We start from the raw sequence: 98120 nt of genomic DNA, 5'->3' as shown, positions 1-98120 counted from the left end.
TAGGAAGGCGATACGATACCTTTATGATTGGATTTAGTTATGATTTTTACGGTAGATAAATTTGTTGCTGCAAAAACAGACTGATTTATAAGTATCGTATCATATCCAGTTAAGCTAATTTAAAATGTAGAATCAAACCCCAGACTATTTTTTAAATTCTCATGTAATAACCAATGTTGCAGATTGATTACTGGTAGTGTCAATTATTCTAATATAGAGATCTTTACTTATACGAACAGAGTCACTAATAATATCCACTATAAATCGTTTACCGCTATATTCAATTATTTTCCTCCAGGTTTTTCCATAATCAACAGAAAGCATAATCAAACTTTTTACCCTATCGCTACTCTTAAACCTAATATTTGCCCATATTTCAGGATTTGAATGTATATGTTTTCTAACAACGATACGTTGAAATGTTGCCCTTCTGTAGGGGTTTGGTATTACTTTAGCGCTAAACTTTTTCATATCTTCTGTACTTATAAAATAATTCGTGCCACCGTTATAATCTGTTCCAAATAAGATATAATTTCCTATCTCTGCAACTCCTGTATACCCACCTTTTTGAATATGAAATTTATGTACTTTTTTCCAACCAGAATTAGATAATTTAGAAATATGGTTAAATGCACTCTGGGAATTATTTACCCAAACGCCCTTCTTATTATCTCCTTCAGTTAATACCAAACCTTTATATAAATTTAGCCATTTTAATATATGCACGTGTTTATTTATACCGGCTTTCTTTAAAAAATCCATTTTATGCCAACTATCGCCATGATCGGAAGAGTGATAAATATAACCGACAAACTTCCATTTGTTTTTAAGCATGATATTTGCGTATTCTCCTATGAATAATTCACCATTTGGCTTTTCAGTAATAGCATCTTGGCGAAAGTAACTTTTGGGTGTAGATAACTCAAGAACTCTGGTAAAAGTAATTCCTTTATTTACAGATTTGTATATTACTCCTTGTACGCAAGCAAAAATATTATCAGATCTATCAATAAACAAACCTTCAAGGTTATTACTAAAAGTAAAGCATTTTATGGCTTCATTTTTTGATGAAAGCCTATATAAAGTGGATTTGTCCTCATATAAACATCCCCAAATAATATTTGATCTGCATTTAAAAACAATATGCCAATTATGTGTAGAGGGATATAACTTTGTATACAATAAATTTATATAAATATTATTAATATCGTTAAGATAAAGTAAAGGCTTTTTTTCTAGGAACTGTATGATTTCACTTTTACCATATAAGGATAAACAATATTTAAGTTCCCAAATTATAAATGAAATAAGCTCAACTAATTTATTTGATAGATAAATATCTACTAAAAAATGAAAAACGTATGTTATCTTATTTTTCTTTGTCCAATATTTATTTGCTATCATCACTAGTTTTTTTTTGTCCAATAAAAAGGCTTAGCCAAGCAAAATTTCTTAAATACTTAACTTTTAATAAATAATCATCGATTTTAGAAAAAAAAGAGAACTTTTTTTTGAATAGTTTGATATACGCTAATGGCGATAATAAATGAAATACATTAAAGCTTGAATTGTGAAATTGCTCTTTAATATTTGTAAATTCTTTTATGGTAAAATGATTCCAGGGATAAGATTGAAATTTGAAATTTGTGGATTTTAAAAATATCCTGCCCAACCTTGTTATTGGATTATTTTTTAAGTTTTCAATCAGTATAATGCTACCATCTTTTTTTAAAACCCTATTACATTCTTTAAGAAACGATGGATGATCAACGTATTGAAGAACACTATGAGAATATATAACATCAAAGGAATTATCTTCAAAAGGAAGTTTGTTTTCGAATTCATAACAAACAAAATCGATATAAGGAAAGTCTAGTTTAGCTTTTGTAATTCGTTCTAAACTACTATCCAACCCCGTTACTTTGTATCCATATTTGTTAAATATAAAAGATTGCCTGCCATAACCACATCCAAAATCTAATAGAGAGTTATAATTTTTTTTAGCGAGTAGATAATCAGAAATTATCGGAACTATTGATTGCATATAAGTTTTACCATGCCAGGATTCTATATGACTATTCCAAATAGTATTTAAATTATTTTCTTTCATTCAGCTTACACTTAAATAAATATTCTTTAATTAATAACTTTAAGGAAAATAATATTACAATAAATGAACAATTCAAAAGCAGGAGATATTTCTGTAAATGAATAAGCTCTATTATAATCAAGATTACATCTCGAAGATGTTTTTAAATTTACAAATTATTATAAAATTTAGTCGCCCGTGTATTTTAAAAAAAGAACAAATTTTGATGAAATAATATAGAATCAATATTGAAAATATTTGGTAAACTGTTGAATTTTATTAATTCTCTATGGGTAGAGTAAATGGATGTAGGATAGAACTAAACTATTTTTTTATCAACAGAAAACTTTAGTATCTTTCGAAGAATAACATAAAACGTTGTATGAAGAAGATAACCCACGAAGATTTTAAAGTAGTTGCCCCAATAGAGCTATCCAAAATCCCTACCACCTTTGACCTGAAGGAAAGTGAAAACAAAATAGAAAAAGAACTAGAAGAAGTACGCGAAAAATTAGGAAAACTACAGGATACCATGTATGCACATGACAAATATGCAGTTTTAATATGCCTTCAGGGGATGGATACTTCTGGTAAAGATAGTTTGATAAGAGAGGTTTTTAAAGATTTTAACACGCGGGGGATCATTGTACATAGTTTTAAAGTGCCAACCGAACTGGAAAATAGCCATGATTATCTGTGGCGTCATTATATTGCTTTGCCACAGAAAGGTAAATTTGGAGTTTTTAACAGAACACATTATGAAAATGTTTTAGTAACCAGAGTGCATCCGGAATATATAATGGGAGAAAATATCCCTCATATTAATTCGGTAGAGGATATTGATGATGCATTTTGGGATACACGTTTTGAACAAATCAGAAATTTTGAAAAACATATTGCTCAAAATGGTACTTTGATTTATAAATTCTATTTGCACTTATCTAAAAAAGAACAAAAAAACAGACTACTGCGCAGACTTGAAAAAAAAGAGAAAAACTGGAAATTCTCGGCAGGGGATTTAAAAGAAAGAAAACTTTGGGACCGGTATCAGGAATGTTATCAGGATGCTATAAACAGAACATCTGTGCCACATGCACCATGGTATGTTATTCCGGCAGATGACAAGCCGGTAGCCAGATATATTGTAGCAAAAACAATATACGATAGCTTAAAAGAATATAAAGATATACAAGAACCAGAATTAGATGAGGAAACAAAAGCCAATCTGGAGCTATATAAACAACAATTAGAAAAAGAATAAAAGCAAATAACAACAAAATATGTTCAGAAAAATAATAATACTCATTTTTGCAATTTTATCGGTTAATTGCTTTGCTCAAAATAGTAATAAAGAAGATTCGGTTACCATAAAAAAACTCTATAATACTTCTTTGTTAAACGGAAAAAGTTATGCATGGCTGGACTATTTATCTAACCAAATAGGAGGAAGATTATCAGGATCTTTAAATGCGCAAAAAGCTGTAGAGTGGGGAGAAAAAGAATTAAAAGAATTAGGTATCGATAAAGTATGGTTACAACCGGTTATGGTACCTAAATGGACCAGAGGAGTTACAGAGTACGCATATATAGAAACAGAACCAGGGGTAACTACCAATGTATCTGTCTGTGCTTTAGGAGGATCTGTTCCTACTGCTATAGGAGGAATAAAAGCAGAGGTTATAGAGGTAAAAGGATTAGAAGAACTTAAAAAAATAGGAGCAGATCAGATTAAAGGAAAAATAGTATTTTATAATCGTCCTATGCAAGCAGATCTTATACAAACATTTATGGCTTACGGAGGATGTGTGGATCAGCGATATTCTGGTGCAGCCGAAGCTGCTAAGTATGGAGCCATAGGGGTTATAGTAAGATCTATGAACCTTAGATTAGACGATTATCCACATACAGGAGCAATGAGTTATGGAGAACTTAAAGATGCCGAAAAAATTCCCGCAGCAGCAATAAGTACCAAAGGGGCAGATTTATTAAGCTCTATGCTAAAACTAGACTCTAATGTTAAGTTTCATATTAATATGAACTGTCGTACATGGAAAGATGTACAATCTTATAATGTAATTGGAGAGATTACTGGTAGCGAATTTCCCAAAGAATATATGGTAGTAGGAGGACATTTAGACTCCTGGGACCTGGGAGATGGCTCTCACGATGATGGAGCAGGAATAGTACAATCGATGGAGGTATTACGATTATTTAAAGAAATAGGATATAAACCAAAAAGATCTGTTAGAGTAGTATTATTTATGAATGAAGAAAATGGATTAAGAGGAGGGAAAAAATATGCAGAAGTAGCAAAAGAAAAAGGGGAAAACCATGTTTTTGCTTTGGAAAGTGATGCAGGAGGTTTTACCCCAAGAGGTTTTTCTTTAGATTGTAACATAGATAATTTTAAACAAGTACAAAGTTGGAAACCTCTTTTTGAACCCTATTTAATACACTCTTTTACCAAAGGAGGGAGTGGAGCAGACATTGGACCTCTCAAAAAAGAAGGGATGGTTTTAGCAGGGCTTCGACCAGATTCACAACGTTATTTTGATTATCATCACGCAAAAAATGATACTTTTGATGCAGTAAACAAACGCGAACTAGAACTAGGAGCAGCAACCATGGCTAGTTTTATGTATCTTTTTGATAAATACGGTGTGAAATAAATATAATACCTGCTATCAAAGCTTTTTCACAAAAAAATATTAAACATCATAATAGATAAAGAATAATAATAATTAATACTCTGGTTACCTTAAAATTATACAATCATGACATTTAAAAAATCAATATATAGTATCGCAGTTCTGGCGATAGTAGCTTTAGGATCTTGTACAGATAAAAAGAAAGAAGATCAAAATACAGTTAAAAACGAAACAGAGCAAAAAGTAAGCTCTGATGTGGATACACAAACTACAGAAATTACCGAAGCAGAAAAAAGAAGACTAGATAGCATACGGCAAGTAAAGGAACATGGACATGCACATTAATTAAAATTATTTCATGTTCAAAAAAACAGCAACGCTCCCTGTGTTTATTATATTATGTTTTGTCTCTACACTTCTATATGCACATGGTGTAGACGATGAAACACAATCTTTCTTACTAGGAAACAAAGGTATTGCTTTTGGTCCATTTCTTTATATTGGAGCAAAACACATGATTACAGGATACGATCATTTACTTTTTTTAGTAGGCGTTATTTTCTTTTTATATAAGCCAAAAGAAGTGTTGTTGTATGTAAGCTTTTTTACAATTGGGCATAGTGCAACATTACTATTAGGAGTAATGGCAGATATTAATATAAATGCATATCTGATAGATGCTATAATTGCGTTGTCAATTGTATATAAAGGATTTGATAATCTGGGAGGGTTTAAACAGTTTTTTGGCAAACAACCAGACACAAAATTAGCGGTATTAATTTTTGGACTGTTTCATGGTTTTGGATTAGCAACCAAATTACAAGAGTTTAAATTTGATAAAGAAGGGCTTTTTGTAAATCTTTTAGGGTTTAATTTAGGAATAGAAATAGGACAATTTTTAGCCTTGGGCTTAGTCCTGTTAATTATAAATGTTTGGAGGAGATACGATAGTTATGTTAAGTTTTCTAATCTAACAAATATGCTGCTTATGGCAGCAGGTTTTCTTTTGCTGGGTTTTCAATTAACAGGTTACTTTATTGCTTAATATAAAATTAGTATGACAACACAGGATAAGCCAGTGATGAGTAAAAAACAATTAATAAAATCGGTATGTGTAGCATTAGTTATTGGTGCCGTTGTATTAATAACGGCTGTTTTGCCTGCCGAGTATAATATAGATCCATTAGGAACAGGAAAACTGTTTGGGTTTAGTAAACTATATGTAGAAGACGGAGGTTCAAAAATTAAAGAAGATGATCTGGGAGAAGTTCAATTAAATTTTAAAAAATTAAAACTAGAAAAACTAGGATCGCCAATAAATGTTCCCAAACCTACAGAAGCAGATAACGCGCCACCATTAGAACAATATACAGAACAAAAAGATACCGTTTTTGTAGAAATTCCCGCAGGAAAAGGAATAGAATATAAATTTAAAGCATTAAAATATGGTAGCGTAAAATATGAATGGGCTACCGCAAATAATACGGTTGTTTATATTGATTTTCATGGAGAAGTTAAACAAGATAACCCTCCTGAAAATGTGTTTTATGAAAGTTATACACTAGCCTATTCTAACAATATGGCAGGAACATTAACAGTTCCTTTTGAAGGGAAGCATGGTTGGTATTTTAGAAACGATACCAAAAAAGATGTTATGGTTACCTTGGTACTTAAAGGGCAATATAAATTGTTTGATAAGTAATAGCATCGTATTAGTGATTAAAATTACCATCACAAAATTTCTAAAATATTTCTCGTTCAGCAAAAAAATAAATATAAAGTTAAATATACAATAAGAACCATTTAGTTTATTATGGTTCTAATACCTTTGCGACTTTAAAATTGTAAAATGGTACAAAACTACACTAAAGAGTTTCGATATAATCTAAAACTAGCTGCACCAGTAATATTAGGTATGCTTGGTCATACATTTGTTGGGCTGGTAGATAATGTTATGGTAGGGCAACTGGGTACTGCAGAATTGGCAGCAGTGTCTTTAGGAAACAGCTTTATGTTTATAGCAATGTCTTTGGGGATAGGTTTTTCTACAGCAATAACCCCATTAGTAGCAGAAGCAGATGGAGAAAATAATTTTAAAAGCGGTAAATCAGTATATAAACACGGTTTGTTTTTGTGCACTACCATAGGAATAGTGTTATTTTTAGCTATTCTGGCAGCAAAACCATTAATGTATTTAATGAAACAACCTCCAGAAGTTGTAGAGTTGGCAATACCATATCTGGACTTAGTAGCCTTTTCTTTGATTCCATTGGTAAGTTTTCAAGCTCTAAAACAATTTTCTGAAGGCTTATCGATGACTAAATACCCTATGTACGCTACTCTGGTAGCAAATGTGGTCAATATAGTTTTGAATTACTTGTTGATTTTTGGAAAATTTGGCTTCCCGCAAATGGGGATAGTTGGTGCAGCTATAGGGACATTAGCTTCAAGATTTGCAATGGTTGCACTTATGTGGGCTTTTCTTAGGTACAAAGAAAAATCAAAACAATATGTAACCAATATCAAATTTTTTGTTTTAGAAAATAAGAGGATACATAAAATAGTATCACTTGGGTTTCCATCAGCACTACAAATGTTTTTTGAAGTAGCAATTTTTACAGCAGCTATATGGTTGTCAGGAATTTTAGGTAAAAACCCGCAAGCAGCAAATCAAATAGCATTAAACCTTGCCTCGATGACTTTTATGGTCGCAATGGGATTAAGTGTTGCAGCTATGGTTAGAGTAGGTAATCAAAAAGGACTCCAACACTTTAAAGATTTACGAAGAATTGCAATTTCTATATTTTTACTTACTTTTTTATTAGAAGTCATTTTTGCTGTATTTTTCATTTTGTTTAATGAAATGTTGCCTAAAATATATTTAGATGTAAAGGATGTAGAAAATCTGGTTGACAATACAGAAGTGATTACTATTGCAGCAGAATTATTAATTATTGCAGCATTATTTCAAATTTCAGACGGGATACAAGTTACAGTACTAGGGGCTTTAAGAGGATTGCAAGATGTTAAAATACCAACATTTATTACATTTATAGCATATTGGGTAGTAGGTTTTCCTATTAGTTATTATTTAGGATTGTATACCGAATACAAAAACTCTGGAATTTGGATTGGTTTATTAGCAGGTTTAACGGTTTCTGCAGTATTACTCTATATTAGATTTGATTATTTGACCAAGAAACTGATTAAAAAAAATAGAAATGAAAACTCGTATAGATAGTAGTGTTATCAAGTGGTTTGTTATAATTTGTTAAATAAAAACAGATACCGGATACCATTTTTGCAGTTATTGCGTTTATTTGGTATTAACTAATAATTAACTATCTTTCCAAAAAAACAGAATACAAAAATGAAAGTCCCAAACTCTAAATTTTGTCTACTGCTTGTTGCATTTTTCTTACTGGTAACACAAAGTAGTATAAGTCAAAACTTTGTGCATAGTATAAATGAAAACCTTGTTCCTAATCCAAGTTTTGAAGCCACTAATGTAGCTATAGCCAGATTGGATATGGAGATGCAAAATTTCGGAATCATAAAAGATTGGAAATCAGCCATTAACTCTCCTGATGCATACCATCCAAGATTAAAAGATATTAGGTTTATACATAAAGCACCTAATTTTTTAAAACAGTTTGGAGAACAGGAGCCAAGAACAGGAGAAGGTAAAGTAGGAATGTATATTGCAGGAGGCGCTTATAAAGAAGGGGTTACTGCTAAATTAAAGAAACCACTAATTAAAGGGAGATATTATTATTACCACATGTATGTTTCTTTGGCCGAAGGGATTTCTAATTCCTGTACTTCATCTATAGGATCCTATTTTACTGCCAGAGCTCCCAAAATAACAAGTACCTCAAAATTTCCTTTAAATATCGAATCTTCAAAAATAATATGTGATACCAAAAACTGGACAAAAGTTTGTGGAGTATACAGAGCAAAAGGAACAGAAAAATATATATCCCTGGGATACTTTTCAGACAGCCCAAAAGGAAAATCGATAAAAGGAGAGGAGTTTGATGCCGCTTATTATTTTGTTGATGATGTATTACTAATGGAGATGAGAGACCCTAAAAATTTGGTATCTAGCCAGATTTGTGATATGGCTCTTGATTTTCTTCCTATAGAGTTTTTGGTAGGAGAAAGCGAAGCCTATAAAGAAATCCAAAAAGCATTAGATTCTTATATCCAATATGTAACTATATTTAAAGTAAATAAAGTTAAAATTGTAGGTCATGCAGACGATGCAGGTTCAGATTTTGAAAATGAGATTATGTCTGCTATGAGAGCAAGCAATGTAAAAAAATATTTTATAGAAAAAGGTATAGACGAATCTTTAATCGAAGTAATAGGTTTAGGTAATACAGAGCCTATAGTTACTAAAAACTCTAATCTGGATCCGGAATCTAATAATAGAGTAGAAATTAAGATAGAATAATTACAAGGCAATAATTTTGCTGATTTTACCTAAAAAAGATAGTATCTTTGGGGCTTTATAATTTTAAGCACCTATTATGAGCTTTCCAAAATTTTTATTGGGAGATAACACAGATTTTCCAGATGCCATTTTTGTAATTCATACAGAATTTCCTAGATTTATCATCAATCTGGAGAATGATGAAGTAGAATGGTTAGAAGAGTTTGATAAAAGTGAAGAAAAAGAACTTTTAGAAGAAGCAGAAAATCTTTTTCAGGCTGCCAATGATTTTTATGATCGGGAGATAGAGCGTTACGAAGATTAAAATATATAACAATAATGGACGAACTTGTACAACTAGATAAAGATCTTTTTTTATTCCTTAATAATCTGGGAGTTCCTGCATGGGATGGATTTTGGTTGTTTATGACAGAAAAATTGTATCAAATCCCATTGTATGCGGTGTTGTTATTGTTTTTTTATAAATATTTTGGAATAAGAGGAACCATTATTACATTGATTGTTGTGGCGTTATTGATTACTGCTACAGATCAGCTATCTAACTTGTTTAAGAATGTATTATTTATGAGACCAAGACCTTGTCGGGCCGATGGGGTTTCTGAATTTACACGTTTTATCGCAGAGCGATGCGGGCGATATGGGTATTTTTCTGGTCATGCAGCAAGTTCTATGGCGTTAGCCTTTTTTACAGGTCTAACTTTAAGAAAACATCTAAAATATATTTTTCCGTTTATGGTAATCTGGTCTATTATTGTAAGCTATAGCAGGATATATATAGGAGTGCATTATCCGGGAGATATTATTACTGGTATGGTAATAGGAATTTTATTAGGATTTGGAGCATTTAAACTGCATACATTTTTGATAAACAAATATGGAAAAACCAACCTTTAATAAACTCTTTTAAAGGAGTATCTCTATCTTGTAGTTTTACCAAATTTTTTGTTTTTCTTCTTTTTCCCGAAGATACGTTTCAAAAAATTATCTCTTTTTTCAGGTTTACAATTCAAGTCTTTCAGGACGTTTTCAGGAGTTTCTTCAAATTTACTTTTGGTAATAGGATCAAAAGTGCTATCCAGATTCATTTTTTGATATAATTTCGCGAATATGGGTAAAGCTGTATTAGCTCCTTGTCCTAAAGCAGTAGTTTTAAAACCAATATTGTAATTATCATTACCTACCCAGGTAACAGTAACCAAATTAGGTGTAATACCAACAAACCACCCATCTTTATTATCTTGTGTAGTTCCTGTTTTTCCTGCAATTTCATTTTGCAGTTTATAAGATGTTTTAAGTCTGGATGCAGTACCATTTTTTACAGTGGATTTCATCATTTCTAAAAGCACTTGCCTTGTATATTCGCTATAAGCAGGCTTTTCTGTAATTTCAGGTTGAAAAGAAGCGATAAGATTACCGTTTTTATCTTCTATTTTAGAAATATAAAAAGGTTTTACTGCTTTACCATTATTTACATAACTGGCATAAGCTCCAGCTAATTCATTTAATTTAATGCCATCTGTACCCAATGCCATAGCAGGTTTTTCAGATAATTCAGTTTCGATTCCTAATTTTCTTACTTGTTCTACAACTTTAGGTATTCCTACTTCGTTTAATACTTTTACGGCTATAGTATTTACAGAGGTACTTAGAGCTTTTTCTAAAGTAAAATTAAGATAAGGATCTTCTTCTTTTGAAGAATTTTTTGGAGTCCAGTTATCCAGATCCGTATAAGTGATCTCTTTAGTAGAAAAATAAGTACAAGGTTTCATGCCGTTTTCTATAGCAGCAGTATATACAAATGGTTTAAAAGTAGATCCTACTTGTCGTTCACTTTGCGAAACATGATCATATTTAAAATACCGGTAATCAATTCCTCCCAGATAAGCTTGTACAGCCCCAGTCGTTGGCTCTATAGCAATCATTCCTGCGTTTAGAAACTTTAAATAATGTCGTATGCTATCTAAGGAAGATGTGTTTTTAGTAACATTACCATCCCATTCAAACAACTCCATATCTTTTTTAGAAGAAAGAGAATCTTCTATTTGGGATTCGCTTAATCCTTGTTGTTTATAGAAATCATAAATAGTAAGGTTTTTTGTAGCACTTTTAACCAAGTCCGGATTATTTTTCCATGGAGCATTTTTACCAAAGGATTTTTCATATTCTTTTTGTAGAACCGGCATGTGTTCTTTTAGAGCTTCCTCTGCCAAGGATTGTATTTTATAATCAAGGGTAGTATAAACAATCAAACCATCTTTATAAATATCATAAGCTGTACTGTCTTCTTTTTTATATTTTGTTAAGACTTTTATAAGCTCTTTTTTTACTTCTTCTCTAAAATAAGGAGCTAATCCAAGATCATGATTAAAGTGTTGGTAATTAAGGTAAATAGGTTGATTCATGGTTTGGTTAGAGCGATTTGCACTAATGTAACCGTATTTTACCATTTGCTGTAAAACGACATCTCTTCTTAGTTGGCTTCTTTCGGGAAAAAGTCTTGGATTGAAGCTGTGGTTGGCTTTTAATGTCCCAATAAGGGTAGCGGCCTCAGATAAGGTTAATTGTTGTGTGGTTTTATTAAAGAACTTTTGTGCCGCGCTCTCAATACCATACGTATTGTCAGAAAACGGAACTGTATTAAAATACAAAGTAAGAATCTCTTTTTTAGAATAGATTTCTTCTATCCTTTTTGCAATAAAAGATTCTTTTAGTTTATTGATTACAGTACTGAAAACCAGATACTTTTTTCTTCCGAAAAGATTTTTTGCCAATTGTAAAGAAATTGTGCTACCTCCTCCGGAAGACTTGTCACGAAGTAGGATAGTTTTAAAAAAAACTCGTAAAAGACTAGTGTTGTCTATACCATTATGGCTATAAAAACGAACGTCTTCTGTGGCAATAAGTGCATCGATTAAATGTTTGGGTAAATCTTCATAGGGTATGGGTTGCCTGTCGTAAATATAATATTTACCAATCATACGACCATTTTTGTCTAATACCTGTGTAGCTTCATATTGTTTTAAAGCACTTAATTCTTCTTTGTTAGGTAGTTTCCCCCAAAAACCAAAATAGATACTGGCATAAAAACAGGTGCCTAAGAAAATGAGTCCGCCTAGTAAAAATAAAGGCCATTTAACCCATTTTTTTTGTAATATTTTCTTAATCATAATTATAATACCGAAATAGATAACGTCTAAAATCAAATAATATTTGTGTGAGTTGGCATTCAGACATTTTTAATAATCTCAAAAAACAATACAACCACAAATATAGAAATAGAAAAAAATGTAAAATATACACAGTTATTGTTTTTTGAATTATTGTTTTAGTGCGTTGATATCTTGCTTGGCATTTTTTGAGAAGATACCCCCATGTAAAATATGTTTTGTAAAATCCAATATTTTTTGATAGTTCTTGTTCTTTATAAAGGTAAACATACTTGATATTGTTAGGGCTCAAGAAAAGAAGAAGTATAAGGGAAGGAATAGAACAATAATTCCTGTAGTACAATTTAACTTTAAAATGGCACTAATAAACTACTTCTTTTCTCATCTGTTCTTTATTAAAAAAAGAACTATAGATTATACTCGGGTTTAGCTCAGTACAAATGCTGTGCTTGATGATATATCAAGTCTGAGGTAAGTGTTTTGTGTTGAATACTAGCTATGTATGATAAAAATTGTGTTGTATAAGATTATAATACTTTGAACGGTTTGGGAAGAAGGTTTTTTATAATTTAGAAAATAAAAAAATAGTGCACTTTTTTTTGTCAATATCTCAAAGTCTCATTTTTTTTGTTTAGAATTGCAATAGTATATAGCTGGACATTATGACAAGTGTTTTTAGATTCGGAGTCTTGAGTGGTAGGAAGTTACATTCAGGTATGGCTTATTGGATAAACCCCCGAAATTTAGATTTTACTTCTGTTTTTACTATTGTATCGAGTCAACATGACTATTTTTTCTTGCCAACCACTTGTAAGTTGATAAGGATTTGATATTTATTATTATTTAGTTTGGATATCTGATATCTTTTTTCTAACACTTTTAAGTATATATAATAATAATGAATATAAAATACATAGATCTAATCGATCAAACATACTATTTCCCACAAGAAGAATTTGACTTACATAACAATAAACTATCCTTTCATGGCATAGATTTAATGGGGCTTGTAGAAAAATATGGAGCTCCTTTAAAATTTACATACTTACCCCGAATCACAGAGAATATCAATAGGGCAAAAAAATGGTTTAATGCATCTATTGATAAAAATAATTACCAAGGCTCATACCATTACTGCTATTGTACCAAGAGCTCACATTTTGAACATGTGCTGAACGAGGTTCTTAATAATGATGTTCATATTGAAACATCCTCTGCTTTTGATGTGGATATTGTAGAAAGACTAAAGAAAAAAGGAAAAATATCCAACGATACCTTTATACTTTGTAATGGTTTTAAAAGAGATCAGTATATAACCAACATAGCAAGGTTGATCAATAACGGACACCGTAATTGTATTCCTATAATTGATAATTATGAGGAAATTAACCTGCTTACAGAAGAAATAAAAGGTAAGTTTAAAATTGGGATAAGAATAGCTTCAGAAGAAGAACCTAAATTCGAATTTTATACTTCTCGCTTAGGGATAGGATATAAAAATATCGTCCCATTTTTTAATAAACAGATAAAAGATAATAAAAAAGTAGAGCTAAAAATGCTTCACTTTTTTATTAACACAGGGATTCGCGATACAGCATATTATTGGAACGAATTGTTAAAGTGTTTAAAAGTATATGTGCAACTTAAAAAAGTATGCCCGACTCTAGACAGTTTAAATATAGGAGGAGGTTTTCCAATCAAAAATTCCCTTGCATTTAACTATGATTATCAATATATGATTGATGAAATCATAAATCAGATTAATCTTGCATGCCAGGAAGCAAATGTCCCAGTGCCCGATATATTTACAGAATTTGGAAGCTTTACTGTGGGCGAAAGCGGAGGGGCTATTTACGAAATTTTGTATCAGAAACAGCAAAATGATAGAGAAAAATGGAACATGATCGATTCTTCTTTTATTACAACTTTGCCCGATACATGGGCAATAAACAGACGTTTTGTTATGCTGGCAATAAACAGATGGAATGATGAGTATGAGAGGGTGTTATTAGGAGGTTTGACTTGTGATAGTGATGATTATTACAATAGCGAACAAAACATGAATGCTATATATTTGCCTAAATACAGAAAGGATAAACCTTTGTATATTGGCTTTTTTAATACAGGAGCATACCAGGAAACAATAGGCGGGTTTGGAGGATTACAACATTGTTTGATCCCTCAGCCAAAACATATTTTGATAGATAGAGATAAAAGTGGTAATTTAACAACACATTTGTTCAGTGAACAACAAAAAAGCGAAGATTTATTACAAATATTAGGTTATAATGGAAACTAATAATTATGCGGGTATTCCCGACAAACATGCTAAATTAGATAATGCCAAAGTGGTTTTAATCCCTGTTCCTTATGATGGAACAAGTACTTGGCAAAAAGGAGCCGACAAAGGCCCTGAAGCGTTTTTGGAAGCTTCAAAAAACATGGAATTGTATGATATAGAAACAGATACCGAAGTGTATAAGCAAGGGGTGTTTCTTACAGATCCAATTACAGAAAACAGATCCCCGGAGGCTATGGTGGATGCTGTTCATGAAATAACCAAAAAATACATCAAAAGAAACAAGTTTGTAACTGTTTTTGGAGGAGAGCATTCAATTTCGATAGGAACTATTCGCGCATTTGATGAATGTTTTGATAACCTTACTGTGTTACATATCGATGCTCATGCCGATTTAAGATCCGAATACGAAGGAACAAAATGTAATCACGCATGCGCAGTATATGAAGCAAGTCAAAAAACAAATTTGATTCAAGTTGGAATCCGCAGTATGGATGTGCTGGAAAGAAGTGTAATGAATGAGGATAAAACCTACTTTGCACATGATATGGTAACAGATGAATATTGGATGGATAATGCTATCGATCAGATGACAGATAATGTTTTTATAACATTTGATTTAGATGCATTTGATCCTTCTATATTACCTTCAACAGGAACTCCGGAGCCAGGAGGTTTATTTTGGTATGAAACATTAGAGTTTTTGAAAGAAGTTTTTAAAGAAAAAAATGTAGTAGGTTTTGATATAGTAGAACTTTGCCCTAATAAAATAGATAAATCTTCTGATTTTTTGGCAGCAAAACTATATTATAAAATGCTGAGCTATAAGTTTATGGGGCAAAAAGTAGATCAGGAATATGAAGGTGCTCAAACAGAAAAAGACTCTTCAAAAACTAAGAAATTAAATTTATACGATGACGAAAACTAAAGGACCTATATCAGATTTTATCCAAAAATACTACTTGCATTTTAATGCAGCAGCATTAGTAGATGCAGCAAAAGGGTATGAGGATCAACTTGATAATGGTGCTAAAATGCTGGTGTCTCTTGCAGGAGCAATGAGTACAGCCGAGTTAGGAAAAATATTTGCAGAAGTTATCCGGCAGGATAAAGTAGATATTATATCTTGTACCGGGGCTAATCTTGAAGAAGATATAATGAATCTTGTTGCCCATTCACATTATAAACGTGTACCTAATTATAGGGACCTTACTCCAAAACAAGAATGGGAGCTGCTGGAACAAGGATTAAACCGAGTAACAGATACTTGTATCCCCGAAGAAGAAGCTTTTAGAAGGTTACAAAAACATATCTTTAAAATCTGGAAAGATGCCGAAGAAAAAGGAGAACGGTATTTTCCTCACGAATTTATGTATAAGCTTTTACTTTCAGGAGTTTTGGAAGAATATTATGAAATAGACATTAAAGATTCCTGGATGTATGCTGCGGCAGTAAAAAATTTGCCAATAGTAGTACCTGGTTGGGAGGATAGTACTATGGGAAATATATTCGCTTCTTATGTTTTAAAAGGAGAATTACAAGCCAGTACGATGAAATCAGGAATAGAATATATGACTTTTCTTGCCGATTGGTATACCGATAATTCAGAAAATGGGATAGGGTTTTTTCAAATAGGAGGAGGGATAGCAGGAGATTTTCCTATATGTGTGGTGCCTATGTTGTATCAGGATATGGAAAGAACAGATACTCCGTTTTGGAGTTATTTTTGTCAGATATCAGACTCTACAACAAGTTATGGATCTTATTCTGGAGCTGTGCCTAATGAGAAAATTACTTGGGGCAAGTTAGATATAGATACTCCCAAGTTTATAATAGAAAGTGATGCAACTATAGTTGCACCTCTATTATTTGCCTATTTGTTAGATATGTAAAAAATAAACTTATAAAACCTACTAACCCATGAGAAGAGTTATAGTTGACTACAAAAAGTTAAACAAAGACATTTTAAATCTTCTGGTAGAGAAATTCCCAGATGGATATGAAGACCGCGATATTATAGCATTCAAAAATCAGCACAACGAAACTATTGAAGCTGTTGAAGTAAGGACAGAAGATACTATTTATCTTGTAAAGATTAGTAAACGCCTTGCAGATACTATGCAAAGTTTTGATGACGATGACGATGATGATACAACACCAGATGCAGATATTCCTGAAGGAGTAGAAGGAGATGGTGATGAAGATGATATGGATTAAGATAAAAAGAAACATTATTATCCAATAACCTATTCAGTATCAAAACGGATAAAGTTTAAAAATAAAAAAGGGTGTTTGACTTTTCAGAGACCCTTTTTTTATTTTTAAACCTTTCTATAAAATCCTTATAGTAATAGTTGATTTTTAATAAATTATATAAAACAGTTTTGATTCCTTATTAAGGAGGGGATTATTTCAGGACTTGTCTCGAATACAAAACATATTTTTTTGAAGCATATCTTGTGAACTTGCCATGGGCTTGTTGGTTTCAGGGATAATATTTAGGAAGAAGAGCTTAATTTTAATAAATATCTGGCGGCAGCAAAAGGGGTTATTTTGTGCTGTTGTACCGCCTTGATTTGTTCCTCTAATTCAGCTTTAACTTTTGAGTGGTTATAAAAAGAACTTTTTAATTGTTCTTCTATTGTTTGCAGTAACCAAAATTTATTTTGTTTGATTCTGTTTTCTTCAAAAAAGCCATTTTCAAAAGTGGTGCTAAGGTATCTAAGTATTAGTTCCCATATTTCTTCTATCCCTGTACCTTCTATAGCGCTGCATGTTAATACTTCTGGAATCCAGCTATTTTGTGCAAGTGGATATAAATGTAATGCTTTCTTAAATTGATTTTTGGCTTTTTGAGCATGTAAAACATTGTCCCCGTCTGCTTTATTGATAACCAAAGCATCAGCCATCTCTATAATACCTCGTTTTATTCCTTGTAGTTCATCGCCAGCACCAGCAAGTTGTAGTAACAAAAAAAAGTCAACCATGCTATGTACAGCCGTTTCACTTTGTCCTACACCCACCGTTTCTATTATTATAACATCATACCCGGCTGCTTCACAAAGGATAATAGATTCCCGTGTTTTTTGAGCTACTCCTCCCAAAGATTTTCCCGAAGGAGAAGGCCGTATAAAAGCATGAGTAGATTTAACCAGAGATTCCATTCTTGTTTTATCTCCAAGAATACTGCCATGAGATATCGTACTGCTTGGATCTACAGCCAAAACCGCCACTTTTTTTCCTTTTTGAATTAGCAGATTCCCCAATGCTTCGATAAATGTACTTTTTCCTGCACCAGGAACTCCTGTTATTCCTATTCTAATAGAATTATTAGCGTATGGAAGGCATTTTTCGACAAGTTGTTGCGCTTTTTCTATATGGTTTTCCTGAGTGCTCTCAATTAACGTAATGCCTCTGCTTAATGCAGCAGTATTTTTAGCAATTATCGAATTAAAAACAGGAGTAATAGAAATTTCCTTTTTCTGTAATTTTTTAAAACGATTAATAGATGAAAAACTCGTGTTTAAAGGAGCTTTAGAAGAGGGGTTGTTATATGAAGAAGAATCTTTTGACACAGAATAGCTTTATAGCAAAGTTATAAATTCCTTTTTATAAACACACAAATAATATATATTCCTATATTTTGATTGGTACAGCAATAGCTGTTCTGTCCCATGCCATATATAGCAAGGTAAAATTATTTGCATCTTCAAAGTATATAGAAAATTGTTCTACTATATTTACAAGAGGCAGAACAGGAACTTCTATAACGAGATTGTCAAACAAAGGATCTCGTTTTGCAGTGCCATCCATGTATACACCCCAATCATATTTTTTACTATTAAAAATTACTTTCCATGATTTTGTATTTGGTATAGTCCATAAGGTGTATGTCCCGGCTTTAAGAATAGTGCCGTCCACCATAATATTTTTTGTTGTAGAAAAGGTAGTAGCCTCATTAGCCCCTGTTCTCCAAACCTCGTTATAGGGAACCAAAGAGCCAAATATGTCTCTGTCTTTTTTATATGGCCTGTTGTAGAATATCGTAAAAGTAGCATCTTTAACAGTATGAGTTATTGTTTCTTCCGGACTATGCTTTTTGGTCCCCTGTTTCATGAAGAACATTCCAATCCCGCCAATTGTTATTAGACCTAATAAAATGAATGTTATTTGTTTTAAAAGCTTAGGCATAATAATTTTTTTAGTTTATTAATATAATTCTTTTTAGAAGTTAAATCTATACTTTGACTATTGTAAAAATAAAGGAAAACAAAAAGAATTATAAATAAAAAAAAGGATAAAAGCTTTAAATTTATCAATCCTTTATTGAAGGTTTTATTTCCCCGTGATCTTGCTTTTGAATAGTTGATTTATTTGATATGCAGATGTTTATTATTTAATTTTATTTTTTTTGTATATGATTTTGCAACAAGTAATATATATATACGTCTATATATATGTACACGATTTTGAAAGTTTTTTAAAAAATATCACTAACCAAAAGTTAAGAAAGTTTGTTACAAAGCGAGCTAATAGAGCAATGTAGGGTTAACGATCGTAGAGCGCAGATGAAACTCTATAATAAATACTGTGATGGTATGTATTATGTAGCGTTGCGTTTTCTTAAAGATCCGTTTGAGGCAGAGGAGGCTATGCAGGAATCCTTTATCAAGGCTTTTGCAAAACTTCACCAATTTACAGGAGATGTAACTTTTGGAGCATGGCTTAAGCGAATAGTAATTAATAAAAGTATTGATATGCTTAAGGCAAAAAAAATGAATATGATTGCCATTAATGAGCAAGTTATGGCAACTGTGGATGAGCAGGAAGATTGGTCAGTTTCAGACTCTGTTACTGTAGACGAGGTGAAAAAAGAAATAGAAAAATTACCAGAGAAATATAAATATGCAGTTATGTTATTTTTAATAGAAGGGTATGATCATAATGAGATTAGTGAAATATTGGATATTACTCCGGTTTCATCAAGAACATTAGTACACAGAGGAAAAAAACAGCTACAGGAACAATTAAAATATTTGAATGATGGCACAGGATATTAGAGAGTTATTAAAACAGGATAAGCAGATTCCTTCGGGTCAAATACAAGAAGGTCATCAGCAGCGGTTCATGTCTCGATTAGAAAAAGAACTACCACAAAAAACACAAAGTTTTAAATACCATTGGCTTAATATTGCCGCAAGTATTGTCGTTATGATTTCTGTTTCTTTATTTACATACAATCAATTTAATGCCAATACCTCTAAGGATGCTCAAATTGTAGACGTAGATAATGCAACAGTAAAAAACTCGTCAGTTATTTTATCAAAACAATCCTCTCCTTTGGCAGAAATATCTCCAGAATATCAAGAGGTAGAGAATAATATACTTACAAGTATAAAATTTCAATTATCAAAAATCACAATCGATGATAATAATAGAGAGTTGGTAGATAGCTTTAAAACCCGATTGGATAATTTGGATAAAGAATATCAACGACTCAATAAAGAATTAATAGAAGTAGGGCCAAATGTACAAAGTGTAGAGGCTATGATGGAAAATCTAACAATTAGACTATCCCTCTTAAACAGATTAAAAGATAAATTAAAAGAATTAGAGCAAATAGAAAACGAAAATTATAATGAAGTACAAGCTTAATATTTTTACGCTTAGTGTACTGTGCTATACAGGAATGTTTGCACAGGAAAAACAAAATAAGTTAAGCGAAAAACTTGCTGTGGATAATGACGTTACCGTAAACCTTAATACAAGTCATACTAATATTGTTTTTGAAACCTGGAACAAAAATACAGTATCCGTAGAAGCTTATTTGGAAGGAGATCCCTTAGATGAAAACAATAAGCGTGTATTAGATAGTTGGCAAGTAAATGTAAATGGGGATAACAGAGAGGTAACTATCAATTCTACTGCGGGTAATTTATGGAGTAGAGATATTACTGCATCCACTATTGATAAAAACAGAAATCTGCAAGAGTTAAAAGCGTTAGGCCCTGCCATTACAAATATGCTAGGTCCTCTAATGGAGAATATTGCTAAAAACCCTATGCCTAATGCCCTCTCTGAAAATAATACTAGTGTTAATTATGGTAACTCTTCATTTAAAGAAAAAGATGAAAAATATATTCAACAATGGGAAAGTCAGATACGCGAAAAATTTAAAGAAGATATAGGTATAGGTGAGAAAAACCAGAAATGGGTAAAAACACCAGAAAAAAAGATGGAAATTCGTCTGGAAACATGGGGCGAACAATATGGAAAACAAATGGATGCCTGGGCATCACAATTGATAAAAGATATACAAAGCCAACAAAGTGGTTTAACAAATGTTACAGTATATCACTATAGTTCTAATAAGATAAATAGTAATTCTACCAGTGTAAAAACCATTAAAATACAAATACCATCAAAAGCTAAATTAAGACTTAATATCAGACATGGAGATGTGCAGTTAGCCGATAAATCCAACAACGTAAAAGCATCATTGTCTCATACCAAACTATCTGCTAATATTATAGATGGCGATCAGACCTATATTAAAGCATCTTATTCCCCAGTATTTGTTCGCCAATGGAATAACGGAAGATTGGTTATAAATTATGTGAAAAACTGTAGAATACAAAAGGCAAAAAATCTAATTGTAAATGCAGATTCCAGCAATGTCTTTATTCAACAACTTGATGAAAATGGAGCCATTTCTGCAAGTTTTGGAGTAATTACCGTTGCTAACTTAGGAGAGTCTTTTTCTACATTGGATTTGGTGGTGCAGAATAGCGATTTTAAACTTAATCTGCCAAAGACGGCCTTTAATTTATCTTATAATGGAGCACAGAGTATAATCTCTTTGCCTAAAACAATGGAAGTAAGTACAAGGAAAAATTTTGGGAATGTTCTTGTTAATGGATTTCAAAATACCCGAAGTACAGATAAAATGATTACCATTAATGCTAAATATAGCGAGGTAGTGTTAAATAATAAATAATTTTTTTCGTAGTAATGTAGTGTTAATTATAGGAAGAGGGTGTCTGAAAAGTCAAACACCCTCTTTTTTTGTTATGAATTTTTTAAAAAACCAGCTCTAAAAAAAGGTTTAATAGAAAGAAACACAGCGTTTTTTAGAAATTAGGATTAATATTTCAACTAAATTTTGTCAAAAATTACTTTTTAGCCCCCCCCCTCTTTTTTAATAACATATTTTTTTTATTTTCTTAACATTATAAAAAGGTAAAAACGTAAGAATAGTACAGGTAAGTTCTATTGGTCAGGTGAAAAATGTATTTTATCTGCTTTTTTTGCTTAATTAAAATAGTAAATTATTGTTTATGAGGCGCTTAACGTTTTTTAAAATGCAATTTGTTAATTTTTGTGCTATTTGTCGGAAATCATAATCACTTAATCTAAAAGTCTGGTTTTTAGTTTGTATAACTATAATTAAGTAATATTATTGTATGGGAAAACCGTAGAAAGTAACAAAGCTTTTATTGTAAAGTATACAAAAATGAAATCGATAGCATATTTTTTTAGTCTATTTTTATTCTTAAATAGTTATGCAAATGACTTAAGCCAACCCTTGCAAGTAGAAAAGGAAGGGCTGGTAATAACAGTAGTAGATTTTAAAGAAGGAGATAAGTTAAAATTGTTTGAAGTAGAAAGTGGAGACCATATCTTATCTAAAACTCGCGGACAAATAGATTTAAGCCAATTGCCTATGGGATCGTACTTACTTGAAAATAGTATTGGGGAATCTATAGTTATACAAAGATTAGAAGAAGAGATTACAATAGGAGGAGAAATAACAGATGATGTAGATCAAGATTTTGTAGTAGAACAAGATAGTAAAAGAGTATACATGTCTTCAGAAATTACTGTAGAACAAGAGTATATCCAGTATTATGAAAACGCAGAAACCAATCTTTTGGAAATTATAAGAGAAGGAAATATTGTTACTGTAGTTGATTTTCAGGATGGAGATACAATAAAATTATTTGAAGTAAAAAACACCGTACATGTTTTGTCAAAAACTACAAACCATGTAGATCTTAGCCAATTGCCAACAGGTGTTTATGTTTTGGAAAATAATAAAGGAGAATCTGTTGTAGTAGAGAAGCTTTCAAATAACAATGAACTTGTAGCAGATATGTAGTAAAACTTTACTTTTAGTTATATATAACAAAAAGCCTTTCTTTTATTCGAAAGGCTTTTTGTTTTTGTTCAAATAAGAAAAAGAATCTTTTTAAAAATATTCATTATATAGTTTAAATTGTAAATTAAAATAGCCTTAATATATAATAGGTTATGGTTTTTGCATACCTTTTTAAGAGCACTTATACACTGATAAAAATCATATTTATTAAGCGTGCTCTGAAATACTTTTGCTCTCTGATTAATAGAGGATACTCTATATTCTACAGCTATAGGTAAAAACAATAGCTGATAGTGTTTTTATAATCTCAAATCTATAGAAAAACCAGTGTAACTTTAATAAAACCTATATAAATGAAAAATAAAATGCATAAGAGTAAAATATTGTTAGTGATTTTTACGATTGGATTAGCGTGTTCTGTATCTAATAATATTTATGCCCAGCAAAGCGAAAAATATGGATCGTTGTCGTTTAAAAATGCAATAAATGTTTCTGGTAAACAACGTATGTTTACCCAAAAGATATCTAAAGCATATTTATATTTATTAAATAATGCCAACGATGCACAGGCTAAAAAGGATTTAGCGTCCAGTCAAATAATTTTTGAAGAGCAAAATAGAATCCTTATTCAGAACAGCAAATTTGTAGAAACAAATAATAACCTAAAAATAGTTAATGAGCTATGGAAAAATTTCAAAGACATAGTCGAAACTCAACCAAATTATGATAATGCAAAAAAACTTATAGATACAAACACAGATCTTCTTAAAGCTACCAACGCGGTAGTAGAATCTATTATTTCTGAGTCAAAAAAATCTATTCAGGATATTCAAAGCACTTTGGGTGAATCAAGTATTAATGTAGAGGATCAGTTAGAATTAGAAAGTATAATCAATATATCAGGAAGACAGCGAATGTTGTCACAAAGATTGGCTTTTTACTATTTTGCAAATAGAGTTGAGCTTAAAAATAAAAATTCTGCTCAAATGCTTAACAATGTTTTTCATGAACTGGATGGGGCGCTTAATAAACTATTGGTGTTTAAATTTAATACCCCACAAATTGACGAAAAAATCGGGCTTGCATTTTCTATATGGAATAAAATTAAAAAGGATACATCTAAATTAATGGAACAGAAATTTGAAGAGAAGGAGATGTATGAAATAAGCAATGAGTTGACCAAGGTATTCAATGAAATAACATTATTGTATGAAAAAGTTAATGTCTGAGAACAAGTAATGTTTTACAGTTTTGATCCCCCATCAAAAGTTTAATTTCTCAGGCTTGCCTCAAAAACAAAATATATTTTCATAAACATATTTTTTGACCCTGCTTTGAGGTTTTTGTTTAAAACATAGTGTAATGATATAAAAATCCCCTGATTATTGCAATCAGGGGATTTTGTTGTTTTTAAAATATATTATTTATTATCCAGGTTTTTAGTCATATTAAAACCTGTAAATAACCCAATCCCAGCCATTAAGAAAATAGTACCCGGGTATGCAATATCTTCTTCAACCCCAAGAGTATAGTGAAGAATCCCTGCTATAAAAATCCCTGTCCCTATCCCCATTAACAACAAGGAAATATTTAATATAAAAACCTTCCATATTGGAGTTATTTTTCGGTTTTTATTGCTGTAAAATATAGAAGCATCTGCTCCTTTTTCTATTAATGCCATACGTTCTTTATTTCTGGAAGAAATAAATAAATAATAAATTCCAAAAAATACTCCAAAAATTGCTGGTATTATAATTACTTCTGATCCCATTTTTTTTAGTTTAAAAGGTTATTACTGTTCGTTTTTTAATTAAGACGGCTATGTTTTTTGATTGGTTACAAAAAGTGTAAAAAATAACTTTTAAATTTTGAGCATAACTTTTGTAACCAAAACCTCTGTTATATCGTCCAATATAATAATGAACCATCCATCAGATCAATATTGCATAAATCAAGTTCTTGAAGGGCATGTAAATGCTTTTTCAACCTTGGTAGAGCGCTATCAGGGAGTAGTGTATACAGTAGTGTATCGTATGGTTAAAAATAAAGAACAAGCCGAAGAAATTGCTCAGGACAGTTTTGTTAAGGCGTTTGAATCTTTGAGGTCATATAGGGGGGATGCTAAATTTTCTACCTGGTTATATACAATCGCATACCGTAAAAGTTTGGATGCAATTAAAGCAAACAGAAGAATAAAAACATCAGAGTTTATAGAAGAAATAAAAGAAACAGAAATTGGTAGGGTAGAGGATGCTTTAAGTTATTTGCAAGCCAGGGAAAGGAAAGAAATTATATCCAATAGTATTGTTAAATTACCTGAAGATGAGGCAGCTATTGTGACATTGTATTATTTTGAAGAAAAAAGCATAAAAGAAATTGCAGAAATTGCAGGAATGTCTGCAGATAATGTAAAAATTAAATTATATCGAAGCAGAAAAAAACTATATTCGATACTTAAACATCATGTTTCTACAGAAATAGGTAACAATAATGGAAGAGAAATTTAAAAATATAAAGTATTTGGTGAAAGAGGCAGGTATAGACACTCCTTCTGCAAACTTTTTGGATAAGGTGATGCACGGTGTTGAAAATACCAGAAGTTACAAACAAAAAGCGTATGAACCATTAATATCGGGTAATTTGTGGGTTGTGATTATGTCACTATTGATTTGTTTGGTGTGTTTAGCTTTGTTTTTACCAGATACAGAAAAATCTGTTTTTTCAAAAATTAACTTTTCGATATTAAACAATATAAAAATAGACAATCCTTTTGTGAATTTTAAATTTTACAAAGCGACTTTGTATGGTGTTATATTTCTTGCAATTTTATTTTTGATCCAACTACCTTTTTTAAAAAGAAGAATAGATGAAAATTTTTCCTAATACGATTAAAGATTTATACCAATTTGATTTTTTAATTAACCATAGTCTTTCGATAAACTCAGGGTAAGCTGTTGTATATCAATCTATTTATGGTGTTTTAAGTCTCATCACGAAGCTCTATAGCATAATCCGGATTTAATCATAAAATGCCACATCCAAACTTATTTATTTTTCATCTGTTCTTCAGTAAAAAAAAACATAACCGCTCGGCTCCTTCTTTTTTATTTATAAATCTTTTATGCCATTTCATATTAATTTAGCTATACTTGACCTGGAAGCTAAACAGGTATTGTTAATTTTGCCAGAAAACAAAAAAAAACCTGAGAACTATAAGTTCTCAGGTTTTTTGTAAAAAAAGTATTTTCTATTCGTTCACAATCACCCATTCTCCTTTTTCAATAAAAGGTATGGCTTGTTTGTATTTTACTGTTTTATTTTCACCGCTCATTATATGCTTGATGGTTACTTTATCATTGCGCCCAATTTTTGGTTGTTCACGTACAATTGTTTCGGTGATTTGAGGTTGCCCTTGTGTTTGACCAGCAGCTCTGTTTTGTGCCGCACGCTCATCCATATTAGGTATTTCTTCTTTAGAAGTTTCTAACCTCTCTTTTCTTTGTACTTGTCTAGCTTCAGATATATCTTGAGTATTACCAGTTGGTAGTTCTCCTTTAAATAAAAAGGATATAACATCTTTGTTTACTTCTTCGATCATTGCTTTAAAAAGCTCAAAAGCCTCAAACTTGTAGATCAACAATGGATCTTTTTGTTCATGTACAGCTAGCTGTACACTTTGCTTTAGTTCGTCCATTTTACGAAGATGCGTTTTCCATGCATCATCAATAATGGCCAGAGTAATATTTTTTTCAAAATCAGTAATTAATTGCTTTCCTTCAGATTCATAAGCTTTTTGTAAATCGGTAGCGACATTTATGCTTTTCACACCATCTGTAAATGGTACTAAAATCCTTTCGTATTTACTAGCAGGATCTTCGAATACTTGCTTGATTACAGGATAGGCAGCCTCTGCATTGCGTTTCATTTTGTTCTGATAGTGCTCGTAAGCAACCTTGTATACTTGTCTTGCAATTTTTTGAGAATCCATTTTTTCAAATTCTGTTTCAGAAACAGGACTACTCATAGAAAAGTATCTAATCAGTTCAAACTCAAAGTTTTTGTAATCTTGGGTAGCTTTATTGCCTTCGGTAACTACCTCGATAGTATCATAGATCATATTGGCAATATCTACCCGAAGACGTTCTCCAAACAATGCATGATAACGACGTTTGTACACTACCTCTCTTTGCGCATTCATAACATCGTCATACTCCAGCAATCGTTTACGAACCCCAAAGTTATTTTCCTCTACTTTTTTCTGGGCTCTTTCAATAGATTTAGAGATCATAGAATGTTGAATTACTTCTCCTTCTTTTAATCCCATTCTATCCATCATTTTTGCAATACGTTCAGAACCAAATAAGCGCATCAAATTGTCTTCTAAAGAGACATAAAACTGAGAACTTCCCGGATCTCCTTGACGACCGGCACGACCACGTAATTGTCTGTCAACACGACGAGAATCGTGACGTTCTGTACCTACAATAGCAAGACCACCTGCAGCTTTTACTTCTTCTGTTAGTTTAATATCTGTACCACGTCCTGCCATATTGGTAGCAATGGTAACTACTCCTGGTTTACCAGCTTCAGCCACAATATCGGCTTCTTTTTTATGTAGCTTGGCATTTAAGACGTTGTGAGGTACTTTTCGGATCGTTAACATTCTGCCTAGTAGTTCAGAGATTTCTACAGAGGTAGTACCAATAAGTACAGGTCTTCCTGCACGGGATAACTCTGTTACTTCTTCGATAACAGCATTATATTTTTCACGTTTGGTTTTATATACCAAATCTTCTTTGTCATGTCTGGAAATAGGTCTGTTGGTTGGTATTTCTACTACATCTAGTTTGTATATTTCCCAAAGCTCACCAGCTTCTGTTACGGCAGTACCTGTCATTCCGGATAATTTGCCGTACATACGAAAATAATTTTGAAGCGTTATTGTAGCAAAAGTCTGTGTAGCATCTTCAATCTTTACATTTTCTTTTGCTTCAATAGCTTGGTGCAATCCATCACTATATCGACGACCATCCATAATACGACCTGTCTGTTCGTCAACAATTTTTACCTTATTGTCCATTACCACATATTCCACATCCTTTTCAAATAAAGAGTATGCTTTAAGTAATTGCCTTAGGGTGTGGATACGTTCACTTTTTACACTATAGTCTCTAAACAGGTCTTCTTTTTGCTCTGCTTCTTCTTCTTTGGATAATCCTTGGTTTTCTATTTTGGCAATTTCCATTCCGATTTGTGGTAACACAAAAAAATCAGGATCATCTTTGCCAGAAATATATTCCACACCTTTATCAGTAAGGTCTATTTGATTATTTTTTTCTTCAATAACATAATACAAATCGGCATCTACCTTGTGCATTTCGCGGTTATTGTCCTGCATATAAAAGTTTTCTGTTTTTTGAAGCAAGAGCTTAACCCCTTCTTCACTTAAAAACTTTATTAATGCTTTGTTTTTAGGAATCCCCCGATATACTTGTAATAGTTTAAAACCACCTTCTTTGGTATCCCCTTCTTTGATTAATTTTTTAGCTTCGGCTAAAACAGTAGTAAGGTATTTTTGTTGTACAGATACTATATCTGCAATTTTTGGTTTTAACTCATCAAACTCATGGATATCTCCTTTTGGAATAGGGCCAGAAATAATCAATGGTGTACGGGCATCATCGATTAATACAGAGTCGACCTCATCTATAATAGCATAGTTGTGTGGTCGTTGTACCAAATCTTCAGGAGCATGAGACATATTGTCCCTTAAGTAATCAAAGCCAAACTCATTGTTAGTACCATAAGTAATATCTGCATTGTATGCAGCTCTTCTTTCTATAGAGTTAGGCCTGTGATTATCGATACAATCCACAGTAAGACCATGAAATTGAAAAATAGGAGCCATCCACTCGCTATCACGACGAGCAAGATAATCGTTTACAGTTACTAAGTGAACACCATTACCAGATAAAGCATTAAGATATACAGGAAGTGTTGCAACCAGGGTTTTACCCTCACCCGTTTGCATTTCTGCTACTTTTCCTTCATGTAATGTAATACCACCAACTAATTGCACATCATAATGAACCATGTCCCATTTAACTTCTTTACCAGCAGCATCCCAACTTGTGGACCAAATGGCTTTCTCTCCATTAAGAGTGATATGTTCTCTGGTGCCAGAAAGTTCACGATCATAAGCAGAAGCAGTAACCTCTATAGTATCATTATTTGCAAAACGTTTTGCAGTTTCTTTTACTACAGCAAAAGCCTCTGGAAGTATATCGTTTAAAGCTTTTTCTGTTGCTTCGTAGGCTTCTTCTTTCAACGCATCTATTTGTGAATAGATATCTTCTTTTTTATCAATATCTTCTTCGTTGTTAGCCTCTTGCTTAAGTGTTTCGATTTTGGTATTTATCTCTGCACGTGCTTCGTTTATCCTGTTTTTGAACTCGGTAGTTTTGGCTCTAAGTTCATCATGAGAAATACCTTCAAGTGTTTTCTCCGCTTTTTTGATCAATTCAATCTTTGGTTGAACTTCTTTTATGTCTTTTTTGGATTTATCTCCAACAAATACTTTTAATACAGAATCTAAAATTCCCATAATTTATGGTTGTGTGTTTAGTTAGGTTTAATTTCAAAAACAAAATTAACCGGTCTTTTGCCTGCACAAGATAACCATCAAATCAGGTTCTTGGTTTATACGAGAACCTGATTCGTTATCACAGCCTAACATGATCGTTATACAATGTTTTATGTGCTATTTACGGCACATAAAATTGGCGTAATTTACGCAAAAAAAAAGCCTCTTTCGAGACTTTTAATACTATTTGGTTTTTTAATATTCATCCTCATTCCAAAGATAATCTTCATCTGTAGGATAATCCGGCCATATTTCCTCAATAGAGTCATATGAATCTCCTTCATCTTCAATAGATTGTAGGTTTTCTACAACCTCTAAAGGTGCTCCAGTACGAATTGCATAATCAATTAATTCGTCTTTTGTAGCTGGCCAAGGCGCATCGCTTAAGTAAGATGCTAATTCTAAAGTCCAATACATATATTTACTGGTTTTGTTTTTTGCAAAAATAATTTTTTAGTTTAAAAAGTCAAGTAAAAAATTAATTATTTAAACAATAATTATAAGAACGTGAATTTTTAAGGTTTTTTATACCGATTTTTAAGCAGTTAAACCTTAAGTGTTTTTTTTAGGAATCCACTCAATTTCTTCTGCCTTTAAATCGTGAGACAACTTTCGTGCCAGTACAAAAAGATAGTCAGATAGTCTGTTTAAGTACTGTAATGTTTTTTCTTCAAAAGGAGCTATTTCATACAAAGCAGTAGATAAACGTTCAGCTCTTCGGCATACACAGCGGGCAATATGACAAAATGACACGGCTTGATGTCCTCCTGGCAATACAAAATGTGTCATTGGTGGCAAAGATTCATTCATTCTATCTATTTCTTTTTCTAATAACTCAATATCTTCTATAGAAATTGTAGGGATATTTAATCTTTTTTGCCCATTCTTTAAAATAGCCTTTTCAGGATCTGTAGCCAAAACAGCCCCAACTGTAAAAAGCCCGTTTTGTATATTAATTAAAACCGCTTTGCTAAGGTTATCAATTTTTTGATCTCTAATAAGCCCTATGTGCGAATTTAGCTCATCAACAGTACCATAACTATCTATTCTGATATGATGTTTAGGTACTCTAGTGCCACCAAATAGTGCAGTAGTTCCTTTGTCTCCAGTTTTTGTATATATCTTCATTATTGCTATTTTTTTTTCTTTAAATAGTTTTTCCTGAAATTTCGGGTATCCCGATTATACAACTTATTTTTATTTCGTTTAGTATTCCAGGATACCGTAGCAAAAAGGATTGCAATGGCAATTACCATAAAAATAAGTTGAGTTTCTTCTGAAAGGCTATCAAACATTACTTTGCTTTTGAAGTAAAAGTAATAAAATAGTAGAGAGTTTTGAAAGGAATACTGTTTAAGAGGATATAAATAGGGGAGACTTATTCAGGTTGTCGTATTGTTTTTAAGAAAACACAAGGTGTTTAAACAATCAAAAATATAGTACATTTGTTGCGTTATGGAATTTTCTTCAAAATTATTAGAAAATGCTGTTTATGAAATGTCTCAGTTACCGGGGATAGGAAAACGAACAGCACTGCGATTAGTATTACATTTACTAAGACAACCAGAAGCTCAAACGCAACATTTGGTCAATGCGTTAGGAACATTGCGTAAAGAAATCAAGTTTTGTAAAGTTTGCCATAATATTAGTGATATGGATACTTGTGAGATTTGTAGTAATCCAATTCGAAACCGTAAAATTATTTGTGTTGTAGAAGATATTAGGGATGTAATGGCAATAGAAAGCACCGGGCAATACAGGGGATTATATCATGTGTTAGGAGGGAAAATAAGCCCATTGGATGGTGTTGGGCCACAAGAGTTATATATTAATTCTTTGATTGAAAAGGCTAAATCTGGTACTGTCGAAGAGTTAATATTTGCACTAAGTGCAACTATGGAAGGAGACACCACTAATTTTTATATATACAAACAATTAGAAGGGGTGGATATAAAAACTTCTACTATTGCAAGAGGTATTGGTGTTAATGATGAACTTGAATATGCAGATGAGGTTACTTTGGGTAGAAGCATACTTAATAGGATTCCTTTTGTAAATGCGTTGAGAAATTCATGAAACCTGATAGGTTGTGTTTAAAAAATATGGAATTTCCAAATCTATAGTTTACTTTTTTATGAAGGAAAAGGTATTTTTGTAGAGAAGATACTGCCTTTAAAAAAGGAAGGACTAGGAGAATAAAAAAAAGATTTAATATTGAAAATCATTTTTTGAACAAAAATAATAGGAAAAAAATAATGGTTGAGTTGAATTTTGATTAAATTCGCAAAAACTATAACTAATAAACACTTTTAATTACGGATATGGCAAAATTTGAGCTTAAACTTCCAAAAATGGGTGAGAGTGTTGCAGAAGCAACAATAACAACTTGGTTAAAAGAAGTTGGAGATACTATTGAATTAGATGATGCAGTCGTTGAAATTGCAACAGATAAGGTAGATAGTGAAGTACCCAGTGAGGTAGAAGGTGTACTTATAGAAAAACTTTTTGAAGTAGATGATGTAGTGCAGGTAGGTCAGGTTATTGCTATAATAGAAACCGAAGGTGAGGGTGGAGCAGAGGTAACTGCTCAAGAAACTATTACAAAAGTAGAAGATACTCCAAAAGAAGCAGTTGCAATAGAAACTGCAATCGTTAAAACAACAGAAGAAGTTACAGGAGGTAAAGTTGATTTTTCTGAAAGTAACAAATTCTACTCTCCGTTAGTAAAAAATATCGCAGCTACAGAAGGTGTTTCTTTACCAGAACTAGAAGCTATTTCCGGAACTGGTAAAGATGGACGGGTTACTAAAAATGATATTTTACAGTTTGTAGAGGAGCGTAAAAATGGTAAAGTAGGATCTCAATCAACAGTGCAAATAGCTAAAACAGAACAACAACCAGTATCTGTTGTTAAAAAACCAGAAGCTACTAAAGCTACACCAATAGCAGCATCGGGAGAAGATGAAATTATAGAAATGACCAGAATGGGTAAGCTTATTGCGCATCACATGGTAGAATCTGTACAAACTTCGGCTCATGTACAATCTTTTATTGAAGCAGATGTAACCAATATCTGGAACTGGAGAAAAAAAGTAAAAGATGGGTTTATGAAGAGAGAGGGCGAAAACCTTACGTTTACTCCGATATTTATGGAGGCAGTTGCAAAAGCTCTTAAAGATTTTCCAATGATGAATATCTCTGTTTCTGGAGACACTATAATTAAAAAGAAAAACATAAATCTTGGTATGGCAGCAGCCTTGCCAGATGGTAATTTAATCGTTCCTGTAATTAAAAACGCAGATCAATTAAACCTGGTTGGGATGACCAAAGCAGTAAATGATCTTGCTAACAGAGCACGTACCAAAGCTTTAAAACCAGATGATACCCAAGGAGGAACCTATACGGTAACCAATGTAGGTACGTTTGGTAGTATAATGGGAACACCAATTATTAATCAACCACAAGTAGGTATTTTGGCTTTGGGAGCAATTAGAAAAGTGCCCGCAGTTATAGAAACTCCCGAAGGAGATTTTATAGGGATTCGATATAAAATGTTCTTATCGCACTCGTATGACCATAGAGTAGTAAACGGAGCTTTAGGAGGACAGTTTGTACAACGTGTAAAAGATTATTTAGAGGCTTGGGATGCGAATAGAGAATTCTAGTTTTATACTACAAGCATGCATAGCTAGACAATGAGTCTTGTAAAGAGATTTTTGAAAAATGCATTAAAAAACCATGATATTAATATCATGGTTTTTTAATACAATACAACGATCGATTCCCTATTTTTGGACTTTAGAAAAATAAAAACTTTGTAAATAGGGGTAACATTATCATTTGTCAAGACATATATAGAAGTGATTTAAACTTTTTTGGTTCTAGCGAAAAATAGATATTTTTTGATCAATTAACGCGTTTTTTGCACTTCATAGCAGTGCTACGAAGTAAGAAAAAGGCAAAAATTGAGTGAAAAAGAGCATTTTTATAGCGAATTGAAAAAAGTTTAAATCACTTCATAATTAAATAACAAAAAAAATGAAAAAATTGGGAAAACGAAATTTATTACTCGGATTGATATTTACAGTATTGATAGGTTCTGTTAATGCACAAGAAACTAGTTACGAATTAGGATTGAAAGGAGGAGCAAATTATGCTAAATATACTCCAGATATAAGTGTTGCAGGAATTAATATTGCTGAATTTAGAAGGAAACTTGGTTTTTATTTTGGTGGATTTGTAAACATTACGCTTAATGAAAAGGTGAAAGTTCAACCTGAAATACTTTTCGGATTACAGGGAGGTAAAATTTTAATGGAAGGTTTTGAATTAAGAAACGGTCCAAATGAACCAACAGTTACAGGGGGTGTTAGGGCTAACGTAAGTGAATATACAATCGTAGTTCCCATCACATTACAATATTTCTTTACAGACGATTTTTATATAGAGGGAGGGCCACAATTTGGATATATAATCAATCGTAAACAAAAAATTAAAGAAAACATCTTTGAGCAGTTGGAGGGGTTTAATAATATTTCTCTTTTGCCTTCTAAATACGATAAATTTGATTTAGGATTAACATTAGGTTTGGGCTATAAATTATCCGACAATTTTGGAATTAATGGTAGGTATTTCTTTGGTTTAATTGAAAGAGATGATTTAATAAAAACATCGGTTTATAATCTTGGAATTGAGTATATATTGTAATGTCAAGACATATTAACTAAATAAAAAACAAAAAATGAAAAAAACAACAACACTTATAGTCTTGTTAGGAATTACTTTTTTTATACAAGCACAACAAAAAGTTAAGCTAGAGGATAATAGTAATGCTAATGATTTTTACTATAATAATGGTAATGTTGGAATAGGAACAGTTGACCCACAGGCTAAATTACAAGTTCTAAATGGAAATATACTTGTTGGAAAATCAGATCATGGAGGAGGGGAAATCAATTTTGGAAATCCAAATCATGGAATCAAAAGAGAAGGTAATGAGGTAAGTTTATTTACAGCTGGAGGTAGTGAAAGTGGGATTTCTTTTGCTCAAAAAACATGGACGGGAGATTCTTATAATGGTTGGAAAGTAAATATGAAAATAACAGATGTTGGTAATGTTGGAATAGGAACAGTTGACCCACAGGCTAAATTACAAGTTCTAAATGGAAATATACTTGTTGGAAAATCAGATCATGGAGGAGGGGAAATCAATTTTGGAAATCCAAATCATGGAATCAAAAGAGAAGGTAATGAGGTAAGTTTATTTACAGCTGGAGGTAGTGAAAGTGGGATTTCTTTTGTTCAAAAAACATGGACAGGAGACTCTTATAATGGTTGGAAAGTAAATATGAAAATAACAGATAATGGCAACGTAGGAATAGGAACTACAACTCCGGATATGAAACTTACGGTAAAAGGGAGTATTCATGCCGAAGAAGTAAAAATAGATCTTAGTGTACCTGCTCCGGATTATGTTTTTGCAAAAGATTATAATCTTAAAAGTATAGCCGAGGTAGAAAAATATATTTTAAAAAACAGCCACCTTCCTGAAATTCCATCTGCAAAAGAATTTGCAGAAAACGGGGTACTACTTGCAGAAATGAATATGAGCCTTCTTAAAAAGATCGAAGAATTAACATTGTATACCATTCAACAGCAAAAAGAAATTGAAGAGTTAAAATCTATGATGGCAAAATTGCTTACATCTAAAAAGTAAAAAAAGAGCACTTGTGTCAGAACCATAAAACCACAATACCAAAACAGTATTGTGGTTTTATGGTTTCAGATTTATGTTTATTTAAAAAAAAAAAAACAATACTACACAAGATCAGAATGGAGATTGATAAAGAAAAATATATAGATAAACTAAAATCAAAATTGGATAGTTATTCCCCAATAACCAACGATTCTTGGCAGCAGATACAATCTGTTATCACATTTAAGATTTTAAATAAAGAAGAGGTTCTGTTAAGAAATGGAGAAATAGCAAAAAATGTATATTTTGTTTGTAAAGGAGCATTAAGGGCTTATTTTACCAATGATGGTGGTGATGTGTACACTAAAAATATTTTCTTCGAAAATGATTTGGCAGGATCTACCGTTTCAAGCCTTTTACATACGCCTTCTACATTTACTTTGGAAGCACTAGAAAAATCGTTGTTAATAAGTATCAATTACAAAAAATATAGAGAACTTATTTTTAAACATGAAGATTTAAAAAATTTCTATGTAGCATATTTAGAGAAAAATTGGGTGATAGAAAAGGAGCAAATAGAGGTTTCTATAATAATGGAAAACGCAACCAAAAGGTATGTGAAATTACTAAATCAACACCCAGATATAGATCAAAGAATACCACAAATGTATATTGCCTCTCATCTGGGTATTACACCCACCCAACTAAGTAGAATAAGAAAAGAATTAAAAAAATAGTGTAGAATCAACATATGTAAATGTGCACCCTATTTCTTGGATTTATTTTAGCAATAAATCTTAAAAGAAAATTATGAGTGTATTAGAAAATCTAAAATGGCGTTACGCTACAAAAATTTTTGACCCTTCAAGAAAAATTACAGATCACAGTTTAGATATTTTAAAAGAAAGTATACAATTATCTGTTTCTTCATTTGGGCTTCAGTTATATAAAGTATTATTTATTAAAAACAAAGAGTTAAGAGAAGAGTTAAAAAAATTCTCATGGCAGCAAAATCAAATAACAGATGCTTCTTATATTGTTGTTTTTTGTAATTATATTGAAAAAAATGAAGAATATATTGATGAATATACAGCTTTAAGATCATACACAGAGCAGAGTAGTACAGAAGATTTAAAAGGGTATGGTGATTTTATAAAGACTAAAATAAGAGAAAAGTCTATAAAAGAATACCAACATTGGACAGCCTTACAAACATACATAGCTCTTGGTAACTTGTTATATAGTTGTGCAGAACTAAAAATTGATGCTTGCCCAATGGAAGGTTTTATTTCAGAAAAATATAATGATATCTTGAAGCTTTCTCAACAAGGTCTTAATGCATCTGTGATTGCTGCCATTGGGTATCGTTCTGATAAAGATAAAACCCAATATCTTCCAAAAACCAGAAAGCCAATCCATAAATTATTCGAAGAAATATGAACGCATACATGTTATCTATAATCGCATTTTTTGGAGGAGTATTTCTGGCTGCCCAAGGTGGTTTGAATGCTTATTTGGGAGTATTGTTAAAAAGCCCATTATTAGCATCTATAGTAGCTTTTGTGAGTAGTCTGGTTTTTGCATTTATATTTATTGCTTTTACAACCAAAAGTGTTCCAAGTTTAGTGGAGATAAAGGAAATCCCGATATATCTATGGTTTACTGGCGGACTTTGCAGTGTAATAGGAGTTAGCTTATACTATTATACGATTCCAAAATTAGGAATAGCAACAATGATTTCGCTGGGCTTATCCGGGCAACTGATTTTTTCGATTATAGCGGGGCAGTTTGGATGGTTAAATTTACCAACCGAACCGATAACAATAAAAAAAATAGCAGGTGTTATTACAATGCTTATAGGAATATTATTAATTAATTTAAAATGAAAGAAATACCTAGTGTTATAAATGACAATATCAAAAATCTAACCTCTTTATGGAAAACAGTAGGTATTCCTTTGGATTCTTATATTAAAACTCCAGAATTTGAATATTGTAAAATAAAAGATAGTGATTGGCCTAATAGATTATGGTTTACTAAGGATGTGAAGCAAAAAGATATAGATCTGGTTAAAGAAATAGTAAAATCTGGTAACCTAACTATTCCATATTGGAATACTAAAAGTAAAAATGAAGATGCTCTTTTTTTGAAAAATGATTTTGAGTTGAAGTTTAAGCAAGTAGCTATGTATCTTAAACCAAAAGTATGTTTTGAAATAGAAAATGAGATAGAAATAAAAAGGATTTATAAAAAGTCCGAAATGAAGCTATGGGTAGATTTGTATCCGAAGTCTTTTAGTTATAAAATATCAGAAAGTATATTAGTAAATACAAATAAAGATATTCATTATTATTTAGTATATCGTAATAATAGACCTATAGGAACAGCAATATTATTTCAAACTAATAATATTGTTGGTGTGCATGGCGTAGGGGTTGTTCCTGAAATGAGGAAAAGAGGTTTTGCAGCACAAATAATGAAATCATTAATAAATGTAGCGATTATAAATAACATGGATTATGTGATGCTACAGGCATCCGATATGGGTAGGAATGTATATGCAAAATTAGGTTTTAAAGAGCTATTTGAGATAAAAAATTATGTTGCCAGATAGTTTTGATTTAAAGACTATCTCTTTTTTTTAATCTTTTGCCGGGATCCATCTCAATAGCCTGTAAGGTGTCATTAACAATTAAGGTATGGGTGTAATAAGATTCTGTATCTGTTAACGGAATTAATATTAACATCTGTACCTTACTTTTTGGAGGGATTTTTTTAAGGATAGGTCGCTGTGCACTCCTTCTGTATCCGGTAGGGTTTACTTTTAAAAAAACACTTTTGTCTTCGTTAGTATCATTTTTAACATAAAGAATAGTTCGCTTTTTTTGCTTTTCTTCTACCAAACTCACAAGCTTATCCTGAGCAGAAATGGTAAAAGAAAAAAAGAGTGTAAATACAGGTACTAATATTTTCATATAACCAAAGATATGAATTATAGATTAGTTGAAAGTTTTTTTGTTATTGTAATTAGCATGAAATAAGCTAGCCTCTAAACAAGAAAAACCGATCCTTCATGTTTTCGATTTCAGAATTTTTATTATCTACAATATAATCAATAGCCTCTGTAGTAAAAGTTTCTCCTTTTTTGGTAAGAGTAACAATATCTTTATGAATAGTAATCATATTATTTTTTAGAGCAAGATCTAAAACAGATTTAGACTGTACTTTTTGCCAATTAATATGTTCGTTTAAATGTTTTACATGTCGTTCTTCTTCTTCCTGATGGTTTCCTAAATGTAAAAGAAACGTAAGCAGAGAAACTTCGATACGTTGCTGTTTTTGCCTATATAAAACAGAAAATAATCCTTTGCTAGGTGCAAATAAGTATACTAATAAGAAAATTAGCCCCAATACAGTGGTCATCGATCCAGAAATAGAAGTATCTAGAGCATGTGCAAGCCAATACCCCAGGATGGCGCTACTTACTCCAAAAAGAACCGAAAGTAATAACATTTTTTTTAAGTCATTAGTTAATAAATATGCAGTGGCAGCCGGAGCGATCATTAAGGCTATTACTAAAATGGCACCTACGGCATCAAAAGCACCAACCGTGGTGATCGATGAAATTGTCATTAAACCATAATGCATAATTACTGGGGATAACCCCATGGCTGAAGCTAATCCAGCATCAAATGTACTTACTTTTAATTCTTTAAAAAAAGCGAGTAATAATCCAAGGGTAATTAATACGATAGTACCAATAATCCATAAGGATTTAGGCCCTGCATCTACTCCTGCAATGGTAAGCCTGTCAAAAGGAGCAAAAGCAAGTTCTCCTAATAGTACGGCATCTATATCCAAATGTACATCATTTGCATTTTGAGCAATTAGAATAACTCCTATACTAAACAATGCAGGAAAAACAAGACCAATTGCAGTGTCTTCTTTAACCAAGCCTGTTTTTTGAATAAACTCTACTAATACAACAGTTATTACCCCGCTAATTGCAGCCAGAATAATAAGCAAAGGAGAGGATAAATCTTGTGTGATAAAAAAGCCTATTACTATTCCTGGTAGTATAGAGTGGCTTATTGCATCTGTAATTAATGCCATTTTCCGTAATACCAAAAATACTCCTGGTATAGCACAGGCTATAGCAACCATGCTGGCAATTAACTGTATTTCTATCTGTGCACTACTCATTGTCGTCCTTTGTTAATTGGTTATATAAGTTAGAAGCTGTATGAAATCCGGATTCGGTCATAGACCACATAGTGCCTTCAATCGTTACATAGTTTTTGTCTTCTAGTTCTTGCAATGATTTTTTGGTAAACCCTTGAAAATTATTTAGTATTTTGATTTCATGAGGGTGGCTAATATTCTCGTGGGTACGAGCAATGTCATACATAAAGGATAGTGTTTTATGTAGTTGAAGATCGTTTCTGTTTTTTCTAAAACGTATTTCTCTAAATAATAATCCTCTTCCTGGTGAAAATATAAAAGAGAATAATACAAAAACCCCTGCTACTAATACAATAACAGGTCCTGTAGATAAATTGTTGTGACTAGCACTGATAGCGGTTCCTAAAACGCCCGAAGATGCACCAAAAATTGCAGCAATAACAACCATGGTAGCAAGATTATTTGTCCATTGCCTTGCAGCAGCAGCAGGAGCTAATAGCATAGCACTCATTAATACAACACCTACAGTTTGCAGCCCCAATACAATTGCGATTACAATAAACGAGGTGATAAGAATATCTAAGAACCTGGTATTGAATCCTAATGTTTTAGTGTAATCAGCATCGAATAATAATAATTTCAATTCTTTCCAGAATAATAACAATATGATTAAGCTTATTGCTGTAATGATAACCATTAACCAGACATCACTTTCTAAAAGCGTTGCTGCTTGTCCAAAAAGATAGCTCTCCAGACCGGCTTGGTTTGCATTTGGCATTTTTTGAATGTAAGTGAGTAACAACATTCCAAAACCAAAAAATAAAGACAAGATCAATCCTAATGCGGTATCTGATTTAAGATGTGTTTTGCTGGTAATACCACGAATCCAAAAAGTGCCGATTAGCCCACTAATTAATGCCCCTAGTAAAAAGACAGAACTGTTTTTGGTCTCTATTATCAAAAAGGCAATAGCAATACCGGGTAATGCAGCATGAGAGATTGCGTCGCCCAATAAGCTTTGTTTGCGTAAAACAGCAAAACTACCTAACATACCGCAAATTGCACCTAGTACAGCGGTTCCTAATGTAATGGTACGCAGAGTGTAATCGGTAAAAACAAGTTCTAAGTATTCTTTTAAGTTCATTGTTGTTAATAGTAGTTAGTTTTTTAGAGATTAGTTTTAGTTAGTGAAATAGTAAATAGAGATTATCTTTTAGTAGTTAGTAAAATAATAAATAATGGTTAGTAGTTAGTTTTCTTTTTATTTTTTAAATGTTTTTGTAAACTGGTTATCATTTTTGAAAGTTCAGCTAATTTAATTCTGGTGTTTTTGTTTTGACCATCAGAAATATATTTTCTTCTTGTGGCTATTGTTGAACATACTACACATTCTCTAGTAGAATCCAGCGCTATTTGAAGATATCGGTTAAATTGAGCATCAGAAGCTCCGGCTCCTTCAGAAATATTTAAAGCAATAGAATTTGCAGCTCGGATGTATTGGGATACAAGAATATATGTTTCCATTTTCGGAAATTTGCCACAAGTATCATATACTAAATCAACAAAATCAAGAGATTTTTGATATACTATTAAATCTTCAAAATTAAATTTTACTTCTTGCATACCATATTTTATAACTTATTTCTACTCCCTAAAAAAAAACTATCCCACTATCTACTAAAAAACTACCCGCTAAAAGACTAACTGCTATTGTTGTACACTTACTTTATAGTTAATCCCGTATGTTTTGGTTAAATTATCATCATTAAAAATATCTTTAACAGGGCCAGTTGCAATTTTTTTTACGTTTAAAAACGTTACCCAATCAAAATACTCAGGTACAGTTTGTAAATCATGATGCACAACAATTACTGTTTTTCCTGCTTTTCTAAGTTCTTTTAAGATATTGATAATTGCTTTTTCAGTAGTAGCGTCTACTCCTTGAAAAGGTTCATCCATAAAATAGATAGCGGCATTTTGTACTAAAGCTCTGGCTAAAAAGATACGTTGTTGTTGCCCTCCGGAAAGTTGGCTGATTTGCCTGTTTTTAAAAGCGAGCATTCCTACTTTTTCTAGTGCTTCAAGCGATGCTTTTTTTTCCTTTTGCCCAGGTCTTTTTATCCAACCTAAGCTACCATAAGTACCCATCATTACTACGTCTAAAGCTGTTGTAGGAAAATCCCAGTCTACACTTCCTTTTTGAGGTACATAAGCTACTAAAGAGCGTTGTTTTTTATAAGGTTTGCCATAAATCTCTACGCTTCCGGCAATAGGTTTTATGATATCCAAAATTGATTTTATAAGAGTGGATTTTCCGGCTCCGTTTGGTCCTACAATTGCCATTAAAACCCCTTCTGGGATAGCAAGGTCAATATCCCATAATACAGGTTTATAATTGTATGCTACAGTTAAATCATCTATCTGAACTGCAATTTTTTGTTCTTCCATAATAAAATCATTTGTTTAATACTGTGTACAGGTTCAAGTATTATTTTAGAGCATTTATGATAGTGTTTACATTATAATCAAACATACCAATATAAGTACCTTCGTTTGTATTGGCGTTTCCAAGAGCGTCAGAAAATAGAGTTCCACCTATATTTACCTTATGACCTTTAGATTCTACAGCAGCTTGTAAAGCTTCTATCGTTCTTTTAGGGACAGAACTCTCTACAAAAATAGCCTTGATCTCTTTTTCTATAATAAATTTAGCTAGTTTTTGTACATCTTGTACCCCGGCTTCAGTAGCTGTAGATAATCCTTGCAGACCAACCACGTTAAAATCATAAGTTTTTCCAAAATAACTAAAAGCATCATGCGCAGTAACCAAAATTCGTTTTTCTTTAGGTAAAGTAGCTATTTTGCTTTTTAATTTATGATCTAATGCTTCTAATTTTGCTAAATATTCTTTTCCGTTAGCTTCAAAAGCTTTGATGTTTTTGGGATCTGCTTCTATAAGTTTTTTTATAACAAAAGCAGTGATAGTTTTCCAGTTTTCGACGCTAAACCATATATGAGGGTCATAATTAGAAGCAAAATAATCAGAACCGATCAAGGTGTTTTTTTCTAAACTTTCCCCAATTGCTATAGTTTTGATGTTTTGATGTCCCATTTTTTCAAAAACTTCTACAAGTTTGCCTTCCAGATGCAAACCATTGTAAAAAATAACATCAGCATTCACTAATTTAGATACATCCCCCTCACTGGCCTTGTATAGATGGGGATCTACACCACTACCCATTAATCCGTTAATTTCGATTAGATTGCCACCAATATTTTTTACAAGATCTGTAATCATAGAAGTAGTAGTAACTACATTAAGTTTTTTATTTTCATTTTTGCCTTCTTTTTTACAAGAAGCAAAAAAGAAAGTGAATGCCAGTATTATTAAAAATTGTTTTTTCATCTCTTGGTTTTAATTAGGTAAACGTACACTTAATCCTGCACTTAATAATAAATTTTGTCCTTTTGAAATTCCTGTGCCAACTGTAGCATCCAGTTGAACAGAGTTGCTTAATAAATAAGTAATGCCGGCATCCCAAAAATGGTTTGCTGTATTATTTTCAGGAAGATTTCCGTATAGCTCGGCATAAACGCTTAGTTTTTTTATAATACTATACCCATAAGATAATGTGTATATATATGATACCTCAGAAGAATCGTCCCCCCAGGAAGCTCCTAAGTTATAGGATAAACCAGATTTATTGGTTAATGTATGCGCAAATGAAAACCTAAAATCAGCACCAGTAGTTTGGGGTTTAAAATCGTTTCCGGCAATAAATGGCAAGTATAAGTGTGCCAGAAACCCTATTTCAGGTAATATACCTTTTTCTTCTGTGACGGCTAATTTGGCCCCTACCAATAAAGGAGATAATCCAGTGGCTACATTGTCAAGTTTTACTCCGTTATTTTCGGTTTTAACTTCTGAAAAATCCCATCCTACTCTTATTTCCAAATTGTTCAATAATCCGTAACGTAATAGAGTAGTATTAAAAGTAGTAGTTTTTTGTTTTAAAACTTTTTCTCCGGCATCTTCATACAAACCTCCGGTTTCAATTTGTAAATATCCTTTAGGGACTACAGAGGGGGACTCGGTCTGATCGGGTCTGTCGGTAACCAGAGTTTCCGGAGTTGTTTTTTTTTGAGAAAAAGCAGCGTTGAAAATTAGGCCCACAAAAAAAGTAAGAGATATGTTTTTATAAAATTGCATTAGGTTTAGTATTTTTGTTTTATTAATGACGCAAAACTAAAAAAGTTAGGCATGACTAACAAATTAAATTCGAATAATTTAACAAAAAGTGAAGAAGATTACTTAAAAGCTTTATTTCAGTTGCTTGTAGAAGGCAAATCTGCAAAGGTGGGGAATAATCAATTAGCAGAATACCTTAAAGTTTCTCCTGCATCAACAAACAACATGATAAAAAAGCTAAAAACAAAAAAATATGTAGTTAGCGAAAAGTATGGCAAGTTGGATTTGACAAAAGAGGGAGAGTATGTTGCTGTAAGATTAATCAGGAAACATAGATTGTGGGAGACCTTTTTGTATAATTATTTAAACTTTACATGGGATGAGGTTCATGATGTAGCAGAACAATTAGAACATATTAAATCTCAAAAACTAATAAATGAATTAGATAGATTTATGGGTTTTCCTGAAAAAGATCCTCATGGAGAAATGATTCCCAATGCAGATGGAGAATACTCTGTTTTACCAAAAATTATGCTTTCTTCTTTGTCTGAAGGAGATGTTTGCAGGTTAGTTGCAGTAGATGATGGCTCTGTTCCCTTTTTAAAATATGTTTCAGAAATAGGCTTGGCATTGAGCAGCGAAATAAAAATATTAGAAATAAGAGAGTTTGATAAATCTATTCGTATTCAGTTTGGGGAAACGACAGAAACAATAACAAGAAAATTTGCAGATAACGTGTTCGTTAAGAAGGTAGTATAGTTTTTGCAAATGTTAAAATAGAGATTGTCTATAAGAATGTTAAATAATAGAAGTTATCTTTGAGTATCACACAATCAATTTATGGAGCTTAATTTAAAAAGACCGATATGTTTTTTTGATCTTGAAACTACCGGTGTAAACATTTCGAAAGATCGGATTGTAGAAATTTCTATTCTCAAAATATTTCCCAATGGTACTCAAGAGAGTAAAACATGGTTAGTTAACCCGGAAATGCCAATTCCGCCAGAAACTACTGCGGTGCATGGAATAGATGATGCTAAAGTAGCAAATGAACCTGTTTTTAAGATATTAGCAAGTAAAGTTAGCGAAATGATAAAAGGCTGTGATCTGGGAGGATTTAATTCTAACAGATTTGATATCCCTCTTTTGGCAGAAGAATTATTAAGGGCAGGACTGGATTTTGATATGAAAAATACAGTAGCGATAGATGTACAAACTATTTACCATAAAATGGAAAAGAGAACATTGTCTGCAGCATATAAATTTTACTGTGATAAGGATTTAACAGACGCACATTCTGCAGAAGCAGATACACTAGCTACTTACGAAGTTTTAAAAGCACAGTTGGATCGATATCCTGAATTAGAGAATGATGCTAAGTTTTTGGCAGAATTTAGTTCGAGAAAACAGTTTGCAGATTTTGCAGGTTTTATATCGTACAATCAAGATGGTAAAGAGGTTTTCTCCTTTGGGAAACATAAAGGTAAACTGGTAGAGCAAATTATGGAAGAAGAACCAGGATATTTTGGATGGATACAAAACGCAGATTTTCCTTTATATACCAAAAAAGTGCTTACAGCAATTAGATTACGTAAATTAAACAATAGCTTATTATAAGCATTTTTCTTACTATTTTTTTTACTATGAAACTTATTTGTATAGGCCGTAATTATACGGATCATATTGAAGAGTTAGAGAATGAAAAACCCAAAGACCCTGTGGTTTTTATAAAACCTGACACATCTGTACTACTTAAAAAACAACCTTTTTTTATTCCAGATTTCTCCAATGATATACATCACGAAGTAGAAATATTGATAAAAATTAATAAAGTAGGAAAACATATTGATCAAAGATTTGCCCATAAATATTATGATGAGGTAGGTTTGGGAATAGATTTTACCGCCAGAGACCTACAAACAAAACTTAAAGAAAAAGGACTGCCTTGGGAAAAAGCTAAAGCCTTTGATGGTGCAGCGGTAATAGGAAAATGGGTGTCTAAAGATACCTTTGAAAATATAGATGCTATTGATTTTCATTTAGAAAAAAATGGAAACATTGTTCAAAAAGGAAACACAAGCTTTATGTTATGGAAGATTAACGAATTAATAGAATATGTGTCAAAATATTTTACTTTAAAGATAGGAGATATTATATTTACAGGAACGCCAGCAGGAGTTGGGTCTGTTAAACCTGATGATATTTTGACAGGATATATAAAAAATCAGCAATTTTTTTCAATAAAAGTAAAATAGATGAGTAAAAGATATAGTCTAAAAAATGTAAATGAATTATCAGGAGGAGATGACGAATTTATAGCAGTATTAGTGCAAACTTTTTTAGAAGAAATACCACCAGATATAGATAGTATGGTGCAAGCCGTAAATTCAGGTAATCCGCAATTAGCATATCAATATGCCCATAAAATGAAGCCAAACCTTCAGTTGTTTGATATTGATCTTTTAACACAAATTAAACAAGTAGAATCTTGGTCAAAAACCAATAAATCCAAAGAGCAAATAATACCTGTTTTAGATCATATTGTGTCTGTTGTAAGCGGAGCTATTGAAGATCTTAAAGTTGACTTTAAGTAAAAGGATGTTAGCAGAAATTATTACTATCGGAGATGAAATATTGATAGGTCAAATTATCGATACGAACTCTGCTTTTATGGGTAAAGAACTTAATAAAATCGGGGTAGATGTATACCAAATTACATCCATTAAAGATGATAAACAACATATACTTAATGCTTTGGAAGAAGCTTCAAAAAGAGTAGATGTTGTGTTGATTACAGGAGGACTTGGTCCAACCAAAGATGATATCACCAAACATACTATTTGTGAGTATTTTAAAGATACCCTTGTTCAAAATAAACAGGTATTGGTACATATAGAAAAATTATTTGAAAAATATATTTCTACACCAATTTCAGAAATAAATAAACAACAGGCACTTGTGCCAAGTACCTGCACAGTGTTGATGAATCAACATGGGACAGCACCGGGTATGTGGTTAGAAAAAGAAAACACTGTTTTTATATCTATGCCAGGGGTTCCTTATGAAATGAAAGGGTTAATGAAAAATGAGGTGCTGCCAAGGATTCAAAATAGGTTTGACAGGCCTTATATTCTTCATAAAACCATACTTACCTATGGGATGGGAGAAAGTGCAATAGCAGAAAAAATAGAAAACTGGGAAGATAATTTACCGGCATATATTAAATTGGCATATTTGCCAAATTTAGGAAATGTAAGATTGCGTTTGTCTGCAAGAGGTAGGGATAACAAAATTTTGGAAGATACTATAGAGCGCGAAGTAATAAAACTAAAAGAAATTATAGGAGATGTTATTGTTGGTTATGAAGAAGATCAAACTATTGAGGTTAGAATAGGTGAGTTATTAACAAAAAAAGGAAAAACCCTTTCTGTAGCAGAAAGTTGCACAGGGGGTAAAATAGCAGAGTCTTTTATAACAAATGCAGGAGCCTCTTCTTATTTTATGGGAGGAATAGTAGCCTATGCTACACAGTCTAAGATAGATGTTTTGGGGGTAGACCCCAAAGTTATAAAATTATATACAGTAACTAGTGAAGAAGTAGCAAAAGCTATGGCTTTAAAAGCAAAAGAAAAGTTCGGGTCTGATTATGCAATAAGCACAACAGGAAATGCAGGGCCATCAAAAGGAGATGGGGATGTAGAGGCAGGAACCATTTTTATTGGGATCGCTACGCCAACAACTGTTTTTTCTAAAAAATATATATTCGGAAACCTTAGAGAACAAAATATAGGCAGAGCAGTTAATAAGTCTTTAGAGCTTTTGTTGGGCGAGCTGTTGTGATTTGTTTATTACCCGGGGGTTAGTCACGTATGATTAATTTTTCTGCCCATGCAATAGCTTCATCAAGGCTATGAAATATATTAGCAGGTTTGTTTAAGAAAGCTTGCTCCAGTTCGGCAATTTTGTTATTAATGGCGTTGTAGGTTACAACTGCATAGCCTTTTAAGTTAGGAAACAATTCTGTAGATTTAAAATGAGTCGTAGGCTCAAAAGAATAGGAGTGTACCCTGTTGGAAATATAGACAAAAGGAATTTTATTTCCATAGTACTCTTTGCCAAGTCTAAGTAATTCGGCAGCTTTCTCAAAGTTTACAACAACACCTTCTTTTATCTCGGTAATAATATAATTTTCGTAAAAGTAAACATCGCCAATATCTAGTTCATGCTTTTGGATAAGTTGTTTGTTGATTTTTGGTGACATAATTAATCAAAAGATGTAATTTCTAAATATACAATAATTAAATAATTAATATTTTATTTCAAAATTAAATAATAGCATATCATTGCAGAGGTTAGCTCTTTTATATCTTATATGGATTAAGTTAACAGCTTTGTATATGTGTAATTAACGACGATAATACAGGTGTGTTATAGTATTCTTGAGCTTCATTAAAACAATGATTTTTTCTTTTTTATTGTGCAATAAATGAAAAACTTTAAAAAGAAGAAAAAAATTAAGAAACTATTATTGGTTGTTCGGCAAATAATTCGTTAATTTGCACCCTGTTTTGAAATAATACCAAAATTAAGAAGAGATGTCAAGAGTTTGCGAGCTTACAGGTAAAAAAGCAATGGTAGGAAACAATGTTTCTCACGCGATGAATAAAACAAAACGTAAATTCAATGCGAATTTAATAAAAAAGCGTTTTTATATTCCAGAAGAAGATCGATGGATAACACTTAAAGTGTCTACCAGAGCATTAAAAAATATTAATAAGAATGGAATCTCAGCTGTTTTAAAAGAAGCTAGAGCTAACGGTTTCTTAAGTAAATAATCTTCTTTTTTAAAAGATACTTATAATGGCAAAGAAAGGTAACAGAGTACAAGTAATATTAGAATGTACAGAGCATAAAGCTTCTGGTCAACCAGGTACATCAAGATATATTACAACAAAAAATAAAAAGAACACTCCTGACAGGATAGAGATAAAGAAATTTAATCCTATTCTTAAGAAAATGACTGTTCATAAAGAAATTAAATAATTAGAGATGGCAAAGAAATCAGTAGCATCGTTACAGACAGGGTCAAAGAGGTTGACTAAAGCTATAAAAATGGTAAAATCTCCTAAAAGTGGAGCTTATACCTTTGTAGAATCTATTATGACGCCAGAGGCGGTTGATGATTTTTTTAACAAAAAATAATTACCGTACAAGATATTTTAAAAAGAAGCCGTTTCAATTGTATTGAAATGGCTCTTTCTTTTTATATTTAGATAATATACTAAATATTTTAGTTTTTTAATTTTTACCACATTCAAGGATACAAATGGGGCTTTTTAAAAAAATATTTTCTTCAGAGAAAAAAGAAACGCTTGATAAAGGACTAGAAAAATCTAAAACCAATTTTTTTTCTAAGTTAAGTAAAGCTGTAGCTGGAAAATCTAAAGTAGATGATGATGTTTTGGATGATCTGGAAGAAATTCTGGTCACAAGCGATGTTGGTGTAAAAACTACTATCAAGATAATTGAACGTATAGAAAATCGTGTAGCAAGAGACAAATATCTGGGAACAGATGAGCTGAACCAAATTTTGCGAGAGGAAATAGCCGGGTTGCTTTCTGAAACCAATGTAGGAGAAGCTACAGATTTTGAGATTCCTAAAGGTAAAAAACCATACGTGTTAATGGTTGTAGGAGTAAATGGAGTTGGTAAAACAACTACCATTGGTAAATTAGCATATCAATTAAAAAATAAAGGGTTAAATGTGGTTTTGGGAGCAGCAGATACCTTTAGGGCAGCAGCCATTGACCAATTGCAGGTTTGGGCTGATCGTGTCGGTGTGCCTATTGTTAAACAAGATATGGGTAGCGACCCTGCTTCTGTGGCTTTTGATACTTTACAATCCGGAGTAAATCAAAATGCAGATGTTATCATTATAGATACAGCAGGCAGATTGCACAACAAAGTTAATTTGATGAACGAATTGACCAAGGTGAAAAGAGTGATGCAAAAAGTGATAGGAGATGCACCGCATGATGTATTACTGGTTTTAGACGGTTCTACAGGTCAAAATGCTTTTGAGCAAGCAAAACAATTTACCGCAGCTACAGAAGTTACTTCATTGGCAGTGACAAAACTGGACGGAACAGCAAAAGGAGGTGTGGTAATCGGAATAAGTGACCAATTTAAAATCCCTGTAAAATATATAGGAGTAGGAGAAGGTATAGAAGATCTTCAGGTATTTAATAAATATGAATTTGTAGATTCATTTTTTAAATAAAAGACATATCTGTTACAGAATAGTTAAAAAAGGTATTGAGAGTCATTCTCAGTGCCTTTTTTTATACTTTACAACCCGGGTATATTAACTTTATACATCTGGGCTATGAAAAAAATATTTTGTACTTTAATTTCAATTTTCTTTTTTATTGCTTCCTGTAAAAAAGAAAAGGAGCTAAAATTACTACAACAAGAACAATCTACAGTAGTTTGGCAACCCTACGATGAGACAAAAGATATTGCAGCTACTCAACAACTTGAGCAAAGCAGGATGCATCTTAAGTTGGTTAATTCTAAAGTGCTGGATAAAAATAGTATATGGAAGGTTTTAGAATTAGAGTTAAACCTATTTTCAGAAGAAAAATATAATAATCTTAAAGAATTTATTTTAGAAAAAGATATTCCTGCTCTCCAACAATATATAAAAAAAGGCAAGCTTACTTATGAGGAGCTTACTCTCTTTTACATCTATCGTATAAGAAAATATGAAAGTGATAATTCTGTGTCTTTAAACTCTGTGATTTCTCTTAATCCAAAAGTTGTAGAGCAAGCAAGGGCATTAGATAAGGTAGATAAAAAGGACATAGATGTTTATTCTGTTTTTGGAATGCCAATTTTATTAAAAGATAATATAGGTACAGAAGATATGGTAACTACAGCTGGCGCAGTTGCGTTACAAGATAATAAAACAAACAATGCATATATAACAAGTAGGTTGGCAGATAAAAATGCATTAATATTAGGAAAAGCTAATTTAAGTGAGTGGGCTTACTTTTTGTGCTCGGGATGCCCTGTTGGATATAGTGCTGTAGGAGGGCAAACACTTAATCCCTACGGTAGGTTAGTTTTAGAAACAGGAGGATCCAGTTCGGGTAGTGGAGTTGCAGTGGCAGCTAATTTTTGCGTGGCAGCTGTAGGAACAGAAACTAGCGGCTCTATTTTATCTCCATCAAGCCAGAACTCTGTAGTAGGTTTAAAACCAACTATAGGAGTGCTAAGCAGAACAGGTATAGTACCTATTTCTGGTACTTTGGATACTCCTGGCCCAATGGCTAAAAATGTAATAGATACAGCTATTTTACTTAATGCTTTGTTGGGTAAGGATATCAAAGATAACGTTTCTGTAAAAATTGATATAGATTTTGTGAATGAAGTAAAACAATCCTCTTTAAAAGGAAAACGTTTTGGAGTAATCAAAGAATTATTGGAAGATTCTTTATATAATAATGCAGTAAAAGAAATTAAAAAAGCTGGAGGAGAAATTACTGAAATAGAACCAAAAGAAGTACAATTACCTGGTTTTTTGAATATTTTGAATATAGATATGAAAAACGACCTTCCTAAATATATTAGTTCTGAATCAAAAGGAGGTGTTACCGTTAAAAATATAGAGGATCTTATAGCATTTAATTTAACAGATACAACAATTAGAATTCCATACGGGCAACAGTTATTTGAAGGTATTGTATCAGATAATACTACAAATCAAGAATTAAGTGAGATAAAAGAAAATTTAAAAACAATTGCACGTAATTATTTTGATGTGTTTATAGATAAGTATAAACTAGATGCAATTTTGTCTATTAATAACTACCATGCGGGCTATGCTGCTGTTGCCAAATATCCAGCACTTACTGTGCCTATGGGATATACAGATAGAGGAGAGCCCAAAGGCCTTACTTTTATAGGAAAACCTTTTTCTGAAAAATTGTTATTACAATTAGCTTATGGGTATGAGCAAGAAACAAAAGAAAGAAAACAACCAATTAATTATTCAAATTGATTATCAAATCTATAGCTTATGGTTTTTTGATTAGTTTGTGCCTGTTTTGGTAACAAGATAAGTTGGTAAGAGTTTTAGTATATGTAAAAACTTTAAAAGAGATTCGAATTATACTTTATTTAATCCTTGTATCTTTGCAAACCCCCACTTTGAAGTTGGGTGAGATTTATTCATAAGATATGAGAACAAAGACAACGAAGAAGAATAAAATTAATGTAGTAACACTTGGGTGTAGTAAAAATGTTTATGACAGTGAAGTGTTGATGGGGCAATTGCGGGCTAATAATAAAGACGTGGTTCATGAAGGAGAAGGAAATATTGTTGTAATTAATACTTGTGGTTTTATCGCCAATGCAAAAGAAGAGTCTATAAATACGATTCTTGAATACGTGCAGAAAAAAGAAGAGGGAATAGTAGATAAGGTTTTTGTTACAGGATGTTTATCAGAGAGATATAAACCAGATCTGGAAGAAGAAATCCCAAATGTAGATCAGTATTTTGGAACCACAGAGCTCCCCGGGCTATTAAAAGCATTAGAAGCAGATTATAAACATGAACTAATAGGAGAAAGGTTAACCACAACTCCCAAAAATTATGCATATCTTAAGATAGCAGAAGGATGTGATCGTCCTTGCTCATTTTGCGCTATCCCGATAATGAGAGGAAAGCATAAATCAACCCCAGTTGAAGATTTAGTAATAGAAGCGGAGAAATTAGCAGCGAAAGGTGTTAAAGAATTGGTTCTTATAGCTCAGGATTTAACGTATTATGGATTAGATCTTTATAAAGAAAGAAAATTAGCAGATCTGTTAAAAGCATTAGTGAAAGTAGATGGTGTGGAGTGGATACGCTTACATTATGCTTTTCCTACAGGGTTTCCTATGGAGGTGTTAGAGGTAATGAAGCAAGAACCTAAAATATGTAATTATATCGATATACCATTACAACATATTTCTGATACTGTATTAAAATCTATGCGTCGTGGTACAACAAAAGCAAAAACAACCAAATTGCTTAAAGATTTTAGGGAAGCAGTGCCAGAAATGGCAATCAGAACAACCCTTATTGTAGGGTATCCGGGAGAAACACAAGAAGATTTCGAGATTTTAAGAGATTGGGTAAAAGAAATGCGTTTTGAGCGTTTAGGTTGTTTTACATATTCGCATGAAGAAAATACACATGCATTTAATCTGGAAGATAATGTGCCTGAAGAAGTAAAAATGGAACGCGCTAATGAAATTATGGAAATTCAATCTCAAATTTCATGGGAGTTAAACCAACAAAAAATTGGTAAAGAATATAAAGTAGTAATTGATCGTAAAGAAGGAAATTATTTTATAGGTCGTACCGAGTTTGATTCTCCCGATGTGGATAACGAAGTATTAATTGATGCTTCTAAACACTATCTTAAAACAGGAGATTTTACAACTGTAAAAATATACGAAGCAGAAGATTTTGACCTATACGGAGAGCCAGTTCTGTCCTAAAAGCATTTTTTTGTAGCAAGTCTAAGCTTGGGTATCCGTAGTGTATATCTAGTAGTTTTTAGAGGATTTGAATCTGATTATTTTTCCTGGATTGCCTACAACAACAGCATAATCAGGAACATCTCTTATGATAACAGATCCTGCACCAATGGTACACCATTTTCCTATTTTTATGTTTGGTATAACAACTGCCCCGGCACCTATATGGGTTCCTTCTCCAACGTGAACAAGTCCGCAAAGAGTAGCATTTGGAGATATATGTACAAAATCTTCTAGTATATTATCGTGATCTACACTTGCTAAAGTGTTTATTATAACATGTTGTCCAATTGTGGTATTTGGCTGAACTACTGCTCCTGCATATACAACAGTTCCTTTCCCTATTTTTACATTTTCTTCTATTACAGCAGATGGATGTATTATTTTCATAAAATCACTTTGTAAAAATTTTGCGATTTCAAATCGATGAAAATTATCCCCTACAGCAATAATAAAAGGGCTTCCTTCGTGAGGAAATTTTTCTAATGTCTTTCTGCCTTTTAAAATAGTAGTATAGGTAGATTGATAAGGAGAAGGGTTGTCATCAAAAATATCTGTGATTACAATCCCTTTTTTCTTTAAAATTAATTGTATAATCCTAGAGTGTCCACCAGCTCCATACAGCCTTACTTTATTATGCTTTTTCATGACAGGGAAGACTTACGGGATGCAAATAAAACCGTCTTTTTATTGTAATTTTTTATTTCCTTTTTCGATTTCCAAAAGTATTTATTAATCTTTCTTATTAATATGATAATTATCATATAAAGTTCTGATAGCATTCGTGATTTTTGGCAGATATATTTAACCCGTATTATGCAATAGAATTTTGTTGTAAAAATTGAACACAAAATAAAAGTTGATGTATTCTTGGTTTTAACATAGCTGTTTACCCTGAGTTTATCAAAAGGTATGGTCAAACTCAAAAATATAATGCCAGAATTTGAAGTAGTTTCATGACGTAATAGATTTTCTGCTTTATAATTTGGGCAATGTCGTTAAGTTAAGACAAAAAAATATTCAGATGGCTCATTAAGCTTATCGAAATGTAATTAAAAACGCTGATTTTAATGGTTTTTGATCTTAGACTGGTACTATAAAACCTTAACCAAGCAACATTGATAATTTGGGCTAAAGTATATATCAAAAAACAAAAACACTATGACAGGTTATTGGTATAACAGCTTAAGTGCATAGTATTTATTAATTAACGATTTGTTAGAAACTTTAATTTTTTATAATGAAATTACATTCATTTCATATTCCGGTAATGGGCATAGGATTTACTATTGATACCCCATTAAAAGTGTCTTATTTAGGTATAGATTCTGTTATTTCTTTGGTAGACGACATTCTATTAGAAAAAATAAGAAAAATGTATTGTGATACATTTGAGATACCTTATAATGAAATTTCAGAAAGTATAGAAGATTTTAGAGCAAAAAGGATTACCTCATATCTTAATTTGATTCATAATCTGGCTGAAAATAAGTTTAGACAGCTTAAAAATATTACCAACGAATGTAGTAATGAATTAAAACAATATTTTAATCTTTTACCAGACACCTCAGAGTTAAAACAACGATTTAAGAGTATAACATCAAACGATTTTAATATAAAAAAGATTAAAGATTTTATAGATGCAAATTTGTTTATGGGCAGTATTGATGTTAATATTATGACCAAAGTTGATAAAGAAAACTATCGAAAAAAAGAGAAACTACCATCAAAGTACAATGATGCACACGCTGCGCTTAGAGGATATGCTAATAGTGATTTGTCGTCTTCTGTAATATTTTCTGCCGGTATGAATCCCAGATTATATAGTTATATAGAAGAATTTGAAGATTTTTATCCAAATGAGAACGGCGAAATTAAAAAGAAAATAGTTTTAAAAGTAAGCGATTACAGATCGGCTTTGATACAAGGCAAGTTTTTGGCTAAAAAAGGATTATGGGTATCAGAATACAGGATTGAATCGGGACTTAATTGTGGAGGGCACGCATTTGCAACAGATGGGTATCTTATGGGGCCGATATTAGCCCAGTTTAGGGATAAGAGAGAGGAACTGGTTTCGGATTTGCATAGCATTATAGTAGAAGCATTGTCTCAAAAAAAACGATGTATTCCCAAGCTTCCTTTACAAATTAAGATCACTGCGCAAGGAGGGGTAGGAACAGCAGAGGAACATAGGTTTTTGTTAGAACACTACAAGGTAGATTCTGTAGGGTGGGGAAGCCCGTTCCTTTTAGTACCAGAAGCAACGACAGTAGATAATGATACATTAGATAAATTAGTAAAAGCTAAAGAAAAAGATTTGTACTTAAGCAATATATCTCCTCTGGGGGTTCCATTTAATAGTCTCAAAGGAAATACCAAGGATAAAGAAAAATTAGCTTTGATAGATAAAAACAGACCAGGAAGTTCTTGCCCCAAAAAATATGTGGCATTAAATAAGGAGTTTACAGAAAAAGCAATTTGTACAGCTTCACGACAATATCAGCATATAAAAATTAAGGAATTAGATAAAAAACAACTTCCTAAGCAAGAGTATCAAAAACAATATAATAAGATTGTTGAAAAATCATGTGCCTGTGTTGGTTTGGGCACTTCGGCATTACTGAAATATAATCTGGATACTAAAACAGAAGGAAATGGGGTGTCTGTATGTCCCGGACCAAATATGGCATATTTTTCTAAAATTATGAGTTTAAAAGAAATTACAAGTCATATTTATGGAGAGTCTAATCAGGTTGAAAGGACAGATCGTCCTAATATGTTTATAAAAGAGCTTACGATTTATTTGGATTATTTGAAAAACAAGTTAGAAGAAACAAGACATTCTGTAGATGAAAAACAAAAAAAATATTTGTCCGTATTTGCAAAGAATTTAAAAGAAGGAATTTCTTATTACGAAAACATGTTTACCTCTTTAACAATAGATTTTAAAATTCCTAAATCACAATTGTTGTTAGATTTAATCAAGAGTAAAAATGTTATAAACCAATTGAACTTTGAAATAGACAATCTTTAATCCCCTATTGAGGGTATAACTACCCTTGAGGACTGCCTCAAAAATGAAGTATATATTTAGGGAACATACATTGGGTTTACTCTGGGGTTATTGGTTCTTTTAGGTCTTTTATGATTTTTTAGATAATTGAAAAGAACGATTGTACCAGTTTAAATTTGAAAGTGTAATTATAATTATAATCCGGGTTAAATGGTATTGATACAGGGAACAAAAATATTTGTAATGGTATATAAAAGAAGAAGCCCATCTGCAAATGGGCTTCTAAATTAATATTCACTTTATTTTGGGCTAACTCTATATCCTTTGACGGATTTTTTTTTAAACTTCTTTTAATAATTAGTTACCTAAACCTCGGTCATTCTCATTATACAGATCAATAATTTTTTCTTGATTTATAGCAGGAGTAGCTTCTGGGGTATTTTCTGTTGTATTTTCTGTTGTGAAATCGCTTTCTTCAAAAGATTCCGCTTCGCATGAAAATAAGATAGTAACAATTACAAGTAGAAATGGTAGTTTTTTAATCATTGTATTCAATTTTATTTTTGGTATATCAATTTTTGTTTTGTTTGTTTTAAATCGGGTGCAAATGTATTTAAAAAATGGAAATAAAAACATAGGTATGCACTTACAAAACCCTGTAAGCTAGATGTTTTTGTGTTTTTGTATTGAGAAGTTTTCAATAGTAACAAGGAAGAAATTTTGAATAATTCACACTTGTATAAAAACAACTATATTTTTGATATATTTTGAGAGGTTTTATTAAGGAATAATGAAAAGTGGAATTATGCTTAAAAAGCTAAACAATTAACATTTTCTTAATATTGAAAGGGTAGAAGATGCTTTTGTTGAGTGTTTTGTATGTTTTTGTATATTTTGTTGGTAATAATTTATTTTTTTAAGGTGTTCTAAAACTTGTTTTCAATAATTTTAATATATAATAATACCCACATATTTGTATAAAATATATGGGTATTATAATTAAGTATTTTGTTAAGATTTAGGTACAGGAAAACCTCTGTCTTTCATTAATGCTTCAATCTTAGCATCACGTCCTCTAAATTTTCGATAAGCTTCTGCGGGATCTATAGCATTGCGAGGAGCAAAAAGATATTTTACCAGCTTTTTGGCTATTTCTTTGTCATAAAACCCATCCGGAGCTTCAGCAAAAGCTTCTGCAGCATCAGCAGTAAGCACATCTGCCCACATATACCCATAATAAGCAGTAGCGTATCCTTCACCAGAGAATACATGTCCAAAATGTGGTGTACGATGACGCATTACCAACTCTTTGGGCATATTTAGCTCTGCTAGGGTCTCTTTTTCAAAAGTGTCTACGTTTATATTTGCAGGATCCGCTATATGTAATTTCATATCCATAATTGCAGAAGCCAGATATTCTGTAGTTCCAAAACCTTGATTAAAAGTTGAGGATTTTTTTATTTTGGCTACTAATTCTTTAGGTATGGATTCTCCTGTCTTATAATGTACAAGATAATTGTCGATTACTTTATCTGTAGATAGCCAGCGTTCTAACAATTGTGATTGAAACTCTGTGTAATCTCTAACTCCGCCATCAAGAGTTGGATACCTTACTTCGGAAGAAAAGAAATGCAATGCATGACCAAATTCATGAAAAAATGTAGTAGCATCATCCCAGGATACTAATACGGGTTCTCCCGGGGCAGGTTTTACAAAATTAGAATTATTGGAGGCTAGTACCGTTTTTTTGCCATCAAAAGTACTATGGCTTCTGTAGGTTGTAGCCCATGCACCAGATCGTTTTCCTGTTCTGGCAAAAGGATCCAGATACCATAGCCCTATATGTTGTCCATTTGTTTTGTCATTTACTTCCCATATTTTCACATCCTCATGAAAAACAGGTACTATACCTTCTTTAACAGGAGTAAATTTAAAATTAAATAATTCGCCTGCTACAAAAAACATAGCTTCTGTTAGCTTATCTAATTGCAAATATTGCTTTACTTCGTCAGAATCCAGATCGTATTTCTTTTTCCTTACCTTTTCAGCATAATATCTATAATCCCAAGGCTCTATAATGATATTATCTCCGTTTGATTTTGCTATTGCTTGCATATCGGCTACTTCTTCTTTAACTCTGGCAATTGCAGCAGGCCAAACAGCATTCATAAGTTGCATAGCATTTTCAGGTTTTTTGGCCATACGATCCTGTAATCTCCATTCTGCGTAGTTTTTATAACCTAATAACCCTACTCGTTCTTTTCTTAATTTAAGAATCTTGGCAATAATCTCGTTGTTATCTTTATCATCTCCATTATCCCCACGCGAATAATAGTTTTTCCATACTTTTTCTCGCAAATCCCGCTCGTTAGAGTAAGTAAGAAAAGGATCCATAGAGGATCTGGTATTGGTAATAGCATATTTGCCCTCTTGTTCTTTATCTTTTGCAGCTTTGGCGTATGATTTAATTAGCGGTTCAGATAAACCACTTAATTGTTCTTTGGTAATAAAAGTAACATACCCTTCTTCATCAGCAAGAATATTATTAGAAAAGTCAGTGTATAAACCAGATAGTTCTTTGTTAATTTCTGCGTAACGTTTCTTTTTTTCCTCATCAAGTTCGGCACCATTCATGGCAAAAGATTTATAGTTTAGATCTACTACTCTTTGTTGATCTGTTTCCAGAGGTGTTTTTTGCGAGTTTTCGTAAACAGTTTTAATGCGCTGAAACAGTTTCTTGTTTTGGGATATTTTAGAGTTAAATTCAGATAACTTAGGAGCCATCTCTTTTTGGATTTCTCTAAACTCTGCAGAGGACATATTGCTGCTTAAAATACCATAATAGGTATATACTCTTTCAAGTTCAGCTCCGGCTTTTTCCATAGCTACAGTCGTGTTTTCAAAGGTAGGAGGTTCTGGGTTATTAGCAATTTTTTCAATTTCAATAAGATTAAGCTCCATTCCTTTTTCAAGGGCAGGTTTTATATCTGCAATATTCATTTTATCAAAAGCGGGAGTCCCTCCATAAGGTCCAGTCCATTCTTTTAATAAAATATTTTCATTTCCTTCAACTTCTGTCTTTGCTGTCACAGTTTCTTTTTCTTTCTTTGGATTACAACTGGCTAAAAGTAATACAACTAATATTGTTATAGCTTTAAAAGTTGTGTGTATTTTTGAGTATATCATAATTATTTAATGTGATTTTAAAGTGTAAATTTATTGTTATTGGTAAAAAAGATTGCATTCACGAAAAAAAGCTTTCCATTTTCCCAAAAAGATCGAAACAGAGGATTGTCTACCATATAAATAACACTGCCCTTGCCTATTCGTGCTTCGCCAAAAACCAGTGAGTTATTTAGCCCTTTTAAAGCCGATGAGCCTGCAAAACCAGATACATTTTGCTGTTGTTCTATATACGCTACATTATAACCTTCTTTAAGAAATTTGAAAGACTCATTTCCTAATTTTAAGCTAAAATAAGTATCGTTATATCCAAAAGCCATGGGATGAGAAGGATCTACTTTGGTTTTAAAAATGCTTCCTGTAATTAAATCTTTTACGCTTTCCCGTTCTCTTTGGTCATAAGCTATAAGATTTCCTATAGAGTCTTTCTCTTTTTTTTCTGGTTCGTTCTTATATAAGTCAAATCCTTCTTTGTCTGCAAAAGTATTTACAGCATTACCTATTGCTATTAGCTTTCCTCCCTTTCGAACCCATTTTTTTAGGTTTTCTATGACATCGTTATTTAAGTAACTATCATAATATCCGTCAGGCAGTATTAATACATCATAATCACTAAGGTTCGTATTTTTATAATAATCGGTATCTATAGAGGTAATAGGATATTTAAGCTGTTGTTCAAAAAAATGCCAGATCTCACCATAGTTCAAAGATGAAGTGTGATTACCTTTTATAACAGCAATTTTTTGATTGTTAATTAATTTTACATCTGGAGAGCCAAAGTCTGCACCACTATTAGAAAAACTACTTGAGGCTGTATATATTTTTCGATTATGTGCATTAGCTATATCTATAACAGTTTTATCATAGGTGCTATTTTTTTGATTATCACTTTTTGTAATTATCAGACTTCCTTTTTTAAAGTTTTCTGTGCCATTACTAAAATCTTTTTCACTAAAACGTACACGTATATTATTTTTAAGTAGATCAGCCATAAAAGCAGCATCATTTATACTATTCCATTTGGCAATATATCCTGGTCCCGAGGTATTTATAGTATTGTTAAAAGTATCCTCTTTTTTATTTGAATTAACGGGGATTAGTGATGTAGAGGCAACAGCATCCAATCCGTATGCGTGAGGTATGCTCCAGGCAGTAATATCATAAGTAAGCGGGTCATTTAATTTAGCGTCTGGCTCAAAAAGCACTTTTACCATTTTACCTTTTGGTTGATTAGTACTTACTACAAGAGCACCTTTTGCATTTATACTTCCTTGTTTGTTTTCTCTAAAGTGAAACCCGCTTACTCTTTCATTATCTGTAAACCCATAAATAATCTCGTGCCTGTCCAATAGTTTGGTCAAAGCATTTATTTTATCAGCTTCGCCATTAAGGATATAGCTTTTGTATTTTAGATCACTAGTATTAAAAAACTTTTTAAATTCAATATTCAATTTTGCAGCCTGTTTAGAGGAAATCTCTACAGTAGATAATCCTGTTGTAGTATGATGTAAAGCACGGTCTTTTAAAGTTAATACAAAACCTTCATCTGTTTGGATACCTAATCCTGCTCTTCCATGTCCTGCTTGTTCATAAGTCATACCTATAGCTCCCATAAAAGTAGGATATGTATCTCCATAGCTTGGGTATAATAGGTCAAAACGTTCCCGGGTAAAAAACAGCCACCCTTCTTTGTCAAAATAACGAGCATGGTTTTTGCCGATTTGCGTTTGAAAATCTTTTTGCCAAGGAGTTATAATTTCATGAAAAGGTTCTGCTGCAGGAGCAAAATAATAAGGTTCGTTAATCCCTTGTTCATGAAAATCTACATGTATATGGGGCATCCAAGCATTATAAATTTTTAAACGTTGCTGTGATTCTACCTGAGTTGCCCATGCCCAATCCCTGTTAAGATCAAACAAATAATGATTTGGTCGTCCGCCAGGCCATGGTTCATTGTGTTCTGTAGCAGCCTGATTGACTTGGTATGGTGTAGCTTTTACCTGATTGTACCAGTTTACATAACGATCACGACCATCCGGATTGATACACGGATCTATAATCACTACTGTGTTTTGTAACCAGGCAGTTTTTTGGGTAATTAATTCATAAATAGTTTTCATTGCAGCTTCTGTACTAGAAGCTTCGTTACCATGTACATTATAACTTAGCCACACAATTGCAATTTCTGGATTTGCAGCTCCTTCTGCAATACCTGTGTTTTTTAGATTATTTAATCTGATAGTTTCAATATTTTTTAAATTTTCTTCAGAAGAAACTATTGCATAAGTCAGGAGTCTGCGCTCATTAGTCTTACCATAGGTATGGTAGGTTGCCATGTTAGAATTATTGGCAACATGGTTAAAATAATTTACAACATCGGCATGGCGTGTAAATTGATCTCCTATTTCATATCCTAAAAAATCTTTTGGGGATAGTAAATTATTTTGTGAATACGTTAAGTTTGTCGTTATAAGTGCGACAAATAGTATAGTAATTATTTTTTTCATTGATGAGTACTGTTCATTTTAACGGGTAAAATACCGAGTTAAATTTAAGTTGTAATCTGTATTAACTAAAATTTAGGATTTATAAATAATACAATGAGTAGTTTGTTAATGAGTATAATTAATGATGAGTTGTGTGAATTTTTATCAGACTATTAAAAAAAGTATAAAAATATCCATCCAATAACAATCTAATGTATATTTAACCATTCAAAAAAAAACTTAATATGCCTGGTGACTGTATTCCGTTTAGAGATACGAATTACTTTTCTTCCCTTATTTGTGATTATTTAGATCAAAAAGCTGAATTACAGCCTTTCTATAATCGATTTCCGAAATTAGAAAATTTTGAAGGCCAAATTCTGGACAAACAACAATCATTTTCTAATAAACACAGAGAGATTTTAGTAGGGACTTTAAAAAAGCAATATAAAAATGTTGCTACTTCAGAAATAACAATCAATAATATAGCTGTTTTAGAAAAACCAAATGCATTTACAGTAGTTACAGGGCATCAGTTAAACCTTTTTACAGGGCCGTTATATTTTTTATACAAAATTATTTCTACAATAAATTTAACCAAGATATTAAAAGAGAAGTACCCTGAATTTGATTTTGTTCCGGTGTATTGGATGGCTACAGAAGATCATGACTTTGAAGAGATAAATTATTTTAATCTTTTTGGAAAAAAGGTACAATGGAATCATAAAGATGGAGGAGCTGTAGGAGTATTTGATACTGAAGGGTTGGATAAAGTTTTTGATGTTTTTTCTTCCGAAATAGGAAAAGGACAGAATGCAGAACGACTTAAATCTCTTTTTGAAAAAGCATATCTAAAACATCAAAACTTAACCGAGGCAACCAGATATATTGCTAATGAACTATTTGGGGAGTATGGTTTGGTAATTATAGACGGAAATGATAAAGAGTTAAAGCGATTGTTTGTTCCTTATGCAGAAAAAGAACTATTAGAGCAGGTTGTGTTTAATAAGGTATTGCCAAAAACCAAAAAACTGGAAGCAGCAGGGTATAAAGTACAGGTAAACCCCAGAGAAATAAACCTATTTTATCTGGCTAATGGATTAAGAGAACGAATTATCGAAAAAAATGGGAACTATTATGTAAATGAAACAGATATTGGTTGGAACAAGACAGAAATATTAAAAGAACTCTATGGGTTTCCAGAAAGATTTAGCCCTAATGTAATGATGCGACCATTGTATCAGGAAATAGTTTTGCCAAACCTTTGTTATATCGGAGGAGGAGGAGAACTTGCATACTGGTTAGAATTAAAAGATTATTTCGAAACAGTAAAAATTCCTTTTCCAATATTATTGCTCCGTAATTCCGTACTGATCCAAACCAAAAAGCAAGCAGAAAAAATTAAAAAACTCAATATCTCAGATATAGATTTGTTTTTGAAGCAACACGAATTAATTAATCGAAAAGTCCGGCAAATATCTAATATAGATATAAATTTTGATACACAACGTAAGCATTTAAAGAAGCAATTTGTAGAAATGTACGAATTGGCAAAACAAACCGATGTTACTTTTATTAACGCAGTAAAAGCGCAGGAAATAAAACAACTTAAAGGGCTGGATGTTTTGGAAGATAGGTTACTAAAAGCACAAAGACGAAAACTTAGCGATCATGTAAAACGGTTGGCAACTATACAAAACGAGCTTTTTCCTAATCATAGCTTGCAAGAACGGAATAAAAATTTTTCTGAACTATACTTGGAGTATGGAGAAGAATTAATCCCCCAATTAATTAAAAACTTAGATCCGCTAAAAGGAGGGTTTTTGATTTTGAAAGATTAAAGAACATACCTTTGTGCATAAATCTTTTTTAATCCCCCGATGGTTTTATTTTTCGGGGGCTTTTACCTCAAAACAAAATGCGCTATCATAAGTAGTACTCCCGGATTGTTGATTTTTGAGGGGTATAAGCTTTTTAAGGCTATGCTAACTCTTTTTTGATCCAGTTAGGATTTTTGATCCATATAGTATTTTTGACCCAGCTCCCGATAGCTTTATTTTTCTTTAGGTAAGGACCGGTATTTTCTTTTATCAGATCTGAAATAGATACAGAAAACGCATTATTTTGATTATTAGTTGTCTGTGGTTGTTTGTTTTTAAAAACATTAACAAAAGAGTCCTTGTTAGAAAAGATGTTTTGATAAGGAGTGTTTTTTGCAAAACAAGCTATGTTTGAAAAGAACAAAAAAAATAAAATAAGGTTTGATGTAAAATTTTTCATGGTTTTTGGTTTTAAAGAGTTTAAGATTTAAGGTGTTTTATAAATTAAAATGCCAAAATATGTATGTCTTGCAGGTATTATTATTGTTTTTTTTAAAATTGTTTGATACTTAAAATTATTTAATTAGGAATAAACTATTTTAAGTGGTCGATTATTGGTTATTTTGTGTCGATCAATCGTTATTTGATATAGATGAATGGTTTTGTTTGTTTGTTTTATCAAAAGCCTATTTTTTAAAGCAGGTCGTTAAGAGTTCTTGAAGAATTATGAGCGCTGCACCAAAACAAGATTTAACAAACAATTTCTATGCTTTTTATAGATCAGGAATCAAAGATGTTTATAAAATAATCAGTGTAGTTAAAAATTATTCTATTTAGGATTTCGAAGGTTATAATTTAATTTTATTTTTGCCTATGCAAAACAACGTACTTATTTTAGATTTCGGATCGCAATACACACAACTTATAGCAAGAAGAGTTAGAGAGTTAAATATATATTGCGAAATACACCCTTATAACAATTTGCCAGAAAATGTTTCTGATTTTAAGGCAGTAATCCTTTCGGGTTCTCCCTTTTCGGTAAGAGGAGAAGATGCTCCTCATCCTGATTTATCAGAAATAAGAGGTAAAAAACCTTTACTAGCCGTTTGTTACGGAGCACAATATCTTGCTCATTTTAGTGGAGGAGAAGTTGCACCTTCAAATACAAGAGAATATGGCAGAGCGAATTTGTCTTTTATTCAAGAAGGAGAACAGTTCTTTGAAAGTATAAACAAAGGTTCTCAAGTATGGATGAGTCACAGTGATACCATCAAAAAACTTCCTGAAGGAGCTGTTAAGTTAGCAAGTACCGGCGATGTAGAAAATGCAGCCTATAGAATAGGAGGAGAAGAAACCTATGCCATTCAATTTCACCCTGAAGTATATCACTCAACCGATGGAAAGAAATTATTAGAGAATTTTTTAATAAAGATAGCAGATGTTCAGCCAGATTGGACACCAGATTCCTTTGTAGACTCTACCGTTGCAGAACTAAAAGAAAAATTAGGTAACGATAAAGTGGTATTAGGTTTAAGTGGAGGTGTGGACTCAACGGTTGCAGCTGTATTATTGCATAAAGCAATAGGAGAAAACCTGCATTGTATTTTTGTAAATAATGGGTTGTTACGTAAAAATGAGTTCTCTGCAGTATTGGATCAGTACGAAGGTATGGGGCTTAATGTAAAAGGAGTAGATGCTTCGGCACGTTTTTTGGATGCCCTTGCAGGAGAAAGTGATCCAGAAGGGAAACGAAAAATAATTGGTAAAATTTTTATAGAAGTATTTGATGATGAAGCACACCAGATAGAAGATGCAAAATGGTTAGGTCAAGGCACTATTTATCCTGATGTAATAGAATCTGTATCTGTTAATGGTCCTTCAGCAACTATTAAATCTCATCATAATGTTGGAGGATTACCCGATTTTATGAAATTAGAAGTTGTAGAACCATTACGTATGCTGTTTAAAGATGAAGTAAGAAGAGTAGGTGCATCGATGGGGATTGATCCGGAACTATTAGGAAGACATCCTTTTCCGGGACCAGGATTAGCTATTCGGATATTAGGCGATATAACTCCAGAAAAAGTAGCTGTTTTACAAGAAGTAGATGCTATTTTTATAAACGGTTTAAAAGAAGATGGACTATATGATAAAGTATGGCAAGCAGGAGCTATTTTGTTGCCAGTACAGAGTGTTGGAGTAATGGGAGATGAGCGTACCTATGAAAATTGTGTGGCATTAAGAGCGGTAGAAAGCACAGACGGAATGACGGCAGACTGGGTGAATTTACCTTACGAGTTCTTGCAAAAAACTTCTAATGCAATAATAAACAGGGTAAAAGGCGTTAATAGAGTAGTATATGATATAAGTTCTAAGCCTCCTGCAACAATTGAGTGGGAGTAAATTCTTAGTTTTATATAGAGGGGAACAAAAAAATAATTAGACAATACATGAAAAAGTTTTTATTGATCTTTCTGTTGCTGATAGTGTCAGGCGTTACTTATGCACAGCAATATAAGAGCCATAAAGTAGCAAAAGGAGAAAATGTGTACAGAATAGCAAAACGCTATAATACTACCCCCGAAGCTATATATAAGATAAACCCAACAGCAAAAGAAGGGATAAGCGAAGGAGAGATTTTGGCAATACCTGTTTTAAGCGATCAAGAATATAAAATACACGTCGTAGAAAAAGGGGATACAGTATACAGCCTTTCAAAAAAATATAATATTAGTGTAGAAACTATTTATTTGTTAAATCCAGAAGCAGATAAAGGGATTAATCTTGGTCAAATCCTTAATGTAGGTAAAATCGATAAAAAAAATACAACAAGATTAGATGATAATAAAGAAGGTGGTAAAGATGCCGTTTTGGATAGTTTAAAAACTATACCTGAAAAACAAAAAATAATACGGTATATAACCCATAAAGTTAAGAAAAAAGAAACACTATACAGTATCGCCAAAAACTACAAAATAACAGTAGAAGATATTAAAAAAAATAATAAGAGATTATACTCAGAACAAATCAGAAAAAAAGATAAATTACGAATACCTGTATTTGCAAGTGAATCTACAGGTAGTGAACCTGCAAAAATTTTAACAGATTCCAGGTTATCTACTACTACTAGATATACAATAAAACCAAAAGACACAAAATATAGCATTGCCAGACGACATGGGATTACTATTAATGAGTTAGAACAGCTTAACCCTAATATTAATTCAGAATTTCCTGTCGGAATGCAAATAACAGTTCCTACAAGTGTATTTGTTTCCTTAAAAGATGCGGTTCAGCCAGGTTTTGAATTGTACCAGGTTAAGCCTAAAGAAACAATTTTTCGTATTTTGAGACGTACAGGCATATCTTCGGATTCTTTGTTTAAAATGAACCCTTATTTGCGGGAAGGTTTAAAAGCAGGAATGGTAATTACGATTCCTAAAGATACATTGGCCATAAGTAAAAGTTTGTCCAAAGAAAAATATGTAGATTTAGGGAAAAACCTTTATAATTTTTCCCCTAAAAAAATAGCCGTAATGCTTCCTTTTGGGCTGGATACATTAAATTTTGAAGCTAGAAAAGAAACAGAAGGATATTTGAAGAGTAAACAAAGTCTAAGAATAGCATTAGATCTTTATAGCGGGATTTTGATAGCAATAGATTCTGCAAAAACCAGAGGAATCACTACCGAGTTGACTGTTTTTGACACACAAAAAAATAATAATACAGAGTATGTAAAAGGCTTAATAGCTGAAAATGATTTTAAAAATACAGATGCTATAATTGGACCATTATATCAAAATAATGCAGAAATAGTTGCTTCACAACTTAAAAAATATAACACACCCATATTTTCGCCAGCTTCAAGAAAAGAATCAGAATTGTATAATAATATCTTTCAGACACGCCCTACAAATGAGATATTGCAAGATAAAATAATATCTTTTGTAGAAAAAGATTCTACTAGTAAAAATATTGTAATAATAGTTCAGCAAGGAGCTAAATATGAAGAGGTGAAAAAGAAATTAGTAGCCAAATTCCCTGATGCTAAAATTGCCAAAATAGAAGAAGGTAACTACCTTTATGAAGTTAGGCTTAACAAAGTTTTGGATAAAAATAAACCAAATTGGGTTTTTTTAGAATCAGATGATGTGGCTATGATTAGTAATGTTATCCCTTTGCTTAACGCAAAAGCAGAAAGCCATAAAATAACTTTATTTACTACAGACAAAAACAATGCCTTTGATGATGATAATATAAAAAACGAACATTTGTCAAAGCTGCACATGCACTACCCGTCTGTAGACAAAGAATTTGATAATAAAGAAGAAGAAATAACCCCGTTTATAGAGCGTTATAAAAAACAATACGGATCTGATCCTAATAAATGGGCTATAAGAGGTTTTGATATAGCATACGATATTTTGATGCGATTAGGGACCTCAGATAATATATATAATGCTGCTTTTGATGGAACAACAGAGTATGTTAAAAATAAATTTAATTATTCCAAAAAACTTTTAGGGGGATATAGTAATCAAGCAGCATATCTTGTTAAGTTTGATGATGAATTAAAACTAAGTGTTGTAGAGTAATCCTTATATCTCTATGATATAGCTTTCTAAAGAAAAAAGCACAAACTCACGCGTACAAGTATTAATTAAGGAATATAAATTAATACTGAATAAAAAATGTTTTAAGATGTAGAAAAAAATATTTTTTACATATCTTTGATATAGTTGAGGTTGTGTGTTTTCTTTTTTTGTGCAAAAAAACTTCTGTGGCATGATAATTGATAAGTTTAATTATCGAAGAAAACAAAGGAAAATAAATCACTGGTTTTATAATAGTATATATAATTTAAAATTTTGTATATTTAGAAACTAGAAAAGTAAAACTATTTTTATAAAGTGCTAACAATATTTGCCCCATATTGTGTTTCTTAGTACTTCAGGAATAGGCAAAGTATAACTTTATTAGGGCATAATTGTTTGCAATTATGATTAAGTACATTACTATTATTTTATTCTTATTTATTACCAATAATAATGGTTATGTAGGCAAATTCTCTTATACAGAAAGGAGTGAGTTGGCATGGTCAGACTTTAGAGGAAAGCCTAATATGAATAGCAATTTTGATGCTAGTGTAAATACAGGAATTACCTATCAGTGGTCTTATGGTAAAGATAAAGGAGAAATTGAGTTAAACTATCAAGTAGATAGTTTTTGTTATCCCTCATTGTCTTGGGTAAAGAGAGGGCAAATGTCTGATGGGCTTTTGTCTCACGAACAATTGCATTTTGATATTTCTGAGTTGCATGCGCGAATAATGCGCAAAAGATTAAAAGAATATAAAGCAGGAAGTAATATACGCCGGGACCTTAATAAAATGTATAAACTGGTAGAAAGAATGAGAATCAATATGCAGGAAAGGTATGATGAAGAAACAGATCATTCAAGAAATAAAGAAGCACAAAAAAAGTGGGAAAAAAAGGTAGAAACATTAATGTGGTACTATAGAGATTTTACTAAATAACCCCTTTCTTAATCTATGGAAATCCAGCTTCAAAAGGATTTTTTAACCAAATTAGCACATGCTAAAATGCCTTTCGGTAAATACAAAGACAGATACCTTATCGATCTTCCCGAATATTATATTGTATGGTATCATAATAAAGGTTTTCCTAAAGGTGTGTTAGGGCAACAGTTGCAAACAGTATATGAATTAAAACTTAATGGCTTAGAATATTTAATTAGAAACATTAAAGATTTGTAGCGTTTTTTTATTTTTAAACAATATTACTAATTTATATTTCATTAGGGTTATACATTAAAAAAACAGGTTGTTACAACTGAAAAACCTTTCAAATACAGACACTACACTGTGCTTTTTAATTTAACCGCAACCATTTGATCTTTTTATAACAATTTCTAATACCATTTTAACTTTGAAATAATGCGTATAGAAATTGAATTTATTTTTTAAGTATTCAAGGCAAAAAACTTGTACCGGACTTGATCTGGTATCAAGCATAGCTGTAGTTACGGTTATATTTTTTAACGAAGAATAGACGAAAAAGAAATAATTTATTAGTACTATTTCAAAGTTAAAACGGTATAATACATGTTTGTAAAAAACAAATAACGCCAGAAAAAATCTGGCGTTATTTATGTATCTAAAAAATTCTTATATAATATTTGTATTATGAAGCAGTTTCTTTTGTTTTAGAAAATATATCAATATCTATCTGGTTTTTTATAAGATCATTAAATGTTTCGCGTTTACGAATCAAATGCGCTTCCCCCTCGTGCCATAAAACCTCTGCAGGACGATAACGGGAATTATAGTTGCTGGCCATAGAAAAACAATAAGCTCCGGCATTTTTAAAAGCTACAATATCCCCTTCTGTGATTTCAGAAATCCTTCGGTTTGTAGCAAAAGTATCCGTTTCACAAATATACCCAACTACAGAGTAGAATCGTTCCTTTCCTTCAGGGTTGGATATATTAATAATTTCGTGGTGAGCATTGTAAAACATTGGTCGGATTAAGTGGTTAAAACCACTGTCAATTCCTGCAAAAACAGTAGATGTAGTTTGTTTGATTACATTTACTTTTGCCAAAAAGTACCCGGCCTCACTGACCAAAAATTTGCCAGGTTCAAATCCAAGTGTTAATTCTTTACCGTATTCTTTGCAAAAAGAATTAAAACGTTTGGTCATTTTACTACCAAACTCCTCAATATTGGTTTCAATATCTCCTGATTTATAGGGTACTTTGAATCCGCTTCCGAAATCTATAAAATCCAGGTTTTTAAAATTCATTGCAGTCTCAAAAAGTATTTCACATGCACGCAGAAAAACTTCAATATCTAAGATATCGCTACCTGTATGCATGTGTATTCCATTAATACGCATTCCTGTGTTTTTTACAATCCTAAGAATATGCGGGATTTGATGGATGGATATGCCAAATTTGCTATCAATATGCCCTACAGATATTTTGCTGTTTCCTCCTGCCATTACATGTGGGTTCATGCGTATACATACAGGTACATCGGGGTGTTTTGTGCCAAATTGTTCCAGGATAGAAAGATTGTCAATATTTATTTGTACACCCAAAGAAGAAACTTCTTCTATCTCTTCAAGAGAAACCCCGTTGGGAGTAAAAACAATACTACCTGGTTTTACGCCAGCTTTTAACCCTAATTCTACTTCTTGTACAGAAACAGTATCTAACCCGGCTCCTAATGAATTTATTAGCTTTAAAATAGCAAGATTTGACAGTGCTTTGACTGCATAATTAAGTTTTAACCGTTTGACTTCCTTGAAAGAATCAGAAAGGCGGTTGTACTGTGAAATAATCTTTGAGGAGTCATATACATAAACCGGACTCCCAAACTCATTTGCAATTGCTAATAAATTTTCATTTTCCATTGTGTCACAAATTTAAGCTCACGAAATTATCAATAAAATTAGAGATATTGTCGTCTTATCAAGAAAAAAACTAATATAATAGTAGATTTTTGCATTTTTAACTTGTACTTAATCTCTATAAACAGGGTAATTAGTATTTTTAATAAAAAAAACATGCTACCTCTTTTTCCTTTACAAACAGTGGTATATCCAGGAGAACGATTACAGTTACATATTTTTGAAAAAAGATACCAACAGTTGGTTGAAGATTGCCAGAAAGAAGGTTTTCTGTTTGGGATACCTGCATATATGGATGAAAAATTAGAATATGGAACTGAAGTAAAACTTCAAAGAGTGGTTCAAAAATATCCTGAAGGAGAAAGTGATATTATATGTTTGGGAACAAGGATTTTTAAGATTCATAGCTTTTATCAACAGTATCCGGGTAAGTTATATTCTGGAGGAGATGTAGAGTTTTTTATTGATAAAGATAATAGCACCGAAGAATTACAAGGAGAGCTGCTTAAAAATATAGCAATGCTGTATATAGAATTGGCTATGGATAATCCTCCTGTGTTTGATATTCCTTTTGCAAGTTATCAAGTAGCTCACAAAATAGGTTTGGCTTTGCATCAAGAATATGATTTATTGAAAATCAGGAATGAATCTGACCGCTTAAAGTATCTTATAGCGCATCTCAAAGCCACTATTCCGGTAATTAGAGAGATGAACAGAACTAAAGAATCGATTAAAATGAATGGACATTTTAAGAATTTTGACCCTTTGGATTTTAAAAAATTTCAACTATAATTTTGAAAGACGTTTTTATAATTAGGTTGTTTTTTGGCAACTTAAATTTCTTCCGGGTTTTTTACAATAAAAGATTGGCACAGTAACTTCACTTTTGTTATTTTTGGAACTCCTATTAAAAAAGGTAAAAAATAACATTATGAACTTACACGAATATCAGGGTAAAGAAATATTAAGCAGCTTTGGCGTGCGTATTCAGCGTGGTATTGTAGCGCAAAATGCAAACGAAGCTGTTGCAGCAGCAAAACAACTTACAGCCGAAACCGGAACAGGATGGCATGTGATTAAAGCACAGGTTCATGCTGGTGGACGAGGAAAAGGTGGTGGAGTTAAGCTGGCTAAAAACCTTCAGGAAGTAGAGTCTATAGCAGAACAAATTATCGGAATGAACTTAATCACTCCACAAACTTCTGCCGAAGGTAAAAAAGTACATCAGGTATTGGTGGCAGAAGATGTATATTATCCGGGCGATAGTGAGCCAGATGAATTTTATATGTCTGTTTTATTAAATCGTGCTTCTGGTTGTAATATGATTATGTATTCTACAGAAGGAGGAATGGATATTGAAACTGTAGCAGAAGAAACTCCTCATTTAATTTTTACAGAAGAGGTAGATCCATCTGTTGGATTACTTCCTTTTCAAGCAAGAAGAATAGCTTTTAATTTAGGGTTAAGTGGTACAGCATTTAAAGAAATGACCAAATTTGTAACGGCATTATATACAGCTTATACCAAATCTGATGCTTCTTTATTTGAAATCAATCCGGTTCTTAAAACAAGTGATGATAAAATTATGGCAGTTGATGCCAAAGTGACCTTGGATGATAATGCATTGTATCGTCATAAAAATTATGTCGATATGCGCGATATTCGTGAAGAAAACCCAATCGAAGTAGAAGCAAAAGAAGTTGGTCTGAATTATGTGGATCTGGACGGAAATGTTGGGTGTATGGTAAATGGGGCTGGTCTTGCAATGGCTACTATGGATTTGATTAAACAAGCAGGTGGAGAACCAGCTAACTTTTTGGATGTAGGTGGTACTGCAGATGCAAAACGTGTAGAAACAGCTTTTAGGATTATCTTAAAAGATCCAAATGTAAAAGCAATCCTTATTAATATTTTTGGAGGTATTGTTCGTTGTGACAGAGTAGCACAAGGTGTTGTAGATGCTTATAAAAACATGGGAGATGCGATTAAAGTGCCTATCATAGTTCGTTTACAAGGTACCAATGCCGATATAGCAAAAGAATTGATCGATAATAGTGGATTGGATGTGCAAAGTGCAGTACAGTTTCAAGAAGCTGCGGATAAAGTACAAGCAGTATTAGCTTAATAAATTAACATATTTTATTTAAAAGCGATCTTTTTTAAGGTCGCTTTTTTTGTTACAGTTTTAAAAAGATGATTAGTATGAACAAAAGAGTAAAACAAATAGTACACAGGTTAGGAATGGATCCTCATCCAGAAGGAGGTTTCTATAAAGAAACCTACAGGAGCAGTGGTGTTATCCCCAAAGATATTTTGAAAAACGGATTTACAGGAGAGCGTAATTACTGCACTGCCATTTATTTTCTTCTTACATCTAATAATTTCTCGGCTTTTCATAAAATTAAGCAGGATGAAATATGGCATTATTATGAAGGATCTTCTTTGTGTGTACATGTAATAAATTTGGAAGGAAAATACATTAAATACAAAGTAGGTATGAATCTGGATAACGGTGAATTACCGCAATTAGTTGTCCCGGCAGGTTGTTGGTTTGCTTCTGGTGTAAAAAATGACAATGGTTATTCTTTGGTAGGTTGCACTGTTTCCCCCGGGTTTAATTTTGAAGATTTTGAATTAGCAAAAAGAAATGATTTGCTTCAAAAATTTCCAAAATACGAAGATGTGATAATACAATTTACCAGAAATTAATATTTTATAGATAAGATGTATTGTTTTATCTTCCTATAATATAATTAATACTTACTGTTGCCAGATCAGAATCCGGGAATTTAGAAAAATATTTTTCGTCACTTTGTAACCCTGCTTCTTTAATTACCTTAAGAAAAGAGTCGATCTCTAAAATATACTGATCAGAAAATCCATGGGTAGCATCGTATGCAGTAGCAGCAGTTTTTCCTAAATTACCAGCGGTTAATGCAGGGTTGATTGTATGTAATTCTATAACTATCAAACCAAATTTTGCAATGTAAGGCGCCCATTTTTTAAAATGATCTTTTAGGTTACATTCTACGTCGTTATTATGCAGTCTTTTTCCCCGGTAAGCAAATGCGCCTGTAGATAAGCTAGGTGTGTCTAAAAGAGAAGACGGGGTGCTCCATATTCTGTTATGATCTAAAAATGTTCTTACAGATAGCAAGTCTTTTAATTCGATAGCGTAGTTTTCTTTTAGATCTTTTTGGAGTAAATCAGGATCGCTGATATCCCCCCAAATTACCTTTGCCCAAATATCTGCCTGAATTAAATTAGCTCTGGTGACCTTTAGAGCTGCCTTGTTGTAATCAGCGCCAACTAAAAAAAGCGGATAATTATCCAAGTGCTTTCCTCTTAAGGTTTGAGTTTCTATTACTTCAAAAAGGTGAATTAAAAATGCACCATTACCACATCCCATATCCAAAATCCCTTTTGGTTGTTCTTCTAATGGTTTATTGAATAAGCTAACAATGATTTCGTCAATCTTTTTAAAATAAGTTGTATGTGCGCCTCCACTTCCCCAAACATTCATTTCTCTATCCACATGTATTTCATCCCCTGTTTTTGAATCCCATAAAATATTTGGATCCCCAAATAATAAAGTATCCATTTGTCGAAACATAGGAATATAGGAAACGGTAACGCCATAAGCAGATGCTCTTTTTGCAAAAAACAAACCTTTGTTTGTAAAAGTGTAATTGCCATTGGATTTGCTAAACCAGCCAAGATTGCTTAAAAAAGTGAGAATCGAATCAAAGCTTTCAGGAAATTTATGATATTCATCTGCACTAAAAGATGCTTCCATAAAATATTTATGAAACATTCCTCCCATTCCTAAATGTACTATTGTTGGACCGACTAAAATGCCTTCAATATGTTTTAATATTTGATTTTGAATATTTGTAATTGTAGTATTGGTGTTCAAATCTAAGTAAAAACGATTCTCGTATTTTTTAAATAGTTTTTCTAATTTTTGAAATGGTTCTAATTCAAATTTTCTGGGGTGAAATTTTGCAGAATACTCTAATAAACCAATAACATCTTTATATAAATAAAAGTGGTCAAAAGCTATTTTTGATATCTCATTAATTTTTATAATAACATCTCCGTTACTTGTTTTATAATCCAACCAGCCTTGCGCACTTAATATTCGCAAAGCTACATTCAGATATCCTTCGTTGGCATTTTTGGCAGTAGCAATTTCAGATATAGAAACCTCGGTTTTTTCAAGAAGATAATCTGTGACTTTATTTTTGTAAAGAGAGTAGGCAACAGGGGCAACAGCAATCCCGTCTAAATGATAAAAAAGTTCCTCTCTGAATAGTTGTTTTTCTGCGATAGTAAGCATGAAAATAGTTTTTGGTTGTATAGGTGCAATATGTGCACAACCAAATCTAAGCAATTATTTGGGAAACATCATTTTAAAAAAAATCAAAAAAGATATTTTTAAAATCGTAATAGTAAGATTATTTATTCAGTTTTGGTAACAGGTTTTTTTTCTTCTTTTTTGGGCATAGGACCTCTAAGATGAATTATTAAACCATTTAAAAAGTTACGCAAAATCTGATCCCCACATTCCATGTACTTTGGATGATCTTCGCTTCTGAAAAGTGCACTTAATTCACTTTTACTAACTTTAAAGTCTACTAAAGCACAGATTTTTATAATATCATCATCCCTTAGCTTGTGTGCGACTCTTAATTTTTTAAAAATATCATTATTTGTTAATCCCATTGTGCAAAGGTATATTTTTTAGACGTAAAACAAGAGTAAAATTAATATAGGAATTATTGAAAATAACAAAAGAGTAGAAGTTTACTCTAATATTTACTATTTTCGATAAAAAAGTAATTGGTTTATGTATAGTAAAGAGGAAAAATTAAGCTTGCTGTTAGAAATGATACAGTTTGCAAATGTGGATAAAAAATGGAAAGAACAAGAGTATCATTTTATTTTAGCGGTAGCTGCACAACTTAAGATATCTAAAGAAGAGGTAGATACTTTAATAAAAGAAGGGGCAGAGAAAAAAAATATACATCCGGAATCTCAAAGGATTCTTCAGTTTCACAGATTGGTATTGCTTATGAATGTGGATCAGGAAATCTCTCAAAAAGAGATTTATAAAATTAAAGATATTGGACTGCACATGGGATTACGGTCCGAGGCAATTGATACCGTTCTTGAAAAAATGCATGACTATCCTAATAAAGTAATTCCACCACAAGAATTGATATCTATTTTCACCAGATTTTATAATTAGAGATACATTGTATGTTTAGCAAATAAAAACAAACATTTGCTTAGCAGATGAGATAACCAAACAACAGGATAAAACTTGCTGTTTGGTTTTTTTATGTGATTTTGTCATTTTATTTAAATGAAATATTGACATTTTGTCACTATTCTATTGTGTTTTAATGACATTTTGTCGTTAATTTAGGATTGGAACTTAAGTTGCTATATACTCATTGAAGTTAAAAATTTAAAATAACCTTTAAAACATAATACAATGAGTTTAATAAAAAGAGCAGACAGATTACCTTTCCTTTTTGAGGATTTGTTTACTACAGATTGGCTTGGAGGAACAACTAATGTTAACAAGATAGGGTTTAATACTCCTGCGGTTAATGTAAAAGAAACTGATGAAGGATTTCAGGTAGAGTTAGCAGCTCCGGGATTGGTTAAAGAAGACTTCAATATCGAATTAGATAATGATTTACTTGTAATTTCTTCTGAAAAAAAATCAGAGAGCGAATCTGAGGAAAAAGGTAAGTATACCAGAAAAGAGTTTAGTTACACTTCCTTTAAAAGGTCGTTTACTTTACCAGAAACTGCAGATGCAAATAAAATTGAAGCATCTTATGAAAATGGTATGTTGCTAATAAAATTACCTAAAAAGGAAGAAGCAAAAGTACAGCCTAAAAGGTTGATTGAGATTTCGTAATTCGATTTGAAATTTTATTTAGTTAATTTGATTGTTATGAAAAACGCTCTTTGATATAAAGAGCGTTTTTTTATAAAATGATGTAAACTTCATTTTTTTTACGTATCATTGTGATATCAAAATGATATTATTATGAAAAATGAAAAAAATATAAAAACTAGTAATGGTTACTTAATGTTAACTGTGCTATTGTTAATTGCGATAGCCATGATAGTAGGATTAATTGTAGTAGATAGCCCTCTGTTTTTAGTACTTATTATACCAATGTTATTTATAGGAAGAGGTTTTTTTATTGTAAATCCTAATAGCTCTAAGGTAATGGTACTATTTGGTGCTTATAAAGGAACAGTAAAAAGCAATGGATTCTTTTGGGCAAATCCTTTTTATACAAAGCAAAAAATTTCTTTAAGAGCCAGAAATTTTTATAGTGAACGAGTAAAAGTAAACGATAAGATTGGTAATCCAATTTTGATTAATGTAATTTTGGTGTGGAAAGTAAGTGATACATATAAAGCAGCTTTTGATGTAGATCAGTACGAAGAGTTTGTACGTGTACAAACAGATGCTGCTGTAAGAAAACTTGCGGGTTCTTATCCTTATGATAATTTTGCTGATGGAGAACATGAAGTTACATTACTGTCGGGTATGGATGAAGTAAATGAAGCTTTAGAAAATGAAATAACAGAACGTTTGGCTATTGCAGGAATAGAGGTAACGGAGGCGAGAATAGGATATTTGGCTTATGCACCAGAAATAGCAAGCTCTATGTTAAAAAGGCAACAAGCTGTTGCTATTGTTGCAGCTCGTAAAAAGATAGTAGAGGGGGCTGTTGGTATGGTAGAAGATGCTTTGATTAAATTGTCTGCAGATAATATAATTGATTTTGATGAGGATAAAAAAGCATCTATGGTTAGTAACTTAATGGTTGTCTTGTGTGGAGATAAAGAAGCAGTTCCGGTTATAAATGCAGGAACTTTACATTCATAGTTTATGAGTAAGAAAAAATCGTTTGTTTTAAGAATAGATCCAGAAACCTTTAAGCTGATTGAAAAATGGGCGGATGATGAATTTAGAAGTGTTAATGGTCAATTAGAATGGATGATGCACAAATGCCTTAAAGATGCAAAACGATTAAAGCATAAAAATAAACCAGATGATACTTCTTTAGAGAAGTAGGAAAAAAATGATTACCATAAAAAAATGCTCTTTATATCAAAGAGCATTTTTTTTATGATGTATTACCTACAACGAACCCTCGATGTATTTAGATTTAAGTCTAATTATATAATAATGTATAACTATAAGATTGGGAATCCAACAAAGCCAGGCAACTATTTTATAGGCAATTATAAAGTCTTGAATAAGTATAACAAGTATAGGTAGCCATATTCTAAGAGTTACGGCAGCAAAACACAATGCATAACTATAGTACATCATTGTTTGATGTTGCACTATTTGAGCATTTTTAGCATGCCAGTATCCTTTTAGGGTTGTATATAACCAAAGAATGCCAAGACTAATAAACCCTAAAGAAGCTATAATTCCTCCTGTAGCAAAGAAACCAATATAGATTCCCGAAATTCCACTTATAAAAACGGTAGTCACATAGATTTTACCCATACGCTTATGTAGTTCTGACCGAGAGTTTCTCATTTTTTTATTAAACAGGATCCAGCCTATTAATAATGAAATACCTCCCAGAAAGATGTGATTATAGAAGGCTATATTCCAAGTCATATTCGCTAATAATTCGCCATCTTTTGAGGATAACAACCCAAACTTTGGAGAGGTAAAATATAAAAAAGGATAGAGACCTATTATAGTGCTTAATAGAATAAAAATGACTTGGATAATTTTTTTCATCGCTTGTGAATTAAAGATCCAACCACTTTTTAAAATTAGAAGTCCGCTCTCGGGAAACAATGATTTGATCCTCATTCACAGGCTTTAATTTCAATAATAACCTACTATTAAAATAGCTGTGAATCTCAACTACAGCTTTAACAGAAATCATAAATTTTCTGTTAATTCTAAAAAAATGAACAGGATCTAGAATATCTTCAAGTTGATCTATAGTATATTCAATAGGATATTGTTTTCCTTTGTGGGAATGTAAAAAAATAATTCCTTCGTGAGATTTAAAATAGGCAATATCATCTACATTAAATGTATTAAATTGATTTCCTACTTTAACCATAAAGCGACGTTTGTACTCTTTTGTAAACAAGTTTTTAATACGCTCGAACTTTACATCATCTGCTAACTTATCAGACCCGGTAAAACTTTTTTTGTATTTGGCAAGAGCGTTTTTCAAATCTTTTTTGTCAATTGGCTTTAGCAGGTAGTCTAGTCCGTTATATTTAAACCCCCTTATGGCATACTCGTTATATGCCGTAGTAAAAATAATGGGAGGGTGGTCTTCTAGCATATCTAAAATATCGAATCCGTATCCATCATTTAACTGAATATCCAGGAATATTAGGTCAGGAAGCGGATTATTCTCAAACCAATACCTTCCATCTTCAACAGAGGTAATTTGGCCGGCAATTTTTATTTCTGGAGCTAACTCTTCGATGAGATTTGCCAAACGCTTAGAGGCTATATTTTCGTCTTCAACAATTACAGCAGTCATTTTATGAAACTTTTACCATGGTAACTTCTTTTATGTCTTTGGTTAATAGAGGGATAGTAACTTTAAAGTAGTTATGCTCTGTTTCTATTAATACTTCTTGATTTGTATAAAAGGAATACCTCTTTTTGATATTTTTAAGTCCTAATTGTGTGGATTTTTCTTTTTGTTTTCTTACCCTTAAATTATTTTGAATAAGAATACAACTTTTTTCGATAGAAATAATGCTAATCTCCAAAGGCTTTTCTTTAGAGTAGTAATTATGCTTTAAGGCATTTTCTACAAGCATTTGTAACGATAGGGTAGGGATTACATATTTTTTTGGGTTAACCGAAATGTGAGTCGTAATGCTAAGCGCACCTTCATGTCTGATATTCATCATAAATATAAAAGAATCCAAAAAGTTTAATTCTTTTTCCAGACTAACCAAATCTTCCTCTCGATTATCTAAGATATATCGATAGCATGTTGCTAATCTGGATACAAAATCAGAAGCCAGATCCCTGTCTTGATACATTAATGATGTAAGAGTATTTAAACTATTAAATAAAAAATGAGGGCTTATTTGGTTTTTTAGGGACCTATATTTAGATGCCATTACTTCTTTTTTAAGCTTATTCATAGTGAGCTCTAGCTCTTTTTTCTGTTTCAAAGAATAATAAAAAAGATTAAAAATAATAACGGCAAAACCTAAGAGGGTAGCCCTGAAAAAATCTATTCTAAACCGTAACCAAGGTTTATAGGCATTAATTCTGCAAATATGATTAAACTCAAAAATCGCCAAATAATATAATAAGGCAGCTATAGGAATAAAAATCGCCATATTTATAGCAATAATTTTCATACCATTATTTAAATCAAGGCTTTTGCCTTGATTAGAGGTAACCTCTTTTCGTATTAACCAGTCATTGGTCTCCCAGGCAAATATGAAAAGAAAAAAGGCAGTCAAATAATAAAATAAGCTAGTCGCATCAAATCCTGTAACCTCACCGCTATGATCGATAGTCGATTTAATAAGGAAATAAACCACGTTTATAATAATAAAACGAAATGTAAACTTCTTTATATATGCTTTAGATATCATGTGTACAAGTTAATAATAGATGTATTCTTTTTAATAGTACAGGTAAAGATACGTAATGGATATGCAATAATGATTTTCAGACATATTCAATCGTTAGATAAGAAGCTGAATTGTTTTAAATAACATTTGATTTGATAATACAGGGTGCTACTTCGTTTTATACTATTCAGGCTTGTTTTTGACATTTCAAGATTAAAAATACCAATTGGATATTTAAAGCTTTAGGAGTTAAAAAAGAAATCACAGATTTGAATAAAATTAGTAATCAAATCATGAAAAAAATCACTTTTGTATTTATTATAGTATTAGGGTATATAGCTAATGCCCAAACAGGGATAATTAAAGGAAATGTAATAGATAAACAATCTGAAACTCCTTTGGTTGGAGCTACTATCGAATTATTAAATGTAGAACAAAACAACGGTGTGATTACCGATATCGATGGCTATTTTACATTAAAAAATGTGCCATTAGGCCGCCAAAGGATACGAGTAAGTTATATTGGGTTTGAGTCTATTACTCTACCCAATATAGTAGTAACTTCTGGTAAAGATGCTGTAGTTAACATTGCGCTTATAGAATCTTTTGATCAATTAGACGAAATAATTATAACTTCAGAAACCAGTAAAGCTCAGGCAATAAATAAACTTACATCGGTTTCTGCCCGACAATTTGGAGTTGAAGAAGTAACTCGTTTTTCTGGAGGCAGAAGTGATGTAGGGCGTTTGGCAGCAAATTTTGCAGGTGTTTCTTCTCCAGATGATAGTAGAAATGATATTGTAATACGAGGTAACTCCCCAGTGGGATTATTATGGAGATTAGAAGGGATACCTATCCCTAGTCCCAATCATTTTTCAACTGCAGGAACTACAGGAAGCCCCGTATCTGCACTTAATCCAAATCTCTTAAAAAATTCAGATTTTATTACATCAGCATTTCCATCAGAATATGGTAATGCAATTGGAGGGGTATTTGACCTGGGTTTTAGAAAAGGTAATTTAGACGATTATGAATTTACAGGGCAAGTTGGTGTTTTTAGCGGTGTAGAAGCAATGGCCGAAGGTCCTTTAGGGAAAAATAAAGGATCCTTTTTGGTGTCAGGAAGATATTCGTTAGTAAGTATATTAGGGATTGGTGCAGGAGGCACATCGGCGACACCAAATTATTATGATGTTTCATATAACGTAGATTTTGGAAAAAGTAAATTAGGTAATTTTTCATTGTTTGGGATTATTGGTTCTTCGGATATCGAATTTAAAGGAAATGATATTGATGAAGATGACCTGTTTGCTGCAGAAGATGAAAACTCAAGGGCAGATTCTGGTTTTGGTGTAATTGGATTAAAACATCAAATTAATATCGGTTCTTCCTCTTTTTTAAGAATAATAGCTTCCGGATCTTTTACCGGAAATGAATTTGAAATGGATCGTTTTATAAACAAAAACACTTCGCAAGAGCGTATCATAAAATATACCGAGGTGGATAATACAGAATCACGTTTTACCTTTTCTACACTTTTTAACTCAAAATTAAGTAGTAAAAGTACATTGCGAACAGGGGTTTTGGTTGAGAATTTTAAAATTGAAGCTTTACAGCGAGATCGAGAAAAACAACCGGATATTAATGGGGATGGAGATCCGGATCTATTTACTTTTATAGATATAAATGAAAATCTGAATATCATTCAACCTTATGTTCAAGGACAGTTTAGGCTTACAGAAAAATTAACTCTAAATGCGGGGATACATGGTCAATACAGTACTTTAAACGAGCAGTTTGTATTCGAACCCAGGGCAGGTCTTTCATATAAGGCAGGAAAAAATCATAACTTTAATTTCGGGTATGGATTACATCATCAACCCGTTTCTTTGCCACTACTTTTTTTGAATGAAGAAATTAACGGAGAATTAGTTCAAACCAATAAAGATTTGGATTTTGTAAGAAGCAATCATTATGTATTGGGATATGATGTAAGAATTAGTAAGGATTGGAGAGGGAAAATTGAGTTATATTATCAAGATATTGATAATGCAGCAGTAGAACCTTTTTCATCTAGCTATTCTACTTTGACAGAAGGAGCAAACTTTGGATTTGAAAATGATCGGGTGTCGTTAATTAATGAGGGAACAGGTTTTAATCAAGGGATAGAACTGACTTTGGAGAAATTTTTTAGTAATGGATATTATGGATTATTAACTACTTCGTTATTTGAAAGTAAATATAAAGGTAGTGATGGTATAGAACGAAATACACCTTTTAATAATGAATATGTGGCAAATCTTCTTGCAGGAAAAGAATTTGCTATAGGAAAAGCAAAAAAAGATGTGTTATTTTTTGATACAAAGCTAACCATATCAGGAGGGAGGTATTATACCCCTGTAAATTTGGAAGCTTCGCAATCGGCAGGTTTCCAGGTGTTAAGAGAAGATTTGGCTTTTAGCAAGCAAAATGATGACTATTTTAGATGGGATGTTAAGTTTGGGTATAAAATCAATAGTAAATCAAAAAAACGTTCCCACCAACTTTATGTAGATCTTCAAAATGTAACAAACAATGAAAATATCTTTACACGACGTTATAATCGTTTGACCAATAAAGTAGATCAGGTAGATCAAATAGGGTTCTTCCCTGATTTTGGTTATCGTTTTCAGTTTTAAACAGCATCAATTCTTTAACCCGCTTTATGTAGCAGAAAATCTATTGCATAAAGCGGGTTAAATGAAATAATTGTAGACTACATCAAGAATTATTTTTTAATTTTAATGAATTGGATATTTTTATAGAGCAAAAGATGTCCAATTCATTTTTCAGCTTTTGGGTAATTATTCCATCCTCTATCCATGTATGGATATCTCCTAAATAGTACATCCCCAGATAATTTGCAGTTTCTGTAAAAGGCATCGTAAAACCTTCTTTTAATTCAGAATCAGAGCCACAACTTATAAGGGCCATCTTTTTTTCTTTTAATTTATAACCTATCTCTTTTTCTGTTTTTAGGCAATCGGTTATTCGATCTATAAAATTTTTTAATATTCCGCTCATGGTATACCAATACACAGGAGTAGCAAAAATAATAGTATCATAGTTGTCTACAATATCTCTCATTAATGGAATGAAATCATCATTTCTATTTTTGAAATCATAATCAAAAGCACCAATGGTTTTTGATTTTAAATCTATGATATCAAATCCGGTTTTTTCTTTTATAAATAATGCTATTGTATTGGTGTTTCCATCGCTTCTTGAGCTTCCTTGTAGTATTACTCCTTTATTCTTCATTTTTAGATAATTAAATTCAGAGCAAAGCTATTTTGTTTATTTTAGTTATCCAATAAGGGGTAAATTTTGCCCTATTATAATTGATCTCCAAACTCCGTAAGTATCGTAAAAACAGAAGAAAGCTTACGGCCTAAAGAGGTCATGGAATATTCTGTTTTTTTAGGAAATTGATTAAAATCTTTTTTTTGAATAAGACCATCTTCTACCATTTCCTTAAGTTGTTGTGTCAATGCTCTTTTTGAAGCTTCAGGCAACCCTTCTTGTATATCCTTTAACCTAACAGGCCTTTTTAAAAGTTCACTTAAGATAGCCGGTTTCCATTTACCAGAAATTACAAGCAGAGTTTTTTCAATAGAGCAATCACTTTTAATTGGTATTTTACGTTGATATGAACTCATTTTTATAAAGTGATTTCATGTTAGAAATAATATTATACCATAGATTTATTACAATACGATGATTTTTCAAAATCCCTGATATTAATAGAAAGAACAGGTACATCAGGAAACATGATTTTTAAAGTGCTTATTATTTTTCTGGAAAGATTGGCTTTTTGAGCTTCATTTCTACCTTCCATAATATTACCAAATACATGAATAAAATCATCCTGAGTATTTCCTGTAGAATAATATTTAAAAGGATGAATCCGTACTTTAATATCTCCTTCGCTAAAAAGTTCTGTTGATTCTGCGGCATTGTATACTGCTTGTATGATTTCTTGAGGGGATTTTAATTGAATAATGTTCTCTGAACAATCTAATACAAAATGTGGCATGTTTTATTGCTAAAGGTAATTAATAGTACAATGGTTGAACAATTTTTTAACTTTTCGTTATTACTGAAGGCATTAGAGTTATTGTGATTTATAAAAAGAATTATGTTGAAATTCAATCTTTTTCTAAACAAATTAATTGTTTTTAAAATATTCTTCCACTTGTAGAATATTTTCTTCTTTTTTCTGATCGGTTAACCAACTTGCTTTAAAACTGTTTTTAACTAATTCTGTAATTTGTTTTTTAGAAAGGTTAAGTGCTTTGGCAATACCCAAATAATTTTCATTCATATACCCTCCAAAATAAGCAGGATCATCAGAGTTGACAGTTACCAGTAGATTTTTATCCATCATCTCAATTATTGGGTGATCTTGTAGGTCAGTTACTATTTTTAACTCCAGATTAGATAAAGGACATAGTGTAAGTGGTATTTTTAGTTCTGCTAATCGCTGAACTAGCATGCCATCTTCTAAACAGCGATTGCCATGATCGATACGAGTTACCTTAAGTAGGTCTAATGCTTCCCAAATATACTCTGCGGGACCTTCTTCGCCTGCGTGTGCGACAGTTAAAAACCCTTCTTCTTTTGCTTTTGCAAAAACACGTTCAAATTTTGAAGGTGGATTTCCTACCTCAGAAGAGTCTAAACCAACACCACTAATCCAGTTTTTATAGGGGAGAGCTTCTTCCAGGGTATTAAAAGCAGAAGCTTCATCGAGATGCCTTAAAAAAGAAAGGATCAATTTATAAGTGATTCCTAACTTTTCTTTACCATCTTTTAATGCACGATAGATTCCGTTGATAACTTTATTAAAAGGAATGCCCCGGTCTGTATGGGTTTGCGGATCAAAAAATATTTCTGTATGAACTACGTTTTGTGTATGAATCTTTGCTAGATAAGCCCAGGTTAGATCATAAAAATCCTGCTCTTCTATCAAGACATTTGCACCAGCATAATAAATATCAAGAAATTCTTGCAGGTTATTAAAACGGTATGCATTTTTTAAATCAGCAACGGTAGAGTATTTGATTTTTTTATTGTTCCTTTTTGCAATTTCAAATAGTAGTTCAGGCTCGAATGTTCCTTCAATATGCAAGTGAAGTTCCACTTTAGGTATCCCTTCGATAAATTTTTCAATGGAAATAGTACTCATAATGGTTTTGTGTTTTTATCCTGTCTAATCAATGATACTATTTTTGTGTCATAAGTAAATTATATCTTTTGATCCTGTATCTTATCTTGCAACATTTTTATCTCATCCCGTAATCGGGCAGCAGTAATAAAGTCCAACTCTTTAGCAGCTTTTTCCATTTCTTTACGAACATTTCGAACTCTGGTCTCCAGTTGTTCTTTGGTGTAATATGCTGTTTCTTCTTCTGCAGCTTTTAGTGTAGGAGCATTTTCAAAGGTATATGGTTGTATTTTTTTACCGTACAAAGCATTATCCATAGATTTTTTAATTGCAGTAGGAGTAATGCCATGTTTTGTATTGTATGCGATCTGTTTTTGTCGGCGATATTCTGTATCGTCTATAGTTTTTTGTATGCTATCTGTAATTTTATCGGCATACATGATCGCTTTACCATTTACATTTCTTGCGGCTCTACCCACAGTTTGTACTAAGGATCTCTTGTTACGTAAAAAACCTTCCTTATCTGCATCTAAAATAGCTACTAAAGATACTTCAGGAAGATCTAATCCTTCCCGTAGTAAATTTACACCTATTAATACATCAAAAATACCTTTACGCAGATCTTGCATAATCTCTACTCGTTCCAGAGTGTCTACATCACTATGTATATATCTGCATCTAATATTGATTCTGGTAAGATATTTTGCTAATTCTTCTGCCATTCTCTTGGTTAGCGTGGTTACCAGAGTACGTTCGTCTACATCAATTCTTTTTTGTATTTCTTCAATCAAATCATCGATTTGATTTAAACTAGGGCGAACTTCTATTACAGGATCTAATAGCCCTGTAGGTCTGATAATTTGTTCTACATAGGTGCCTTCACTTTTTTGGAGCTCATAATCTGCGGGGGTTGCACTAATATATATTACCAGATTTTGTATTGCTTCCAGTTCTTCAAATTTTAAAGGTCTGTTGTCCATTGCAGCTGGAAGTCTAAAACCATATTCTACTAAATTTTCTTTTCGGGATCTGTCTCCTCCATACATTGCATGGGTTTGTGGTACCGTAACATGACTTTCATCAATAATCATGAGATAGTCATCAGGAAAATAATCTAACAAACAAAAAGGTCTTGTTCCAGGTTGTCTTCCGTCTAAATAGCGAGAATAGTTTTCAATACCAGAGCAGTATCCTAACTCTTTTATCATTTCTAAGTCAAAATTAGTACGTTCTTCCAGTCGCTTAGCTTCCAGATGTTTTCCTATTTCCTTAAAATATTCTACTTGTTTACCTAAATCCAATGCGATTTGGTCAATGGCGTTATGTAATATATCGGGAGAGGTAACAAACATATTTGCAGGATAGATATTGAGTCTGTCATATTTTTCAATAATAGCATTGGTTTGTACATCAAAAGCTTCAATTTCTTCGATTTCATCTCCAAAAAAATGAATTCTAAAAGCATCATCTGCATAACTTGGAAAAATATCTACAGTGTCTCCTTTTATCCTAAAGTTTCCGTGTTTGAACTCTGCTTCGGTTCTGGAGTATAAACTTTGTACTAATTTATGTAATAAAGCGGTTCTGGAGACAAATTGTCCTGCTTGTATAGAGATTATATTTTTTTGAAACTCGGCAGGGTTACCGATACCATACAGGCAAGAAACAGAGGCTACTACCAGAACATCTCTTCTTCCTGAAAGAAGGGAAGAAGTTGCGCTTAGACGCATCTTTTCTATTTCTTCATTAATAGATAAATCCTTTTCTATATAGGTTCCGGAAGTTGGAATATATGCTTCTGGCTGGTAATAATCATAGTAAGAAACAAAATATTCTACCGCATTTTTTGGAAAAAACTGCTTAAACTCAGAATATAATTGGGCGGCCAACGTTTTGTTATGAGCCAGTATTAAAGTGGGGCGTTGTACTTTTTCAATTACATTGGCAGCGGTAAAGGTTTTTCCTGATCCGGTTACTCCTAATAAGGTTTGGTATTTCTCGTTAGATTCAATCCCATTAACGAGTTGTCGTATAGCTTCTGGTTGATCTCCTGTAGGCTTAAATTCAGATTCCAGTTCGAACTTCATGTATCTTTTCTTTTTCAGCATAAAGATAGCGAACTCCTCTTTTACTTTTTTTAAACCTATAAAAAATTATGATTTTATAAAGAATTATTTACAAGAAAGAACAAAACTAGCGAATTAGAGAAAAACTTCCGGTGATAGTTCGACCATCATCCAGAGTGACACGAAACCAATACTCGCCAGAGGGCATCATTTTACCGGCATAATTACCATCCCATCCCGGGTCTCCTGCTTTTAATTGTTTTAGAAGCTTACCGTAACGATCAAAAATAAAGATTAAAGAAGAGGGCATTACTTCTGCGGATATTCCTTTTACATTCCATGTTTCATGAAAACCATCTCCATTCGGGGTGAAATATTTAGGAAATCCAACGACAGATATTTCCTGAATTGTTACTGGAACACATCCATTTTTATCTCGTACATATACCCTGTGAAACCCCGGAGGAACATTGGTAAAAGTTGCATTGTCCTGATAAGAGCTAAGTGTGCCATTTATTTCTATTGCATACTCATAATCCCCTAAACCAATAGCATTAATGGTTACTATGTTATTATCCCTGGCATCCAGAATATCGATAGATTCTATAACAGCTACGCTGGAAGGTATGACTTCTACCGTTCTGATTTTAGAACAATTTGTAGCGATATTAGTAACTTCTACGATATACACTCCTGGTTGGTTAACTATAATAGTTTCTGTAGTTTCATTAGTAGACCAGAGAACTGTAAATTCGTTTGGGTTGTTATTTGGTAATAGCCCGGAGTCTATAGGGATACTGGTTTGATTTTGACACAGGAAATATGATGTTTCAGGTTCAATATTGGGTAATGGATTTAGAAATAACTGTACTTGATTTATCCCGAAGCATTGATTTAAATCGTTTTCTACCCTTGCAAAAACGATATCCTGTCCTTGTGTAAGTGGTGTATTATTAATAAAAGTGGTTATAGGATTTAACTCGCTTAGAGCATTTTCTATAGTTTCGTAATAAGCAATTCTTAAGTTAAACTGAGAAATTCCGCTAATAATTTGATCATTAGCCAGAGATAGATCAAATTCTCTAAAACCATCTTCATTGCCATCATCATCGCAGATGGTAATAATAGCATCACTAGCAGATGTAACACTTACTCCAAGGTCCAGAGTAGTAATTCTGAAACATCCGCTAAGATTATTTATAACCCGAACGAATAATTGCTGATTTATTGTTTTATTTTGATAATTAGTAGTGTTTGTAATAGATGGTGTACCTGTATTTGCAGATCCTATATCTTCAAAAAACAATAAGGTTCTGTTTGTAGGATCCCCTGTTATTTGATTTGTAGCTTCATTAAGGTTAAATAAAGTAATACCATCTGTTGGATCAAAATACTCGTCACATTGTATTAAGGAAACTGCATTTGCTATAGGTAATGGATTTACTTCTAAATTAAAATTTGTAAAACTAGCTATATTTACGCAAGGATGTGAAGGTTCATATTGCGCTCTGACAAATATTGTTTGTGGGTTTGTAGTATTTATAAAAGGAGTGTTTTTATCAATTACGCCTGTATTTGTGTTTGCATCGGTTTGAGACAAATGATATGTTATGATAGTTTTTCCCGGATCTAACCCATTAAGTATTTCGTTGTCTTTATCACGTAATAAAAAAGATACAGAGCCATTTGTATCATTACCATCATTGTTATTGTCACATGCTGTAAAAGGAGCAGGAGTAATTATCTGTGGGCCAGAGATGGTTATTAATTTAAAAGTATCGGTAACAAAACATCCTGTAATGGTGTTTTCTATTCGAACATATATAGTTTGATTATTTTGAAGACTTAGATACGAACTTGTTAAAGGAGAAGCATTAATACTAGCATTTTCTTCTGTGGCATGATAAGATACTAAGGTATTTGTTTGTGTTCCTAATATTGCTGCGGTATTGCTATCCAGATTAAAATAGGTTCTTCCATCTCCAGAGTCTCCAACCATATCACATTCAGTAAGATCTAGATTTGTGCTACTTGCCATGTTTACGGGGGTGTCAGGTAATATTGCAGTGCCAGTAAAAGTAAGGTCAAAACCTCCATTCCTAGAGAAATTATCTATTAAAATTATATACTCTTCTCCTGCAATAGCATCTATAAACCTTACAAATCCAGTTCCATCTTCACCCGGACCTTCACTCGAATCTGTTTCGGTATTGTTTAACCCGGTTAAAGTAGATACTCCTGCCGCTGCAGGATTGGTAGAGGAACATCGAATTGAAGACCCTAAATTAGAACAAGTAACATTTGGGCCATATATCGCAAAATCATAATCTTCATCCCTATTGGCAGATTCCGGAGTTATTGTAAAAGCAAGGGTTCCGGATTGTACGATAGTTACTTTTAGCCACAAACTTTGATTTTCTGAAAAACCACAGTCTGGAGCATTATTGGCAGATGTTGCAAAATCATTTGTGCCAACACCGTTAGAATTTAATTCTAAATTAATGTTTCCGCACACAATAATTGCATTAGAGCAATCGGTAGGTTCGTTTTGCGAGAAAATAGTAAAAAAAGTGAAGGTAAAGAGTAGTGAAAAGAGTAGTTTTTTTTTCATTTAGGGTGTTTATATCATCGACGAATATACTAATAAATAGATAACTAGATTAAAACCTATTTAAAAAACTAAACTATCGAATTAGAGAAAAACTTCCGGTGATAGTTCGACCATCATCCAGAGTGACACGAAACCAATACTCGCCAGAGGGCATCATTTTACCGGCATAATTACCATCCCATCCCGGGTCTCCTGCTTTTAATTGTTTTAGAAGCTTACCGTAACGATCAAAAATAAAGATTAAAGAAGAGGGCATTACTTCTGCGGATATTCCTTTTACATTCCATGTTTCATGAAAACCATCTCCATTCGGGGTGAAATATTTAGGAAATCCAACGACAGATATTTCCTGAATTGTTACTGGAACACATCCATTTTTATCTCGTACATATACCCTGTGAAACCCCGGAGGAACATTGGTAAAAGTTGCATTGTCCTGATAAGAGCTAAGTGTGCCATTTATTTCTATTGCATACTCATAATCCCCTAAACCAATAGCATTAATGGTTACTATGTTATTATCCCTGGCATCCAGAATATCGATAGATTCTATAACAGCTACGCTGGAAGGTATGACTTCTACCGTTCTGATTTTAGAACAATTTGTAGCGATATTAGTAACTTCTACGATATACACTCCTGGTTGGTTAACTATAATAGTTTCTGTAGTTTCATTAGTAGACCAGAGAACTGTAAATTCGTTTGGGTTGTTATTTGGTAATAACCCGGAGTCTACGGGGATACTGGTTTGATTTTGACATAGATAATAAGTTTTTTCTGATTCTATATTCGGTAATGGGATAACAAATAAACGAATACGGCTTATCCCAAAGCATTCCCCGCCATTATCTTCTGCTTTTGCATAAATAATATCATCACCTTGAGAGTTTTGTGTTGTATTGGTATATGTAGTGATAGAGTTTCTGCTAAGTAAAGCATCTTCAATATTTTGGTGATAAGTAATTGTTAGACCGGTATTCGTTATTCCGGATAGTATTTGTGTGTCTGCCTCGCTTAGATTAAAGGTAGTGAAACCATCTTCGGTACCATCCTCATCACAGACTCTTAGCTCGGCATCATTTATACTTGTAGAGCTTACTTGTAAAGTTAGTGTAGTTATGTCAAAACAATTAGTGTTATCATTATTAATAACGCGTACATATATCTGTTGATTATCCTGGCTATTAATAAAAGCATCTGCAGAATCAATTTGTGGGTTTCCTAATTGTGCAGAGGCTAAATCCATAAAAAATTGTGTGCTGTAATTATTATTTCCACCGATAAGCTGATTGTTTGCGCGAGATAAATCAAATAAAGTAATATTATCTCCTGTTGTTTGATATGCATCACATTGTGTTAATGTCGAAGGGATGCCTGTTGGAATTTCGAAAAAAGTTGCATTAGCAACACCAATTAAAGAGCAACTACCATCATTTAAATCTACTTCGAGCCTGTAATTCGCAGTGGTATTAATATCTAAAAAGTTTGTGGCGTTTGTTATAGGAAGATTATTAATAAACCAAGTGTAAGTAGCACCGGGGATATTCGTGTAAGATAATCGATAAATGTCTCCTTCACAAAGAGAAAGGTTAACATTATTGGGGTCTCCATTGTTGATAATATCAATGTTTTGAGCAAAAATAGATTGAATAAAAGGAGGTAGACCAAGAAGGGAACCCCTAAAACCATCTGTGTTTACTTTTATCCCTTTTTCATTATAGATTATATTTGAAGCTGGTTCTTCAGGGTTTTCTATAATGCCAAGATAGTCTCCCTTTTGAGTGTTTATATTAAGTAAAGTTCTATAAATTTTACCATCTGGCCCAAGTTGTATTGCGCCAGAGATAAAAGGAAAAGCATTTTGATTGTTTGTATTACGTATTCGTGTACCACTCGCGGCAATTTGATTATTGGGTAAAGAAAGGTCGTATTGCATTATATAACTATGTCCGTTTCCTGCATCTCCAATATCCATAGTGGTATATAATTTTTGCCCGGTTTGGGAAAACTCTATTCCGTATGGGGAATCCCCATTGCTTAATTCGATTTCGTTGCTAATGGTTCCTGTACTAGTATTAAAATCATAAAGCAAAACTTTCCCGGGACCATCACCTCCGGTAACCGTTGCAATACCAAAATGGGCGACCGCTAATTTATCTCCTTCAGGAGAAGCCTTAATATATCCACGGGCATTGCGCCTATATCCAGAAAGGGGTACTGTAACACCTTCCCGGGAGATAACTGGTGTTGTGTTAACACCAGTTTGATCTACTTTAAAAGCGTAAAAAGTATCTACAAAATGAGTAATAACCCAAAAAGAGTCACAGTCATCACTTTTTACAGCAGTAATTTTTTCTGAACACTTATATAAATCTTCTAATCTATTTGCAGGGTTATAAGTAAGTAAAGGTATGTTTTTCTGTCCGTTAATTACTGCACCATTACCACTATTTAAGTTCATGTCTACAACAGTAAACATAACACCATCATTGATGCCATCCCCATCCAGAGTAGTTGGGTCATTGTCGGCATTATCATGATGAGGTTCGTCTACCGTAAATACGATATAGATATTTGGTGTATTTGGTTGTGGAACAATTAATGCAGATGAGGTGCTGGAAGGATCTCCTTTAAGCCCAACACCATTTTGCATTATAGCATGGGTTCGATCCCAAATCGTAATACCATCTGTATAAAATTGCAAGTTTCCTGTAGGATCTGATATTGTAGTGCATCCTTCCAGAGTATCCACCCTTCCATTGGTTAGTGCAGTAGGAGGAGTGGTATTAAAACTTATCCCGGCATTCATCCCAAAATACCAATTGTTAGCTTCTCCTTGACCATACATTGAAGTATAGTTAAGAAAGAAGACAAAAACAATTATGCATAGATATCTCATGCTATTAAGCTCTGAGATCAAATATATTATAAATCTCTCTTTTTGAGTAGCCTGTAAGAAAGATTTATGAAAATTGTAGTCCAAACCAGCACGATTAGAATTTCATACCAGTGTACAACATAATCCCTGTGTAAAGATTCGCCTAATTGATTAGCGGCAGATTGAATAAAATTTAATCTGCTAAAAGGTTCACTAATTAGATTAGACATAGATTCTAAAGGAAAGAACTGTACAATGTTATCTGCTATTTGAGTACCCTTAAATATCTTAAATTTTAACAAGGCAAAAATAATGTTTTCGATTATCCACCAGATAAACAGAAATCCAAGAGCAAAAGCAGATCGTTTTACCAAAACTCCCAGAAACATACAAAAAGCAAAGAACCCGAGTAGTTTTATGAAATAAGCAAGAACATATTCTAAATCAGAAAACACAATAGAAAATTCATTATAATCTGAAAAGCTTAATCCTAAAATGAAGGAGACAATAAATAGAAACAGGGTAGAGATTATTGCAAAAACTCCTACAGTAAGAAATTTAGATGCTATAAACTCCTTTTTACTTAATCCATCGATTAGATTTTGTTTTAGTGTTCTATGACTATATTCATTCGCCATCATAGAAACTATAACAATTGCCAAAAATAATTTTGACCATGCAGCAATATAGGTGTTGAAATGCCATATATAAGGAAAATTAAAGATTCCTTGATCGGCAATTCTAAAATGAACTCCTGCAAAATTAAACTCTATAGATGCAATTAGGGCTATAAAAGTTATTAATACAAAATAAGTTATGACAATTATTTTGGCAGCTTTATTATATTTTAATTTTTGAAATTCTATAGTAAGTAGTCGTAACATGGCTTTAGTTTAGATTGTTGGTTAATTGTAGGAACTGTTCTTCCAGGCTTTCTTTTCGTTTTACAATGTGTGTTAGAACGATCCCTTCCTTAAATAGTTGCCTGTTAAGACTCTCTGCATCTAATTCATGCGCCAAAAATGCAGTAATTTTATCTTCTTCTTCTTTAAAGTTTTTAAAATCTTTATGTTTAGATAACCATTCTTTTAATATAGAGTTTTGGTTACTTTTAAGTTCAAAAAAACCATAGCTGGCGTTCATCTCATCTACACGACCAGAGTATAGTTTTATCCCTTTTCTTATGATTACGACATGGCTGCATACTTTTTCAACTTCATCTAATAAATGAGATGCTAAAAGAATAGTAGTTCCTTGAGAGGCAATTTTTTTGATAATCTCCCTGATTTGGTGAATTCCCTGAGGGTCTAAACCATTAGTTGGTTCATCCAGAATTAAAATCTCGGGATCATTTAACAGGGCAGATGCTATAGCTAATCGTTGTTTCATACCTAAAGAAAAAGTACTAAACTTACTGTCCTTTCGATCTAGTAATCCCACAATTTCTAATTTTTCTTCAATTTTTGGAGAAGAAACTCCTTTTATTTGGCACACTAATTTAAGATTTTGTGCAGCAGTCATATAAGGATAAAAGTTAGGACGCTCAATAATTGCTCCAACCTTTTTAAGCGCATCGTGTGTAGAAGTATTACCATCAAACCAGGTAAACTCACCAGAAGTAGCATTAACTACATTAAGTACAATACCAAGGGTGGTGGATTTGCCACTACCGTTAGGTCCAAGTATACCGTATACATTTCCTTTTTTTATAGAAAAAGAAAGATCTTTTACAGCCGTTAAAGAGCCAAACTTTTTAGTAAGGTTTTTTATAGTGAGAATGTTTTCCAATTGTGAATGTTTTTGGCGGTTATATTAAACAAGACGATGAATATTGGTTTTTGTTACAATTTTGTTAGAAGTTTGAGGTCGGGTGTCGGGTGTCGGAAGTTGGGTGTCGGAGGTCGGAAGTTGGGTGTGTCGGAATGTCGGGAGTAAAGCAAACTTCCGGCATTGGTCTTCGGACTTCCAGCATAATTCAAAAAATCCAGAGGTCGGGTGTCGGGTGTCGGGTGTCGGAGGTCGGGTGTCGGAAGACGGAAGTCGGGTGTCAGAAGTCAGAAGCCTGAGGTCGGGAGTCAGGAGTAAAACAAACTTCTGGCATCGGTCTTCGGACTTTCAGCATAATTTAAAAAATTCAGAGGTCGGGTGTCGGAGGTCGGAAGTTGGGTGTGTCGGAATGTCGGGAGTAAAACAAACTTCCGGCACCGGTCTTCGGACTTCCAGCATAATTCAAAAAATCCAGAGGTCGGGTGTCGGGTGTCGGAGGTCGGGTGTCGGGTGTCAGAAGTCAGAAGCCTGAGGTCGGGAGTCAGGAGTAAAACAAACTTCTGGCATCGGTCTTCGGACTTCCAGCATAATTTAAAAAGTCAGATGTCAGGTGTCCGAGGTCGGGAGACGGGTGTCGGAAGTTATCCATCCCTGATATAGGTTGACCACAAAAACGTGAAATATACTTTTGCCCGACAGTAAATACTCTTTTTTTAAACGTAAGTGTATATTTTCTTACTGTAAATGCTTGTTTTTTGAGTGCAAGTGCTATTTGATGATATCCGGGCTTCGAGAGCTGCATCCTACCATGGGTTACCACAAATCCTGAGCTTCGAGAGTCTCCACCTGCTATGTAATCCATATAAAAATATGCCTTTAGAATGCCTCCTGCCCTTGATATACTTGCTCCCGGCTGCCGGGAAGATACTTTTAAGTGCCGGGAAGGGATATTACACTGCCGGGAAAGGGTTTTGCAGTGCCGGGAGAGTAATACTAACCGCTGGGAAGGGCCTCTATACTTACGGGAATGGTGAACATACCTACGGGAAGCATTTTTAAGTGCCGGGAAGGGTCTCTATACTTACGGGAAGGGTAAACATACCTACGGGAAGCATTTTTGATTGCCGGGAAGGGGTTTTGTCCAACCGGGAAAAGGTTTTATAGTGCCGGGCTTTGTTTTTGAGTATCTAAGGTCGGAGGTCGGAGGTCGGAGGTCGGAGGTCGGAGGTCGGGTGTCAGAAGTCCGAGGTTGGGTGTCGGGTGTCGGAAGTCCGAGGTTGGAGGTCGGGTGTGAAGTCCGAGGTCGGAGGTCGGGTGTGAAGTCGGAGGTCGGAGGTCGGGTGTGAAGTCCGAGGTCGGGAGACGGGAGTCGGGAGTAAAACAAACTTCCGGCACCGGTCTTCGGACTTTCAGCATAATTTAAAAAATTCAGAGGTCGGGTGTCGGAGGTCGGAAGTTGGGTGTGTCGGAATGTCGGGAGTAAAACAAACTTCCGGCATCGGTCTTCGGACTTCCAGCATAATTCAAAAAATCCAGATTATTTAAAATCTTCATTTTTTACAATTCGAAATTTGTAAATTGCTTTTTCTACAGAAAGTTACTATGGAAGAAAAGTTGATGTCTAAAAAAAAACCTACGTATCCTATAAGTGATAAATTAGATGCGTATTTAAAAGAATATAATCGTAAAATCAAAATACCTGTGTTTTATGATGATCTGCTACGGTTTTCTGGTTCTATAGTGGTGTATGATAGTAATGATGAAGACACGTTGTGGGTGCGGGTGTATTATGAAGAGCATGAAAGAGTGGAGCTAGAGTCTAGTCTTAAAAAAGTGTATACTATTTTGCATTCTGATGGTAATGAAGATGCGATAGAGTTTTTGAATATTGATGCTATAGATTATTGTACTTTTGGAAATTCTAAACCTTTTAGGATAAAAGTTAGAAATATACTTAACGACAATTATACTTATATCTATGTAAAAAAGGCAGATGCTTCGCGAATCTATGGGTTAGAATTAGAACACATGTTTTCTCCAAACAGGATTAATTTTTTGGTATACAAAAACACATTAATAGAAGAACATATTGCAGGGATTGCAGGAGATATATTTATTAAAGATTTTTTGCCAGACCTTAGTGACCAGGCTAAATCTCAAATAGCCAAAGAATTTGTGAAATTTAATGAGCGTTGTCAATTACGATTACTTGGGGATATGAGATCTTATAACTATGTGATTGTACCTATTCATGATTTTGATCATGTAGAATATAAAATAAGGGCTATTGATTTTGATCAGCAGTGTTTTGAGGGGAAATTGAAAGTGTATCAGCCACAGTTTTTTAAAGAAAATTTTAATATGGTTGCTGTTGTAATGAGCAGGTTGCAACCAAGTTCTATAGAGCAATATAAAAAAGAAGAACGTTCTATTTTGGCAAAACGAATACTCACGTCTAGAGATCGTTATGAAGTTCTTATCGAATGTATGTGTGTAGATACTATTTCTACAAAAGAAAATATTAAAGAACTACGAGAGCATTTGTATAATTTTACTTTGGATTTAAAATTTCGACGTAGTATATCTATGGGGGAAATTTTAAAGACAGCAATGGATTTTGTACGGCGTAATTATGAAAATGTAAATATGAAACGGTTGTTAGAAGGGTGATAGAAGACGGGTGATGGAAGACGGGTGTCCGAAGACGGGTGATGGAAGACGGGTGTCCGAAGGTTTTTGCCCCTGACCTCTGACCTCCGTCTTCTGACACCTGACTTTTTACTATTTTAAGTTATGCTAGAAACCCGAAGAGCGATGCAGAACTTTGTTTTTGCCACCGACCTCGATCTTCGTACTTCCGTCACCTGACTTTTTACTATTTTAAGTTATGCTAGAAACCCGAAGAGCGATGCAGAA

General features: G+C 32.6%; 92 protein-coding genes. 54 read left to right on the top strand and 38 right to left on the bottom strand.

Going from position 1 to position 98120, the window contains the following annotated elements; genetic code table 11:
* Nucleotides 1-159: 159 nt before the first annotated feature.
* The gene (locus ACZIYX_RS08315; protein WP_462681753.1) at nucleotides 160-1404 is read right to left on the bottom strand and encodes a beta propeller repeat protein; all 1245 of its coding nucleotides are present in this window, start codon (nucleotides 1402-1404) and stop codon (nucleotides 160-162) included.
* Nucleotides 1391-2110 carry a class I SAM-dependent methyltransferase gene (locus tag ACZIYX_RS08310; RefSeq protein ID WP_462681752.1) on the bottom strand — a complete coding sequence of 240 codons (720 nt, stop codon included), beginning with the start codon at nucleotides 2108-2110 and terminating at the stop codon, nucleotides 1391-1393. Before ACZIYX_RS08310 ends, ACZIYX_RS08315 begins: the two co-directional genes overlap by 14 nt.
* Before the next feature lie 361 nt (nucleotides 2111-2471).
* Between ACZIYX_RS08310 and ACZIYX_RS08305 the strand changes: the two genes are divergently transcribed.
* From ACZIYX_RS08305 to ACZIYX_RS08265, 9 genes are all read left to right on the top strand, one after another.
* Nucleotides 2472-3350, top strand: coding sequence for a PPK2 family polyphosphate kinase (locus ACZIYX_RS08305; RefSeq protein WP_462681751.1), 879 nt, complete (start codon nucleotides 2472-2474; stop codon nucleotides 3348-3350).
* 19 nt (nucleotides 3351-3369) lie between these two features.
* Complete coding sequence (locus ACZIYX_RS08300; protein ID WP_462681750.1) at nucleotides 3370-4758, top strand: M20/M25/M40 family metallo-hydrolase; 1389 nt, start codon at nucleotides 3370-3372, stop codon at nucleotides 4756-4758.
* 105 nt (nucleotides 4759-4863) lie between these two features.
* Nucleotides 4864-5082 (top strand): hypothetical protein, encoded by a 219-nt coding sequence (locus tag ACZIYX_RS08295; RefSeq protein ID WP_462681749.1) that lies wholly within the window; start codon nucleotides 4864-4866, stop codon nucleotides 5080-5082.
* Between the two features lie 13 nt (nucleotides 5083-5095).
* The gene (locus ACZIYX_RS08290) at nucleotides 5096-5782 is read left to right on the top strand and encodes a HupE/UreJ family protein (protein ID WP_462681748.1); all 687 of its coding nucleotides are present in this window, start codon (nucleotides 5096-5098) and stop codon (nucleotides 5780-5782) included.
* 12 nt (nucleotides 5783-5794) lie between these two features.
* Nucleotides 5795-6439: a hypothetical protein gene (locus tag ACZIYX_RS08285; protein ID WP_462681747.1), complete on the top strand. Its 645-nt coding sequence runs from the start codon at nucleotides 5795-5797 to the stop codon at nucleotides 6437-6439.
* 147 nt (nucleotides 6440-6586) lie between these two features.
* Complete coding sequence (locus tag ACZIYX_RS08280; RefSeq protein WP_462681746.1) at nucleotides 6587-7978, top strand: MATE family efflux transporter; 1392 nt, start codon at nucleotides 6587-6589, stop codon at nucleotides 7976-7978.
* A 129-nt stretch (nucleotides 7979-8107) separates the two neighbouring features.
* Nucleotides 8108-9193 (top strand): OmpA family protein, encoded by a 1086-nt coding sequence (locus tag ACZIYX_RS08275; protein WP_462681745.1) that lies wholly within the window; start codon nucleotides 8108-8110, stop codon nucleotides 9191-9193.
* Nucleotides 9194-9269: 76 nt separating this feature from the next.
* Entirely contained in the window at nucleotides 9270-9497 is a 228-nt protein-coding gene (locus ACZIYX_RS08270; RefSeq protein WP_462681744.1) for a hypothetical protein, read from the top strand.
* Nucleotides 9498-9511: 14 nt separating this feature from the next.
* Nucleotides 9512-10087 (top strand): phosphatase PAP2 family protein, encoded by a 576-nt coding sequence (locus ACZIYX_RS08265; protein ID WP_462681743.1) that lies wholly within the window; start codon nucleotides 9512-9514, stop codon nucleotides 10085-10087.
* A gap of 23 nt (nucleotides 10088-10110) precedes the next feature.
* Here the strand turns inward: ACZIYX_RS08265 and ACZIYX_RS08260 are convergent, their stop codons facing one another.
* Complete coding sequence (locus ACZIYX_RS08260; protein ID WP_462681742.1) at nucleotides 10111-12360, bottom strand: transglycosylase domain-containing protein; 2250 nt, start codon at nucleotides 12358-12360, stop codon at nucleotides 10111-10113.
* Nucleotides 12361-13258: 898 nt separating this feature from the next.
* On the opposite strand from ACZIYX_RS08260, the gene ACZIYX_RS08255 reads away from it, so the two are divergent.
* The 4 genes from ACZIYX_RS08255 to ACZIYX_RS08240 are packed head-to-tail and all read left to right on the top strand — an operon-like array spanning nucleotide 13259 to nucleotide 16876.
* On the top strand, nucleotides 13259-14659 hold the full coding sequence (locus ACZIYX_RS08255; RefSeq protein ID WP_462681741.1) for an arginine decarboxylase: 1401 nt from the start codon (nucleotides 13259-13261) through the stop codon (nucleotides 14657-14659).
* On the top strand, nucleotides 14649-15587 hold the full coding sequence (gene speB / locus ACZIYX_RS08250) for an agmatinase (RefSeq protein ID WP_462681740.1): 939 nt from the start codon (nucleotides 14649-14651) through the stop codon (nucleotides 15585-15587). Before ACZIYX_RS08255 ends, speB begins: the two co-directional genes overlap by 11 nt.
* Nucleotides 15574-16551: a deoxyhypusine synthase family protein gene (locus ACZIYX_RS08245; RefSeq protein ID WP_462681739.1), complete on the top strand. Its 978-nt coding sequence runs from the start codon at nucleotides 15574-15576 to the stop codon at nucleotides 16549-16551. Before speB ends, ACZIYX_RS08245 begins: the two co-directional genes overlap by 14 nt.
* 28 nt (nucleotides 16552-16579) lie before the next feature.
* Complete coding sequence (locus ACZIYX_RS08240; protein WP_462681738.1) at nucleotides 16580-16876, top strand: hypothetical protein; 297 nt, start codon at nucleotides 16580-16582, stop codon at nucleotides 16874-16876.
* 281 nt (nucleotides 16877-17157) lie between these two features.
* Here the strand turns inward: ACZIYX_RS08240 and meaB are convergent, their stop codons facing one another.
* Together meaB and ACZIYX_RS08230 are read right to left on the bottom strand one after the other, a co-directional pair.
* On the bottom strand, nucleotides 17158-18234 hold the full coding sequence (meaB, locus tag ACZIYX_RS08235; protein WP_462681737.1) for a methylmalonyl Co-A mutase-associated GTPase MeaB: 1077 nt from the start codon (nucleotides 18232-18234) through the stop codon (nucleotides 17158-17160).
* 61 nt (nucleotides 18235-18295) lie between these two features.
* Nucleotides 18296-18850 carry a DUF2911 domain-containing protein gene (locus ACZIYX_RS08230; RefSeq protein WP_462681736.1) on the bottom strand — a complete coding sequence of 185 codons (555 nt, stop codon included), beginning with the start codon at nucleotides 18848-18850 and terminating at the stop codon, nucleotides 18296-18298.
* A gap of 377 nt (nucleotides 18851-19227) precedes the next feature.
* Between ACZIYX_RS08230 and ACZIYX_RS08225 the strand changes: the two genes are divergently transcribed.
* From ACZIYX_RS08225 to ACZIYX_RS08205, 5 genes are all read left to right on the top strand, one after another.
* The gene (locus tag ACZIYX_RS08225) at nucleotides 19228-19719 is read left to right on the top strand and encodes an RNA polymerase sigma factor (RefSeq protein ID WP_462681735.1); all 492 of its coding nucleotides are present in this window, start codon (nucleotides 19228-19230) and stop codon (nucleotides 19717-19719) included.
* Nucleotides 19700-20314, top strand: a complete 615-nt coding sequence (locus ACZIYX_RS08220) for a hypothetical protein (RefSeq protein WP_462681734.1) — start codon at nucleotides 19700-19702, stop codon at nucleotides 20312-20314. The genes ACZIYX_RS08225 and ACZIYX_RS08220 overlap by 20 nt, the downstream gene beginning before the upstream one ends.
* Entirely contained in the window at nucleotides 20298-21656 is a 1359-nt protein-coding gene (locus ACZIYX_RS08215; RefSeq protein ID WP_462681733.1) for a hypothetical protein, read from the top strand. The genes ACZIYX_RS08220 and ACZIYX_RS08215 overlap by 17 nt, the downstream gene beginning before the upstream one ends.
* A gap of 516 nt (nucleotides 21657-22172) precedes the next feature.
* Nucleotides 22173-22817, top strand: a complete 645-nt coding sequence (locus ACZIYX_RS08210) for a hypothetical protein (RefSeq protein WP_462681732.1) — start codon at nucleotides 22173-22175, stop codon at nucleotides 22815-22817.
* 353 nt (nucleotides 22818-23170) lie between these two features.
* Nucleotides 23171-24046 carry a type IV pili methyl-accepting chemotaxis transducer N-terminal domain-containing protein gene (locus ACZIYX_RS08205; RefSeq protein ID WP_462681731.1) on the top strand — a complete coding sequence of 292 codons (876 nt, stop codon included), beginning with the start codon at nucleotides 23171-23173 and terminating at the stop codon, nucleotides 24044-24046.
* A gap of 191 nt (nucleotides 24047-24237) precedes the next feature.
* On the opposite strand, the gene ACZIYX_RS08200 is transcribed toward ACZIYX_RS08205, so the two are convergent.
* Nucleotides 24238-24588, bottom strand: coding sequence for a DUF6249 domain-containing protein (locus ACZIYX_RS08200; RefSeq protein ID WP_462681730.1), 351 nt, complete (start codon nucleotides 24586-24588; stop codon nucleotides 24238-24240).
* A gap of 97 nt (nucleotides 24589-24685) precedes the next feature.
* On the opposite strand from ACZIYX_RS08200, the gene ACZIYX_RS08195 reads away from it, so the two are divergent.
* Nucleotides 24686-25324 (top strand): RNA polymerase sigma factor, encoded by a 639-nt coding sequence (locus tag ACZIYX_RS08195; protein ID WP_462681729.1) that lies wholly within the window; start codon nucleotides 24686-24688, stop codon nucleotides 25322-25324.
* Entirely contained in the window at nucleotides 25308-25700 is a 393-nt protein-coding gene (locus tag ACZIYX_RS08190; protein ID WP_462681728.1) for a hypothetical protein, read from the top strand. The genes ACZIYX_RS08195 and ACZIYX_RS08190 overlap by 17 nt, the downstream gene beginning before the upstream one ends.
* A 364-nt stretch (nucleotides 25701-26064) precedes the next feature.
* Here the strand turns inward: ACZIYX_RS08190 and secA are convergent, their stop codons facing one another.
* The 3 genes from secA to ACZIYX_RS08175 form a co-directional block, all read right to left on the bottom strand.
* On the bottom strand, nucleotides 26065-29421 hold the full coding sequence (secA, locus tag ACZIYX_RS08185; RefSeq protein ID WP_462681727.1) for a preprotein translocase subunit SecA: 3357 nt from the start codon (nucleotides 29419-29421) through the stop codon (nucleotides 26065-26067).
* 234 nt (nucleotides 29422-29655) lie between these two features.
* Nucleotides 29656-29877, bottom strand: coding sequence for a DUF2795 domain-containing protein (locus ACZIYX_RS08180; RefSeq protein ID WP_006989959.1), 222 nt, complete (start codon nucleotides 29875-29877; stop codon nucleotides 29656-29658).
* A gap of 135 nt (nucleotides 29878-30012) precedes the next feature.
* Nucleotides 30013-30588, bottom strand: a complete 576-nt coding sequence (locus ACZIYX_RS08175; RefSeq protein ID WP_462681726.1) for a cob(I)yrinic acid a,c-diamide adenosyltransferase — start codon at nucleotides 30586-30588, stop codon at nucleotides 30013-30015.
* Between the two features lie 327 nt (nucleotides 30589-30915).
* Between ACZIYX_RS08175 and recR the strand changes: the two genes are divergently transcribed.
* The 8 genes from recR to ACZIYX_RS08135 all read left to right on the top strand — a co-directional run bounded on the left by recR (nucleotide 30916) and on the right by ACZIYX_RS08135 (nucleotide 37769).
* Entirely contained in the window at nucleotides 30916-31536 is a 621-nt protein-coding gene (gene recR, locus ACZIYX_RS08170) for a recombination mediator RecR (RefSeq protein ID WP_462681725.1), read from the top strand.
* Nucleotides 31537-31781: 245 nt separating this feature from the next.
* Entirely contained in the window at nucleotides 31782-33125 is a 1344-nt protein-coding gene (locus ACZIYX_RS08165; RefSeq protein WP_462681724.1) for a dihydrolipoamide acetyltransferase family protein, read from the top strand.
* 373 nt (nucleotides 33126-33498) lie between these two features.
* Nucleotides 33499-34167, top strand: a complete 669-nt coding sequence (locus ACZIYX_RS08160; protein WP_462681723.1) for a porin family protein — start codon at nucleotides 33499-33501, stop codon at nucleotides 34165-34167.
* 34 nt (nucleotides 34168-34201) lie between these two features.
* Nucleotides 34202-35176 (top strand): hypothetical protein, encoded by a 975-nt coding sequence (locus tag ACZIYX_RS08155; protein WP_462681722.1) that lies wholly within the window; start codon nucleotides 34202-34204, stop codon nucleotides 35174-35176.
* A 116-nt stretch (nucleotides 35177-35292) separates the two neighbouring features.
* Nucleotides 35293-35892: a Crp/Fnr family transcriptional regulator gene (locus ACZIYX_RS08150; protein WP_462681721.1), complete on the top strand. Its 600-nt coding sequence runs from the start codon at nucleotides 35293-35295 to the stop codon at nucleotides 35890-35892.
* Nucleotides 35893-35965: 73 nt separating this feature from the next.
* Entirely contained in the window at nucleotides 35966-36595 is a 630-nt protein-coding gene (locus ACZIYX_RS08145; protein ID WP_462681720.1) for an NAD(P)H-dependent oxidoreductase, read from the top strand.
* Nucleotides 36592-37041, top strand: a complete 450-nt coding sequence (locus tag ACZIYX_RS08140; RefSeq protein ID WP_462681719.1) for a DMT family transporter — start codon at nucleotides 36592-36594, stop codon at nucleotides 37039-37041. The genes ACZIYX_RS08145 and ACZIYX_RS08140 overlap by 4 nt, the downstream gene beginning before the upstream one ends.
* Complete coding sequence (locus ACZIYX_RS08135) at nucleotides 37038-37769, top strand: GNAT family N-acetyltransferase (protein ID WP_462681718.1); 732 nt, start codon at nucleotides 37038-37040, stop codon at nucleotides 37767-37769. Before ACZIYX_RS08140 ends, ACZIYX_RS08135 begins: the two co-directional genes overlap by 4 nt.
* Nucleotides 37770-37776: 7 nt before the next feature.
* On the opposite strand, the gene ACZIYX_RS08130 is transcribed toward ACZIYX_RS08135, so the two are convergent.
* From ACZIYX_RS08130 to ACZIYX_RS08100, 7 genes are all read right to left on the bottom strand, one after another.
* On the bottom strand, nucleotides 37777-38130 hold the full coding sequence (locus ACZIYX_RS08130; RefSeq protein WP_462681717.1) for a hypothetical protein: 354 nt from the start codon (nucleotides 38128-38130) through the stop codon (nucleotides 37777-37779).
* Nucleotides 38131-38197: 67 nt separating this feature from the next.
* Complete coding sequence (locus tag ACZIYX_RS08125; RefSeq protein ID WP_462681716.1) at nucleotides 38198-39358, bottom strand: metal ABC transporter permease; 1161 nt, start codon at nucleotides 39356-39358, stop codon at nucleotides 38198-38200.
* On the bottom strand, nucleotides 39351-40481 hold the full coding sequence (locus tag ACZIYX_RS08120) for a metal ABC transporter permease (RefSeq protein WP_462681715.1): 1131 nt from the start codon (nucleotides 40479-40481) through the stop codon (nucleotides 39351-39353). The genes ACZIYX_RS08125 and ACZIYX_RS08120 overlap by 8 nt, the downstream gene beginning before the upstream one ends.
* A gap of 98 nt (nucleotides 40482-40579) precedes the next feature.
* Nucleotides 40580-40960: a four helix bundle protein gene (locus tag ACZIYX_RS08115; RefSeq protein ID WP_462681714.1), complete on the bottom strand. Its 381-nt coding sequence runs from the start codon at nucleotides 40958-40960 to the stop codon at nucleotides 40580-40582.
* A gap of 84 nt (nucleotides 40961-41044) precedes the next feature.
* Complete coding sequence (locus ACZIYX_RS08110; protein WP_462681713.1) at nucleotides 41045-41785, bottom strand: metal ABC transporter ATP-binding protein; 741 nt, start codon at nucleotides 41783-41785, stop codon at nucleotides 41045-41047.
* Between the two features lie 40 nt (nucleotides 41786-41825).
* Nucleotides 41826-42743 (bottom strand): metal ABC transporter solute-binding protein, Zn/Mn family, encoded by a 918-nt coding sequence (locus ACZIYX_RS08105; RefSeq protein ID WP_462681712.1) that lies wholly within the window; start codon nucleotides 42741-42743, stop codon nucleotides 41826-41828.
* 9 nt (nucleotides 42744-42752) lie between these two features.
* The gene (locus ACZIYX_RS08100; RefSeq protein ID WP_462681711.1) at nucleotides 42753-43547 is read right to left on the bottom strand and encodes a transporter; all 795 of its coding nucleotides are present in this window, start codon (nucleotides 43545-43547) and stop codon (nucleotides 42753-42755) included.
* Nucleotides 43548-43598: 51 nt separating this feature from the next.
* Here ACZIYX_RS08100 and ACZIYX_RS08095 point away from each other — a divergent pair, with 51 nt between their 5' ends.
* From ACZIYX_RS08095 to ACZIYX_RS08075, 5 genes are all read left to right on the top strand, one after another.
* Nucleotides 43599-44285: a metal-dependent transcriptional regulator gene (locus ACZIYX_RS08095; RefSeq protein ID WP_462681710.1), complete on the top strand. Its 687-nt coding sequence runs from the start codon at nucleotides 43599-43601 to the stop codon at nucleotides 44283-44285.
* 81 nt (nucleotides 44286-44366) lie between these two features.
* Nucleotides 44367-45143 (top strand): 3'-5' exonuclease, encoded by a 777-nt coding sequence (locus ACZIYX_RS08090; protein WP_462681709.1) that lies wholly within the window; start codon nucleotides 44367-44369, stop codon nucleotides 45141-45143.
* 26 nt (nucleotides 45144-45169) lie between these two features.
* Nucleotides 45170-45781 carry a fumarylacetoacetate hydrolase family protein gene (locus ACZIYX_RS08085; protein WP_462681708.1) on the top strand — a complete coding sequence of 204 codons (612 nt, stop codon included), beginning with the start codon at nucleotides 45170-45172 and terminating at the stop codon, nucleotides 45779-45781.
* The gene (locus tag ACZIYX_RS08080; RefSeq protein WP_462681707.1) at nucleotides 45782-46120 is read left to right on the top strand and encodes an Hpt domain-containing protein; all 339 of its coding nucleotides are present in this window, start codon (nucleotides 45782-45784) and stop codon (nucleotides 46118-46120) included.
* Between the two features lie 4 nt (nucleotides 46121-46124).
* Nucleotides 46125-47366 carry a competence/damage-inducible protein A gene (locus ACZIYX_RS08075; RefSeq protein WP_462681706.1) on the top strand — a complete coding sequence of 414 codons (1242 nt, stop codon included), beginning with the start codon at nucleotides 46125-46127 and terminating at the stop codon, nucleotides 47364-47366.
* A 19-nt stretch (nucleotides 47367-47385) separates the two neighbouring features.
* On the opposite strand, the gene ACZIYX_RS08070 is transcribed toward ACZIYX_RS08075, so the two are convergent.
* On the bottom strand, nucleotides 47386-47787 hold the full coding sequence (locus ACZIYX_RS08070; protein WP_462681705.1) for a hypothetical protein: 402 nt from the start codon (nucleotides 47785-47787) through the stop codon (nucleotides 47386-47388).
* Between the two features lie 334 nt (nucleotides 47788-48121).
* On the opposite strand from ACZIYX_RS08070, the gene rpmB reads away from it, so the two are divergent.
* From rpmB to rimO, 6 genes are all read left to right on the top strand, one after another.
* Complete coding sequence (gene rpmB, locus ACZIYX_RS08065; RefSeq protein WP_462681704.1) at nucleotides 48122-48361, top strand: 50S ribosomal protein L28; 240 nt, start codon at nucleotides 48122-48124, stop codon at nucleotides 48359-48361.
* Between the two features lie 25 nt (nucleotides 48362-48386).
* Nucleotides 48387-48569, top strand: coding sequence for a 50S ribosomal protein L33 (rpmG, locus tag ACZIYX_RS08060; protein ID WP_462681703.1), 183 nt, complete (start codon nucleotides 48387-48389; stop codon nucleotides 48567-48569).
* 6 nt (nucleotides 48570-48575) lie between these two features.
* Nucleotides 48576-48728 carry a DUF4295 domain-containing protein gene (locus ACZIYX_RS08055; protein WP_462681702.1) on the top strand — a complete coding sequence of 51 codons (153 nt, stop codon included), beginning with the start codon at nucleotides 48576-48578 and terminating at the stop codon, nucleotides 48726-48728.
* Nucleotides 48729-48852: 124 nt separating this feature from the next.
* Nucleotides 48853-49806 (top strand): signal recognition particle-docking protein FtsY, encoded by a 954-nt coding sequence (gene ftsY / locus ACZIYX_RS08050; protein ID WP_462681701.1) that lies wholly within the window; start codon nucleotides 48853-48855, stop codon nucleotides 49804-49806.
* A 105-nt stretch (nucleotides 49807-49911) separates the two neighbouring features.
* Nucleotides 49912-51588: an amidase family protein gene (locus ACZIYX_RS08045; protein ID WP_462681700.1), complete on the top strand. Its 1677-nt coding sequence runs from the start codon at nucleotides 49912-49914 to the stop codon at nucleotides 51586-51588.
* 179 nt (nucleotides 51589-51767) lie between these two features.
* Nucleotides 51768-53075, top strand: coding sequence for a 30S ribosomal protein S12 methylthiotransferase RimO (rimO, locus tag ACZIYX_RS08040; RefSeq protein ID WP_462681699.1), 1308 nt, complete (start codon nucleotides 51768-51770; stop codon nucleotides 53073-53075).
* A gap of 48 nt (nucleotides 53076-53123) precedes the next feature.
* On the opposite strand, the gene ACZIYX_RS08035 is transcribed toward rimO, so the two are convergent.
* Nucleotides 53124-53762, bottom strand: coding sequence for an acetyltransferase (locus ACZIYX_RS08035; protein WP_462681698.1), 639 nt, complete (start codon nucleotides 53760-53762; stop codon nucleotides 53124-53126).
* A gap of 592 nt (nucleotides 53763-54354) precedes the next feature.
* Between ACZIYX_RS08035 and ACZIYX_RS08030 the strand changes: the two genes are divergently transcribed.
* Nucleotides 54355-56148 (top strand): hypothetical protein, encoded by a 1794-nt coding sequence (locus ACZIYX_RS08030; RefSeq protein ID WP_462681697.1) that lies wholly within the window; start codon nucleotides 54355-54357, stop codon nucleotides 56146-56148.
* A gap of 336 nt (nucleotides 56149-56484) precedes the next feature.
* On the opposite strand, the gene ACZIYX_RS08025 is transcribed toward ACZIYX_RS08030, so the two are convergent.
* From ACZIYX_RS08025 to ACZIYX_RS08015, 3 genes are all read right to left on the bottom strand, one after another.
* The gene (locus ACZIYX_RS08025; protein WP_462681696.1) at nucleotides 56485-56673 is read right to left on the bottom strand and encodes a hypothetical protein; all 189 of its coding nucleotides are present in this window, start codon (nucleotides 56671-56673) and stop codon (nucleotides 56485-56487) included.
* A 465-nt stretch (nucleotides 56674-57138) separates the two neighbouring features.
* Entirely contained in the window at nucleotides 57139-59313 is a 2175-nt protein-coding gene (locus tag ACZIYX_RS08020) for a M3 family metallopeptidase (protein ID WP_462681695.1), read from the bottom strand.
* Nucleotides 59314-59330: 17 nt separating this feature from the next.
* A complete protein-coding gene (locus ACZIYX_RS08015) occupies nucleotides 59331-61817 on the bottom strand; it encodes a M14 family metallopeptidase (protein WP_462681694.1) in 2487 nt (828 codons plus the stop codon).
* A 224-nt stretch (nucleotides 61818-62041) separates the two neighbouring features.
* Here ACZIYX_RS08015 and bshC point away from each other — a divergent pair, with 224 nt between their 5' ends.
* Nucleotides 62042-63637, top strand: coding sequence for a bacillithiol biosynthesis cysteine-adding enzyme BshC (gene bshC / locus ACZIYX_RS08010; RefSeq protein ID WP_462681693.1), 1596 nt, complete (start codon nucleotides 62042-62044; stop codon nucleotides 63635-63637).
* Nucleotides 63638-63776: 139 nt separating this feature from the next.
* Here bshC and ACZIYX_RS08005 read toward each other — a convergent pair whose 3' ends face one another.
* Complete coding sequence (locus ACZIYX_RS08005) at nucleotides 63777-64076, bottom strand: hypothetical protein (RefSeq protein WP_462681692.1); 300 nt, start codon at nucleotides 64074-64076, stop codon at nucleotides 63777-63779.
* 413 nt (nucleotides 64077-64489) lie between these two features.
* Between ACZIYX_RS08005 and guaA the strand changes: the two genes are divergently transcribed.
* The 4 genes from guaA (at nucleotide 64490) to ACZIYX_RS07985 (ending at nucleotide 69392) form a co-directional block, all read left to right on the top strand.
* Nucleotides 64490-66019, top strand: a complete 1530-nt coding sequence (guaA, locus tag ACZIYX_RS08000; RefSeq protein ID WP_462681691.1) for a glutamine-hydrolyzing GMP synthase — start codon at nucleotides 64490-64492, stop codon at nucleotides 66017-66019.
* Between the two features lie 47 nt (nucleotides 66020-66066).
* Nucleotides 66067-68211, top strand: coding sequence for a LysM peptidoglycan-binding domain-containing protein (locus ACZIYX_RS07995; protein ID WP_462681690.1), 2145 nt, complete (start codon nucleotides 66067-66069; stop codon nucleotides 68209-68211).
* A gap of 404 nt (nucleotides 68212-68615) precedes the next feature.
* Nucleotides 68616-69152 carry a DUF922 domain-containing protein gene (locus ACZIYX_RS07990; RefSeq protein WP_462681689.1) on the top strand — a complete coding sequence of 179 codons (537 nt, stop codon included), beginning with the start codon at nucleotides 68616-68618 and terminating at the stop codon, nucleotides 69150-69152.
* 15 nt (nucleotides 69153-69167) lie between these two features.
* Nucleotides 69168-69392: a DUF3820 family protein gene (locus ACZIYX_RS07985; protein WP_462681688.1), complete on the top strand. Its 225-nt coding sequence runs from the start codon at nucleotides 69168-69170 to the stop codon at nucleotides 69390-69392.
* 427 nt (nucleotides 69393-69819) lie between these two features.
* On the opposite strand, the gene lysA is transcribed toward ACZIYX_RS07985, so the two are convergent.
* A complete protein-coding gene (lysA, locus tag ACZIYX_RS07980; RefSeq protein ID WP_462681687.1) occupies nucleotides 69820-71052 on the bottom strand; it encodes a diaminopimelate decarboxylase in 1233 nt (410 codons plus the stop codon).
* A 153-nt stretch (nucleotides 71053-71205) separates the two neighbouring features.
* On the opposite strand from lysA, the gene ACZIYX_RS07975 reads away from it, so the two are divergent.
* From ACZIYX_RS07975 to ACZIYX_RS07965, 3 genes are all read left to right on the top strand, one after another.
* On the top strand, nucleotides 71206-71841 hold the full coding sequence (locus ACZIYX_RS07975; protein WP_462681686.1) for an LON peptidase substrate-binding domain-containing protein: 636 nt from the start codon (nucleotides 71206-71208) through the stop codon (nucleotides 71839-71841).
* Nucleotides 71842-71980: 139 nt separating this feature from the next.
* A complete protein-coding gene (gene sucC, locus ACZIYX_RS07970; RefSeq protein WP_462681685.1) occupies nucleotides 71981-73174 on the top strand; it encodes an ADP-forming succinate--CoA ligase subunit beta in 1194 nt (397 codons plus the stop codon).
* Nucleotides 73175-73251: 77 nt separating this feature from the next.
* On the top strand, nucleotides 73252-73758 hold the full coding sequence (locus ACZIYX_RS07965) for a cupin domain-containing protein (RefSeq protein ID WP_462681684.1): 507 nt from the start codon (nucleotides 73252-73254) through the stop codon (nucleotides 73756-73758).
* 25 nt (nucleotides 73759-73783) lie between these two features.
* Here the strand turns inward: ACZIYX_RS07965 and ACZIYX_RS07960 are convergent, their stop codons facing one another.
* Nucleotides 73784-75388, bottom strand: a complete 1605-nt coding sequence (locus tag ACZIYX_RS07960) for a class I SAM-dependent methyltransferase (RefSeq protein ID WP_462681683.1) — start codon at nucleotides 75386-75388, stop codon at nucleotides 73784-73786.
* Between the two features lie 122 nt (nucleotides 75389-75510).
* Complete coding sequence (locus tag ACZIYX_RS07955) at nucleotides 75511-75774, bottom strand: DUF1456 family protein (RefSeq protein WP_462681682.1); 264 nt, start codon at nucleotides 75772-75774, stop codon at nucleotides 75511-75513.
* 124 nt (nucleotides 75775-75898) lie between these two features.
* On the opposite strand from ACZIYX_RS07955, the gene ACZIYX_RS07950 reads away from it, so the two are divergent.
* The 4 genes from ACZIYX_RS07950 (at nucleotide 75899) to ACZIYX_RS07935 (ending at nucleotide 78160) form a co-directional block, all read left to right on the top strand.
* Nucleotides 75899-76300, top strand: a complete 402-nt coding sequence (locus ACZIYX_RS07950; protein WP_462681681.1) for a TerB family tellurite resistance protein — start codon at nucleotides 75899-75901, stop codon at nucleotides 76298-76300.
* Nucleotides 76301-76549: 249 nt separating this feature from the next.
* Nucleotides 76550-76984, top strand: coding sequence for an Hsp20/alpha crystallin family protein (locus ACZIYX_RS07945; RefSeq protein WP_462681680.1), 435 nt, complete (start codon nucleotides 76550-76552; stop codon nucleotides 76982-76984).
* 132 nt (nucleotides 76985-77116) lie between these two features.
* On the top strand, nucleotides 77117-77971 hold the full coding sequence (locus tag ACZIYX_RS07940) for an SPFH domain-containing protein (RefSeq protein WP_462681679.1): 855 nt from the start codon (nucleotides 77117-77119) through the stop codon (nucleotides 77969-77971).
* A 3-nt stretch (nucleotides 77972-77974) separates the two neighbouring features.
* The gene (locus tag ACZIYX_RS07935; RefSeq protein ID WP_462681678.1) at nucleotides 77975-78160 is read left to right on the top strand and encodes a type II toxin-antitoxin system antitoxin; all 186 of its coding nucleotides are present in this window, start codon (nucleotides 77975-77977) and stop codon (nucleotides 78158-78160) included.
* Between the two features lie 66 nt (nucleotides 78161-78226).
* Here ACZIYX_RS07935 and ACZIYX_RS07930 read toward each other — a convergent pair whose 3' ends face one another.
* Genes ACZIYX_RS07930 through ACZIYX_RS07920 form a run of 3 tightly spaced genes read right to left on the bottom strand, consistent with a single transcriptional unit; the run spans nucleotide 78227 to nucleotide 80697 of the window.
* Entirely contained in the window at nucleotides 78227-78847 is a 621-nt protein-coding gene (locus ACZIYX_RS07930; RefSeq protein WP_462681677.1) for a DUF2306 domain-containing protein, read from the bottom strand.
* 10 nt (nucleotides 78848-78857) lie between these two features.
* On the bottom strand, nucleotides 78858-79616 hold the full coding sequence (locus ACZIYX_RS07925) for a LytR/AlgR family response regulator transcription factor (RefSeq protein WP_462681676.1): 759 nt from the start codon (nucleotides 79614-79616) through the stop codon (nucleotides 78858-78860).
* Between the two features lies 1 nt (nucleotide 79617).
* Nucleotides 79618-80697 (bottom strand): sensor histidine kinase, encoded by a 1080-nt coding sequence (locus ACZIYX_RS07920; RefSeq protein WP_462681675.1) that lies wholly within the window; start codon nucleotides 80695-80697, stop codon nucleotides 79618-79620.
* Nucleotides 80698-80969: 272 nt separating this feature from the next.
* On the opposite strand from ACZIYX_RS07920, the gene ACZIYX_RS07915 reads away from it, so the two are divergent.
* Nucleotides 80970-83354, top strand: coding sequence for a TonB-dependent receptor (locus ACZIYX_RS07915; RefSeq protein WP_462681674.1), 2385 nt, complete (start codon nucleotides 80970-80972; stop codon nucleotides 83352-83354).
* An 82-nt stretch (nucleotides 83355-83436) separates the two neighbouring features.
* On the opposite strand, the gene ACZIYX_RS07910 is transcribed toward ACZIYX_RS07915, so the two are convergent.
* From ACZIYX_RS07910 to ACZIYX_RS07865, 10 genes are all read right to left on the bottom strand, one after another.
* Nucleotides 83437-83976 carry a flavodoxin family protein gene (locus ACZIYX_RS07910; RefSeq protein WP_462681673.1) on the bottom strand — a complete coding sequence of 180 codons (540 nt, stop codon included), beginning with the start codon at nucleotides 83974-83976 and terminating at the stop codon, nucleotides 83437-83439.
* A gap of 74 nt (nucleotides 83977-84050) precedes the next feature.
* Nucleotides 84051-84374 carry a winged helix-turn-helix transcriptional regulator gene (locus ACZIYX_RS07905; protein ID WP_462681672.1) on the bottom strand — a complete coding sequence of 108 codons (324 nt, stop codon included), beginning with the start codon at nucleotides 84372-84374 and terminating at the stop codon, nucleotides 84051-84053.
* A gap of 32 nt (nucleotides 84375-84406) precedes the next feature.
* Nucleotides 84407-84751 carry a 5-carboxymethyl-2-hydroxymuconate Delta-isomerase gene (locus ACZIYX_RS07900; protein ID WP_462681671.1) on the bottom strand — a complete coding sequence of 115 codons (345 nt, stop codon included), beginning with the start codon at nucleotides 84749-84751 and terminating at the stop codon, nucleotides 84407-84409.
* 132 nt (nucleotides 84752-84883) lie between these two features.
* A complete protein-coding gene (locus ACZIYX_RS07895; protein WP_462681670.1) occupies nucleotides 84884-85903 on the bottom strand; it encodes an adenosine deaminase in 1020 nt (339 codons plus the stop codon).
* Between the two features lie 59 nt (nucleotides 85904-85962).
* Complete coding sequence (uvrB, locus tag ACZIYX_RS07890) at nucleotides 85963-87969, bottom strand: excinuclease ABC subunit UvrB (RefSeq protein WP_462681669.1); 2007 nt, start codon at nucleotides 87967-87969, stop codon at nucleotides 85963-85965.
* A 106-nt stretch (nucleotides 87970-88075) separates the two neighbouring features.
* Nucleotides 88076-90559, bottom strand: coding sequence for a T9SS type B sorting domain-containing protein (locus tag ACZIYX_RS07885; RefSeq protein WP_462681668.1), 2484 nt, complete (start codon nucleotides 90557-90559; stop codon nucleotides 88076-88078).
* Nucleotides 90560-90632: 73 nt separating this feature from the next.
* The gene (locus ACZIYX_RS07880) at nucleotides 90633-93407 is read right to left on the bottom strand and encodes a T9SS type B sorting domain-containing protein (RefSeq protein WP_462681667.1); all 2775 of its coding nucleotides are present in this window, start codon (nucleotides 93405-93407) and stop codon (nucleotides 90633-90635) included.
* A 77-nt stretch (nucleotides 93408-93484) separates the two neighbouring features.
* Nucleotides 93485-94321 carry an ABC transporter permease gene (locus ACZIYX_RS07875; RefSeq protein WP_462681666.1) on the bottom strand — a complete coding sequence of 279 codons (837 nt, stop codon included), beginning with the start codon at nucleotides 94319-94321 and terminating at the stop codon, nucleotides 93485-93487.
* Nucleotides 94322-94325: 4 nt separating this feature from the next.
* Entirely contained in the window at nucleotides 94326-95225 is a 900-nt protein-coding gene (locus ACZIYX_RS07870) for an ABC transporter ATP-binding protein (RefSeq protein ID WP_462681665.1), read from the bottom strand.
* Nucleotides 95226-95745: 520 nt separating this feature from the next.
* Entirely contained in the window at nucleotides 95746-96066 is a 321-nt protein-coding gene (locus tag ACZIYX_RS07865) for a hypothetical protein (RefSeq protein WP_462681664.1), read from the bottom strand.
* Nucleotides 96067-96806: 740 nt separating this feature from the next.
* On the opposite strand from ACZIYX_RS07865, the gene ACZIYX_RS07860 reads away from it, so the two are divergent.
* Entirely contained in the window at nucleotides 96807-97874 is a 1068-nt protein-coding gene (locus ACZIYX_RS07860) for a hypothetical protein (protein WP_462681663.1), read from the top strand.
* Nucleotides 97875-98120 lie beyond the last annotated feature (246 nt).

Source organism: Aquimarina sp. (genome assembly GCF_977115655.1).
This window is presented reverse-complemented; position numbering and strand designations above follow the sequence as displayed.

What these genes read in the sequence shown, in the direction of transcription:
- ACZIYX_RS07865 (WP_462681664.1), bottom strand. Translation starts at nt 96,066, where the DNA reads ATGGATTACATAGCAGGTGGAGACTCTCGAAGCTCAGGATTTGTGGTA.
- ACZIYX_RS08145 (WP_462681720.1), top strand. Translation starts at nt 35,966, where the DNA reads ATGAGTGTATTAGAAAATCTAAAATGGCGTTACGCTACAAAAATTTTT.
- rpmG (WP_462681703.1), top strand. Translation starts at nt 48,387, where the DNA reads ATGGCAAAGAAAGGTAACAGAGTACAAGTAATATTAGAATGTACAGAG.
- ACZIYX_RS07860 (WP_462681663.1), top strand. Translation starts at nt 96,807, where the DNA reads ATGGAAGAAAAGTTGATGTCTAAAAAAAAACCTACGTATCCTATAAGT.
- ACZIYX_RS08155 (WP_462681722.1), top strand. Translation starts at nt 34,202, where the DNA reads ATGAAAAAAACAACAACACTTATAGTCTTGTTAGGAATTACTTTTTTT.
- ACZIYX_RS08160 (WP_462681723.1), top strand. Translation starts at nt 33,499, where the DNA reads ATGAAAAAATTGGGAAAACGAAATTTATTACTCGGATTGATATTTACA.
- bshC (WP_462681693.1), top strand. Translation starts at nt 62,042, where the DNA reads ATGCCTGGTGACTGTATTCCGTTTAGAGATACGAATTACTTTTCTTCC.
- ACZIYX_RS08075 (WP_462681706.1), top strand. Translation starts at nt 46,125, where the DNA reads ATGTTAGCAGAAATTATTACTATCGGAGATGAAATATTGATAGGTCAA.
- ACZIYX_RS08030 (WP_462681697.1), top strand. Translation starts at nt 54,355, where the DNA reads ATGAAATTACATTCATTTCATATTCCGGTAATGGGCATAGGATTTACT.
- ACZIYX_RS08285 (WP_462681747.1), top strand. Translation starts at nt 5,795, where the DNA reads ATGACAACACAGGATAAGCCAGTGATGAGTAAAAAACAATTAATAAAA.
- ACZIYX_RS08225 (WP_462681735.1), top strand. Translation starts at nt 19,228, where the DNA reads ATGAAACTCTATAATAAATACTGTGATGGTATGTATTATGTAGCGTTG.
- secA (WP_462681727.1), bottom strand. Translation starts at nt 29,421, where the DNA reads ATGGGAATTTTAGATTCTGTATTAAAAGTATTTGTTGGAGATAAATCC.
- ACZIYX_RS07985 (WP_462681688.1), top strand. Translation starts at nt 69,168, where the DNA reads ATGGAAATCCAGCTTCAAAAGGATTTTTTAACCAAATTAGCACATGCT.
- ACZIYX_RS08140 (WP_462681719.1), top strand. Translation starts at nt 36,592, where the DNA reads ATGAACGCATACATGTTATCTATAATCGCATTTTTTGGAGGAGTATTT.
- ACZIYX_RS08080 (WP_462681707.1), top strand. Translation starts at nt 45,782, where the DNA reads ATGAGTAAAAGATATAGTCTAAAAAATGTAAATGAATTATCAGGAGGA.
- ACZIYX_RS08215 (WP_462681733.1), top strand. Translation starts at nt 20,298, where the DNA reads ATGAAGTACAAGCTTAATATTTTTACGCTTAGTGTACTGTGCTATACA.
- ACZIYX_RS07955 (WP_462681682.1), bottom strand. Translation starts at nt 75,774, where the DNA reads ATGGGATTAACAAATAATGATATTTTTAAAAAATTAAGAGTCGCACAC.
- ACZIYX_RS08265 (WP_462681743.1), top strand. Translation starts at nt 9,512, where the DNA reads ATGGACGAACTTGTACAACTAGATAAAGATCTTTTTTTATTCCTTAAT.
- ACZIYX_RS08310 (WP_462681752.1), bottom strand. Translation starts at nt 2,110, where the DNA reads ATGAAAGAAAATAATTTAAATACTATTTGGAATAGTCATATAGAATCC.
- ACZIYX_RS07910 (WP_462681673.1), bottom strand. Translation starts at nt 83,976, where the DNA reads ATGAAGAATAAAGGAGTAATACTACAAGGAAGCTCAAGAAGCGATGGA.
- ACZIYX_RS08105 (WP_462681712.1), bottom strand. Translation starts at nt 42,743, where the DNA reads ATGAAAAAACAATTTTTAATAATACTGGCATTCACTTTCTTTTTTGCT.
- ACZIYX_RS08125 (WP_462681716.1), bottom strand. Translation starts at nt 39,358, where the DNA reads ATGAGTAGTGCACAGATAGAAATACAGTTAATTGCCAGCATGGTTGCT.
- ACZIYX_RS08130 (WP_462681717.1), bottom strand. Translation starts at nt 38,130, where the DNA reads ATGAAAATATTAGTACCTGTATTTACACTCTTTTTTTCTTTTACCATT.
- ACZIYX_RS07940 (WP_462681679.1), top strand. Translation starts at nt 77,117, where the DNA reads ATGAAAAATGAAAAAAATATAAAAACTAGTAATGGTTACTTAATGTTA.
- ACZIYX_RS08020 (WP_462681695.1), bottom strand. Translation starts at nt 59,313, where the DNA reads ATGATATACTCAAAAATACACACAACTTTTAAAGCTATAACAATATTA.
- ACZIYX_RS07950 (WP_462681681.1), top strand. Translation starts at nt 75,899, where the DNA reads ATGTATAGTAAAGAGGAAAAATTAAGCTTGCTGTTAGAAATGATACAG.
- ACZIYX_RS08205 (WP_462681731.1), top strand. Translation starts at nt 23,171, where the DNA reads ATGAAAAATAAAATGCATAAGAGTAAAATATTGTTAGTGATTTTTACG.
- ACZIYX_RS08095 (WP_462681710.1), top strand. Translation starts at nt 43,599, where the DNA reads ATGACTAACAAATTAAATTCGAATAATTTAACAAAAAGTGAAGAAGAT.
- ACZIYX_RS08260 (WP_462681742.1), bottom strand. Translation starts at nt 12,360, where the DNA reads ATGATTAAGAAAATATTACAAAAAAAATGGGTTAAATGGCCTTTATTT.
- ACZIYX_RS08120 (WP_462681715.1), bottom strand. Translation starts at nt 40,481, where the DNA reads ATGAACTTAAAAGAATACTTAGAACTTGTTTTTACCGATTACACTCTG.
- guaA (WP_462681691.1), top strand. Translation starts at nt 64,490, where the DNA reads ATGCAAAACAACGTACTTATTTTAGATTTCGGATCGCAATACACACAA.
- rimO (WP_462681699.1), top strand. Translation starts at nt 51,768, where the DNA reads ATGAGAACAAAGACAACGAAGAAGAATAAAATTAATGTAGTAACACTT.
- uvrB (WP_462681669.1), bottom strand. Translation starts at nt 87,969, where the DNA reads ATGAAGTTCGAACTGGAATCTGAATTTAAGCCTACAGGAGATCAACCA.
- lysA (WP_462681687.1), bottom strand. Translation starts at nt 71,052, where the DNA reads ATGGAAAATGAAAATTTATTAGCAATTGCAAATGAGTTTGGGAGTCCG.
- ACZIYX_RS07990 (WP_462681689.1), top strand. Translation starts at nt 68,616, where the DNA reads ATGATTAAGTACATTACTATTATTTTATTCTTATTTATTACCAATAAT.
- ACZIYX_RS07905 (WP_462681672.1), bottom strand. Translation starts at nt 84,374, where the DNA reads ATGAGTTCATATCAACGTAAAATACCAATTAAAAGTGATTGCTCTATT.
- ACZIYX_RS08315 (WP_462681753.1), bottom strand. Translation starts at nt 1,404, where the DNA reads ATGATAGCAAATAAATATTGGACAAAGAAAAATAAGATAACATACGTT.
- ACZIYX_RS07875 (WP_462681666.1), bottom strand. Translation starts at nt 94,321, where the DNA reads ATGTTACGACTACTTACTATAGAATTTCAAAAATTAAAATATAATAAA.
- ACZIYX_RS07885 (WP_462681668.1), bottom strand. Translation starts at nt 90,559, where the DNA reads ATGAAAAAAAAACTACTCTTTTCACTACTCTTTACCTTCACTTTTTTT.
- ACZIYX_RS08210 (WP_462681732.1), top strand. Translation starts at nt 22,173, where the DNA reads ATGAAATCGATAGCATATTTTTTTAGTCTATTTTTATTCTTAAATAGT.
- ACZIYX_RS08190 (WP_462681728.1), top strand. Translation starts at nt 25,308, where the DNA reads ATGGAAGAGAAATTTAAAAATATAAAGTATTTGGTGAAAGAGGCAGGT.
- ACZIYX_RS08280 (WP_462681746.1), top strand. Translation starts at nt 6,587, where the DNA reads ATGGTACAAAACTACACTAAAGAGTTTCGATATAATCTAAAACTAGCT.
- ACZIYX_RS08200 (WP_462681730.1), bottom strand. Translation starts at nt 24,588, where the DNA reads ATGGGATCAGAAGTAATTATAATACCAGCAATTTTTGGAGTATTTTTT.
- ACZIYX_RS07915 (WP_462681674.1), top strand. Translation starts at nt 80,970, where the DNA reads ATGAAAAAAATCACTTTTGTATTTATTATAGTATTAGGGTATATAGCT.
- recR (WP_462681725.1), top strand. Translation starts at nt 30,916, where the DNA reads ATGGAATTTTCTTCAAAATTATTAGAAAATGCTGTTTATGAAATGTCT.
- speB (WP_462681740.1), top strand. Translation starts at nt 14,649, where the DNA reads ATGGAAACTAATAATTATGCGGGTATTCCCGACAAACATGCTAAATTA.
- ftsY (WP_462681701.1), top strand. Translation starts at nt 48,853, where the DNA reads ATGGGGCTTTTTAAAAAAATATTTTCTTCAGAGAAAAAAGAAACGCTT.
- sucC (WP_462681685.1), top strand. Translation starts at nt 71,981, where the DNA reads ATGAACTTACACGAATATCAGGGTAAAGAAATATTAAGCAGCTTTGGC.
- ACZIYX_RS08035 (WP_462681698.1), bottom strand. Translation starts at nt 53,762, where the DNA reads ATGAAAAAGCATAATAAAGTAAGGCTGTATGGAGCTGGTGGACACTCT.
- ACZIYX_RS08270 (WP_462681744.1), top strand. Translation starts at nt 9,270, where the DNA reads ATGAGCTTTCCAAAATTTTTATTGGGAGATAACACAGATTTTCCAGAT.
- ACZIYX_RS07900 (WP_462681671.1), bottom strand. Translation starts at nt 84,751, where the DNA reads ATGCCACATTTTGTATTAGATTGTTCAGAGAACATTATTCAATTAAAA.
- ACZIYX_RS07935 (WP_462681678.1), top strand. Translation starts at nt 77,975, where the DNA reads ATGAGTAAGAAAAAATCGTTTGTTTTAAGAATAGATCCAGAAACCTTT.
- ACZIYX_RS08180 (WP_006989959.1), bottom strand. Translation starts at nt 29,877, where the DNA reads ATGTATTGGACTTTAGAATTAGCATCTTACTTAAGCGATGCGCCTTGG.
- ACZIYX_RS08070 (WP_462681705.1), bottom strand. Translation starts at nt 47,787, where the DNA reads ATGTCACCAAAAATCAACAAACAACTTATCCAAAAGCATGAACTAGAT.
- ACZIYX_RS08255 (WP_462681741.1), top strand. Translation starts at nt 13,259, where the DNA reads ATGAATATAAAATACATAGATCTAATCGATCAAACATACTATTTCCCA.
- ACZIYX_RS08115 (WP_462681714.1), bottom strand. Translation starts at nt 40,960, where the DNA reads ATGCAAGAAGTAAAATTTAATTTTGAAGATTTAATAGTATATCAAAAA.
- ACZIYX_RS07965 (WP_462681684.1), top strand. Translation starts at nt 73,252, where the DNA reads ATGAACAAAAGAGTAAAACAAATAGTACACAGGTTAGGAATGGATCCT.
- ACZIYX_RS08290 (WP_462681748.1), top strand. Translation starts at nt 5,096, where the DNA reads ATGTTCAAAAAAACAGCAACGCTCCCTGTGTTTATTATATTATGTTTT.
- ACZIYX_RS08100 (WP_462681711.1), bottom strand. Translation starts at nt 43,547, where the DNA reads ATGCAATTTTATAAAAACATATCTCTTACTTTTTTTGTGGGCCTAATT.
- ACZIYX_RS07920 (WP_462681675.1), bottom strand. Translation starts at nt 80,697, where the DNA reads ATGATATCTAAAGCATATATAAAGAAGTTTACATTTCGTTTTATTATT.
- rpmB (WP_462681704.1), top strand. Translation starts at nt 48,122, where the DNA reads ATGTCAAGAGTTTGCGAGCTTACAGGTAAAAAAGCAATGGTAGGAAAC.
- ACZIYX_RS07995 (WP_462681690.1), top strand. Translation starts at nt 66,067, where the DNA reads ATGAAAAAGTTTTTATTGATCTTTCTGTTGCTGATAGTGTCAGGCGTT.
- ACZIYX_RS07975 (WP_462681686.1), top strand. Translation starts at nt 71,206, where the DNA reads ATGCTACCTCTTTTTCCTTTACAAACAGTGGTATATCCAGGAGAACGA.
- ACZIYX_RS08090 (WP_462681709.1), top strand. Translation starts at nt 44,367, where the DNA reads ATGGAGCTTAATTTAAAAAGACCGATATGTTTTTTTGATCTTGAAACT.
- ACZIYX_RS07945 (WP_462681680.1), top strand. Translation starts at nt 76,550, where the DNA reads ATGAGTTTAATAAAAAGAGCAGACAGATTACCTTTCCTTTTTGAGGAT.
- ACZIYX_RS08085 (WP_462681708.1), top strand. Translation starts at nt 45,170, where the DNA reads ATGAAACTTATTTGTATAGGCCGTAATTATACGGATCATATTGAAGAG.
- ACZIYX_RS07895 (WP_462681670.1), bottom strand. Translation starts at nt 85,903, where the DNA reads ATGAGTACTATTTCCATTGAAAAATTTATCGAAGGGATACCTAAAGTG.
- ACZIYX_RS07880 (WP_462681667.1), bottom strand. Translation starts at nt 93,407, where the DNA reads ATGTATGGTCAAGGAGAAGCTAACAATTGGTATTTTGGGATGAATGCC.
- ACZIYX_RS08245 (WP_462681739.1), top strand. Translation starts at nt 15,574, where the DNA reads ATGACGAAAACTAAAGGACCTATATCAGATTTTATCCAAAAATACTAC.
- ACZIYX_RS08150 (WP_462681721.1), top strand. Translation starts at nt 35,293, where the DNA reads ATGGAGATTGATAAAGAAAAATATATAGATAAACTAAAATCAAAATTG.
- ACZIYX_RS08305 (WP_462681751.1), top strand. Translation starts at nt 2,472, where the DNA reads ATGAAGAAGATAACCCACGAAGATTTTAAAGTAGTTGCCCCAATAGAG.
- ACZIYX_RS07960 (WP_462681683.1), bottom strand. Translation starts at nt 75,388, where the DNA reads ATGCTTACTATCGCAGAAAAACAACTATTCAGAGAGGAACTTTTTTAT.
- ACZIYX_RS08300 (WP_462681750.1), top strand. Translation starts at nt 3,370, where the DNA reads ATGTTCAGAAAAATAATAATACTCATTTTTGCAATTTTATCGGTTAAT.
- ACZIYX_RS08175 (WP_462681726.1), bottom strand. Translation starts at nt 30,588, where the DNA reads ATGAAGATATATACAAAAACTGGAGACAAAGGAACTACTGCACTATTT.
- ACZIYX_RS08055 (WP_462681702.1), top strand. Translation starts at nt 48,576, where the DNA reads ATGGCAAAGAAATCAGTAGCATCGTTACAGACAGGGTCAAAGAGGTTG.
- ACZIYX_RS08275 (WP_462681745.1), top strand. Translation starts at nt 8,108, where the DNA reads ATGAAAGTCCCAAACTCTAAATTTTGTCTACTGCTTGTTGCATTTTTC.
- ACZIYX_RS08240 (WP_462681738.1), top strand. Translation starts at nt 16,580, where the DNA reads ATGAGAAGAGTTATAGTTGACTACAAAAAGTTAAACAAAGACATTTTA.
- ACZIYX_RS08295 (WP_462681749.1), top strand. Translation starts at nt 4,864, where the DNA reads ATGACATTTAAAAAATCAATATATAGTATCGCAGTTCTGGCGATAGTA.
- ACZIYX_RS08220 (WP_462681734.1), top strand. Translation starts at nt 19,700, where the DNA reads ATGATGGCACAGGATATTAGAGAGTTATTAAAACAGGATAAGCAGATT.
- ACZIYX_RS08005 (WP_462681692.1), bottom strand. Translation starts at nt 64,076, where the DNA reads ATGAAAAATTTTACATCAAACCTTATTTTATTTTTTTTGTTCTTTTCA.
- ACZIYX_RS08015 (WP_462681694.1), bottom strand. Translation starts at nt 61,817, where the DNA reads ATGAAAAAAATAATTACTATACTATTTGTCGCACTTATAACGACAAAC.
- ACZIYX_RS08165 (WP_462681724.1), top strand. Translation starts at nt 31,782, where the DNA reads ATGGCAAAATTTGAGCTTAAACTTCCAAAAATGGGTGAGAGTGTTGCA.
- ACZIYX_RS07925 (WP_462681676.1), bottom strand. Translation starts at nt 79,616, where the DNA reads ATGACTGCTGTAATTGTTGAAGACGAAAATATAGCCTCTAAGCGTTTG.
- ACZIYX_RS08045 (WP_462681700.1), top strand. Translation starts at nt 49,912, where the DNA reads ATGAAAAAAATATTTTGTACTTTAATTTCAATTTTCTTTTTTATTGCT.
- ACZIYX_RS08025 (WP_462681696.1), bottom strand. Translation starts at nt 56,673, where the DNA reads ATGATTAAAAAACTACCATTTCTACTTGTAATTGTTACTATCTTATTT.
- ACZIYX_RS08230 (WP_462681736.1), bottom strand. Translation starts at nt 18,850, where the DNA reads ATGCCTAAGCTTTTAAAACAAATAACATTCATTTTATTAGGTCTAATA.
- ACZIYX_RS07930 (WP_462681677.1), bottom strand. Translation starts at nt 78,847, where the DNA reads ATGAAAAAAATTATCCAAGTCATTTTTATTCTATTAAGCACTATAATA.
- ACZIYX_RS08135 (WP_462681718.1), top strand. Translation starts at nt 37,038, where the DNA reads ATGAAAGAAATACCTAGTGTTATAAATGACAATATCAAAAATCTAACC.
- ACZIYX_RS08110 (WP_462681713.1), bottom strand. Translation starts at nt 41,785, where the DNA reads ATGGAAGAACAAAAAATTGCAGTTCAGATAGATGATTTAACTGTAGCA.